This is a genomic window from Streptomyces barringtoniae, from assembly GCF_020819595.1.
In the GTDB taxonomy this organism is placed as follows: domain Bacteria; phylum Actinomycetota; class Actinomycetes; order Streptomycetales; family Streptomycetaceae; genus Streptomyces; species Streptomyces barringtoniae.
Genome location: NZ_JAJHNP010000015.1, coordinates 1 through 113,017, shown reverse-complemented (window position 1 = coordinate 113,017; position 113,017 = coordinate 1). Strand labels below are relative to the sequence as shown.

The 113,017-nt window shown below is 70.8% G+C and carries 107 protein-coding genes, 5 tRNA genes and 1 pseudogene (1 of these 113 cut by a window edge); 36 read left to right on the top strand and 77 right to left on the bottom strand.

Annotation, left to right across the window (positions count from 1 at the left end; translation table 11 throughout):
• The 3 genes from LMU33_RS26210 to LMU33_RS26200 form a co-directional block, all read right to left on the bottom strand.
• Positions 1-531: the 5' portion of a hypothetical protein gene (locus LMU33_RS26210; protein WP_228623055.1), read on the bottom strand. The gene continues 426 nt to the left of window position 1, outside the view; only the first 531 of its 957 coding nucleotides appear in the window; its start codon is at positions 529-531; its stop codon lies beyond the left edge, outside the window.
• A gap of 133 nt (positions 532-664) precedes the next feature.
• The gene (locus tag LMU33_RS26205; protein ID WP_228623054.1) at positions 665-1,048 is read right to left on the bottom strand and encodes a hypothetical protein; all 384 of its coding nucleotides are present in this window, start codon (positions 1,046-1,048) and stop codon (positions 665-667) included.
• 46 nt (positions 1,049-1,094) lie between these two features.
• Positions 1,095-2,288: an extracellular solute-binding protein gene (locus tag LMU33_RS26200; protein ID WP_228623053.1), complete on the bottom strand. Its 1,194-nt coding sequence runs from the start codon at positions 2,286-2,288 to the stop codon at positions 1,095-1,097.
• Positions 2,289-2,465: 177 nt separating this feature from the next.
• On the opposite strand from LMU33_RS26200, the gene LMU33_RS26195 reads away from it, so the two are divergent.
• Positions 2,466-3,452: a hypothetical protein gene (locus tag LMU33_RS26195; RefSeq protein ID WP_228623052.1), complete on the top strand. Its 987-nt coding sequence runs from the start codon at positions 2,466-2,468 to the stop codon at positions 3,450-3,452.
• 63 nt (positions 3,453-3,515) lie between these two features.
• Here the strand turns inward: LMU33_RS26195 and LMU33_RS26190 are convergent, their stop codons facing one another.
• Complete coding sequence (locus LMU33_RS26190; protein ID WP_228623051.1) at positions 3,516-4,955, bottom strand: gamma-aminobutyraldehyde dehydrogenase; 1,440 nt, start codon at positions 4,953-4,955, stop codon at positions 3,516-3,518.
• A gap of 170 nt (positions 4,956-5,125) precedes the next feature.
• Between LMU33_RS26190 and LMU33_RS26185 the strand changes: the two genes are divergently transcribed.
• The 6 genes from LMU33_RS26185 to LMU33_RS26160 all read left to right on the top strand — a co-directional run bounded on the left by LMU33_RS26185 (position 5,126) and on the right by LMU33_RS26160 (position 10,872).
• Positions 5,126-5,647, top strand: coding sequence for an Lrp/AsnC family transcriptional regulator (locus tag LMU33_RS26185; protein ID WP_228623050.1), 522 nt, complete (start codon positions 5,126-5,128; stop codon positions 5,645-5,647).
• Positions 5,648-5,666: 19 nt separating this feature from the next.
• Positions 5,667-7,031, top strand: coding sequence for an aspartate aminotransferase family protein (locus LMU33_RS26180; RefSeq protein ID WP_228623049.1), 1,365 nt, complete (start codon positions 5,667-5,669; stop codon positions 7,029-7,031).
• 196 nt (positions 7,032-7,227) lie between these two features.
• Complete coding sequence (locus LMU33_RS26175) at positions 7,228-7,974, top strand: ABC transporter ATP-binding protein (protein WP_228623048.1); 747 nt, start codon at positions 7,228-7,230, stop codon at positions 7,972-7,974.
• Positions 7,956-9,473 carry a hypothetical protein gene (locus LMU33_RS26170; protein WP_228623047.1) on the top strand — a complete coding sequence of 506 codons (1,518 nt, stop codon included), beginning with the start codon at positions 7,956-7,958 and terminating at the stop codon, positions 9,471-9,473. Before LMU33_RS26175 ends, LMU33_RS26170 begins: the two co-directional genes overlap by 19 nt.
• Before the next feature lie 97 nt (positions 9,474-9,570).
• Complete coding sequence (locus LMU33_RS26165) at positions 9,571-9,978, top strand: VOC family protein (protein WP_228623046.1); 408 nt, start codon at positions 9,571-9,573, stop codon at positions 9,976-9,978.
• 237 nt (positions 9,979-10,215) lie between these two features.
• Complete coding sequence (locus LMU33_RS26160) at positions 10,216-10,872, top strand: LAETG motif-containing sortase-dependent surface protein (RefSeq protein ID WP_228623045.1); 657 nt, start codon at positions 10,216-10,218, stop codon at positions 10,870-10,872.
• 70 nt (positions 10,873-10,942) lie between these two features.
• Here LMU33_RS26160 and LMU33_RS26155 read toward each other — a convergent pair whose 3' ends face one another.
• The 5 genes from LMU33_RS26155 to rlmN form a co-directional block, all read right to left on the bottom strand.
• Positions 10,943-11,740 (bottom strand): maleylpyruvate isomerase family mycothiol-dependent enzyme, encoded by a 798-nt coding sequence (locus tag LMU33_RS26155; protein ID WP_228623044.1) that lies wholly within the window; start codon positions 11,738-11,740, stop codon positions 10,943-10,945.
• A gap of 25 nt (positions 11,741-11,765) precedes the next feature.
• A complete protein-coding gene (locus tag LMU33_RS26150; protein WP_228623127.1) occupies positions 11,766-12,785 on the bottom strand; it encodes an ABC transporter ATP-binding protein in 1,020 nt (339 codons plus the stop codon).
• Between the two features lie 56 nt (positions 12,786-12,841).
• Positions 12,842-14,443, bottom strand: coding sequence for an ABC transporter permease (locus LMU33_RS26145; protein WP_228623043.1), 1,602 nt, complete (start codon positions 14,441-14,443; stop codon positions 12,842-12,844).
• 44 nt (positions 14,444-14,487) lie between these two features.
• Positions 14,488-15,561 (bottom strand): thiamine ABC transporter substrate-binding protein, encoded by a 1,074-nt coding sequence (locus tag LMU33_RS26140; protein ID WP_228623042.1) that lies wholly within the window; start codon positions 15,559-15,561, stop codon positions 14,488-14,490.
• Between the two features lie 228 nt (positions 15,562-15,789).
• A complete protein-coding gene (gene rlmN / locus LMU33_RS26135) occupies positions 15,790-16,896 on the bottom strand; it encodes a dual-specificity RNA methyltransferase RlmN (protein WP_228623041.1) in 1,107 nt (368 codons plus the stop codon).
• Between the two features lie 386 nt (positions 16,897-17,282).
• Between rlmN and LMU33_RS26130 the strand changes: the two genes are divergently transcribed.
• Entirely contained in the window at positions 17,283-17,756 is a 474-nt protein-coding gene (locus tag LMU33_RS26130) for a hypothetical protein (RefSeq protein ID WP_228623040.1), read from the top strand.
• A gap of 8 nt (positions 17,757-17,764) precedes the next feature.
• Positions 17,765-17,941, top strand: a complete 177-nt coding sequence (locus LMU33_RS26125; protein WP_228623039.1) for a hypothetical protein — start codon at positions 17,765-17,767, stop codon at positions 17,939-17,941.
• A 297-nt stretch (positions 17,942-18,238) separates the two neighbouring features.
• Here the strand turns inward: LMU33_RS26125 and LMU33_RS26120 are convergent, their stop codons facing one another.
• Together LMU33_RS26120 and LMU33_RS26115 are read right to left on the bottom strand one after the other, a co-directional pair.
• Positions 18,239-18,550: a hypothetical protein gene (locus tag LMU33_RS26120; protein ID WP_228623038.1), complete on the bottom strand. Its 312-nt coding sequence runs from the start codon at positions 18,548-18,550 to the stop codon at positions 18,239-18,241.
• A gap of 867 nt (positions 18,551-19,417) precedes the next feature.
• Positions 19,418-19,624, bottom strand: coding sequence for a hypothetical protein (locus LMU33_RS26115; protein WP_228623037.1), 207 nt, complete (start codon positions 19,622-19,624; stop codon positions 19,418-19,420).
• A gap of 273 nt (positions 19,625-19,897) precedes the next feature.
• Here LMU33_RS26115 and LMU33_RS26110 point away from each other — a divergent pair, with 273 nt between their 5' ends.
• On the top strand, positions 19,898-20,551 hold the full coding sequence (locus LMU33_RS26110; RefSeq protein WP_228623036.1) for a YceI family protein: 654 nt from the start codon (positions 19,898-19,900) through the stop codon (positions 20,549-20,551).
• A gap of 20 nt (positions 20,552-20,571) precedes the next feature.
• Here the strand turns inward: LMU33_RS26110 and LMU33_RS26105 are convergent, their stop codons facing one another.
• The 6 genes from LMU33_RS26105 to rpsB form a co-directional block, all read right to left on the bottom strand.
• The gene (locus LMU33_RS26105; RefSeq protein WP_228623035.1) at positions 20,572-21,018 is read right to left on the bottom strand and encodes an SRPBCC family protein; all 447 of its coding nucleotides are present in this window, start codon (positions 21,016-21,018) and stop codon (positions 20,572-20,574) included.
• 126 nt (positions 21,019-21,144) lie between these two features.
• Positions 21,145-22,308 carry a phosphatidate cytidylyltransferase gene (locus LMU33_RS26100; protein ID WP_228623034.1) on the bottom strand — a complete coding sequence of 388 codons (1,164 nt, stop codon included), beginning with the start codon at positions 22,306-22,308 and terminating at the stop codon, positions 21,145-21,147.
• Positions 22,308-22,865 carry a ribosome recycling factor gene (gene frr / locus LMU33_RS26095; RefSeq protein WP_228623033.1) on the bottom strand — a complete coding sequence of 186 codons (558 nt, stop codon included), beginning with the start codon at positions 22,863-22,865 and terminating at the stop codon, positions 22,308-22,310. The genes LMU33_RS26100 and frr overlap by 1 nt, the downstream gene beginning before the upstream one ends.
• A gap of 175 nt (positions 22,866-23,040) precedes the next feature.
• The gene (pyrH, locus tag LMU33_RS26090; protein ID WP_228623032.1) at positions 23,041-23,799 is read right to left on the bottom strand and encodes a UMP kinase; all 759 of its coding nucleotides are present in this window, start codon (positions 23,797-23,799) and stop codon (positions 23,041-23,043) included.
• Positions 23,800-24,003: 204 nt separating this feature from the next.
• Positions 24,004-24,840 (bottom strand): translation elongation factor Ts, encoded by an 837-nt coding sequence (tsf, locus tag LMU33_RS26085; RefSeq protein WP_228623031.1) that lies wholly within the window; start codon positions 24,838-24,840, stop codon positions 24,004-24,006.
• A gap of 174 nt (positions 24,841-25,014) precedes the next feature.
• On the bottom strand, positions 25,015-25,893 hold the full coding sequence (gene rpsB, locus LMU33_RS26080; RefSeq protein WP_228623030.1) for a 30S ribosomal protein S2: 879 nt from the start codon (positions 25,891-25,893) through the stop codon (positions 25,015-25,017).
• A 273-nt stretch (positions 25,894-26,166) separates the two neighbouring features.
• Here rpsB and LMU33_RS26075 point away from each other — a divergent pair, with 273 nt between their 5' ends.
• Positions 26,167-26,751: a murein hydrolase activator EnvC family protein gene (locus LMU33_RS26075; RefSeq protein ID WP_228623029.1), complete on the top strand. Its 585-nt coding sequence runs from the start codon at positions 26,167-26,169 to the stop codon at positions 26,749-26,751.
• Positions 26,752-26,846: 95 nt separating this feature from the next.
• On the opposite strand, the gene LMU33_RS26070 is transcribed toward LMU33_RS26075, so the two are convergent.
• From LMU33_RS26070 to LMU33_RS25990, 17 genes and pseudogenes are all read right to left on the bottom strand, one after another.
• Positions 26,847-27,404 (bottom strand): TetR/AcrR family transcriptional regulator, encoded by a 558-nt coding sequence (locus tag LMU33_RS26070; protein ID WP_228623126.1) that lies wholly within the window; start codon positions 27,402-27,404, stop codon positions 26,847-26,849.
• A gap of 148 nt (positions 27,405-27,552) precedes the next feature.
• Positions 27,553-28,395: an RNA polymerase sigma factor WhiG gene (whiG, locus tag LMU33_RS26065; RefSeq protein ID WP_228623028.1), complete on the bottom strand. Its 843-nt coding sequence runs from the start codon at positions 28,393-28,395 to the stop codon at positions 27,553-27,555.
• Between the two features lie 320 nt (positions 28,396-28,715).
• Positions 28,716-29,876, bottom strand: a complete 1,161-nt coding sequence (gene dprA, locus LMU33_RS26060; RefSeq protein ID WP_228623027.1) for a DNA-processing protein DprA — start codon at positions 29,874-29,876, stop codon at positions 28,716-28,718.
• Positions 29,873-31,498, bottom strand: a complete 1,626-nt coding sequence (locus tag LMU33_RS26055; protein ID WP_228623026.1) for a YifB family Mg chelatase-like AAA ATPase — start codon at positions 31,496-31,498, stop codon at positions 29,873-29,875. Before LMU33_RS26055 ends, dprA begins: the two co-directional genes overlap by 4 nt.
• Complete coding sequence (locus LMU33_RS26050) at positions 31,499-31,861, bottom strand: YraN family protein (protein ID WP_228623025.1); 363 nt, start codon at positions 31,859-31,861, stop codon at positions 31,499-31,501.
• 113 nt (positions 31,862-31,974) lie between these two features.
• Entirely contained in the window at positions 31,975-32,283 is a 309-nt protein-coding gene (locus tag LMU33_RS26045; RefSeq protein ID WP_003965949.1) for a DUF2469 domain-containing protein, read from the bottom strand.
• A 56-nt stretch (positions 32,284-32,339) separates the two neighbouring features.
• Positions 32,340-32,865 (bottom strand): annotated as a pseudogene (locus LMU33_RS26040) (NUDIX hydrolase).
• On the bottom strand, positions 32,855-33,640 hold the full coding sequence (lepB, locus tag LMU33_RS26035) for a signal peptidase I (RefSeq protein ID WP_228623024.1): 786 nt from the start codon (positions 33,638-33,640) through the stop codon (positions 32,855-32,857). The pseudogene LMU33_RS26040 and the gene lepB (LMU33_RS26035) overlap by 11 nt, the downstream one beginning before the upstream one ends.
• A gap of 174 nt (positions 33,641-33,814) precedes the next feature.
• On the bottom strand, positions 33,815-34,825 hold the full coding sequence (lepB, locus tag LMU33_RS26030) for a signal peptidase I (protein ID WP_228623023.1): 1,011 nt from the start codon (positions 34,823-34,825) through the stop codon (positions 33,815-33,817).
• Complete coding sequence (gene lepB / locus LMU33_RS26025; protein WP_228623022.1) at positions 34,713-35,804, bottom strand: signal peptidase I; 1,092 nt, start codon at positions 35,802-35,804, stop codon at positions 34,713-34,715. The genes lepB (LMU33_RS26030) and lepB (LMU33_RS26025) overlap by 113 nt, the downstream gene beginning before the upstream one ends.
• Positions 35,797-36,492, bottom strand: a complete 696-nt coding sequence (lepB, locus tag LMU33_RS26020; RefSeq protein ID WP_228623021.1) for a signal peptidase I — start codon at positions 36,490-36,492, stop codon at positions 35,797-35,799. Before lepB (LMU33_RS26020) ends, lepB (LMU33_RS26025) begins: the two co-directional genes overlap by 8 nt.
• Positions 36,493-36,537: 45 nt before the next feature.
• Positions 36,538-36,888 carry a 50S ribosomal protein L19 gene (gene rplS, locus LMU33_RS26015; RefSeq protein ID WP_103781700.1) on the bottom strand — a complete coding sequence of 117 codons (351 nt, stop codon included), beginning with the start codon at positions 36,886-36,888 and terminating at the stop codon, positions 36,538-36,540.
• A gap of 135 nt (positions 36,889-37,023) precedes the next feature.
• Positions 37,024-37,857, bottom strand: a complete 834-nt coding sequence (trmD, locus tag LMU33_RS26010; RefSeq protein ID WP_228623020.1) for a tRNA (guanosine(37)-N1)-methyltransferase TrmD — start codon at positions 37,855-37,857, stop codon at positions 37,024-37,026.
• On the bottom strand, positions 37,857-38,408 hold the full coding sequence (gene rimM / locus LMU33_RS26005) for a ribosome maturation factor RimM (protein WP_228623019.1): 552 nt from the start codon (positions 38,406-38,408) through the stop codon (positions 37,857-37,859). The genes trmD and rimM overlap by 1 nt, the downstream gene beginning before the upstream one ends.
• 82 nt (positions 38,409-38,490) lie before the next feature.
• Positions 38,491-38,730, bottom strand: a complete 240-nt coding sequence (locus LMU33_RS26000; protein WP_003973401.1) for an RNA-binding protein — start codon at positions 38,728-38,730, stop codon at positions 38,491-38,493.
• Positions 38,731-38,735: 5 nt separating this feature from the next.
• Positions 38,736-39,155, bottom strand: coding sequence for a 30S ribosomal protein S16 (gene rpsP, locus LMU33_RS25995; RefSeq protein WP_228623018.1), 420 nt, complete (start codon positions 39,153-39,155; stop codon positions 38,736-38,738).
• 301 nt (positions 39,156-39,456) lie between these two features.
• Entirely contained in the window at positions 39,457-40,053 is a 597-nt protein-coding gene (locus tag LMU33_RS25990) for a hypothetical protein (protein ID WP_228623017.1), read from the bottom strand.
• Between the two features lie 575 nt (positions 40,054-40,628).
• Between LMU33_RS25990 and LMU33_RS25985 the strand changes: the two genes are divergently transcribed.
• Positions 40,629-41,579, top strand: coding sequence for an SAM-dependent methyltransferase (locus tag LMU33_RS25985; RefSeq protein ID WP_228623016.1), 951 nt, complete (start codon positions 40,629-40,631; stop codon positions 41,577-41,579).
• On the opposite strand, the gene ftsH is transcribed toward LMU33_RS25985, so the two are convergent.
• From ftsH to nsdA, 6 genes are all read right to left on the bottom strand, one after another.
• Positions 41,576-43,516 (bottom strand): ATP-dependent zinc metalloprotease FtsH, encoded by a 1,941-nt coding sequence (gene ftsH, locus LMU33_RS25980; RefSeq protein WP_228623015.1) that lies wholly within the window; start codon positions 43,514-43,516, stop codon positions 41,576-41,578. The genes LMU33_RS25985 and ftsH overlap by 4 nt on opposite strands.
• Before the next feature lie 117 nt (positions 43,517-43,633).
• Positions 43,634-45,184, bottom strand: a complete 1,551-nt coding sequence (ffh, locus tag LMU33_RS25975) for a signal recognition particle protein (RefSeq protein WP_228623014.1) — start codon at positions 45,182-45,184, stop codon at positions 43,634-43,636.
• A gap of 145 nt (positions 45,185-45,329) precedes the next feature.
• The gene (locus LMU33_RS25970; protein ID WP_228623013.1) at positions 45,330-47,774 is read right to left on the bottom strand and encodes a [protein-PII] uridylyltransferase; all 2,445 of its coding nucleotides are present in this window, start codon (positions 47,772-47,774) and stop codon (positions 45,330-45,332) included.
• Between the two features lie 29 nt (positions 47,775-47,803).
• The gene (locus tag LMU33_RS25965) at positions 47,804-48,142 is read right to left on the bottom strand and encodes a P-II family nitrogen regulator (protein ID WP_030990174.1); all 339 of its coding nucleotides are present in this window, start codon (positions 48,140-48,142) and stop codon (positions 47,804-47,806) included.
• Positions 48,139-49,482 carry an ammonium transporter gene (locus tag LMU33_RS25960; RefSeq protein ID WP_228623012.1) on the bottom strand — a complete coding sequence of 448 codons (1,344 nt, stop codon included), beginning with the start codon at positions 49,480-49,482 and terminating at the stop codon, positions 48,139-48,141. Before LMU33_RS25960 ends, LMU33_RS25965 begins: the two co-directional genes overlap by 4 nt.
• Before the next feature lie 346 nt (positions 49,483-49,828).
• Complete coding sequence (gene nsdA, locus LMU33_RS25955; RefSeq protein WP_228623011.1) at positions 49,829-51,307, bottom strand: transcriptional repressor NsdA; 1,479 nt, start codon at positions 51,305-51,307, stop codon at positions 49,829-49,831.
• Between the two features lie 457 nt (positions 51,308-51,764).
• Here nsdA and LMU33_RS25950 point away from each other — a divergent pair, with 457 nt between their 5' ends.
• Positions 51,765-52,427, top strand: coding sequence for a bifunctional DNA primase/polymerase (locus LMU33_RS25950; protein ID WP_228623010.1), 663 nt, complete (start codon positions 51,765-51,767; stop codon positions 52,425-52,427).
• Between the two features lie 730 nt (positions 52,428-53,157).
• Here the strand turns inward: LMU33_RS25950 and ftsY are convergent.
• Positions 53,158-54,360, bottom strand: a complete 1,203-nt coding sequence (ftsY, locus tag LMU33_RS25940; protein WP_228623009.1) for a signal recognition particle-docking protein FtsY — start codon at positions 54,358-54,360, stop codon at positions 53,158-53,160.
• A 172-nt stretch (positions 54,361-54,532) separates the two neighbouring features.
• Between ftsY and LMU33_RS25935 the strand changes: the two genes are divergently transcribed.
• Complete coding sequence (locus LMU33_RS25935; RefSeq protein ID WP_228623008.1) at positions 54,533-55,984, top strand: cytosine permease; 1,452 nt, start codon at positions 54,533-54,535, stop codon at positions 55,982-55,984.
• Positions 55,985-55,990: 6 nt separating this feature from the next.
• Here the strand turns inward: LMU33_RS25935 and LMU33_RS25930 are convergent, their stop codons facing one another.
• A complete protein-coding gene (locus LMU33_RS25930) occupies positions 55,991-56,191 on the bottom strand; it encodes a hypothetical protein (protein WP_228623007.1) in 201 nt (66 codons plus the stop codon).
• Between the two features lie 92 nt (positions 56,192-56,283).
• On the opposite strand from LMU33_RS25930, the gene LMU33_RS25925 reads away from it, so the two are divergent.
• Both LMU33_RS25925 and LMU33_RS25920 read left to right on the top strand, forming a co-directional pair.
• Positions 56,284-57,255, top strand: a complete 972-nt coding sequence (locus LMU33_RS25925; RefSeq protein ID WP_228623006.1) for an LLM class flavin-dependent oxidoreductase — start codon at positions 56,284-56,286, stop codon at positions 57,253-57,255.
• A gap of 172 nt (positions 57,256-57,427) precedes the next feature.
• The gene (locus tag LMU33_RS25920) at positions 57,428-57,577 is read left to right on the top strand and encodes a hypothetical protein (RefSeq protein WP_228623005.1); all 150 of its coding nucleotides are present in this window, start codon (positions 57,428-57,430) and stop codon (positions 57,575-57,577) included.
• A gap of 116 nt (positions 57,578-57,693) precedes the next feature.
• On the opposite strand, the gene LMU33_RS25915 is transcribed toward LMU33_RS25920, so the two are convergent.
• The 4 genes from LMU33_RS25915 to LMU33_RS25900 all read right to left on the bottom strand — a co-directional run bounded on the left by LMU33_RS25915 (position 57,694) and on the right by LMU33_RS25900 (position 64,040).
• On the bottom strand, positions 57,694-59,112 hold the full coding sequence (locus LMU33_RS25915) for a sugar porter family MFS transporter (protein WP_228623004.1): 1,419 nt from the start codon (positions 59,110-59,112) through the stop codon (positions 57,694-57,696).
• A 203-nt stretch (positions 59,113-59,315) separates the two neighbouring features.
• Positions 59,316-62,930, bottom strand: a complete 3,615-nt coding sequence (gene smc, locus LMU33_RS25910; RefSeq protein ID WP_228623003.1) for a chromosome segregation protein SMC — start codon at positions 62,928-62,930, stop codon at positions 59,316-59,318.
• Between the two features lie 243 nt (positions 62,931-63,173).
• Positions 63,174-63,377, bottom strand: a complete 204-nt coding sequence (locus tag LMU33_RS25905) for a hypothetical protein (RefSeq protein WP_061925742.1) — start codon at positions 63,375-63,377, stop codon at positions 63,174-63,176.
• A gap of 381 nt (positions 63,378-63,758) precedes the next feature.
• Positions 63,759-64,040 carry an acylphosphatase gene (locus tag LMU33_RS25900; RefSeq protein WP_228623002.1) on the bottom strand — a complete coding sequence of 94 codons (282 nt, stop codon included), beginning with the start codon at positions 64,038-64,040 and terminating at the stop codon, positions 63,759-63,761.
• Positions 64,041-64,686: 646 nt separating this feature from the next.
• Here LMU33_RS25900 and LMU33_RS25895 point away from each other — a divergent pair.
• Positions 64,687-65,760 carry a CAP domain-containing protein gene (locus tag LMU33_RS25895; RefSeq protein WP_372478056.1) on the top strand — a complete coding sequence of 358 codons (1,074 nt, stop codon included), beginning with the start codon at positions 64,687-64,689 and terminating at the stop codon, positions 65,758-65,760.
• A gap of 88 nt (positions 65,761-65,848) precedes the next feature.
• Here the strand turns inward: LMU33_RS25895 and LMU33_RS25890 are convergent, their stop codons facing one another.
• Positions 65,849-66,430 (bottom strand): flavodoxin family protein, encoded by a 582-nt coding sequence (locus tag LMU33_RS25890; RefSeq protein WP_228623001.1) that lies wholly within the window; start codon positions 66,428-66,430, stop codon positions 65,849-65,851.
• Positions 66,431-66,535: 105 nt separating this feature from the next.
• On the opposite strand from LMU33_RS25890, the gene LMU33_RS25885 reads away from it, so the two are divergent.
• Positions 66,536-66,943, top strand: coding sequence for a winged helix-turn-helix transcriptional regulator (locus tag LMU33_RS25885; RefSeq protein ID WP_228623000.1), 408 nt, complete (start codon positions 66,536-66,538; stop codon positions 66,941-66,943).
• Here LMU33_RS25885 and mutM read toward each other — a convergent pair.
• The 8 genes from mutM to LMU33_RS25845 all read right to left on the bottom strand — a co-directional run bounded on the left by mutM (position 66,916) and on the right by LMU33_RS25845 (position 75,322).
• Positions 66,916-67,776 (bottom strand): bifunctional DNA-formamidopyrimidine glycosylase/DNA-(apurinic or apyrimidinic site) lyase, encoded by an 861-nt coding sequence (mutM, locus tag LMU33_RS25880; RefSeq protein ID WP_228622999.1) that lies wholly within the window; start codon positions 67,774-67,776, stop codon positions 66,916-66,918. The two genes, LMU33_RS25885 and mutM, sit on opposite strands and share 28 nt — an antisense overlap.
• A gap of 84 nt (positions 67,777-67,860) precedes the next feature.
• Positions 67,861-68,769, bottom strand: coding sequence for a ribonuclease III (gene rnc, locus LMU33_RS25875; protein ID WP_228622998.1), 909 nt, complete (start codon positions 68,767-68,769; stop codon positions 67,861-67,863).
• A gap of 8 nt (positions 68,770-68,777) precedes the next feature.
• The gene (gene rpmF, locus LMU33_RS25870; protein ID WP_003951102.1) at positions 68,778-68,951 is read right to left on the bottom strand and encodes a 50S ribosomal protein L32; all 174 of its coding nucleotides are present in this window, start codon (positions 68,949-68,951) and stop codon (positions 68,778-68,780) included.
• Between the two features lie 2 nt (positions 68,952-68,953).
• Positions 68,954-69,598, bottom strand: coding sequence for a YceD family protein (locus tag LMU33_RS25865; protein ID WP_228622997.1), 645 nt, complete (start codon positions 69,596-69,598; stop codon positions 68,954-68,956).
• 128 nt (positions 69,599-69,726) lie between these two features.
• The gene (locus LMU33_RS25860; RefSeq protein ID WP_228622996.1) at positions 69,727-70,812 is read right to left on the bottom strand and encodes a F0F1 ATP synthase subunit B; all 1,086 of its coding nucleotides are present in this window, start codon (positions 70,810-70,812) and stop codon (positions 69,727-69,729) included.
• 66 nt (positions 70,813-70,878) lie between these two features.
• Positions 70,879-71,358 carry a pantetheine-phosphate adenylyltransferase gene (gene coaD / locus LMU33_RS25855; RefSeq protein WP_055704332.1) on the bottom strand — a complete coding sequence of 160 codons (480 nt, stop codon included), beginning with the start codon at positions 71,356-71,358 and terminating at the stop codon, positions 70,879-70,881.
• A 26-nt stretch (positions 71,359-71,384) separates the two neighbouring features.
• On the bottom strand, positions 71,385-71,972 hold the full coding sequence (gene rsmD, locus LMU33_RS25850; RefSeq protein WP_228622995.1) for a 16S rRNA (guanine(966)-N(2))-methyltransferase RsmD: 588 nt from the start codon (positions 71,970-71,972) through the stop codon (positions 71,385-71,387).
• Positions 71,973-72,082: 110 nt separating this feature from the next.
• Positions 72,083-75,322, bottom strand: a complete 3,240-nt coding sequence (locus tag LMU33_RS25845) for a helicase-related protein (RefSeq protein WP_228622994.1) — start codon at positions 75,320-75,322, stop codon at positions 72,083-72,085.
• 153 nt (positions 75,323-75,475) lie between these two features.
• On the opposite strand from LMU33_RS25845, the gene LMU33_RS25840 reads away from it, so the two are divergent.
• Positions 75,476-77,323, top strand: coding sequence for an HSP90 family protein (locus LMU33_RS25840; protein WP_228622993.1), 1,848 nt, complete (start codon positions 75,476-75,478; stop codon positions 77,321-77,323).
• On the top strand, positions 77,320-80,988 hold the full coding sequence (locus tag LMU33_RS25835; protein WP_228622992.1) for a tetratricopeptide repeat protein: 3,669 nt from the start codon (positions 77,320-77,322) through the stop codon (positions 80,986-80,988). Before LMU33_RS25840 ends, LMU33_RS25835 begins: the two co-directional genes overlap by 4 nt.
• Before the next feature lie 9 nt (positions 80,989-80,997).
• On the opposite strand, the gene LMU33_RS25830 is transcribed toward LMU33_RS25835, so the two are convergent.
• Positions 80,998-82,770: a DAK2 domain-containing protein gene (locus tag LMU33_RS25830; protein WP_228622991.1), complete on the bottom strand. Its 1,773-nt coding sequence runs from the start codon at positions 82,768-82,770 to the stop codon at positions 80,998-81,000.
• A 260-nt stretch (positions 82,771-83,030) separates the two neighbouring features.
• Here LMU33_RS25830 and rpmB point away from each other — a divergent pair, with 260 nt between their 5' ends.
• Complete coding sequence (gene rpmB / locus LMU33_RS25825) at positions 83,031-83,216, top strand: 50S ribosomal protein L28 (protein WP_009190838.1); 186 nt, start codon at positions 83,031-83,033, stop codon at positions 83,214-83,216.
• Between the two features lie 142 nt (positions 83,217-83,358).
• On the opposite strand, the gene thiD is transcribed toward rpmB, so the two are convergent.
• Together thiD and LMU33_RS25815 are read right to left on the bottom strand one after the other, a co-directional pair.
• Entirely contained in the window at positions 83,359-84,168 is an 810-nt protein-coding gene (gene thiD, locus LMU33_RS25820; protein WP_228622990.1) for a bifunctional hydroxymethylpyrimidine kinase/phosphomethylpyrimidine kinase, read from the bottom strand.
• On the bottom strand, positions 84,165-85,130 hold the full coding sequence (locus tag LMU33_RS25815; RefSeq protein WP_228622989.1) for a thiamine-phosphate kinase: 966 nt from the start codon (positions 85,128-85,130) through the stop codon (positions 84,165-84,167). The genes thiD and LMU33_RS25815 overlap by 4 nt, the downstream gene beginning before the upstream one ends.
• A 247-nt stretch (positions 85,131-85,377) precedes the next feature.
• Here LMU33_RS25815 and LMU33_RS25810 point away from each other — a divergent pair, with 247 nt between their 5' ends.
• Complete coding sequence (locus LMU33_RS25810) at positions 85,378-85,611, top strand: Lrp/AsnC family transcriptional regulator (RefSeq protein WP_003997603.1); 234 nt, start codon at positions 85,378-85,380, stop codon at positions 85,609-85,611.
• Between the two features lie 20 nt (positions 85,612-85,631).
• Positions 85,632-86,153 carry a DUF3515 domain-containing protein gene (locus LMU33_RS25805; protein ID WP_228622988.1) on the top strand — a complete coding sequence of 174 codons (522 nt, stop codon included), beginning with the start codon at positions 85,632-85,634 and terminating at the stop codon, positions 86,151-86,153.
• Positions 86,154-86,165: 12 nt separating this feature from the next.
• On the opposite strand, the gene LMU33_RS25800 is transcribed toward LMU33_RS25805, so the two are convergent.
• Genes LMU33_RS25800 through LMU33_RS25790 form a run of 3 tightly spaced genes read right to left on the bottom strand, consistent with a single transcriptional unit; the run spans position 86,166 to position 89,178 of the window.
• Positions 86,166-87,323: a D-alanine--D-alanine ligase family protein gene (locus tag LMU33_RS25800; protein ID WP_228622987.1), complete on the bottom strand. Its 1,158-nt coding sequence runs from the start codon at positions 87,321-87,323 to the stop codon at positions 86,166-86,168.
• 59 nt (positions 87,324-87,382) lie between these two features.
• Entirely contained in the window at positions 87,383-88,393 is a 1,011-nt protein-coding gene (locus LMU33_RS25795; protein WP_228622986.1) for an NAD(P)H-dependent glycerol-3-phosphate dehydrogenase, read from the bottom strand.
• Positions 88,390-89,178, bottom strand: a complete 789-nt coding sequence (locus LMU33_RS25790; RefSeq protein WP_228622985.1) for a lysophospholipid acyltransferase family protein — start codon at positions 89,176-89,178, stop codon at positions 88,390-88,392. Before LMU33_RS25790 ends, LMU33_RS25795 begins: the two co-directional genes overlap by 4 nt.
• Positions 89,179-89,332: 154 nt before the next feature.
• Here LMU33_RS25790 and cofC point away from each other — a divergent pair, with 154 nt between their 5' ends.
• A complete protein-coding gene (gene cofC / locus LMU33_RS25785; RefSeq protein WP_228622984.1) occupies positions 89,333-89,971 on the top strand; it encodes a 2-phospho-L-lactate guanylyltransferase in 639 nt (212 codons plus the stop codon).
• 221 nt (positions 89,972-90,192) lie between these two features.
• Positions 90,193-90,396 (top strand): hypothetical protein, encoded by a 204-nt coding sequence (locus LMU33_RS25780; protein ID WP_228622983.1) that lies wholly within the window; start codon positions 90,193-90,195, stop codon positions 90,394-90,396.
• A 70-nt stretch (positions 90,397-90,466) separates the two neighbouring features.
• Here the strand turns inward: LMU33_RS25780 and LMU33_RS25775 are convergent, their stop codons facing one another.
• From LMU33_RS25775 to leuC, 4 genes are all read right to left on the bottom strand, one after another.
• On the bottom strand, positions 90,467-91,114 hold the full coding sequence (locus LMU33_RS25775) for an HU family DNA-binding protein (RefSeq protein WP_228622982.1): 648 nt from the start codon (positions 91,112-91,114) through the stop codon (positions 90,467-90,469).
• Positions 91,115-91,250: 136 nt separating this feature from the next.
• Positions 91,251-91,481, bottom strand: coding sequence for an SCO5555 family protein (locus tag LMU33_RS25770; protein ID WP_228622981.1), 231 nt, complete (start codon positions 91,479-91,481; stop codon positions 91,251-91,253).
• A gap of 263 nt (positions 91,482-91,744) precedes the next feature.
• Positions 91,745-92,338, bottom strand: coding sequence for a 3-isopropylmalate dehydratase small subunit (gene leuD, locus LMU33_RS25765; protein ID WP_228622979.1), 594 nt, complete (start codon positions 92,336-92,338; stop codon positions 91,745-91,747).
• Between the two features lie 6 nt (positions 92,339-92,344).
• Positions 92,345-93,769 (bottom strand): 3-isopropylmalate dehydratase large subunit, encoded by a 1,425-nt coding sequence (gene leuC / locus LMU33_RS25760; RefSeq protein ID WP_228622978.1) that lies wholly within the window; start codon positions 93,767-93,769, stop codon positions 92,345-92,347.
• A 208-nt stretch (positions 93,770-93,977) separates the two neighbouring features.
• On the opposite strand from leuC, the gene ndgR reads away from it, so the two are divergent.
• Positions 93,978-94,694: an IclR family transcriptional regulator NdgR gene (gene ndgR / locus LMU33_RS25755; protein ID WP_009320373.1), complete on the top strand. Its 717-nt coding sequence runs from the start codon at positions 93,978-93,980 to the stop codon at positions 94,692-94,694.
• An 84-nt stretch (positions 94,695-94,778) separates the two neighbouring features.
• Here the strand turns inward: ndgR and LMU33_RS25750 are convergent, their stop codons facing one another.
• Entirely contained in the window at positions 94,779-95,288 is a 510-nt protein-coding gene (locus LMU33_RS25750; RefSeq protein WP_228622976.1) for a DUF4188 domain-containing protein, read from the bottom strand.
• Between the two features lie 80 nt (positions 95,289-95,368).
• Between LMU33_RS25750 and LMU33_RS25745 the strand changes: the two genes are divergently transcribed.
• Positions 95,369-96,013: a MerR family transcriptional regulator gene (locus LMU33_RS25745; RefSeq protein ID WP_228622974.1), complete on the top strand. Its 645-nt coding sequence runs from the start codon at positions 95,369-95,371 to the stop codon at positions 96,011-96,013.
• A gap of 51 nt (positions 96,014-96,064) precedes the next feature.
• On the opposite strand, the gene LMU33_RS25740 is transcribed toward LMU33_RS25745, so the two are convergent.
• From LMU33_RS25740 to LMU33_RS25715, 6 genes are all read right to left on the bottom strand, one after another.
• Positions 96,065-96,137, bottom strand: a tRNA-Glu gene (locus LMU33_RS25740).
• Positions 96,138-96,165: 28 nt separating this feature from the next.
• A tRNA-Gln gene (locus LMU33_RS25735) sits at positions 96,166-96,237 on the bottom strand.
• A gap of 21 nt (positions 96,238-96,258) precedes the next feature.
• A tRNA-Glu gene (locus LMU33_RS25730) sits at positions 96,259-96,331 on the bottom strand.
• A gap of 29 nt (positions 96,332-96,360) precedes the next feature.
• A tRNA-Glu gene (locus LMU33_RS25725) sits at positions 96,361-96,433 on the bottom strand.
• Positions 96,434-96,454: 21 nt separating this feature from the next.
• Positions 96,455-96,526 (bottom strand) — tRNA-Gln (locus LMU33_RS25720).
• A 90-nt stretch (positions 96,527-96,616) separates the two neighbouring features.
• Entirely contained in the window at positions 96,617-97,348 is a 732-nt protein-coding gene (locus LMU33_RS25715) for an HAD family hydrolase (protein ID WP_228622973.1), read from the bottom strand.
• A gap of 41 nt (positions 97,349-97,389) precedes the next feature.
• Between LMU33_RS25715 and LMU33_RS25710 the strand changes: the two genes are divergently transcribed.
• The gene (locus LMU33_RS25710; protein ID WP_228622972.1) at positions 97,390-97,674 is read left to right on the top strand and encodes a type II toxin-antitoxin system RelE family toxin; all 285 of its coding nucleotides are present in this window, start codon (positions 97,390-97,392) and stop codon (positions 97,672-97,674) included.
• A 60-nt stretch (positions 97,675-97,734) separates the two neighbouring features.
• Here LMU33_RS25710 and gltX read toward each other — a convergent pair whose 3' ends face one another.
• From gltX to LMU33_RS25695, 3 genes are all read right to left on the bottom strand, one after another.
• A complete protein-coding gene (gene gltX, locus LMU33_RS25705) occupies positions 97,735-99,219 on the bottom strand; it encodes a glutamate--tRNA ligase (protein ID WP_228622971.1) in 1,485 nt (494 codons plus the stop codon).
• Positions 99,212-99,997 (bottom strand): fumarylacetoacetate hydrolase family protein, encoded by a 786-nt coding sequence (locus tag LMU33_RS25700; protein WP_228622970.1) that lies wholly within the window; start codon positions 99,995-99,997, stop codon positions 99,212-99,214. Before LMU33_RS25700 ends, gltX begins: the two co-directional genes overlap by 8 nt.
• Positions 99,998-100,175: 178 nt before the next feature.
• Complete coding sequence (locus tag LMU33_RS25695) at positions 100,176-100,367, bottom strand: hypothetical protein (RefSeq protein ID WP_228622969.1); 192 nt, start codon at positions 100,365-100,367, stop codon at positions 100,176-100,178.
• 571 nt (positions 100,368-100,938) lie between these two features.
• On the opposite strand from LMU33_RS25695, the gene LMU33_RS25690 reads away from it, so the two are divergent.
• From LMU33_RS25690 to LMU33_RS25655, 8 genes are all read left to right on the top strand, one after another.
• The gene (locus tag LMU33_RS25690; protein WP_228622968.1) at positions 100,939-104,856 is read left to right on the top strand and encodes a sensor histidine kinase; all 3,918 of its coding nucleotides are present in this window, start codon (positions 100,939-100,941) and stop codon (positions 104,854-104,856) included.
• A 9-nt stretch (positions 104,857-104,865) separates the two neighbouring features.
• Positions 104,866-105,279: a roadblock/LC7 domain-containing protein gene (locus LMU33_RS25685; RefSeq protein WP_023546525.1), complete on the top strand. Its 414-nt coding sequence runs from the start codon at positions 104,866-104,868 to the stop codon at positions 105,277-105,279.
• Between the two features lie 110 nt (positions 105,280-105,389).
• Positions 105,390-105,788, top strand: coding sequence for a DUF742 domain-containing protein (locus tag LMU33_RS25680; protein WP_009190816.1), 399 nt, complete (start codon positions 105,390-105,392; stop codon positions 105,786-105,788).
• Positions 105,769-106,344, top strand: a complete 576-nt coding sequence (locus LMU33_RS25675) for a GTP-binding protein (RefSeq protein WP_228622967.1) — start codon at positions 105,769-105,771, stop codon at positions 106,342-106,344. Before LMU33_RS25680 ends, LMU33_RS25675 begins: the two co-directional genes overlap by 20 nt.
• A 391-nt stretch (positions 106,345-106,735) precedes the next feature.
• Entirely contained in the window at positions 106,736-109,960 is a 3,225-nt protein-coding gene (locus tag LMU33_RS25670) for a sensor histidine kinase (RefSeq protein ID WP_228622966.1), read from the top strand.
• Positions 109,961-109,970: 10 nt separating this feature from the next.
• Entirely contained in the window at positions 109,971-110,384 is a 414-nt protein-coding gene (locus LMU33_RS25665; RefSeq protein ID WP_004983065.1) for a roadblock/LC7 domain-containing protein, read from the top strand.
• Between the two features lie 97 nt (positions 110,385-110,481).
• Positions 110,482-111,057, top strand: a complete 576-nt coding sequence (locus LMU33_RS25660) for a DUF742 domain-containing protein (protein WP_228622965.1) — start codon at positions 110,482-110,484, stop codon at positions 111,055-111,057.
• The gene (locus tag LMU33_RS25655) at positions 111,038-111,619 is read left to right on the top strand and encodes a GTP-binding protein (protein WP_031224757.1); all 582 of its coding nucleotides are present in this window, start codon (positions 111,038-111,040) and stop codon (positions 111,617-111,619) included. The genes LMU33_RS25660 and LMU33_RS25655 overlap by 20 nt, the downstream gene beginning before the upstream one ends.
• Positions 111,620-111,798: 179 nt before the next feature.
• Here LMU33_RS25655 and LMU33_RS25650 read toward each other — a convergent pair whose 3' ends face one another.
• Positions 111,799-111,996 (bottom strand): acyl-CoA carboxylase subunit epsilon, encoded by a 198-nt coding sequence (locus LMU33_RS25650; RefSeq protein ID WP_228622964.1) that lies wholly within the window; start codon positions 111,994-111,996, stop codon positions 111,799-111,801.
• Positions 111,997-112,053: 57 nt separating this feature from the next.
• On the bottom strand, positions 112,054-113,017 hold a 964-nt coding region (locus LMU33_RS25645; RefSeq protein WP_283844201.1), incomplete at its 5' end, for an acyl-CoA carboxylase subunit beta.

Sequence of the window (113,017 nt, the reverse complement as noted above, 5' to 3'; positions counted from 1 at the left end):
GGCGTCGCCGGGGCCGGGGCCGAAGGTGCTGCGGAACCGTGCGTAGGCGGCGCACACCTGCTCGTCTGCGGGATTGATGATGTCGATCTTCATGCTGAGGGACCGCCGCTGCCGCTGCGCCTCCAGCACGCACTCGGGCAGCGTGACGGCGCGCAGATAGGTGCCGGTGCCGCCCTTGAACACCCAGCGGGTGGTGGCGCGCCGAGCCCGCTCGTGCGCGAGGGCGACCTCGGCGCCGGAGAGGGTGCGCACCATCGCCAGGTCCTCGATGGCCCGGCTGGTCCCGGAGGTCGCGGCCTGCAGGTCGGCCATCCGCCGGCGGCGCTCGGTGAGCGAGCCGTACACCAGCGCGGCGAGGACCAGCAGGGTGGCGCCGGAGACGATGTTGTCGTCCATGTTCTGGTTGAGGACGTCCATCAGCCCGACGACGAGGGCGACGGCGATGGCGACGATCCCGTCCAGGTTCCGGACCGCCCAGGCGATCCCGTTCTCCAGCCGGCGCCCGGCGCCCTGTGGCGTACTCCTCGTCACGTCCACCCTCCCCCGACGGTGGCTTCCATCGTAGGAGCAAGGGGAGTTGGTCAGCCATGCGTCAATCGGCCGTGAACGCGGCACCTTTTCCCCGGGGAACGGCACCATTTCCCCATGAATGCGGCGGACGCGCTCAGGGAAGGTCGTCGCGTCCCAGCCACGCCGGCTTCACCGGGACTCCGTCCGTGTACCGCTCGACCTGATCCACCGGCTCGTCGACAGGTTCCGGGACGGCGACGGGCGCGTCGGAGTCCTCCAGCAGCTCCGCCACCGTGAACCGGGTGGCGAAGGACTGCCACGCCCCGTCGACGACGAGCAGGAATCCGTCGCGCTCCCGAAGGAGCCGACGGCGCCTGGGACTTCTGGGGTGCTCGGGCCCGTAGCTCCGGGCCCGCCGCTCGAGCTCCACGAGCGCGTCGTCACGAGACCCGGAGACGTGCGCCACCACATGGGCCTCGACGTGCTTGCGCTCACTGGTCCCCACGGTCGTCTCGACGACCAACGCCCACACCGTCATGTACCCGCCCCGTTCCTGCCCGTACGCGGCAGCCTACTGGCAGACCCTAGAGCCCCACGATCTTGTTCCACCGCTTCGCGAACTCCACCCGTTCCGTGGCGGTGATGTCCCGGGCGATCATCAGGCGCCTGCGCATGCCGCTGTCGGGGAAGATGAGGGGGTTGTCGGCGAGGGCCGCGGTGTCCTTGTCCTTCGAGGAGGCCAGGACGTCCCGGGCGGCGGGGACGGGGCAGACGTAGTTGACCCAGGCGGCGAGCTCCGCGGCGACCTCAGGGACGTAGTAGTAGTCGATCAGGCGCTCCGCGTTGGCCTTGTGGCGGGCCCGGTTGGGGATCATCAGGGAGTCCGACCACAGCTCGGCGCCCTCCTCGGGGACGAGGAAGCGGATGTCGGGGTTGTCGGCCTGGAGCTGGATGACGTCGCCGGAGTAGGCCTGGCAGGCCAGCACGTCTCCGCTGACCAGGTCCTTGGTGTAGTCGTTGCCGGTGAAGCGGCGGATCTGGCCGCGGTGGACCTCGCGCTCCACCTCGTCGCAGACATTGTGGAAGTCGTCGGCCGTCCATGTGGAGATGTCGACGCCGTTGCCCTGCATGAGGAGGGCGAAGGACTCGTCCAGGCCGGACAGGAGGGTCACGCGGCCCTTGAGGTCGCTCGCCCAGAGGTCCTTGACGTGCCGGATCTCGCGGCCGAGTTTCCTGCGGTTGTAGGCGATGCCGGTGATGCCCGACTGCCACGGCACCGTGTACCGGCGGCCCTTGTCGAAGGCGGGCGAACGCAGCAGCGGGTCAAGGTACTTGGCCACGTTCGGCTGGCGGGCCCGGTCCATCTCCTGGACCCAGCCCAGCCGGACGAACCGGGCGCACATCCAGTCGCTGATGACGATCAGATCGCGGCCGGTGGACTGATGGTTCATCAACGCCGGGCTGATCTTGCCGAAGAACTCGTCGTTGTCGTTGATCTCCTCGGCGTAGTCCACGGAGATCCCGGTGCGCTTCTCGAACGCCTCCAGCGTGGGCCGCCGGTTGGGGTTGTCGTCGTCGGTGTCGATGTACAGCGGCCAGTTCGCCCAGGTCAGCTTCTTGTCGGCGAGGGACTCGTCGGCGACGGCCCGCTCGCCGGGCGCGACATAGGCGGCGGGCACCCCGCAGCCGGCCAGGGTGCCGAGCGCGGCGGTGCCGCCGAGCGCGCGCAGGAGGGAGCGGCGGGACACCGGCGACGTACGGGAAGAGGTCCGAGGCATCCCGGAAGGATGCCGCCCCGCCGCTCGGACCGGCAATCGACGTTGCGTCGAGCATGCCCGCGGCTGCCGGACACCCTGTCGATCAACGGCCGTTGCCGGGGTGCGGAAACGTACGGCCCGGATATGCGTCCCGCACCGCACCATGTCCTGGCCGCTTCCCGGGAGGACGATGACCGGGTGCTGCCACAAGGGAAGCGGCGCCGCGAGGCGCGGGAGGAATCGGCCCGGCTGCAGGGCCGGTTGACGGCGTTCGGCGAGCTGCTCGCGGGGCATCCGTTCACCGCGGACCGTCCGGGTGCCACTCATGTGATGGCCGTGGAGTACGCCCGGGCTCTGGACGCCTATGAGCAGGCGGCACGGGTGGCCGAGCGGGATCCGGTGTCCGCGCGGCGTGAACTGGCCGAGGGTCTCGCGGCCCTGCACCGTCTCAACGCCCTTCTCGTCGGGGCGCAGCCCGCCGACAGCGCGGGGGCGGTACGGCCGCCGGGCGGCAGCGGGTTCACGCCGAAGCCACCGACGACGCCGACGATGCCAACGGCACCCAAGCGGCCGACGGCGCCGGAAGAAGCGGGTACCGGCGCGCTCGCGGAGACCGCGCCGGCGCGGGAAGCCGCCTCCCGGCCGCGGCTGAGGGAGCGCTTCACCGCCTGGCAGTTGCTGGTCCGCGCCGCCCTTGTCGTGCTGGCGTGTTACTGCGTGCTGGTGGGGCTCGTCGGCGGATGGGGCCCGGCGTTGGCCTGCGTCCCTCTCGTGAACTTCGGGGCCGGGCTGACCGGCTTCGGGACCATGGTCTGCCGGCTGGTCTTCTCGCGGACCCGCAGCGCCGTGCGAGGCGGCCGTGTCGCGGCCGAGTACCGCGGCACCGAGCGCACCCACGGCGTCCGCGGCCCGTGGGAACAGCGATACGTCCATACGGACACGGCCGGGCGTGAGACGGCGTACGGCCGGACAGTGCCCAGCCCGTCCCTCGCCGCGGTGCCGGTCCGCCGCCTGTGGCTACTGGAGGAGAGCCAGGGGGACCGCACGCTGATCACCTCCACGGAGCTGTACCTCACCCCGCTGCTCCTGGTCGTCGGCGTGCCGCTCCTGCTGCTGGGGCTCGCTCTCCTGCTGGGCGGGGTTCCGGGGATGCTGATCGCCGTGTCGACGGGCCTGTGGTCGTGACACGGCGCGGCCCCGGACGGGAACGTGAACCCGTCCGGGGCCGCGCGCTGCCGTGCGCCGTGCCTACTCGCCCAGGGACGTCATCACGTGCTTGATCCGCGTGTAGTCCTCGAAGCCGTACGCCGACAGGTCCTTGCCGTAGCCGGACTTCTTGAAGCCGCCGTGCGGCATCTCCGCGACCAGCGGGATGTGGGTGTTGATCCACACGCAGCCGAAGTCGAGCTTCTTGGACATGCGCATCGCGCGGGCGTGGTCCTTGGTCCACACCGAGGAGGCGAGGGCGTACTCCACGCCGTTGGCGTACGCGACGGCCTGGTCCTCGTCGGAGAAGGTCTGGACGGTGATGACCGGGCCGAAGACCTCCTTCTGGATGATCTCGTCGTCCTGCTTGACGCCGGAGACGACGGTCGGCGCGAAGAAGTAGCCCTTGTCGCCGACGCGCTTGCCGCCGGCCTCCACGCGCGCGTGGGCGGGCAGCCGCTCGATGAAGCCCTCGACCTGCTTGAGCTGGTTGGGGTTGTTGAGCGGGCCGAAGAGCACGTCCTCGTCGTCCGGCTGGCCGGTCTTGGTGTCCTCGGCGGCCTTCGCCAGAGCCGCCACGAACTCGTCGTGGATCGCCTCGTGGACGAGGACACGGCAGGCGGCCGTACAGTCCTGGCCGGCGTTGAAGAAGCCCGCGACGGAGATGTCCTCGACGGCCTTGGCGATGTCGGTGTCCTCGAAGACGACGACCGGGGCCTTGCCGCCCAGCTCCAGGTGGACCCGCTTGAGGTCCTTCGACGCCGACTCGGCCACCGACATGCCGGCGCGGACCGAGCCGGTGATGGAGGCCATCGCCGGGGTGTCGTGCTCGACCATCAGCCGGCCGGTCTCGCGGTCGCCGCAGACGACGTTGAAGACGCCCTTGGGCAGGATCGAGCCGATGATGTCGGCGATCAGGACGGTGGAGGCGGGGGTGGTGTCCGACGGCTTGAGGACGACCGTGTTGCCCGCGGCGATCGCGGGGGCGAACTTCCACACCGCCATCATCATCGGGTAGTTCCAGGGCGCGACCTGCGCGCAGACGCCGACCGGCTCACGGCGGATGATCGAGGTCATCCCCTCCATGTACTCGCCGGCCGAGCGGCCCTCCAGCATCCGCGCCGCGCCCGCGAAGAAGCGGATCTGGTCGACCATCGGCGGGATCTCCTCGGAGCGGGTGAGCCCGATCGGCTTGCCCGTGTTCTCCACCTCCGCCGCGATCAGTTCCTCGGCGCGCTCCTCGAACGCGTCCGCGATCTTCAGCAGGGCCTTCTGGCGCTCGGCGGGGGTGGTGTCGCGCCAGGCCGGGAAGGCGCGGGCGGCGGCCTCCATCGCGGCGTCCACGTCCGCCTCGCCGGACAGCGGCGCGGTCGCGTACGCCTCGCCCGTCGCCGGGTTGACCACCTCGGTGGTCCGTCCGTCGGCGGCGTCCCGGAACTCACCGTCGATGTAGTTGCGCAGACGACGCAGCTCGGTGCTCACTGCCGGCCTCCTGATCTGGTTCTTTCCGTCCACTCACTGAGACACCCACCCTAGCCGTCGGGCCCACGTTTTCAACACCCCCGCGGCCGCGAGTTCTGCGAAATCCGCACGACCGAGAGTCTCAAACAACGAATTTCATCGATCGGGGCTTGCGAAACTGTCGAGACCTCGTGCACAGTGAGGTCGTGGCCAGTCGAAGCGCAGACCAGAGGGACTCCACCCGCGAGTCCAGGAACGGCGGCACCCCCCAGCTGGATGCCGTCTCCCTCGCCATCATCCAGCAGCTCCAGGAGGACGGCCGCAGGCCGTACGCCGCGATCGGCAAGGCGGTCGGGCTCTCCGAGGCGGCCGTGCGCCAGCGCGTCCAGAAGCTGCTGGACCAGGGCGTGATGCAGATCGTCGCCGTCACGGACCCGCTCACCGTGGGCTTCCGCCGGCAGGCGATGGTCGGGATCAACGTCGAGGGCGATGTCGAGTCGATCGCGGACGCGCTGACCGACATGTCGGAAGTCGAGTACGTGGTGATGACCGCGGGCTCGTTCGACATCCTCGCCGAGATCGTCTGCGAGGACGACGACCACCTGCTGGACGTCATCAACAAACGCATCCGGTCCCTGCCCGGCGTGCGCTCCACCGAAAGCTTCGTCTACCTGAAGCTGAAGAAGCAGACCTACATGTGGGGAACCCGATAACCGTGAGGACCCGATAACCGTGAGCACCAAGGACCTCAGCCGCACCGCGTACGACCACCTGTGGATGCACTTCACCCGCATGTCCTCGTACGAGAACTCCCCCGTTCCGACCATCGTCCGGGGTGAGGGCACCTACATCTACGACGACAAGGGCAAGCGCTACCTCGACGGTCTCGCGGGTCTGTTCGTGGTCCAGGCCGGTCACGGCCGTACGGAGCTCGCCGAGACCGCCTTCAAGCAGGCCCAGGAGCTGGCCTTCTTCCCGGTGTGGTCCTACGCCCACCCGAAGGCCGTCGAGCTGGCCGAGCGCATCGCCGACTACGCCCCGGGCGACCTGAACAAGGTCTTCTTCACCACCGGCGGCGGCGAGGCCGTCGAGACCGCCTGGAAGCTCGCCAAGCAGTACTTCAAGCTGGTCGGCAAGCCCACCAAGTACAAGGTCATCTCGCGTGCGGTCGCCTACCACGGCACCCCGCAGGGCGCCCTGTCCATCACCGGTCTGCCCGGCCTGAAGGCGCCGTTCGAGCCGCTCGTCCCGGGCGCGCACAAGGTGCCGAACACCAACATCTACCGCGCCCCGATCTTCGGTGACGACCCGGAGGCCTTCGGCCGCTGGGCCGCCGACCAGATCGAGCAGCAGATCCTCTTCGAGGGCCCGGACACCGTCGCCGCGGTCTTCCTGGAGCCGGTGCAGAACGCCGGCGGCTGCTTCCCGCCGCCGCCCGGGTACTTCCAGCGCGTGCGCGAGATCTGCGACAAGTACGACGTGCTGCTCGTGTCGGACGAGGTCATCTGCGCCTTCGGCCGCCTCGGCACGATGTTCGCCTGCGACAAGTTCGGCTACGTTCCGGACATGATCACCTGCGCCAAGGGCATGACCTCGGGCTACTCCCCGATCGGCGCCTGCGTCGTCTCCGACCGGATCGCCGAGCCGTTCTACAAGGGCGACAACACCTTCCTGCACGGCTACACCTTCGGTGGCCACCCGGTGTCCGCCGCGGTGGGTCTGGCCAACCTCGACCTGTTCGAGCGCGAGGGCCTGAACCAGCACGTGCTGGACAACGAGGGCGCCTTCCTGCAGACCCTGCAGAAGCTGCACGACCTGCCGATCGTCGGCGACGTCCGCGGCAACGGCTTCTTCTACGGCATCGAGCTGGTGAAGGACAAGAACACCAAGGAGTCCTTCAACGAGGAGGAGACCGAGCGCGTCCTGTACGGCTTCCTCTCCAAGGCGCTGTTCGACAACGGCCTGTACTGCCGCGCCGACGACCGCGGCGACCCGGTCGTCCAGCTCGCCCCGCCGCTGATCTCCAACCAGGAGACCTTCGACGAGATCGAGCAGATCCTGCGCGCGACGCTGACGGAGGCATGGACCAAGCTCTGAGCCTGATTCGTCCGATCAGCTGATCTGTACCGGCCCCGGTGCCGCCCGTTCGAGTGAGAACGGCGGCCCGGGGCCGTGTGCTGTCCGGCCTCCCGGTGACGGCTGCCTAGCGTTCCAGTGACCGATCGGCCCAGCCTTCGTTCCCCCGGACGAGGGAACAGGCACGGGAAAACGGATCAGAACGAGGTGTGCAGCCATGGAGGCCGAGGCCCCGCCGGACAACGACGTGCTCTGGGCACGCTCCCTGCACTTCAGGCACCCCGACGGCTCCCCCGGGCTCGCCGGGGTCTCGCTCGGCGTGCGCGAGGGCGAGATCCTCGCCGTCACCGGACCGCGCGGCAGCGGCAAGACGACCCTGCTGCGGTGTCTGTCCGGCCTGGTACCGGTGCGCAGCGGCGAGGTGTGGTTCAACAGCGCGCCCCTGCACACCCTGGGCCCGATGCGCCGGGAGCGGCTGCGCCGGGACCGCTTCGGCTGGATCGACCCGGCGCCGGTCCTGGTCCCCGAGCTGAACGCCTGGGAGAACGCCGCCCTGCCCCTCATGCTGCGCGGCGCCGGCCGCCGCAGGGCCAAGGTCGCGGCGCTGGAGTGGCTGGAACGGCTCGACGTCGGCGACAGGGCCCGCAACCGCCCGCACGAACTCCAGCAGGCCGAGCGCCAGCGTGTCGCCATCGCCCGGGCGCTGGCCCCGGCCCCCACGGTCCTGTTCGCCGACGAGCCCACGGCTCCGCTGCACCGCGCCGACCGCAACCACGTGCTGCGCACCCTGACCACGGCCGCCCGCTCGCACGGCATCACCGTGGTCCTCGCCACGCACGACGCCGACAACGCCGCCCTCGCCGACCGCACCGTGGCCCTGCTGGACGGCCGGCGCGTCAGCACCGTGCACCTGCCCGACGCCCCCGAGACGGAAGGCCGCGCCGCGTGGTCGCTCTCCGTCTGACCCGGGCGGCCCGGCCCGCCGTCCAGCTGCGCCGCCTGCTGGTGGCCGCGGCCTCGGCGGGCACCGGCTTCCTCCTGCTGTCCTGCTTCGGTTACGCCCTGAACCACCCCGAGGCCGCGGACGCCGCCGCGCCGCGGCTGGCCTGGTGCACGGTGCCGCTCGCCGCGACGGTGTACTTCGCGATCGCCGTCGCGCGCACCGACCCCGGCGCCCGGCCGCTCACGGGCCTGTCCGCCGTGGGCCTCGGTCCGGCGCGCCTGATGGCGGTCTCCGCGCTGACCACGGCGCTGTCCTGCACGCTGGGCTCACTGCTGGCCCTGCTGGTCTTCCTCGACCTGCGCGGCGATCTCACGGGCATGCCCTTCGACGGCGCGGCGGCGGGCTTCCTGGCGGCGGGCCGGCACCTTCCCGTCCCGGCGACCCTGACCCTGCTGGGCGTGGTCCCGGCCCTCGCCTCGACCACGGTGGCCCTGGCCCTGCGCCCGACGGACCCCCGCCCCGCCGCCCCGCTCCTGCGCAGGTACGGCCCCTTCGGGGCGTACGGCTCCTCGATGGCGCGGGAGACGTTCGGGGCGTACGGGAGGTTCGGGGCGCGGTTGCGGCCGGGGGCCGGGGACGCTCGCGGCAAGCACGCACGGGACAGGCACGGAAGGGACGAGCACGTACAGGACGAGCAGGGTCAGGACGAGCACGTACAGGACGGGCAGGCAGAGGACAAGCACGGGCCGGTGGACGACGGCGAGCGGCCCGGTCGTCGGCCCGCGGGCGCACGCGACGACGGCGCGCAACCCCCTCCGCACGCCGGGGACGGCCGTGCCGCCGGGGCGGCTCCCGGCCCCGGGCAGGGCGGCACCCCCACGACGCCCGGCAACTCGACCGACCCCGAACCCCCGATGCCGGAGGGCGACCTGGCCGACGTCCTTCCCGGCCCCCGGCACACCGCCCCCATCGGTCTGCCCTGGGGCATCGCCCTGCTGGCCACCGGCCTCGCGGTCCAGTCCTACGCCGACCGCGCGCACGCCGCCGTGCTCCTCGGCTGGCTCCTCACCGCGACCGGCCTGGTGCTGGCCGCCCCCGGCCTCACCCACCTGTGCGGCCGTCTTCTGCAGTCCACCCGCCCCGGCGCCCTGCGCCTCCTGGCCGGCCGGGTCCTCATGGCGGAGGCCATCCGCATCGGCCGCCCCCTGGGCGTCGTCTGCGCGGTCGCGTCCGCCGGTTACGCCATGACCACGCTGCACGCCGGCTCGGCACCGGCGTTCGGGCCCCTGACCACCCTCGGCGCGCTGCTCGTCACCGGCTGCACGGTCGCCACCCTCCTCACCGCGGCCGTGGAGACCCGCCAGTGCCGGGCCGACACGACCGCCGCGCTGCTCCGTCTCGGCGCCCCCGCCTCGATGCTGCGCACGGCCGCGGCCCTGCGCGCGGCGGCCCTGCTGGCGCTGTTCGGTCCGCTCACCCTGGCCGTCGCCGCGCTGGCGGCCCTCCCCGTGAACCGCTGAAAAAAGATCTCCGGCGACCGATGAGTTCTCCCGGGGCCCCTGGTCTACCCCATCGAACACGCCGACCCCAGCACGAACCACCAGGGAGAGAGCCCTCATGTACCAGCAGATGATCTTCGTGAACCTGCCCGTGAACGACCTCGACGCCTCGAAGAAGTTCTTCACGGCGCTCGGCTACACGATCAACCCGCAGTTCAGCGACGAGAAGGCCGCGTCCGTGGTGATCAGCGACACCATCGTCGCGATGCTGCTCACCAAGCCCTTCTACGCCACGTTCACCGAGAAGGAGATCGCCGACGCCACGAAGACCAGTGAGGTACTGGTCGCACTGAGCGCCGAGAGCCGCGAGAAGGTGGACGAACTCGTGGACAAGGCCCTCGCGTCGGGCGCCACCCCGAGCGGCCACACCCAGGATCTCGGCTTCATGTACGGCCGCGCCTTCGACGACCTCGACGGCCACACCTGGGAGGTCATCTGGATGGACCCGGCGGCGGTCCAGGGCTGACCCGCCCCGCCGCCCAAATCGTCGTCAAACGTCACGGTGATTAATAAGCAGGCAAAGTCAACGGCCGCTGGTGGCATATGCGTTGACACTCTTACGGAGCGCTTATAAACCTGTGAGCCTCTTGGGGGTGCTGGGGCACTCACCTCATCCGGTGCCTCAACGCCCCCTGAACCCCCCGCAGTTGCACTCTGTAAAGGACAAACGTTGTCCATAACTCACCGTGGCGTACGCCGTTCCGTGCGCATTCTGGGTGTTGCCTCCGCCTCGGCCGCGGTCGTACTGGGGCTGTCCGGCTCCGCGCTGGCGTGCACCATCAGCGACTTCAAGGCCGAAGCCAAGTGCGACGGCAACAAGGGCGTCATCGTCGTCACCGACACCGATGCCTCCGCCACCCCCGCGACCATCACGGTCTACCGGGAGAACGCCGGCGGAGTCGAGAAGCAGATCGGTCAGCAGAAGGTCACCGGATCGGCCCAGGGCGCCCAGGTCACCTTCTCGGAGAACTGGCAGCCGAAGGCGACGTACCGTGTTCACGTCACGGCCGGCCGGGTCGACCAGGACCTCCAGAACCTGCTGACCACCCCGGCCCTCGCCTGCAAGACCGACAGCCCGACCCCGACGGCGTCGGCCCCCTCGAAGCCGACGCCGACGCCGACGACGTCCGCCCCGGCCGAGTCGGCGACCCCGACCCCGTCGGCCTCCGCGTCCAGCTCCGCCCCGGCGGGCACGGTCGGCAACGCGCCGACCCCGGCGGCCGGTGACTCGAACCTCGCCGAGACCGGTGCCGGCTCCAACACCGGCCTGATCGCCGGCATCGCGGGCGCGCTGGTCGTCGTCGGCGGTGGCGCGGTCTACTTCGGCATGCGCCGTCGTGGAGCCCGCGGCAACGGCTGACGCCCTTCCGCAACAGGTACGACGCCGCGGCCCGTCCCCCTATCCCCAGGGGACGGGCCGCGGTTGCGTGTCAGCCGAAGCTGGCCTGCTTCAGCCAGAACTCCAGCAGCTCACGCTCGCCGAGAACCTCGAGGCCGGGGGCGTCCAGCGGCAGCCGGTTGTAGAAGGCGAGCAGCACGGAGGTGAGCGGGCCGCGCAGGGCGACCGTGGCCTTCTCATGACCGCGCCGCCAGCTGACGCCGTCCTCGCCCAGCTCGATGAGCCACTCGGCGTCCAGCGCGGGCGCGGTGTCGGTGGCATGCAGATGGATGCTGCGGCCCGGACCGCGCAGCCCGGCGGCCCACTCCCGCGTCCCGGAGCGCTGCACCCACTCCACGATCTGCAGCCACTCGTCCAGCGCGTCGACGGCGACCTCGGGCGCGACCTCGTAGGGCGCCCCGACGGTGAGCGCGGCGTCCGCGCGGTGAACGGTGATCTCGTGGGTCATCCGGCGGGCCCAGAACCCGCTCGTGGCCATGCCGGTCCAGGACCACACCTTGGCGTCGGGACCGGCCTCGCGCAGTGCCCCGACGACCAGTTCGCCGGTCTCCGCGAGCCATGCGCCGAGGGCTGCCGCGTCCCCCTCGGCGTCCGGACCCGCACCGAGCGGTACCTGCTCGTGCGGGACCATCTCCTGGGCCCGGGTCCGCACGAGTGTGGCCGTCCAGCGCAGGGCGCCTCCCATGTGCCGTACGAGCTGCTCCAGCGTCCACTCGGGGCAGGTCGGCACGGTGGCCGTCAGATCGGCGCCGGAGGTCACCAGGGTCCTGAACCTGCCCACCTGGTCGGCGATCTCGTCGCAGTAGCGCTCATGCGCAAGCAAGGTCATGGCCCTCACCCTAGGGGCGCGTCGATCAGTCGAGCACGACGATTTCGGCCGCGTCGAACTCCACGCCCACCCCGTCCCCGGCCTCGGGTGCCTCCCGCAGCGCGCAGGCCGCCTCCAGGCGCGGCCCGTCTCCCGGCTGGAGGTGTACGGCGACATGGGTGCCCTTGAAGGTGCGCGCGGTCACCGTGCAGGGCAGGCCGCTGTCGGCCGGCACGAGCCGTACTCCGGCGGGCCGGACCAGCAGCGTGCGGCTGCCCTGCGGGGAGCCGTCGGGGACGGGCAGCTTGCCCCAGGGGCTGTCGGCGACCGTACCGGCGACGGTCGCCGGGACCACGTTGTCGAAACCGAGGAAGCGGGCCACGAAGGCGTCGGCGGGCCGCTGCCACACCTGAAGCGGCGTGCCGGACTGCGCGATCCGCCCGTCCCGCATCACCACCACCCGGTCGGCCAGCGCGAACGCCTCGCCCTGGTCGTGGGTCACGGCGAGCACGGTGGTGCCCAACCGGCCGAAGAGCTCCCGCAGTTCGACCACCAGGCGTTCGCGCAGCGAGCGGTCGAGCTGGCCGAGCGGCTCGTCCAGCATGAGCACCCGGGGCCTGGGGGCGAGCGCCCGGGCGAGGGCCACGCGCTGCTGCTCGCCACCGGACAGGGAGGCCACGGCCCGCCGCGCGGCCCCGGGCAGCCCGACCAGGTCCAGCAACTGCCCGACCTCGGCGTCCCGTTGCCCCCTGGCGACGCCGTGCATGCGCAGCCCGAAGGCCACGTTCGCGCCGACGTCCCGCTGCGGGAAGAGCTGGTGGTCCTGGAACATCAGGCCGACGCCCCGCTTGTGCGCGGGCACGCCCGACTGGTCGCGCCCGTCGAGCAGGACCCGGCCGTCGGACAGGGGCTGGAGCCCGGCGACCGCCCGCAGCAGGGTCGACTTCCCGCTGCCGCTGGGGCCCAGCACACACACCACCTCGTGCTCGGCGACGTCGAGATCGACCGCGTCGAGCACGGACCGCCCGCCGAAGCGCACGGTCGCGGCATCGAGGCTCAGCAGCATCGAGAACTCCCCGGTCCGGTCAGCGGCATCGGGACTCCCCCGTTCGGTCAGCGGCATCAGAACTCCCCCGTCCGGTCGGTGCGCAGCCGCTCCAGGAGCAGCAGCGCGGCGGCGCACACCACCATCAGGATGGTCGAAAGGGCCATCGCCTGGCCGTAGTTGAGGTCTCCGGGGCGGCTGAGCAGCCGCGCCACGGCGACCGGAAGCGTCGGGTTGTCGGGCCGGGCGATGAACACGGTCGCCCCGAACTCTCCGAGCGAGACGGCGAACGCGAACCCGGCCGCGACCAGCAGTGCCCGCCGCACCATCGGCAGATCGACCTCCCGCCACACCCGCCAGGGCGAGGCCCCGAGCACGGCGGCGGCCTCGCGGAGCCGTGCGTCCACCGCGCGCAGCACGGGCAGCATGGTCCGTACGACGAACGGGGCGCCGACCAGCGCCTGGGCGAGCGGGACGAGGATCCAGGACTGTCTGAGGTCCAGCGGCGGCTTGTCCAGCGCGATCAGGAAGCCGAAGCCGACGGTCACGGCGGAGACGCCGAGCGGCAGCATCAGCAGCGCGTCGAAGCCCCGGACCAGCCGTCCGGCGTCCCGGCGGGCCAGCGCGGCGGCGGCGAGCCCCCCGATCACGACGGCGATGGTGGTGGCGGCGACGGCGTACTGCAGAGAGGTCCACACCGCGTGCACCGGCGCCACCAGGAACGTACCGCCGTCCGCGTTCGTCAGGGCCCGGTAGTAGCCGAAGCCCGGCGCGTCCAGGGAGCGGCGGACGAGGACGGCGAGGGGCAGGACGAGCAGCAGCGCGACGGTGACGAGGACGCCGGCGAGCAGGGCCCACTGCCCGGCGCCGCGCGGGCGGCGGGCGGTCGCCCCGGGGTCGACCAGCCGCAGCGCGGCCTCCCGGCGCCGTACCGTCCAGGCGTGCACGGCGAGGATCGCGCCGACGGCGGCGAACTGGACGAGGGTGAGGACGGCGGCCGTGGAGAGGTCGAAGACCTCGGAGGTCTGCCGGTAGATCTCCACTTCGAGGGTGGAGAAGGTGGGGCCGCCTAGGATCTGGACGACGCCGAAGGAGGTGAAGGTGAACAGGAACACCATCAGCGCGGCGGCGGCCACGGCGGGCGCGAGGGCCGGGAGGGTGACCTTGCGCCAGGCAGCGAGCGGAGACGCGCCGAGCATGCGGGCGGCCTCCTCCTGCCGGGGGTCGAGCTGGGACCACAGCCCGCCCACGGTCCGTACGACGACGGCGTAGTTGAAGAAGACGTGGGCCAGCAGGATCGCCCACACCGTGGTGTCCAGCCGTACGCCCCACAGTTCGTCGAGCAGCCCGCCGTGCCCGACGAGGGCGAGGAACGCGCTGCCGGCGACGACGGTCGGCAGCACGAACGGCACGGTGACGACGGCCCGCAGCACCTGCTTGCCGGGGAAGTCGAGACGGGCGAAGACGTACGCCGCGGGCAGTGCGAGCAGCAGGGTGAGCGCGGTGGAGGCGAGCGCCTGCCAGGTGGTGAACCACAGCACGTGCCGGATGTCCGGCTGCGTGACCACCTCCGCGATCCGCCCCCACTGCCAGACGCCGTCGGCCTTCAGGCCGCGCGCGACGATCGCGGCCACGGGCCAGGCGAAGAACAGCGCGAAGAACGCGACGGGCAGGGCCATCAGCCCGAGCCGCGCCGCGCTCCCCGTACGGCCCTTCCGGGACGCTACTTCAGTACGAGCGAGGTCCACGACTTGACCCACTGGTCACGGTTGGCGGCGATCTTGCCGGGGGCCATGGTCTCGGGGTGCTCGGCGGCCTTGCCGTACTCGGTGAACTCGGCGGGCACCTTCGCGCCCTGCACCACCGGGTAGACATACATGTTCAGCGGCATGTCCTCCTGGAACTCCCTGGAGACCAGGAAGTCGATGAACGCCTTGGCGCCCTTGGGGTTCTGGGCGTTGCCGAGCAGCCCGGCGAACTCGATCTGCCGGAAGCACGTGCCGTACGACACCCCGGTCGGGGCGGTGCCGGGCCGCTTCTTGGCGTAGATGACCTCGGCGGGCGGGGAGGAGGCGTACGACACGACGAGCGGCCGGTCACCGCCGGCCTTCCTGCCCTCCGACGAACCGGAGAACTCCTGGTAGTAGGCCTGTTCCCAGCCGTCGACGACCTTGACGCCGTTGGCCTTGAGCTTCTTCCAGTAGCCCTGCCAGTTGTCGTCGCCGAACTGGGCGGCGCTGCCGAGCAGGAAGCCGAGGCCCGGCGAGGAGGTGGCGGCGTTCTCGGTGACCAGCAGGTTCTTGTACTGCGGCTTGGCCAGGTCGGCGAACGTCTGCGGTGGAGTCAGACGGTGGTCGGCGAAGTACTTCTTGTCGTAGTTGACGCAGATGTCGCCGTAGTCGACCGGCGTGACCCGGTGCCTGTCCTTGTCGAGCTGGAAGGCGGCGCCTGTCTTGTCGAGGCCCTTGGCGGTGTACGGCTGGAAGAGGCCGTTGTCGAGGGCGCGGGACAGCAGGGTGTTGTCGACGCCGAAGAAGACGTCGCCCTGCGGGTTGTCCTTGGTCAGGATCGCCTTGTTGACGGCCTGCCCGGCGTCGCCGTCCTTCAGGACGTGGACCTTGTACCCGGTCTTCTTCTCGAAGTCCTGGAGCACGTTCTTGGACACGGCCCACGAGTCGTGGCTGACCAGGGTCACGGACTTGGAGTCCGCCGACGACTTGGCGTCCGTCGATCCGCACGCGGACAGCGTGATCAGGCCGAGCCCGACCGCCACGGCCACGAAGGTCTTGTTCTGCACTGGATCCTCCTGGGGTTGGCCAGGAAGAGACGCGGCCCTGCCCCGGCCCTTACGGAAAGGACCCGGGCAGGGCGCAACAGCTTGAGTGATGACCGAACTCCCTACCCAGAATGACCTGGGCGAGGTTCAGAGGGTCTGCGGCCCTGTCCGCCGCACTCTCAGCGCTGTGGCGCTCCCCTGTCGGAATATGAAGGTGTCTGGATATGAAGATATGTGGACCGGCCCAGATTACCGCTCGGTGGCCGCGAGCTGACCACAGGCTCCGTCGATCTCCTGGCCCCGGGTGTCCCGGACGGTGACGGGCACACCATGGGCGGCGATGGCCTCGACGAACGCCTTCTCGTCCTCGGGCCGCGAGGCGGTCCACTTCGAGCCCGGCGTCGGGTTCAGCGGAATGAGATTGACGTGCACGGGCTTGCCCCTGAGCAGCCGCCCGAGCCGGTCCCCCCGCCACGCCTGGTCGTTGATGTCGCGGATGAGCGCGTACTCGATGGACAGCCGGCGCCCGCTCTTCTCGACGTACTCGAACCCGGCGTCCAGCACCTCGCGCACCTTCCAGCGGGTGTTGACGGGAACGAGGGTGTCGCGGAGTTCGTCGTCGGGGGCGTGCAGGGAGATCGCGAGCCGGCACTTGAAGCCCTCGTCGGCGAACCGGTGGATGGCCGGCACGAGCCCGACGGTGGACACGGTGATGCCGCGCTGGGACAGTCCCAGCCCGTCCGGAGCCGGATCGGTGAGCGCCCGAATGGCACCCACGACCCGCTTGTAGTTGGCGAGCGGCTCACCCATGCCCATGAAGACGATGTTGGAGAGCCGAGCAGGCCCACCGGGCACCTCCCCGTCCCGCAGCGCCCGCATCCCGTCGACGATCTGATGCACGATCTCGGCGGTGGACAGGTTCCGGTCGAGCCCCGCCTGTCCGGTCGCGCAGAACGGACAGTTCATCCCGCACCCCGCCTGCGAGCTGATGCACATGGTGACCCGGTCCGGGTACCGCATCAGCACCGACTCCACGAGGGTCCCGTCGAACAGCCGCCACAGCGTCTTGCGGGTCGTGCCCTGGTCGGTCGACAGATGCCGGACGACGGTCATCAGCTCGGGGAACAGCGCGTCCTGGAGCTTGGCACGCGATCCGGCGGGGATGTCGGTCCACTGCTCCGGGTCGTGCGCGTAGCGCGCGAAGTAGTGCTGCGCGAGCTGCTTGGCGCGAAACGGCTTCTCACCGATCTCGGCCACCGCGTCCTTGCGCTCGGCGGGGGTGAGGTCGGCAAGATGCCGCGGCGGCTTCTGAGCACCGCGCGGGGCGACGAAAGTGAGTTCTCCGGGCTTAGGCATGGCTGTACCAGTGTCGCAGATCCACTTGGGTGACCTGAGGGTGTCGCCGACTACGGCCGTCGTTGGCAGTCGTCACCGTCAGCACTGAGCGGCGTCGGACGGCACAGGGACGAGCGCTTGAGCGTTATCGCGTCATCAAATGGCGGAAGATCCCATCGAGCAGTGCCCCGTCCCGCCAGTCCCTTCCAGGTCGATGCAGCTCACGGACCTCCGGGGAATGACCGAAACCCTACGTCTGACTCAACAAATCGTTCGAGACTGTCCGTGTCGGTTCCATAGGGTTCATGACCATGACATTACTCGCGAGAGGGCGCATATCCGCCGCTGTCGGGACACTCCTGCTGACGCTGGGAGCCGCACCGGCCGCGCATGCCGCCGGAACTGCCATGGTCGAAGGTCACCGGGCAGTACCGGGAACGCAGGTCATCGAGTGGGGCAAGACAAAGGACGGAAAGCCGTACCACTTCACCTACCGCGCCAGTCAGCCGAAGCCGCGCACGATCGCAGCCGCTGCCCACTGCTCGATCTACATCTCCGATGTCAAGTTCCACGGGGCCGGCGCCGGCGCCTGGTTCCAGTGGGAGACGTCCCAGATATGCAGTGGGAACTACGGGTGGCAGTACATCCGGACCCAGATGTGGCGCAGTTCCTGGAGCGGCCCGCGCGGCTACACCCCCTGGCACCAGTCGCCGAAGACGACGAAAAGCACCGTCGACTACGGATGGTCGGCCGACTGCAACGATGGCGGCGGCACCTACACGTACTATCCCGTTATGAAGGGTGTGGCCAGCTTCGGGTCCAGCCCTACGACTCGGTCGGACAACGACCTGCGCAAGAACTGCGGTACGTACCGGCCCTAGGAGGAGCCATGCCCGACGTGCCCCGGAAGTACTCCCCCGAAGGAACACCGCTCGCCCCGCTGTCGGACTGGCAGCACGTGCCGAGCGTCGACCACTCGGCGGACACGCCGGCGCTGGTGCGGTGGTGGCGGCACCTGAGGGACGTGATGCCGTGGCCGCGTCGGGCACACCGCCTGACGCACTGACCACCGCAGAACTTCCAGGCCCCCCGTCAGCCGTGACGGGGGGCCTTCGCCGGCCAGGACCACCGACTCCGTACATCACGCCGGCGACGTCGAGGCGACGGGCGCCGGCCGACAGCGAGGACGGCGCCCGTTCGAGACCGGGGCTTTGAGGTCTGTGCTCATCCTTGTCAGGTCGATCACGGGGATGCGGCAACGTCGCCCAACCGGCACTGAGCCCCGGTCGACCGGCCACTGAGGTCCAGTTGCTGCGCCCCCCGTAGGCCGTCGAAACGGGCATCACCGTTGCCCTGCCGGGATTCACCGCGTGGCCTCTTCGAGCCACCCCGCGGGGAAGAACGGCGTGGGGATCAGTGCCGCGAATGCGATCTGGGCCAAGACCTGGAACGCCAGGGGTTCGCCGGCGCTGCTCGCAAGAAGGGGCCAAGCACAGACGACCAGCGGAAGGGCAAGCAGCACACGGAACCGGACCGTCTCCATCCGGCTGTGGACCCAGACCGCGAAAACGGCGATGAACAAGGTGGGAATACCGATGATCAGCAGCATGCCCATGCCCAGCGTCATGATCTCCAGGAAGCCGTCTTTCCACCAGACGGTCTGCGAGATGGCCACCCACGCTGCGGTGTGGAGGAGCACATATGTGAGCACACACCGCCCCATTCGCCCGAGGATGTACCCAAGCCTGCGGGCGGCTCCCATCTCTGCCCCCACCTCTGCCCCCATCCCTGCCCCCATGTCCGAGCCCCAGATTTGAACGCGTTCAACATAGTGCACTGGTCGCCTGACGGCAGGGGCTGAGTGACCCGCTGCTCACCGCCACGCTTGCGGCCGCCGGCCTCGTCACACGTTCCGTGAGAGCGTCAAGTGGCCGTCAGAGGCAGGAGATTGACGCCATGCAGGACACAGTCGCAGTCGCCTTGATCACGGCGCTCTCCACACTCTTCGCGGCCGGCTTGACCGGGGCCATCACCCTCCGGTTGCAGCGTCGGCAGGCTGCAGCTGAAGGACTGCGTGCCCGTGAGGACGCTCGTCGCACGGCGTATGCCGGCTTGCTCTCCGCATCGACGGAAACATGGTCGCGATCGACGAGATGTGGAAACTTGTACCGCCGCACAACATGAACGACCCGATGGGCCCGGAGGCCGGCGAAGGCCTGGCGGCTCTCAAGCGACTCGACCAGCCCTCCATGCCGCCTGCCTGCACGGCTCACCGTCCATCGACATGGAGGCAGCAGAGCTCTACTCCCGCGCATACAAGGAGTTCGAGCCCCCAGCTCCACGATGCGCTTGTTGAGACGCACCGCCTTCACAGCCGCAGCACGACAAGCGATCGAGAATGCGGGCTGACGGCCCAGGGACGGCCCGGCCGCCGGAAGCAGGAAGGCTCCGTGACCTGTGACCGCCGGCTCGTACGGCGGCCGCCCGATCAGGGGGAGGGCTCAGCCGAGCACGGCTGAGCCCTCCTGGTTCGATGTGCCACTCAGATGCAGGGGACGTTGGCGTAGCCCGGGTAATAGAAGCGCCCCGCCGGACCAGCGCTGTGGATGCAGCGGTCGAGGCTGGGGCTCTGGGGCTTCGGGCTCTCGGTGGCGGCGGTCGCGGTCGGAGCGACGAGGAGGGTCACCCCGAGGATCATTACCGCCACCGCCGATTTCTTGCCCGGCATGCGCCTCCGGACTGTCTTCATTGCCGCCCTCCTTCGGGTCGGGACGGGAGCGCCGTGGGGTTCACAGGGCGACGGTTCGGCGCTCGCTGTTCCGCATATCGTCATATGCCGCAGGCATGGCGTCAACAGCCCAAATCGGAAATTAGCCATTAAAACTGGCTACTCCACCGATGTCGCCGATCCGATGGGGTGGCCTCTGAGAGCTCCGGGGGCTGTGAAGTTCTGCTGACGAACGGTCGGGTTTCCTGGTCGGACCTTGTCTCGCCCCTCGGCCTGGCGTTAACCACATGAAGCATGAACCTTTTCGGCCGCAACTCCTCCCACCGGCGCGCGCAGCCGTCCGCCGCAACTCCCGTGGCGACCGCCGCGCCGGTGGCCCGTGCCACCGCCGTTCTCCCCGATCCCGATCTGGCGGGCCTCACCGGCGAGTGGCTGATCGATCCGGCGCACAGCAGGATCGGGTTCTCCGTGCGGCACGCGATGGTGACGACGGTGCGGGGAGCCTTCAGCGAGTACGAGAGCCGCCTCTACTTCGACGGCCGCGACCCGGCCCGCTCCCGGGCCGACATCGTGCTGTACACGGCCAGCGTCGACACGGGTGTCGAGCAGCGCGACGCGCACCTGATCGGCCGGCAGTTCCTGGACGCCGGCGCGCACCCGCGGATGACCTTCACCAGCACGGCCGTGCAGCTCCTGGGCGAGGACGTCTACCGCATGACCGGCGATCTCACGATCAAGGACATCGCCCGCCCCGTCGACCTGGAGCTCACCTACATCGGTCATGTCATCGACGCGTTCGGTGACGAGCGGGTCGGCTTCGACGGCACCACCACCATCAACCGCTCGGACTGGGGGCTGACCTACGACGCCCGGCTGGCCCAGGGCGGGGCCATGGTGAGCGAGAAGGTCCGCCTCCAGTTCGACATCGCCGCCATCCGGGCCACCTGAGAAACGCCCGGCGACGGGGCCTAGCCGGCGGTGTGCTCCAGCCGCTCCTTGAGCAGCCGCTCGTTCTCCGGCAGTTCCCTGCGGACCTGGGGGCGTACGACGAGGGGGACAAGCACCCTGCCGAGACCGTGGCCCTCGAAGTCCAGGTCCATGGTCACGCGGGTACGGCCGTCGGGGAGCGGGGTGACCTCGCCGTGGACCTTTCCCCGGACCGGACCGTCAGTGCCCCGCATGCTCCATGAGCGCGGTGGCTCGAACTCGGTGACCCGCATGGTCAGCGGGACGTCGCGGCGGCCCACGTGGCGGGTGATCCGGACCCGCGACCCGAGTCCGAAGGGACTGTCGTCGAGCTGCTCGACCGACACCGCGCTCTTCTGCCACTCCGGCAGGTGGGACGGGTCGCTGAGATACGCCCAGACCTCGCCGGGAGACCGGTCGACGTCGATCTCTTCATGGAAGGCGGACATGACGGCCTCCTTTTCCGGAGAGGGGGCTTACATCCAGCATCGTCCCACCGCCAGTGCCGTACGACCAATGCCGAAGGCCCCCGCCCTCGGACAGGACGGGGGCCCGGAAGCCGTACGACACGACGCTCACGCGGAGCCGACGAACACCACCAGCAGCAACCACACCACCGGCGCAGTGGGAAGCAAAGAGTCGAGGCGGTCCATGATGCCCCCGTGGCCGGGGAGCAGGGTGCCCATGTCCTTGATGCCCAGGTCACGCTTGATCATGGATTCGCCGAGGTCGCCCAGCGTGGCGCTGGCCGCCACCGCGAGGCCCAGCAGCAGGCCCTGCCACCAGGTGCCGTCGTCGATGAGGAACTCCATGCACAGCGCGCCCGCGACCATCGCGAACAGCACCGCGCCCGCCAGGCCCTCGCGGGTCTTGCCGGGGCTGATGCGCGGGGCCAGCTTGTGCCTGCCGAACCGCCAGCCGACCGCGTACGCGCCGGTGTCGCTCACGACCGTCAGGAGGAGGAAGGTGAGGACCCGCCACGGTCCGTCGGACGCGGTGAGCATCATCGCCACGAACGTGGCCAGGAAGGGCACGTAGAACGCCGCGAACACGCCCGCCGTGACGTCCTTGAGGTAGCCCTCCGGCGACTCCGTCATGCGCCAGACCAGAACCGCCAGCGCGGTCAACGCCATCGCGACCCACGCGCCCTCGGCGCCGCGCACATACCCCGCGACGACCATCGCCGCACCGCCGACCGCCAGCGGCACCAGCGGCGCGTTGATCTCCTTGCGTTCCCGCAGCCTGCTGGTCAGCTCCCACAGGCCGACGACGACGGCGACCGCGATCACACCGACGAAGAGAGCCTTCTTGACGAACAGGGAGGCGACGATCACCACACCGAGCCCGACACCGACGCCTATGGCCGCGCTCAGGTCACGGCCCGCGCTCTTCTTCTGCGGCGCTGGGGCCGGCTGGTGGGCGTCGGGCATGGGCTCCGGATTCTGGTTCTCGGCCGGGAGGGTGCGGGCCTGCGGGGGCTCGGGGTGGAACTCGTCCTGGAATTCCTGGAACAAGGAGCCGCTGCGCCGAGCGGTCCCCCGGTCGCCGTCCTGGGCTGAGCCGTACGCGGGTTCGTCGGGCACGATGGGCATGGGGCGAGTCTGGTGCGCCTCAGGCGCATCGTACGCGGGACCCGCCGGGACGGCCCCCGGGGCAGGCTGGGCAGGCCCGCCCTCGGCGGGCCCCCAGTACCCGGCCTGGCCCACCGACGGCGGCGCCCCCCAGGATGAGTCGCTCATCAGACTTCGAGCAGCTCCGATTCCTTGTGCTTCAGGAGCTCGTCCACCTGGGCGACGTACTTCGCCGTGGTGTCGTCGAGGTCCTTCTCCGCACGGCGGCCCTCGTCCTCGCCGATCTCGCCGTCCTTGATCAGCTTGTCGATGGCGTCCTTGGCCTTGCGGCGCACGGAACGGATCGAGATCTTCGCGTCCTCGCCCTTGCCCTTGGCGACCTTGATGTACTCGCGGCGGCGCTCCTCGGTCAGCTCGGGGAACACCACCCGGATGATGTTGCCGTCGTTGCTGGGGTTGACGCCCAGGTCGGAGTCGCGGATCGCCTGCTCGATGTTGCGCAGCGCGCTCTTGTCGAACGGGGTCACGACCGCCATGCGCGGCTCCGGCACGGAGAACGAGGCTAGCTGGTTGATCGGCGTCGGGGCACCGTAGTAGTCGGCCACGATCTTGTTGAACATCGCCGGGTGCGCACGGCCGGTGCGGATCGCGGCGAAGTCCTCCTTGGCGACCACGACGGCCTTCTCCATCTTCTCCTCGGCCTCGAGGAGGGTCTCTTCGATCACCACTTGCTCCTGCGTGTCTTGAGTAAGGCCCGGCTGCGGTTCCTCTGGCGGGCGGCGGCCGGCTGCGTCGCGTCTTCTTCCTGCACGGTTCCCGACCGGCAGGACATTGTCCATCCCCCGGCCAGGGTGAGGCCCCCTTACGGGGCCGCGCGCCTCCGGCCGGGTTGATGCCGGGTCAGTCCCGGCTGCCCTGGTCACCCACCAACGTGCCGATCTTCTCACCCTTGACGGCGCGGGCGATATTGCCCTCCGCGAGGAGTTCGAAGACGAGGATCGGGAGCTTGTTGTCGCGGCACAGCGTGATGGCGGTGGCGTCGGCGACCTTGAGGTCGCGGGTGATGACCTCGCCGTAGCCGAGGGCGTCGAACTTGACGGCGTCCGGGTTGGTCTTGGGGTCGGAGTCGTAGACCCCGTCCACGCCGTTCTTGCCCATGAGCAGCGCCTCGGCGTCGATCTCCAGGGCGCGCTGGGCGGCGGTGGTGTCGGTGGAGAAGTACGGCATGCCCATACCGGCGCCGAAGATGACCACGCGGCCCTTCTCCAGGTGGCGCACGGCGCGCAGCGGGATGTACGGCTCGGCGACCTGGCCCATGGTGATGGCGGTCTGCACCCGGCTGTCGATGCCCTCCTTCTCCAGGAAGTCCTGGAGGGCGAGGCAGTTCATCACGGTGCCGAGCATGCCCATGTAGTCGGAGCGGGCGCGGTCCATGCCGCGCTGCTGGAGTTCGGCGCCGCGGAAGAAGTTGCCGCCGCCGATGACGACCGCGACCTGCGCGCCGTCCCGTACGACGGCCGCGATCTCCCGGGCGATCTTGTGCACCACGTCCGGGTCCACGCCCAGGCCCCCGCCACCGGAGAAGGCCTCTCCGGACAGCTTCAGCAGAAACCGGCCGCGTACTTTGCCGTCGTCGCTCTTCTGGGCCTTGGTGGTCATGGGAGATCCCGCCTCTTTCACGTGTTGCACATACGAAGAAGGCCATTGCCGGTGGGGTCGCTTTTCGCTCCCATGCGCGGCAATGGCCTCCTCGTCAGATCTGCTGCCGTCCGCCCCACCCCGGGGTGTGGCGGTGTGCGCGGACGACTGCTGTCGACCCTACCGAGAATTTCCCGTGGGTCGCGCGTCGATCGCGGAACGGGCTCAGATGCCGACCTTGATGCGCGAGAAGCGCTTCAGGGTGACACCGGCCTCGTCCAGCACCTTCTGGACCGACTTCTTGTTGTCCAGCGCGTACGGCTGGCCGAGCAGCGTGGCGTCCTTGAAGAAGCCGTTGAGACGACCCTCGACGATCTTGGCGATCGCGGCCTCGGGCTTGCCCTCGGCGCGGGTCGTCTCCTCGGCGATGCGGCGCTCGGACTCGACGACGTCGGCCGGCACCTCCTCCTTGGAGAGGTACTTCGGCGCGAAGGCGGCGATGTGCTGGGCGACGCCCTTGGCGACCTCGGCGTTCGGCTTGTCGAGCTCGACCAGGACACCGATCTGCGGGGGCAGGTCGGGCATGGTGCGGTGCATGTAGGCCAGCACGAAGCCGTCGGAGAACTGCGCGAAGCGGTCCAGGACGATCTTCTCGCCGAGGTTGGCGTTGGCCTCGTCCACGAACGCCTGGACGGTCTTGCCGGGCTCGATCTCGGAGGCCAGCAGGGCCTCGAGGTCGGCCGGGGAGCTCGCGGCGACGTGCTCGGCGATCTTGTTGGCGACGGCCTGGAACTTCTCGCCCTTGGCGACGAAGTCCGTCTCGCACTTCAGCTCGACCAGGACGCCGGAGGAGTTGTCGTCGGCGATGATGGAGACCACGGCGCCGTTCTCGGCGGAGCGGCCCTCGCGCTTGGCGACGCCCTTCTGGCCCTTGATGCGCAGCGCCTCGACGGCCTTCTCGACGTTGCCCTCGGCCTCGTCGAGCGCCTTCTTGCAGTCCATCATGCCGGCGCCGGTGAGCTCACGGAGCTTCTTGACGTCGGCGGCGGTGTAGTTCGCCATGAGTCTGTGAGTCTTTCTCGAAGTCTGGGAGATCTTCAGATCCGCACGGTTGCGTTCCACATGTAGCCGCGGAGCGCGTACGTCGTGCCGACCTACGGGTGAACAGCGGGGGTGGACTTCACCGCGCCCAAGGCGCTGTGGGATGCAGTACCACCCCCGCCGTCAACGCTGACGTCAGGCCTGCTCGCCCTCGGCGGCCTTCTCCTCGGCCGGAGCGGCCTCGGTGGCGGCCTCGGCGGCGGGCTCGGTGGCGGCCTCGGCAGCCGGAGCCTCGTCCTTCTTCTCACCCTCGAGCAGGTCGCGCTCCCACTCGGCGAGCGGCTCGCCCGCGGCCTTCTCGCCCTTCTCGCCGGTGGCGACGCCGGAGCGGGCGATGAGGCCCTCGGCGACGGCGTCGGCGATCACACGGGTGAGCAGGGTGACGGAGCGGATCGCGTCGTCGTTGCCCGGGATCTTGTAGTCGACCTCGTCGGGGTCGCAGTTGGTGTCGAGGATCGCGACGACCGGGATGTTCAGCTTCCGGGCCTCACCAACGGCGATGTGCTCCTTCTTGGTGTCCACGATCCAGACGGCGCTCGGCACCTTCTGCATCTCGCGGATACCGCCGAGGGTCTTCTCCAGCTTGGCCTTCTCGCGCGAGAGCACGAGAAGCTCCTTCTTGGTCAGACCGGACGCGGCGACGTCCTCGAAGTCGATCTGCTCGAGCTCCTTCAGGCGCTGCAGACGCTTGTAGACGGTCGAGAAGTTGGTGAGCATGCCGCCCAGCCAGCGCTGGTTGACGTAGGGCATGCCGACGCGGGTGGCCTGCTCGGCGATGGCCTCCTGCGCCTGCTTCTTGGTGCCGACGAACATGACCGTGCCGCCGTGGGCGACGGTCTCCTTGACGAACTCGTAGGCGCGGTCGATGTACGACAGCGACTGGAGCAGGTCGATGATGTAGATGCCGTTGCGCTCGGTGAAGATGAAGCGCTTCATCTTCGGGTTCCAGCGACGGGTCTGGTGACCGAAGTGGACGCCGCTCTCCAGCAGCTCCCGCATCGTGACGACGGCCATGGCCGTATCTCCTTGAGTTTCTCGGTTGTGCCGCGGATGCCGGACGGCTCCCGCGCCTGACGCCCGCGACGCGCCTTGCCGCTGAGGACCGAGAGGCGCTGACACCGACCGCTTGACGGCCTGGTGTCGGGGCGTGCGAAGTCGACCCGGTGACCCGGATCGCCAGAAGAAGTGTACGGGACCGCCGGGGCACCGGGTGACGCCGCTGTCCACAACCGGTGAGTTGTCCACAGTGTCCGGCCGTGATCGGCGGGGGTGCGGGACGGTTGTCCCATGCGAGAAGCGATGCGATATGTCCTGCTGTCGATGGTTGTGCTCCTCGGCCTGGCACCGGCCGCCCTGGCGCCCTGCCGCTCCTGGGCGGACACCCCGTCCCCGGCCCCCGCACCGCCCCCCGCGGCCCCGGTCCCGGCCGTCGCGCACACCTGGCCGGTGGGCGTCCGCCCCCTGGTGTTACGGGGCTGGGAGCCGCCGGCGACGGTGTACGGCCCCGGTCACCGGGGCGTGGACCTGGCAGCACCGCCCGGCTCCGGGGTGCGGGCGGTCGCACCCGGCCGGGTGGCCTTCGCGGGCCGGGTGGCCGGACGCGGGGTCGTCTCGGTCGACCTGACGGGCACGGATCTTCGTACGACGTATGAACCGGTGACCGCGTTGGTGCGAAAGGGGGACGAGGTGGGGGCGGGAGAGACGGTGGGCACGCTGGACCCGACGGCCGCCTCCCACTGCCCCACCACGTGCGTCCACTGGGGCCTGCGCCGCGGACGTTCCTACCTGGACCCGCTGTCGTTGCTGCCGCCGTGGCTCCTGCACAGGGGGCCACCGAGACTGCTGCCGGTGCTGGGGGTACCGCTGCCGTAGCTGCCCAGCCGCGGCCGGTCAGCGGCCCCGTCCCCGCCCGGCGACGGCACAGGGCACCCTGCGGGCACCGGGACGCAGCCCGGCAGCAGCGAGCCTCAGCCCTTCACACCCCGCAGCGCCATGGCCACGGCCGCATCCGTGACCACCGCGGGATCCTCCGCCGCCCCCAGTTCGATCCGCCGCACCGCCGCGTCCACGACCCCCTGCAGCAACATGGCCGCGAGCCGGGGCTGCTCATGCCCCATCTCCCCGAGCGCCTCGGCGATCATCGTGACGAGCCCGCCGTGCGCCGCCCGGATCTTCTCCCGCGCCCCGGCGTCCAGCTCACTCGCGGAGATGGCGACGACCGCCCGGTGCCGCCGGTCCCCGACCAGCGCCAGTTGCTGCCGCACATACGCCTCGACCTTGCCCTCGGCGGACGCGGCCCGCTCCATCGCGGCCGCCACCTCCGCCGCCCACAGCGGAAAATCGACCTCGCACAGCTCCTCGACCACCGCGGCCCGCGACCGGAAGTACTCGTACACGGACGAGCGCGCCAGCCCGGTCCGCTCGGCCAGCGCGGGAAACGTCAGCGCTTCCGTCCCGCCCTCGGACAACAACGACCGGGCCGCGTCCAGCAGGGCGGCTCGCTGCATCGACCGGTGCTCGGCCACGGAGGCCGCTCGAATCCTTGGCACGTCAACCACTTTACGGACGCCCCCACCCGAACGGGAGCCGCTCTCCCCCATGACGCCGGCCGCACCACCCGAACCACCGATCCGGTCACCCGAACCGTCGATCCGGTCACCCGGGCCCGCGCGCTCAGCGCCCGAAGCTCGCCAGCTTTGCCCGCAGCTGCAGCACCGACTTGGTGTGGATCTGGCTGACCCGGCTCTCGGTGACCCCGAGGACGTTGCCGATCTCGGCGAGGGTGAGCCCCTCGTAGTAGTACAGCGTGACCACGGTCTTCTCCCGCTCGGGCAGCGTGTTGATCGCCCGCGCCAGGAAGCGGCGCAGCTCCCGGTCCTCGGCGACCTCCACGGGGTTGTCCGCGGCGGTGTCCTCCAGCGTGTCCATGAGGCTGAGCCGGTCCCCGCCCTCGCTGCCGACGTGCAGCAGCTCCTCCAGCGCGACCACGTTGGCCAGCGACAACTGGCTGAACACGGCGTGGAGTTCGTCGACCTCCACGCCCAGTTCGGCGGCGACCTCGCCCTCGGACGGGGTGCGCCGCAGCCGCGCCTCCAGCGTGGCGTAGGCCCGCTCCACGTTCCGCGCCTTCTGCCGCACCGACCTCGGGATCCAGTCCAGCGCCCGCAGCTCGTCGATCATCGCGCCCCGGATCCGGGTGATCGCGTACGTCTCGAACTTGATCTCCCGGTCGATGTCGAACTTCTCGATCGCGTCGATCAGCCCGAAGACCCCGGAGGAGACGAAGTCGGCCTGCTCGACGTTGGGCGGCAGGCCTACGCTCACCCGGCCCGCGACGTATTTCACGAGCGGCGAGTAGTGCAGGATCAGCTGTTCCCGCAGCCGGTCGTCCCCCGTCGCCTTGTACGACCGCCACAGCTCGTCGAGCGTCGAGGGAGCGGGCGGCCGCACGCTGCCACCGTCGCGGGCGGCTGGGGGGATCGCCGCCCGGTCTGACCCGGAGGTGTGCTGGGGCATTCGTCGCCTTGTGCCGTTCTGCCGTGAAGTGCTGTGAAGTGCTCTGAGTGGGATGGGGTGGGGGTCGGTGGGTGAAGTGGGCTACCTGGGTGAGCTGTCGGTCTGGTGTCGAGTTGGCGCGATCTGTGTCGGCGCCTTCGTGAGCGTAGCGTGACTGAGGTGTCGCGGTGTGCGAACAATGCGGCTCCACCCGTGCGCGGGGCGCTCCCGCCGGTCCCGCGCGCGGGTTCCACGACTCGCTCTGTGTGACCGGCCGGAGCGTCAACTCCGGGAAACATCAAGGGCGTCGGAGGTTCCCCCGGACGGCCGAACACGTTCGGTCAACACGGACCGTGACCGGTGCGGACCGACATCATCGCCTGGCGTGTCAACTTCCAGCCGTCGCCATGTCGTTCGACGTATCCAAGTGCTCGGAGTTCGTACAGTTTCGCGATCGCCTCGTCGCGGGTCGTCGGCACACCGAGCGCGATCTCCTCGACGGTGGCCGCGCGGTTGCCGGGCAGGGCGGCGAGGACGGCCCGGGAGGCGGGTTCCAGCAGGTCACGTGGGAGCACGGGGCCCCTGCGGGGTGGGGCGAGGTCACCCATGTCACCCACGAGTTCGACGACTTCCGCGGCGTCCGTGACCAGGGCGGCCCCTGCCCGCAGCAGTTCGTGCACGCCCGCGGAGAGGGCGCTGGTCACGGGGCCGGGCACGCCCATGGTGAACCGTCCGAGGCGCTCCGCCGCCCGCGCGGTGGCCAGCGAGCCGCTGCGGCAGGCGGCCTCCACGACGACGGTGCCCCTGGTCAGCGCGGCGATGACGCGGTTGCGGAGGATGAACCGGCTGGGCGTCGGATGGTCGCCCGGCGGCAACTCTCCGACCACCAGTCCCTGGTCCGCGATCCTGCTGATCAGGGCGGCGTGGCCGCGGGGATACGGCCGGTCGACGCCGCAGGCCAGGACGGCGACGGTGGCCCCGCGGGCGGCGAGGGCGCCTCGGTGGGCGGCGCCGTCGATGCCGTACGCGCCACCGGAGACGACCACCCAGCCCCGCTCGGCGAGGCCTCCGGCGAGGGTCGCGGCGACATGGGTGCCGTACTCGGTGCAGGCCCGCGCGCCCACCACGGCGACGGACCGGAGCGCCCACATCCGCAGGCTGGGCCGCCCGCGCACCCACAGCCCGATCGGCCGGGCATCCCCCAGGTCATCGAGCTGCCCGGGCCACTCGGCGCCCCCGGGCACCACGAACCGCGCCCCGGCCTCCCCGGCCACCGCGAGATCCCGCTCGGGGCGGGCCCGCCGAGCCCGGGCGACCAGCCCGGCCCACCGCCCCTCACTCACCCCCGGCAGGGCCGACACCCCCTCCCTCAGCCGCCGCACCACCTCCCCCACCCCGAACTCCCGGACCCACCGCCCACCGGCCTCGTCCCCCGGCTCGATCACCCGGCAGAGGAGGACCCGTCCGAGCAGTTCGTCTGCGGAGTCCTCGCTCGGGGTCATGTCAGCGCCCCGATGGCCATCGGCACCCCACGCGGCACTCCGGTGCGCAGTTGCAGCGCCAGGGCGACGTCGGTGGCGTCCGGGCGGTCGTGGCCGACGAGGTCGGCGACCGTCCAGGCGACGCGCAGGACGCGGTCGATGCCTCGGGCCGTGAGCACTCCCCGCTCGAGGCTGCGCTCGGCCTCGTCCATCGCGCCGGCGACGGGGTGGTAGCGACTGCGCAGTTCCCGGCCGGGGACCTCGCTGTTGGTGCGCCAGGGGGTTCCGGCCAGGCGGGCCGCCGCGCGCCGGCGGGCGTGCCGTACCCGCTCGGCCACGGTCGCCGTGGACTCGCCCCGGGCGTCGGGTTCGGTGAGCTGGGCCCGGGTGACCGGATCGACCTCCACGCGCAGGTCCACCCGGTCCAGCAGCGGACCGGAGAGCCGGGACTGGTAACGGCGGATCACCGACGGCGGGCACTCGCACAGGGAGTCGCGCTGCGAGAAGCGTCCGCAGGGGCAGGGGTTGGCCGCCAGCACCATGAGGAAGCGGGCCGGGAAGCGGACGACGCCCGCGCTGCGTGCGATCACGACGTGGCCGGACTCCAGCGGCTGTCGCAGGGCGTCCAGGGTCTGGCCGTGGAACTCGGGCGCCTCGTCCAGGAACAGCACGCCACGGTGGGCGAGGGAGACCGCCCCGGGGCGTGCGACGCCGGGGCCTCCGCCGACGAGCGACTGCATCGTGGCCGAGTGGTGCGGGGCGCAGTAGGGCGCCGCGTCGATGAGCGGTTTGCCCGGTGGCAGCAGCCCGGCCACCGAGTGCACCGCCGTGACCTCTAGTGATTCCTCCCTGGTGAGCCGGGGAAGGACGGCGGGCAGCCGCTCGGCGAGCATCGTCTTGCCCGCGCCGGGCGGGCCCTCGAGGAACAGGTGGTGTCCACCGGCGGCGGCGACCTCCACGGCCGTACGGGCCGAGGTCTGGCCCACGACGTCCGCCAGGTCGTGGTCGTGTTCGTGCTGTGCGGCGCCGACGCTGTGCATGCCGGTGGCCGCGCCCGTGCCCGGCACGCGCAGACCGGCCAGGAGGGGGTCGGGGCGGCCCTGCTCGTCCGGTTCCTCCTCGGGGACGGGCTCCTCGGTGAGGACCGCGATGAGCTGGCGCAGGCTGCGGACGCCGAGCACGGAGACGCCGGGTACCAGCGAGGCCTCGGCGGCGGCGCACTCGGGTACGACCACCTGCTCGTAGCCGGCGTCGGCAGCGGCGAGGACGGCCGGGAGAATGCCGCGGACGGGTCGGACCCTGCCGTCCAGGCCCAGCTCCCCGATCATGACGATGTCCGCGAGGACACGCGGATCGATCCGCTCGGCGGCGCCGAGCACCGCGCAGGCGACGGCCAGGTCGAAGCCGGAGCCGGCTTTGGGCACCGACGCCGGGCTGAGTCCGACGGTGAGCTTCTTCTGGGGCCACTCCCCGCCCGAGTTCACCACCGCCGCCCGGACCCGGTCCCTGCTCTCCGTCAGGCTCTTGTCCGGGAGGCCGACCAGGGTGAACGCGGCGACGCCGGGTTCCAGGTCGGCCTGGACCTCGACGACCACTCCCTCGACGCCGACCAGGGCCACGGAGCAGGTGCGGGCGAATCCCATTCAGGCCACCCCCCGCGCGTGCTCGACGGAGGGGGCGCCGCGGTGGGGCAGCAGGACGCCGATCAGGTCGATGCGGACGCCGCCCGGCGGTGCCCCTCCGTGGGCCTGGATCCAGTGCTCGGCCAGCGCGCGCAGCCTGGCCGCCTTCTCGTGGGTCACCGCGGCCATGGGGTGTTCGTAGCGGCCGCCCCTGCGGGTCTTGACCTCGCAGACGACGAGCGCGTCACCGTCGCGCGCGACGATGTCGATCTCGCCGGAACGGCCGGAGCGCCAGTTGCGCTCCAGGATCGTCATTCCGGCCTCGGCGAGCCGCCGGGCGGCCAGGTCCTCGCCGTACTTGCCCAGTGCCTCTCGTGCGTTCATGTCGGCACCACCTCCGGCGCCAACGGTCACGCATCCGGCCGACACGTGTTGATCTTGGTGGATTACTCAGCGGTTGTGGAAAACCTTGTCACCCACACGAGCGACAGCAGCCGTCACCCGCCCGGAAGCTCCAGGTCGCTCTTGTTCAGCTCCTCGATATTCACGTCCTTGAATGTGAGGACCCGTACCTGCTTCACGAAGCGCGCCGGCCGGTACATGTCCCAGACCCAGGCATCAGCCATCGACACCTCGAAAAACACCTCTCCCTGGACCGAGTGCACCTGCATCTCGTAGTCGTTGGTGAGGTAGAAACGCCGCTCGGTCTCGATCACGTATTTGAACAGACCGACGACATCTCGATACTCCCGGTAGAGCTTCAGCTCCATCTCGGTCTCGTACTTCTCGAGGTCCTCGGCGCTCATGGCATGTTCCCCTTCAGCCGTGCGATCCCCCCATTGTGCGCCAGTCCGACGGGCCCTCAGACGATTTCCGTATCGAGGGTCACGGGACTGGCCGGGGGACCTTCGTCGAGCAGCGTGCGCAGCAGCTCGGCGAGTCTGGTCGGATACACCGTCTCATGTGCCCGGGTCAGTTCCTGACACGTCCACCAGCGCGCTCCGGCGACACTGCGCCGCTCCAGCTCCGTCAGCCTCTGCGCAGCGGTGGCCGTCTGCGTCGTACGGGCCAGGTAGTACCACTCGTCCTGGTCCCAGCGGCGACCCGCGAACGGGAAGGAGCACATGCGGCGCCACAGCACCGGGCCGAGTTCGACGTCGGTGATGCCGGTCTCCTCGGCGAGTTCCCTGAGCGCGGCATCCTCGCGCGTCTCGGCGGCCCTCCAGGCCTCCGCCGGGGGTGAACCACCAGTCGTCGGCCGGATCGTCCGGCTCATGGCCGTGCAGGAGGAGGATGCGGTCCTCCGGGTCGAGGAGGACCACCCGGGCCACCTTGCGCAGGCCGCCCTCGTACGAGTCCTCGCCGGTCCGCGTGGTCTCAGCGGACACCGGCCGCCTCCGGGCGCGCGCTACGGGCGCGCTTGCGGCCCATGCGCCCCGCGATCGGGCCGTAGGCGCCACCGGCCAGCACCAGGACGGCGCCGGCGACGATCAGCGCCTCGATCGTGGACAGGGGACCGGGCTGGGAGAGCGCGCCGAGGGCCTCGAAGCCGGTGGGGCGCTTGAGCGAGCCCTTCCAGGGCCAGATGACGGCGTCCACGCGGGCGTTCACGGCGTCGCGGGAGACCGTGCCCTTGGCCGCGTCGGTGAGGTGGGCCGTGGAGTCCAGGGAACCCTGTCGCTCGTCACCGAGGAGGAACAGACGGCCCTGGGGGACGGTCACCGTCGGGAAGTTCTTGATCTCGGCCAGGCTGCCCTCGGGCAGATACGGCTCGTCGATCTGCTTGCCGTTGACGGTCAGCTTGCCGTTCGTGCAGCAGGAGACGGTGTCGCCGCCGACCGCTACCACGCGCTTGACCACCTTGGCGTTGGTGACCCAGCTCTTGTCCGTGAAGACGACGACGTCACCGCGCTTGACCTGACCGCCGTCGACCTTCTGCGCGAGCACCCGGTCGCCGGCGTCGATCGTGGGCGTCATCGAGCTGGTGGGCACGGTGTACGGCCGGTAGGTCACCGCCGCCCAGGCGAATCCGCCCAGGAACAGCACCAGACCCAGTGCCACGGCCACTGAGGAAAGCCGCTGTCCGAGCCGGCTGCCGCCGGGCTGTGCCGTGCCTGTCCCGCCGCTGTGCGGGGCCGTACGCGTCGTGCTCTCGCCACCCATGGACCCGCACCCTACCCGGCGGTACCGGGCGGGGGCAGCCCCTGTTTCCCGACCGCCGCCGGAGCGAGGGCAAAGACTCGGCAGACGCCGGACCAACAGGTTCCGTATCGCCTTGGCCAGGTCGGACCCGTACCAGGCCGAACAGCCCGCCGAGCCGCGCCGGGACCGCTCCGGTCAGCGGCTGCCCGCGGCCGTCTTCCGCTCGGCCTTGGACTCCAGCCGGTCCGCGCGCCGGCGCCGCCACACCACCACCGGCAGTACCGCGGCGACGGCCACGCCCTGCGGGGCCACCGTCAGGGCGGCGGACTCCGTGGACTGCTGGTTGATGCCGGGCTGGTCGAAGGTGTCCGGGACCGGCAGGGTGCCCCAGTGGTTGATCGGCCAGGCCTTGACGATCGCGCGGCCCACGACGTCGCTGACCGGGACCATGCCGTGGTGCTTGTCGGACTGGTTGTAGCGCGAGTCGCGGGAGTTCTGGCGGTGGTCGCCCATCACCCAGATGTAGCCCTGGGGGACCGTCACCTTGAACTGGCCGCCCAGCTCGTCATCGGTGCACGGCGTGTTGCCGGGGTAGACGTACGGCTCGTTCAGGGGCTTGCCGTTGACCAGCAGCGGGCCGGTGTTCTTGCACTGGACCGTGTCGCCGCCGACGCCGATCACGCGCTTGATGAGGTCCTTCTCGTTGGCGGACGGCATCAGGCCGATCCAGCTGAGGACCTTCTGCACGGCGTTCGGGGTCGCCGCCGGCTCGCCCGCCAGCCAGTTGTCCGGGTCGTGGAAGACCACGACCTCGCCGCGCTCGGGCTTGGAGCCGAACCACGGGGTGAGCTTGTCGACCAGGACGCGGTCACCCACCTGGAGGGTGTTCTGCATCGAGGCGGACGGGATCGAGAACGCCTGCACGAGGAACGTCTTGATCAGCAGCGCCAGCACCAGCGCGATGACGACGAGGATCGGCAGCTCCTTCCAGAAGGAGCGCGGCTTCCTCGGCCGGTCCGCGGCCTCGCCCGCACCTGCGCCCTCGGTCCTGGGCGGCTGCCCGTCGTCCGGCGTGCCCTGGTCGCCCGCCGCGTCATTCCCGGAGGTCATGGCGCCGTCCGGCACGGGGGCGTTCGCTTCCACGGGGTGCCCGCGGTGCTCCTCGCCGTCGTGCCCCGACCGTGCGCCAACCGCCACATCCCCCACGCCAACTCCTTACTCTGTGCCGCCGCCTGCCCCACATTCGACGCAGGCCCACTACTCCCATAACGAGCGGGAGTTCCGCAGGGGTCGGGAGCTGGGTCGTTCCGTTCGGATTCTCGGGGGCAACCCTATGCGACAGCGAGGGACCGGCGGTCGTACGCGACGCGGAGTCGGCGACGCTTGCGAAGGTTTTAGGTTCCTCGAGGCGTGTCCAGTGGCCGATCGGCCAGCCGATGGCGACGGCACGGCCGACCACGGATTTCTCGGACACCGTTCCGCCGTACGAGGTGTTCTGGTGGAAACGGGAGTCCGCGGAGTTGCCCCGGTGGTCGCCCATGACCCACAGCCGGCCCTTGGGGACGGTGATGTCGAAGGGCTGGGCGGACGGGGCGTCACCCGGATAGATGTAGTCCCCTTCGGTGAGCGGTACGCCGTTGACGGTGACCCGGCCCTGCTTGTCGCAGCACTTGACGTGGTCGCCGCCGACCCCGATGACCCGCTTGATCAGGTCCTTCTCGTTGTCGGAGGGCAGCAGCCCGATGAAGGTGAGGCCTTCCTTGAGCTGCTTGACGACGACCGGGTCGTGCTTCTTGGCCGTCTGCTCGTCGGCCAGCCAGCCGCCCGGGTCGTGGAAGACGACGACGTCCCCGCGCTGCGGCTTGGAGCCGAACCACGGGGTGAGCTTGTCGACCAGGACGCGGTCGCCGATCCGGATCGTCTGCTCCATGGAGCCGGACGGGATCACGAACGCCTGGACGAGGAAGGTCTTCAGGACGAGCGCTATGAGGACCGCGACACCGACCAGAAGGGGGATCTCCCGGACGGCTGAACGCCGGCGCTTGCGCTTGACCTTGCGCTGCAGTTTCCGCCGCTCCGCGCGCGTACGGCCGCCGCCGGGCGCGGAGGTGCGGCGCGATCCGGTGGGCAGCAGATTGTCGGCGGGACTGCTGGGCACCCCGCGCGGTTTGCCGCGGTTACCCATGCGCGCCCTCCGGGGCGGGCACGCGCGCGTAGGCGGAGGGCCGCGTCAGGTGCGTCCAGTGGTCGTACGGCCACAGGATCCAGTCGGCGCGGCCGATGACGTCGCCGACCGGGATCATGCCGCCGCCCGGCGAGCCGAGATGGTCGCGGGAGTCGCTGGAGTCGCTGCGGTGGTCGCCGAGGACGAACAGACGGCCGGGGGGTACGGCGACGTCGAAGGGCACGCTGGAGGCGCTGTCCCCGGGATAGAGGAACGCCGACTCGTCGACGGCGCGGCCGTTCACCTCGATCCTCCCCTGTCTGTCGCAGCAGACCACATGGTCTCCCCCCACACCGACAACGCGTTTGATGTAGTCGGCGTCCCCGAAATACCCCGTACCGTCGAACACGATCACGTCGCCGCGGCGCGGCTGGGCACCGAAACGGTACGCCAACTTATTTACGAGAACGCGGTCCCCGATCCTCAAGCCCTGTTCCATGGATCCGCTCGGAATCTGGAACGGTTGCACCACGAAAGTGTTGAGGACGAGCAAAAACGCCAGGCAGAGCAAGAGTGTGAGGGTGATCAGGCCGCCCGGCAGCCAGTCGGCGATGCGCGCAGCCAACGCGAAACGCGACCGTCCTTCCGGCCCCGGGGAATCCCGGTGGGAGGAGCGGTCGCGTTCCGTCGGCTGTGCTTCGGTGTCCATCGGGGCGAGATGCTATCCCGCCCGGCCATGGGCCCCGGAGAGTGCTCAGCTCTCGCGCTTCTCCTTGATCTTCGCGGCCTTGCCGCGCAGGTCACGGAGGTAGTACAGCTTGGCGCGACGCACGTCACCGCGGGTGACGAGCTCGATCTTCTCGACGATCGGGGTGTGCACCGGGAAGGTGCGCTCGACGCCGACGGAGAACGAGACCTTGCGGACCGTGAAGGTCTCGCGGACACCGGAGCCCTGGCGACGGATCACAACGCCCTTGAACTGCTGCACACGGGAGCGGTTGCCCTCGATGACGCGGACGTGGACGTTGACGGTGTCACCCGGGCGGAAGGCGGGGACGTCGCTGCGCAGCGACGCGGCGTCGACGGAGTCGAGCAGGTGAGACATTTCGTCTGCTTTCTTCGCTGATGCCACAGGTCATCAACGGAAACTAGGTGTTTGCACGAAGCCGTGTGCGGGTCGAGGCGGGCGTCGTGTCCCCCTGTGGCAGGGGCGCACGCCGGACGGGCGCACAACAGCGGCCTATTCTCCCATGCCCTCGGCCCGCCGCCAAAATCGGCCGTACGGGTGGCCTTCCGGGTCCGGCTCCCAGCCCAGGATGGAGAGCATCTCGCGGTCCTTCTTGTCGAAGGCCTCGGGGGCGCAGTGCTCGATCAGGTCGGGCCGGTTGGCGGTCGTACGCCTGAGGGCCTCGTCGCGGCGCCAGCGGGCGATCTTCCCGTGGTGGCCGCTGAGCAGCACGTCCGGGATGTCCCGGCCGCGCCAGAGGGGCGGCTTGGTGTAGACGGGGCCTTCCAGGAGGCTCGCCATCGCGCCGGGCGCGAAGGAGTCGTCCCGGTGGGACTCGGCGTTGCCGAGGACGCCGGGCAGCAGCCTGGCGACGGCCTCCGTGATGACCAGGACGGCCGCCTCGCCGCCGGCCAGTACGTAGTCGCCGATGGAGACCTCGTAGACGGGCACGCGCGTGGCGTACTCGTCGATGACGCGCCGGTCGATGCCCTCGTAGCGGGCCGGTGTGAAGATCAGCCAGGGGCGCTCGGAGAGCTCCACGGCGAGTTCCTGGGTGAAGGGCCGGCCGCTGGGCGTGGGCACGATCAGCGCGGGCTCCCGGGATCCGGTCTCGTAGCCGTCGGCGAGGAGCGTGTCCAGCGCGTCACCCCAGGGCTCGGTCTTCATGACCATGCCGGGGCCGCCGCCGTACGGGGTGTCGTCGACGGTGTTGTGGCGGTCGTACGTCCACGCGCGCAGGTCGTGCACATGGACATCGAGCTGCCCACGCGCGCGTGCCTTGCCCACGAGGGAGACGTTCAGCGGGTCCAGGTACTCGGGGAAGATCGTGACGACGTCGAGGCGCATTACGACTCTTCCCCGGTGTCGCGGGAGGAGGCGATCTCGGCACGGTCGTCGATCAGGCCGGGCGGAGGGGCGATGACGGCCTTCTGCTCCTCCAGGTCGATCTCGGTGACGATCTCCTCGACGAACGGGATCATCACCTCGGTCCCGTCCGGGCGCTCCACGATGAACAGGTCCTGGGAGGGCAGGTGCGAGATCTCGGTGATCCGGCCGACCTCCACGCCGTCCTCGGTGACCACGTCGAGGTCGATGAGCTGGTGGTCGTAGTACTCGTCCTCGCCCTCGGGCAGTTCCTCCGGGTCGATCTCGGCGATCAGGAGGGTGTTCCGGAGGGCTTCGGCGCCGTTGCGGTCGGTGACGCCCTCGAAGCGCAGGAGGAGGCGGCCGCTGTGGACCCGGCCGGTGGCGATGGTCAGCGGTCCGACGGAGCCCGGGTCGGTGGCCAGGACGGCGCCCGGGGCGAGCCGCAGCTCCGGCTCGTCGGTACGTACCTCCACGGTGACCTCGCCCTTGATGCCATGGGCGCGGCCGATCCGCGCGACTACCAGCTGCACTGTGCTTGATCTCCTGTCATACGACTGCGGGCCGGGGACGGCCCAGTGGCCCTCCCCGGCCCGAGCCGGTTGCGATGAAGCGTCAGCGGACGTGGTCCACGTCGACGAGGTCGACGCGGACACCGCGACCGCCGATGGCGCCCACGACGGTGCGCAGGGCGCGCGCGGTACGGCCGTTGCGGCCGATCACCTTGCCGAGGTCGTCGGGGTGGACCCGGACCTCGAGCACGCGCCCGCGGCGCAGGTTGCGCGAGGCCACCTGCACATCGTCAGGGTTGTCGACGATGCCCTTCACGAGGTGCTCAAGCGCCTCTTCGAGCATGCTGCTCAGGCCTCGGTCGACTCGGACTCGGCAGCCGCCTCGTCCTTCTTCTCAGCCTTCTTCTTCTGGGTGATCGCCTCACCCTTGCCCTCGTCGTCACCGCCGAGCGCCTCGAACGACGGACGGGCCGGCTTCGGCGCGGCGACGAGCAGCGGCGCGGGGGCCGGCTCGCCCTTGAACTTCTGCCAGTCGCCGGTCTTCTTCAGGATGGCGAGAACCGGCTCGGTCGGCTGCGCGCCGACACCCAGCCAGTACGCCACACGATCGGCGTCCACCTCGATGACCGACGGGTTGTAGGTCGGGTGGTACTTGCCGATCTCCTCGATGGCCCGGCCGTCACGGCGGGTACGGGAGTCGGCGACGACGATGCGGTAGTGAGGCGAACGGATCTTGCCCAGACGCTTCAGCTTGATCTTGACTGCCACGGGAGTGGGTTCTCCTGGATTTGACGTGGTTGGGCACGGCGAGCTGCCGCGTGGGGTTGCGGTACCCGAGTGCCCGATGGACGCGTCAGCCGGAGGAGAGAGGGGTCCTGTGCGGCTGTCGAGTACAGCTAGCCATTGTGCCATACCCCGCGGGTCGCTTCCGGCCGCGGGTGGGCGGGCCGGGGCCGGGCATGGGTCAGCGGCACCCGGCGTGGAGGTGACCGTACGTCGGGTGCGCTGCTCGGCGTCACGAGGTGCCACTACCGGCACCCACGAGATGCCGGTGTTCCGCGGCTCGCGATCACGCCGCTCCCGCGACCTCCGGGATTCTGAACGGCTTGCCGCAGCCGCCGCAGACGATGGGGGCCTGGGCGAGGACCGAGGGCACCACGCGGACGTTGCGGCCGCAGTCGCAGACCGCCTTGACCCGGACTCCGCCGCCGGAGGAGCCGTGCCGGGCGGCCGGGCCGCGGAAGGAGCGGGTGGTGTCCGAGGAGGTCGCCGCCGTGTGCGCCCTCAGCGCGCGCTGCAGCCGCTCGATGGTGGGACGGTAGCGCCGCTTGGCCTCGGGGTTGAGCGTGACCAGTGAGAAGCCGCTGCTCGGGTGCGGCTCCTCGGGGTGGTCCAGGCCCAGCTCCTCGGCGATCGCGAGGAAACGGCGGTTGTGGTAACGGCCGGCGCGGGAGGTGTCGCGGATCCCACGGGCGGCGGCGATGCCATGGACTGCTTCATGGAGCAGTCGTTCGAAGGAGAGCTCGTGTCCGCACGCGGACGACGACTCCCCGATCAGGGACTCTGGCGCGGCAAGGTCCGGCAGCTCGGGGTGGTACCGCTGAATGTCGGCCCACGCCTGCGCCAGCTCTGCGGCGAGTACAGGTGGTGTCTGTGTCGTGCTCACGTAATGACAACGAGCGGGAGCTCGAATGTGTTCCTATTCCGGGCCATCCCAAATAATTTGCACGTACCCGTCAGTTGGCACTGATGCGTCCGGACGAGGGCGGGTGCGCTGATCTGCGGAGAAGCCGCACAGCTCGTAACAAGCTGGTGCGTAGTCCGCCGTACGCCCATCCGTCGCCCACCACCACCCTCGAACGAGGCCCTGCGGGCCCCCCGGGTTTGGCCTGCAGCGCCCGGCGCGGTTGTGGTCGGCGGGTGCGCAAGAGGCGTTTCGGCCGCTCTCGTCGTGCGGCCTCACTCCGGTCAGCGTCCGCGGCGCGCGTGACGTTACCCCCGCACCCGTCCGGCCCCCGGTACCGGCCGGTTCGCCCGGAGCGGACACCGTACGGCCATCCAGATTGCCGGGACGTGAAATCTCGCCACACCGGCGCCCGGAGCCCAAGCGGGGCCCCACGACCCCTGGACGGGGCAGCGAGCCGGGAGTTACCTGACATACGTGGGAAGTGCGTGCGCACGGCACGGGGGCCACGCAACCGGGCACAGCGGTGAACTCACGGCGGATTGGGGCGCTTACCTATGACACCTACGCTCGTGCGGCAGCACCTGCCTCACGCGGATTCCGCACCCCGCGTGGAGCTGTGCGCACGCGCGCGTGACTGGTCCGAGATCCAGGAGCGGATGCTGGTGCCGCTCTACGAAGCCGTCTACGAACGACTCGAAGCGGGTCCCGCCACCCGGCTGCTGGGCCTGCGCTGCGGCGCCGGGCTCGCGCTGCTGCTGGCGGCCGGCAGAGGTGCCACCGTCACCGGGGTCGACGCCGCCTCCCCCGAGCGGCTCGCGCTCGCCCGCCAGCGCCTGCTGCCGGACACCTCGCGCGCCGCCGACGGGGGCGCCTTCGGCACGCCCGGTGTGCGCGGCGGCACCGGGCGCGCCCGGTACGGCGACGGCGGGGGGCACGGCGCGAGCGGCCCCACACGCGCGCGTGCCGTGACACTCGTCGCGGGCTCACCCCGTGAGGTGCCCGGGGCGGAGACCGCCGCCTACACCCTGGTGACCGTCTTCGAGCCGATCGGGTGCCTCGCGGGCGACTCCGAGGGGCTCGGCGAGCTGCTGGCGGACGCGCTGCCGCTGGCCGTGCGCGGGGCCGCCGTGGTGCTGGCCGGCTGGGGTCCGCCGGAGCGCTGCGCCACCTCCTCGGTGCTGCGGGTGGCGACGAAACTGGCCGATCCACTGCGCAGTGCGCGCAGCTGGCGGCCCGCCCGGCGGGACGACCTGGAGGAGGTCGCCCAGCGGGCGGGGCTGAAACCGGACGGCTCGGGGCGGGTGGCCTGTCCGTTCGGGTACGCCGACGTCGACAGCGCCGTACGGGGGCTGCTCTCGACCGGCCTGTTCGACGCGGCGATCGCGGCGACGGACGCCAAGCAGGTCGACAAGGAGCTGACGGAGGCCCTGCACCCCTACCGGCGCCCGGACGGGACCGTGTGGATGCCGAACGTCTTCCGTTACCTCGTCGCGCGCGTGCCCTAGGAGTCGCCCTCCTTGGTCAGGCGTGTGATCCCGGCGATCCGGTAGGCGTCCGCCTCCTCCAGCGTCTCGTGTTCCAGCAGCGCGTGGGCGAGGGCGTCCAACTGGCCGCGGTGGTCGCGGAGTTTGGCGCACGCCTCGTCGTAGCACTCGTCGACGATCCGCCGCATCTCGGCGTCGATGACGTCGAGGGTCTGCGGGGCCGCGGCGAGGCCGTAGGCCTGCTGTGCGTCGCTCGGGAGGGCGGACAGACGGCCGACCCGTTCGCTCATGCCCCAGCGGGCCACCATCCCGCGCGCGATGTTGGTGACCTGTTCGAGGTCGTTCTCCGCGCCCGTGGTGACGACTCCGTAGACGACGTCCTCCGCCGCCATCCCGCCCAGGGCGCCGATGATGCGACCGCGCAGGTACTCCTCCGAGTGGGCGTAGCGCTCCACCTCGGGCGTGGACATGGTCACCCCGAGTGCCCGGCCGCGCGGCACGATGGTGATCTTGCGGACGGGGTCGGCGCCGGGCTGCAGCATGCCGAGGAGGGCGTGGCCGCTCTCGTGGTACGCGGTGCGCCGGCGGTCCTCCTCGGGCATCACCAGGGTGCGCTCGGCCCCCAGCTGGACCTTCTCCAGCGCCTCCGACATGTCCGAGGCGGTCACCTGCTCCTGCTTGCGCTTCACCGCGAGCAGCGCGGCCTCGTTGGCGAGATTGGCCAGATCCGCACCCGTCATACCGGGCGTCACGCGCGCCATCTGGGCCAGGTCAACGTCACCGGAGAGCGGGATGTCCCGGGTGTGGATGCGCAGGATCGACTCGCGCCCGGAGCGGTCCGGCGGGGCCACGTTGACCACCCGGTCGAAGCGGCCGGGACGGGTCAGGGCCGGGTCCAGGATGTCCGCGCGGTTGGTCGCGGCGATGACGATCACGCCCTCCGCGCCCGAGAAGCCGTCCATCTCCGTCAGGATCTGGTTCAGCGTCTGCTCGCGCTCGTCGTGCCCGCTCATGGAAGCACCGCCCGCGCGCGCCCGTCCGATGGTGTCGATCTCGTCGATGAAGATGATCGACGGCGCCACCTTCCGGGCCTCGGCGAACAGTTCGCGGACACGGGACGCGCCGACACCGACGATCATCTCGATGAACTCGGACGCCGAGGCGGAGAAGAACGGCACGCCGGCCTCGCCCGCGACCGCGCGAGCGAGCAGGGTCTTGCCGGTGCCGGGCGGGCCGGCGAGCAGCACGCCGCGGGGCAGCTTCGCGCCCATCCGGCGATAGACGTCGGGGTGCTCCAGGAAGTCGACGACGTCGTCCAGTTCGCCCTTGACCTCGTCGATGCCGGCCACGTCCGCGAAGGTCCTGCGCTCGGTGCCCGGCCGCGGCCCGACGGGTTTGGGCGGCGCCCGGCGGCCGAACAGGCCACCCGCGCCGGGCAGGGCCCCGCCGAGCCGCCGCGTGAAGAAGATCCACACCGCGACCAGGACCACGATCGGGATCAGGGACATCAGCACGTTGGACCACAGGCTGCGTTCCTGCACGACCGGCCGTGCCGTCACGGTGACGCCGTGACTGCTCAGGTTCTGCCACAGCCTGTCGTCCGCGAAGGCCGGGCGCTGTGTCTTGAACCGGGTGTACTTCCCGCCGCCTTCGGGATTGGCCCGCGCGCTCCTGAGCTGGCCCTGGATCGCGTCGCCCTTGGAGTAGATCTTGGCGACGTTCCCGGCGGCGACCTGCCGGCTGAACTCCGTGTACGAGATCGTCGGCTGGTTGCCCTGGCCGAGATAGTTCAGTCCGACATAGGCCAGCAGGAAGACGATCACCGCGGTGACGAGCAGCCCCCACCACTTTCCGCCGCGGAACCTTCCGCCGCCGGGCCGCGGGGGCGATTCGTCGGGGGTACCCTCGGTGCGCCACGGCTGGTCAGGGGCTTTGCGTGGTGGCGCCGCATCGCTCATATCTGGACGTTAAGGCATATGGCGGACGTCGGCATGCGCTGAGGGCGCCCCCCTCGGCCGGGGAGCGCCCTCAAGGACGTACGAGCGGGACCGTGCCCATGAACTTCTGGGACGGACTCAGCCCATGAACTTCTTGAACTCGTCCGGCAGCTCGAAGTCCTGGCCGCTCTGCTGCGGCAGCCCGAAGGCGTTTCCGGCCTGCGCGGCGGCCTCGCGGCGCTGGGCCTCCTCCAGCTCCTGCTGCTTGCGCTTCATCGGGTTGCCGGAGCGCTGCTTGCCCTTGGCCTTCTTCTGCTGCTTCTTCTGCCGGCCGGGGCCGCCGCCCATGCCCGGGATCCCCGGCATGCCCGGCATGCCGCCGCCCTGGGCCATGCGGGACATCATCTTGCGGGCCTCGAAGAACCGCTCGACCAGGTTCTTCACCGCGCTGACCTCGACGCCGGAACCCTTGGCGATACGGGCGCGGCGGGAGCCGTTGATGATCGTCGGGTCCTGGCGCTCGCCCGGGGTCATCGACTTGATGATCGCGGCGGTGCGGTCGACGTCCCGCTCGTCGATGTTCTGGATCTGGTCCTTGATCTGGCCCATGCCCGGGAGCATGCCGAGCAGCTTGGAGATGCTGCCCATCTTCCGGACCTGTTCCATCTGGGCCAGGAAGTCGTCCAGGGTGAAGTCCTGGCCCTTCTTGGACGCCAGCTTCGAGGCCATCTTGGCGGCCTCTTCCTGGCTGAAGGTCTTCTCCGCCTGCTCGATCAGGGTGAGCAGGTCACCCAGGTCGAGGATGCGGGAGGCCATCCGGTCAGGGTGGAAGGCGTCGAAGTCGTCCAGCTTCTCGCCGTTGGACGCGAACATGATCGGCTTGCCGGTGATCTGCCGGATCGACAGGGCGGCACCACCGCGGGCGTCACCGTCGAGCTTGGAGAGCACCACGCCGTCGAAGCCGACGCCGTCACGGAAGGCCTCGGCCGTGTTGACGGCGTCCTGACCGATCATCGCGTCGACGACGAACAGGATCTCGTCCGGGGAGACCGCGTCCCGGATGTCCGCGGCCTGCTGCATCATCTCGGCGTCGATACCGAGGCGGCCGGCGGTGTCCACGATCACGATGTCGTGGACCTTGGACTTCGCGAAGTCGATGGAGTCCTTGGCGACCTTGACCGGGTCACCGACGCCATTGCCCGGCTCGGGCGCGTAGACGGCGACGCCGGCGCGGTCGGCGACCACGCTCAGCTGGTTGACGGCGTTCGGGCGCTGGAGGTCGGCGGCGACCAGCAGCGGCGAGTGGCCCTGCTCCTTGAGCCACTTGGCTAGCTTGCCCGCGAGGGTGGTCTTACCGGCACCCTGCAGACCCGCCAGCATGATCACGGTGGGCGGCTGCTTGGCGAAGCGAAGCCGCCGGGTCTCGCCGCCGAGGATGGTGACGAGCTCGTCGTTGACGATCTTCAGGACCTGCTGGGCCGGGTTCAGCGCGCGCGAGACCTCGGCGCCCAGAGCCCTTTCCTTGACGTTCTTGATGAAGGTCCGGACGACAGGGAGGGCGACGTCCGCTTCGAGGAGCGCGATACGGATCTCGCGCGCCGTGGCGTCGATGTCCGCCTCGCTGAGGCGCCCCTTCCCGCGGAGATTCTTGAAAGTCGCGCTGAGGCGGTCGGAGAGGGTGTCGAACACGGTGGCGTCGGTCCTCGAGGTCGGAGTCGGTTCGGGCTGCCCTCCAGGGTATCCGGCCCCGCAAGCTATTCGTCCTCGCCCACTCCCGAGAGTGGGCGGACGAGGGCGAAACCCCTGCGGCGGCGGGGAACACACGGTCGCGAGGTCACCCCCGCAGCGTCTCCTCCAGCACCCGCGCGAGCGACCCCGCGTCCTGCGCCGGCAGCGGCGCCCCCGTACCGGTCGTGACGTAGAACGCGTCCACCGCGTTGGAGCCCAGCGTGCTGACGTGCATGCTCCGCACCCGCACGCCGGCCTTCTCCAGGGCCATGCCGATCCGGTGCAGCAGGCCCGGGGCGTCCTGGGCGCGCACCTCGATCACCGTGGCGTGGTGGGAGGCCGCCGGAGCGACGGTCACCCTCGGTGGCGGGGCGACCCAGCCACGGCGCCTCGGATAGGCCGCGTCCCGTTCGGCGAGGCGGCCGGCGATGTCCAGAGTGCCGTCCAGGGCGCGGACGAGGTCGGCGCGCAGCCGGGCCGCCTGCGGCAGCGAGCCGTACTCGGCGGCCACCCGCCAGTTGAGCAGCAGCACCGAGCCGTCGTCGACGTCGTCGGGCAGGCTCAGGGCGCTGAGTTCCGCCGTACGGACCGTGAGGCGGTGCACGGCGAGGACACCGGCGACGGCGGGGAGGACGGCGGGCTGGTCGGGTACGGCGATGAGCAGCTCCACGCCGAGGGGTTCGCCGGACGCCTCCTCGTCGGTGGCCGGTTCCGTCTGGGCGCGCAGCGCGAGGACCGGGCCGCGCGTGCGGTACGCCTCGATCGCCAGCCGCTCCTGCTCGGCCGTGGGCGCGACGGGCTCCGGCTCGTCGGGGGCGTCGCCGGCGAGCACGGCGGAGACCCGCCGGACCAGGTCGGCGACGAGGGAGCCGCGCCAGGAGGACCAGGCCGCGGGTCCGGTGGCGAGCGCGTCGGCCTCGGTCAGGGCGTGCAGCAGTTCCAGCGTGCTCTGGGTGCCGACCGCCTCGGCGACCGAGCGGACCGTGGCCGGGTCGTCGAGGTCGCGGCGGGTGGCCGTCTCGATCAGCAGCAGGTGGTGGCGGACCAGGGCGGACAGCACGTCCACGTCCGCGCGGTCGAAGCCGATCCGCGCCGCCACGTCCTTGGCGATGATCTCGCCGGCCACCGAGTGGTCGCCGGGCCAGCCCTTGCCGATGTCGTGCAGCAGGGCGGCGACCAGGAGCAGGTCGGGGCGGCTGACGCGGCGGGTCAGTTCGGAGGCGCGGACCGCCGTCTCGATCAGGTGCCGGTCGACCGTCCAGAGGTGGACGGCGTTGCGCTGCGGGCGGCAGCGGACCCGTTCCCAGTCCGGCAGGAGGCGGCTGATCAGGCCCTCCGCCTCCAGTGCCTCCCAGACGTCCACGGTCGGCCGGCCGGAGCCGAGCAGCGTGACCAGCTGCTCGCGGGCCTCGGCGGGCCAGGGCGTGGGCAAGGGGCGCGCGATGGCGGCCATGCGCCGTACGGCGTGCAGGGAGAGCGGGAGGCCTGCCTGCGCGGCGGCGGCCGCGGCGCGCAGGGGGAGCACGGGGTCGCGTTCGGGGCGCGCGGCACGGGCGAGCACCACTTCGCCGTCCTGTTCCACCACGCCCTCGGCGAGCGGGGAGCGCTCGGTGACGGGCTTGCCGCCGCCCAGCATGGCGCGCAGCCGCGGACGGACGGCCCGCGAACGCAGCACGCGCCCCACCTCGCGCCAGGTGACGTCGCTGGCGTACGAGATGACCCGCGCCGCCTCGTAGACCTGCCGCAGCAGGGTGTCGGCGTCCAGCAGCCCCAGCTCGGCCGCCACCTGGTCCTGCTCCTGCAGCGCGAGCCGGTCGGTGGCGCGGCCGGTCGCCAGGTGCAGGGCGTCCCGGACGTCGAGCAGGCGCCGGCGGGCGTCGGCGAGGCCCTCGCGCGGGGCGTCGGCGAGCCAGGAGGCGGCTACGGCGCGCAGGGCGGTGGCGTCGCGCAACCCTCCGCGCGCCTCCTTGAGGTCGGGTTCGAGCAGGTACTGCAGCTCGCCCTGGCGTTCGGCGCGTTCGGAGCAGAGTTCCTGCAGTTCGGGGAGGCGTTTGGGGGCCTGGTTGCGCCAGTCGGCGAGGACGGCCGTACGCAGGCCGGCGGTGAGGCCGCGGTCACCGGCGAGGTGACGGGCGTCCAGGAGCCCGAGTTGGACTTTCAGATCCTCCCCGGCGGTCTTGCGGGCCTCCGCCGGGGTGCGCACGGAGTGGTCGAGCGCGAGTCCCAGGTCCCAGACGGGATACCAGAGGCGGTCGGCCAGGGCGGCGACCGCCTTCTGGTCGGAGCCGTCGTGCAGCAGGAGCAGGTCCAGGTCGCTGCGCGGGGACAGCTCGCCCCGGCCGTAGCCGCCGACGGCGACCAGGGATACGCCCGAGAGCCCCTCGGCGGCCGCCGTGAACAGTCCGGCGAGCCAGTCGTCGGTCAGTTCCGCGAGGGCGGCACGGCGCGGCGGCCCGGACCGCGCCCCCTCCGTGAGGAGGCGCAGCCGGGCCGCCGCGTAGCCGCTGGGTCCCGAGTCCTCTGCTTCCGTGCGCACGTCCGCTCCCGTCACCCAGCGACTCCTGTCTTGTGCCCGTCGTGTCAGAGCGCGTCCGGGCCGCGCTCGCCGGTGCGGACCCGTACGGCCGTCTCGACCGGCAGGGACCAGACCTTGCCGTCACCGATCTTGCCGGTTCGGGCCGCCTTGACGATGACCTCGATCAGCTGCTCGGCGTCGTCGTCCTCGGCCAGCACCTCGATGCGGATCTTCGGGACCAGGTCGACGGTGTACTCGGCACCGCGGTAGACCTCGGTGTGGCCCCGCTGACGACCGTAGCCGCTGGCCTCGGTGACCGTCAGGCCGTGGACGCCGAAGGCCTGCAGGGCCTCCTTGATCTCATCCAGCCGGTGGGGCTTGACGACGGCGGTGATGAGCTTCATGCGTCCACCTTCTTGATCTGCGTGGCGGCCGGGGCGGGGGCGTGCGCGGCGGAGCCGATGACACCGCCGCCGGCGCCGCTGAAGTCGTAGGCGGTCTCGGCGTGCTCGGCCTGGTCGATGCCGGAGATCTCCTCGTCCTCGGTGACCCGCATGCCGATCGTCTTGTCGAGCAGGAAGGCGAGGACCGCGGAGACGATCAGCGAGTAGGCGAGGACCGCGCCGACACCGGCGCACTGCTTCCACAGCTGGGTGAAGGAGTGGTCGCCGTAGAAGACACCGGTCGCGGTGGACTGGCCCTTGCCGGTGGCGAAGAAGCCGATCAGCAGGGAGCCGATGATGCCGCCGACCATGTGGACGCCGACGACGTCGAGGGAGTCGTCGTAGCCGAACCTGAACTTCAGGCCCACGGCCGCGGCGCAGGCGACACCGGCGATGGCGCCGACGGCGATCGCGCCGATCGGGGAGACCGCGCCGCCGGACGGGGTGATCGCGACCAGACCGGCGACCGCGCCGGAGGCGGCGCCCAGCGTGGTGAACGCGCCGTGGCGGATCTTCTCGTAGGCGAGCCAGGCCAGCATGGCGGCGGCCGTCGCGACCTGCGTGTTGACGAACATCAGCGCGCCGACGCCGTCGTCGTTGCCGAGCCAGGAGCCCGCGTTGAATCCGAACCAGCCGAACCACAGCAGACCGGCACCGAGCATGACCAGCGGGAGACTGTGCGGGCGCATCGGGTCCTTCTTGAAGCCGACGCGCTTGCCGATGACGAGGATGACACCGAGCGCCGCCGCGCCCGCGTTGATGTGGACCGCCGTACCACCCGCGAAGTCGATCACACCGAGCTTGAAGGCCCAGCCGTCGGCACCCCAGACCCAGTGGGCGACCGGAACGTAGACGAGCGTGAGCCACAGGGCGATGAACAGCGACCAGGCCGAGAACTTGACGCGGTCCGCGAGGGCGCCGCTTATCAGGGCCGGGGTGATGATCGCGAACATCATCTGGAAGACCATGAACACGAAGATCGGGATGGTGTAACCGGGCCAGAGCTCGGTCAGACCGATCTTGCGGAGGCCGAACCAGTCGGAGTCCCAGCCGATGAGGCCGTTGTTCGTGCCGAAGGCGAGGGAGAAGCCGTAGAGCACCCACAGAATGGTGACGATCCCCATGCTGATGAAGCTCATCATCAGCATGTTCAGGGTGCTCTTGACGCGGACCATGCCCCCGTAGAAGAAGGCGAGACCCGGCGTCATGATCAGCACCAGGGCGGAAGCAATGAGCATGAAGCCTGTGTTCGCGGACGACAGCTTGGGTGCCTCCGCGGCAAGCGTGATGGCTGGTGCCATCGGCGTCTCCTCGTCGGTTGGTACGGCCCCGTGCGGGCGGTGCCTGAGCGGTCCGGCGGGTGTGGGGTGTGGGCCGGTTATGCGCCACGAGATTGACGCAGCGCGGTTTCGGTGGAAGCCCCTCGTTGTTTCGCCGGGGTGACGAAGGCACCCTGCTTGTTACGCCTGGATGAACCACCGGATTCGCGGCTCGGCGATCGTTATCGTGACGCAACCATCGCCGGAAGATCATCCCCGCGGTGACACAGGCCGGCCGCGGCGGGCCTCCCGATGACCTGGCGTGGGGGAGCCGAGTCGGGCAGTTCGAGAGGACCGGCCGCGGCCGGGGCGGGGGGAGCCGGGTGCGTCAGACCGCTTCGGCGGTCTCCGGCAGTTCGACGGAGAGCTGATCGATGAGGTCGGCCACGGCGGTGAGGTCGCCGTAGTCCCGTACGGCCGTGTCGACCGTCTTTCGAATACGAGTGTTCACACGCTCGGAGCGGACCTTCTTGGCGATGTCCATGGCCTGGGAGGCATACACCGTGCTCTGCTCGGGCTCGCGCTGGAGCAGGTGCACGGTGGCCATGCCGATCAGGTTCAGCGCGTACGACCGCTGGTGCTCGCCGTCGTCGGCGAACTTCTCCACCGCCTTCCGCATCAGCGGCTCGGCGAGGGAGGCGTAGGCGGGGCTGCGTCCGGCGACGTAGGCGAGGTCGCGGAAGGAGTGGGAGTTCTCGCCGTACAGCTCGGCCTCGGAGAAGAAGCGGATCCAGTCGGGGTCCGGCTCGTCCCACTCGTCGGCCTCGGCGAAGGTGTCCTCGGCCATGCGGACCGCGCGCTTGGTCTTGCCGGGCTGGCCCATGTTGGCGTAGGCACGGGCCTCCATCGCATACAGCATGGACTGGGTGCGCGGGCTCGCACAGTCGCGGCTGCCGTACTGGGCGAGGTGGATCAGCTCCAGGGCGTCGTCGGGCCGGCCGAGGTGGATCATCTGGCGGCTCATGCTGGAGAGGATGTACGAGCCGAGGGGCTTGTCGCCGGCCTCCTTGGCCGCGTGCAGGGCGAGGACGAAGTACTTCTGCGCGGTGGGCTGCAGGCCCACGTCGTACGACATCCAGCCCGCCAGTTCGGCCAGCTCGGCGGCGACCTTGAAGAGCTTGCGGGTGGTGGCCTCGGGCTGGGGTTCCTGGAGCAGGTCGGTGACCTCGTGCAGCTGGCCGACGACCGCCTTGCGGCGCAGGCCGCCACCGCACTGGGCGTCCCACTGCCGGAACATCCGCGTGGTGGACTCCAGGAGGTCCAGCTCGGGCTTGGAGAGGCGGCCCGGCCTGCGGGAGTCGAGGAGGGGGTCCGGCTCCGGCGGGAGGGGGGAGGTGGGGCTCGGGACGAGCCAGCGCTGCATGGGCTCGATGAGGGAGGGACCCGCGGACAGCGCCAGGGAGGTGCCGAGGAAGCCGCGCCGGGCCAGCATCAGGTCGCTGCGCGAGAACTCGCTGAGCAGGGCGACCGTCTGGGGTGCCGTCCAGGGCAGGTCGACACCGGACGCGGAGGGTGACTGGCGGGCGGCGCGCAGGCCGAGGTCCTCGATGGAGACCACACAGCCGAAGCGCTCGGAGAACAGCTCCGAGAGGATGCGCGGGATCGGCTCGCGCGGATTCTCCCCGTCCAGCCAGCGGCGCACGCGCGAGGTGTCGGTGGAGATGTGGTTGGCGCCCAACTGGCGTGCCCGGCGGTTCACTTGGCGGGCCAGCTCGCCCTTGGACCAGCCGCTGCGCACGAACCACGAGCCGAGCAGCTCATTGGGGCGCTTGTCAGCGTTCGTCACGCTACCGCCGTTGCCGCTCACTGGAACGCCCCCATCCCTGAGACCACTTGTCGTCGAGTGCGCCAAGCCTTATCAGAATGCCGGTAAATACGGCTTCCTGTCCGCCGGTTCTCACTCTTCGAACGAGCTGACGACTCGCCTCCGGCATACCCAACCATGCATATGCCGCCCGGACTCGCACACTCACAGTAATCCTACGATCACCCGTCCAGCCACGGGGATCCCGGAAACGCCACCATTCGCCACCCCTTCGAATGAACTCACGGTCGGCCGTACGCGATTCACTTGACATAGGACGGCCGGAAGTGGGCGGAGTGATGCGCACGGGGGCGCGAACACCCCGATGCGCCACCCGTTGCACCTCAAGGCGCCGCCTTCGCCTCGCACCGAACGGGGAAGGCGGAGCCGTAGCGTTACGTTCCGCTTCCGTCTCGTTCCGTGTCGTAACCACCGGCGCGCTGGACCCGTTGGAGGGGGCATGGGCTTCACGATCGGCGGCATTCGCGAGATCCGCTCCGGCACGCGCCGGCGCGGCCGTTCGTCGGATTGCACCGCCGTCGCCGAGTTCACCGGGCTCTGGGGCTGGGACGTGGTGCCCGGAGCGCGGGCCGCGGCGGGCGTCTGCTCGTGCGGACACGCCGACTGCCCGGCGCCGGGCGCGCATCCGCTGGACTTCGCGCCCCCCGTGCCGGCCGGGGCCACGCTGGACGAGGCGAGCAAGGCCTGGTCGGAGTTCCCGGGCGCCGCGGTGATGCTGCCGGTGGGCCGGGCGTTCGACGTGATCGAGGTCTCCGAGGCCGCCGGCCGCCGCGCCCTGGCCCGCCTGGAGCGGATGGGACTCCCCCTCGGTCCGGTGACCGCGACCCCGGACGGCCGCGCCCACTTCTTCGTCGCGCCCGGCGCCGCCGTCGAGCTGCCCCGGCTGCTCTACCGCATGGGCTGGGACGACCCCTCGGCCCTGGACCTGCGCGGCCTCGGCCCCGGTACGCACATCACCGCCCCGCCCTCCGACCGCGGCGGCCTGGGCCCGGCACGCTGGCTGCGCCCGCCCGCGCTGGACTCGGCGACCCGGCCTCCGGCGGCACGGCTGCTGCTGGGGACACTGGCATATGTGGCGCACCGGTCGCGGGCACGGACGTAATCGGCCGCACGCGCACCGGCAGGGCGAAGCGCCCGACCCCAACTGCACCTTGGGGCCGGGCGCTTCTTGCGGGCCACCGAATCCGGTAACCGCCCAGCCACACGTCCGCCCACGCCTCCGACGCGACCTCGCCGACTACGCCCGACGCGACGCCACAACAGCCCACGGCGCACGCCCACGAACGCCTACGGCACGACCTCGATCCGACCCACCGGCCGCGCCCGACGCGAAGACAGAGCCGCCTGCGGCACACGCCCACCAACACCCACCGCACGCCGCCAACCCGACCCACCGCCTACGCCCGACCCAACGACAAAGCCGCCTGCGGCACACGCCCACCAACACCTACCGCCCGACCCCAACCCGGCCACCGACCGCGCCCGGGCCGCACCCGACCCACGACACGGCCACCCACGCCGCGCCTCCACCAGCACCCCCGACGCAACCTGACCCGGCCCACCAACCGCACCCACCCGCGCCCCACCCGACGGCTGCCGCTGGGGACATCGGCGTCTGTGGCGCACGGTCGCGGGCGCGGGCGTGATCCGGGCCGTCAGGCACGGCAACCATCACCGGGCAGGCACAGCAACCATCCGTTCAGGCACCGCGACGGCGAGCGACCGCGTCCGCGAGGGCGGGGCCGGATCGGGCGCAGAAAGAGGCAGCGCCCGTCCCCACTGGACCTTGGGGCGGGCGCTCCTCGAAAGCACTGGGTAAATCTGCTGGGCCTTCAGTCACCGATCAGCGCGTCCACGAACGCCTCCGGCTCGAACGGTGCCAGATCGTCCGCGCCCTCGCCGAGGCCGACCAGCTTGACCGGTACGCCCAGCTCGCGCTGGACCGCGACGACGATGCCGCCCTTGGCCGTGCCGTCCAGCTTGGTCAGCACGATGCCGGTGATGTCCACGACCTCCGCGAAGACGCGGGCCTGGACCAGGCCGTTCTGGCCGGTGGTCGCGTCGAGGACGAGCAGCACCTCGTCGAGCGGCGCGTGCTTCTCCACGACCCGCTTGACCTTGCCGAGCTCGTCCATGAGGCCGGTCTTGGTGTGCAGGCGGCCGGCGGTGTCGATGAGGACGACGTCGACCCCCATCTCCTTGCCTTCCTTGACCGCGTCGAAGGCCACGGAGGCGGGGTCCCCGGCCTCCGGTCCGCGCACGGTGTAGGCGCCGACCCGCTCGCCCCAGGTCTGCAGCTGGTCGGCGGCGGCGGCGCGGAAGGTGTCGGCGGCGCCCAGGACGACGGTGCGGCCGTCGGCCACGAGCACGCGCGCGAGCTTGCCGGTGGTGGTGGTCTTGCCGGTGCCGTTGACACCGACGACCATCACGATGCCGGGCTTGCGGTCCTCGGGCTCGGTCTTGACGGTGCGGTCGAAGTCCGTGCCGACGACCTTGAGCAGTTCCTCGCGCAGCAGGTTGCGAAGCTCCGCGGGGGTGCGGGTGCCGAGCACCTTCACGCGCTCGCGCAGGCTCTCGACCAACTCCTGGGTGGGCTGCACGCCGACGTCGGCGGTGAGCAGCGTGTCCTCGATCTCCTCCCAGGTCTCGTCGTCCAGGTGCTCACGCGAGAGCAGCGTGAGCAGGCCCTTGCCGAGGGCGGTCTGGGAGCGGGACAGGCGGGCGCGCAGGCGGACCAGCCGGCCCGCGGTGGGCTCCGGGATCTCGATCTCGGGAGCCTCGACAGCGGGAGGCTCCTCCACGACGACCGGGGCGGGGCCGCCGGGGAGATCCACCTCCTCGATGGTCCGGCGCGGTTCTTCGCGCGGCGTCTCGGCCTCTTCGCCGACGTGCGGCTCGGCCGGGGGCGCGGTGATGTCGGGCGTCTTCGGGGGCGGCGGAGGCAGCGGCTTCTTGCGCCGGGTGCCGACCAGCAGCCCGCCGAGCGCCGCGAGCACGACGACGGCGATGACTACAGCAAGGATGACGGTTTCCATAACGGGTCCAGTATCAGCCATGGGTTGTCACGGAAGGCTGTTTGTGTCTTCCTCTGAGAGACAAACGCCACTTAATACGAGGACTCGGAGCAAAGTACGATGGTGGCGACTCGGTCGACGCGCGTAGAGTCCCGACCGTCCCCTGTCCCCCCACGTCTGGTGCCCCTTTTTCATGAGCAAAACCGTCGAGACCGAAGGCGCTCTCGAGACCCGAGGTATCGAGCAGGTCCCGGATCACGAGCGCACCGCCAAGACCCGTGAGCTGTTCCCCACCTGGGTCGGCGCCAACATCAGCGTGCTGCTGCTGACGATGGGCGCGAGCCTCGTCGTGGCGTACCACCTGAACATCTGGCAGGCGCTCGTCGTCGCGGCGGCGGCGCCGCTCGTGTCGTACGGCCTGGTCGGTCTGATCGGTATCGCGGGCAAGCGCGGTGGCGCGCCCGGCATGGCGCTCTCGCGTGCGGTCTTCGGCCAGCGCGGCAACCTGCTGCCCGGTTCGCTGATCTGGGTCGCGCGCTGGGGCTGGGAGACGATCAACGCGGTCACCGGCGCCTACGCGATGCTGACCATCCTGGACATCGTGTTCGGGCTGAAGGCCAACAGCGTGCTGGACATGGTGATGCTGCTGGTGTTCGTCGTCGCGACCTTCGCGATCTCGGGCCTCGGCATCAACGCCGTGCAGAAGTGCAACAAGTACGCCACGTACCTCTTCGGCGTCTTCTCGGTGCTGGTCCTGGTCTACCTGGCGGCGAACACCGACTGGTCGAAGGTGATGCACCACGGCGGGGGCTCGACGGCCGCGGTGATCACCGGCGTCGGCATGATCGCGGCCGGCGGTGTCAGCTGGATCCCGTCCGCGCCGGACTTCACCCGCTACCTCCCCCGCACGGCGTCCTCGAAGGCGATCGTCGGTACGGCGGTGGGCGGTGCCGGCATCGTCGTCCTGCCCATGGTCCTGATGGGCGCGGTGATGGCGGTGTCCACGCCGGACCTGGCCTCGGCCACCGACCCGGTGTCCTTCCTCGGCGAGATCCTGCCGACGTGGATCGCGGTGCCGTACCTGTTCATCGCGCTGATCGGCATGCTGCTGATCAACTCGATGTCGATGTACTCGGCGGGCTTCACCGCGCAGACCCTGGGTTTCAAGGTGCCGCGGCACTGGGCGGTCTCGGTCAACGCCGTGATCTCGCTGGTCTTCGGCGGTGTGCTGATGCTGGTGGCGACGAGCTTCATGGGCTCGTTCATCGCCTTCCTGTCGCTGCTGGCGGTCGCCTTCTCCGCCTGGGTGGGCGTCTTCGGCGCGGACATGCTGCGCCGCACCGAGTACGACGGCCGCGCCATGACGGACACCACCCGCACCAGCGCCTACTGGTACAAGGGCGGCTTCTCCCCCGCGGCCGTGGCCTCCTGGGCGATCGGCCTGGTGTCGGGCCTGATGTTCACGACCTCGGACTGGTTCACCGGCCCGCTCGCGAAGAACAACGTCATCGGCGAGTACGGCCTCGGCTGGGTCGCCACGATCGTGATCTCGGGCCTGCTGTACCTGGCCCTGCCCAAGCCGGCGGTGACGAGGCCGGCCGAGGTCACCGAGCCGGCCGAGGAGCGCGCGACCGCCTCCGTGTGACGGGCCTCAGCCGGGCAGGCCGCTCTTGTGCAGGGCGGCACTCGCGCGGAATCGGAGGCGGCCGCAGCGGTCCCGGGTGTCCTGGTCCGCGTCGTCGGGGCAGCAGCAGTGGCCGGCCGACCACCGCAGGTCGGCAGGGTCGAGCCACAGCGCGACCCGGCTCCGGCCGGCCTCCGCCCGTGGATCGGTGGGTACGGCATCGGTCATCCCGCGTCTCTACCTCCCGCCTCTCCATGGCCATCTGACGCTACGTCAGCTACCGTCCCCCTCCACCGCATCGCACCGGAGGGGGACTTCCCATGCCCGTCACGGTCGTCCGTTTCAACCTCGTCGCTCCCGGCGCCACCCCGGCCGCCCTCTCCGCCCGCTACCGGGCCGCCCTGGAGATGGCCGCGTACGCGGACGAGCACGGGATCAGCACCGTGCAGACCGAGGAGCACCACGGCGCGGAAAACAACTGGCTGCCGTCGCCGTTCGCCTTCGCGGGCGCGGTGTTCGGGGCGACCCGCCGGATCGCGGTGACCGTGTCGGCGGTGATCGGCCCGCTGCACGACCCGCTGCGGCTGGCCGAGGAGATCGCCGTACTGGACCTGCTGAGCGGCGGACGGCTGGTGACGGTGGCCGGGATCGGCTACCGGCCCGAGGAGTACGCCCTGTTCGACGTCGACTTCGGACGCCGGGGCCGGCTCCAGGACGAGTTGCTTCAGACCCTGCTCGAGGCGTGGTCCGGCGAGGAGTTCACCTACCGGGGCCGCACGGTACGGCTCACCCCGCGCCCGTACACCGACCCGCACCCGCTCCTGCTGGTCGGCGGCTCCTCCAAGGCCGCCGCCCGCCGTGCCGCCCGCCTCGGTCTGCCGTTCTTCCCGAGCGCCCATCTGCCGGAGCTGGAGTCGTACTACAAGGAGAGGCTCACCGAGTACGGCACCGAGGGCTGGGTCATGATGCCGGCGGCCGAAACTCCCCTGCTGCACATCGCGGAGGACCCGGACCGGGCGTGGGCCAAGTACGGCGAGCACTTCCTGCACGAGGCGCGGACCTACGCCTCGTGGCAGTCGGGTGGGATCCGCTCGGCGGTGAAGTCGGCGGCCACGACGGCGGAGGAGTTGCGCGAGGAGGGTGTGTACCGCGTCCTCACCCCGGAGGAGTGCGTGGCACTGGGCGCCGACAGCCTCGTACTGCATCCGCTGGTGGGCGGTATGCCGCTGGAGGAGGGGTGGCGGAGCCTGCGGCTGTTCGCGGAGCGGGTGATTCCGGCACTGGGCGACTGACCTGCGGCGTCCATCCGGTGGTCCGGGCGGGTCATGCAACGACTCGGCGGGGTTCGAGTCCTGGCGGTGGAAGGTGTGGGATCGGAGGTGGTGCGCTCACTGGGCGCCCCTTACCTTCCCCTGCTCGACGGCGACTGGATGGAGGTCCCGGCCGAGGAGCTTCCCCGGTTCCTTGAGGGAGATCGCCCTGTTGCGCACCCATCGGGACACGATCTGCGCGGCGCTCGGGGAGCGTCCGTACGGGATCGAGAGCCGCCTGGACACCATCGAGGCGGCGACGCCACGGGCCCAGCGACTCGGAGCCCGCATTCTCGTCTGGTGACCGGCGCGTACGACACCGCCGCCCCCGGACCGGGCAGTGCCGGGCCGGGGGCGGCGGAAGGTACGAGGAGAGGGGCAGCGGGGACTTGGCCCTTCTCCCCGAGTTCACGGGGCTGGTCAGCCCATCTCCTCCAGCGTCTTGCCCTTCGTCTCCTTGACGAACTTCAGGACGAACGGGATCGAGAGCGCGGCGAAGACCGTGTAGATGATGTAGGTGCCGGAGAGGTTCCAGTCGGCCAGCGACGGGAAGCTCGCGGTGATGGCCCAGTTGGCGATCCACTGTGCCGAGGCGGCCACGCCCAGGGCGGCGGCGCGGATCTTGTTCGGGAACATCTCGCCGAGGAAGACCCAGACCACCACACCCCACGACAGGGCGAAGAAGAGGACGAAGACGTGGGCGGCGATCAGGGCGACCCAGCCCTGGGTGCTCGGGAGCTTGCCGTCGACGAGGTGGTACGAGAACGCCCAGGCCTCCAGCGCGAGACCGACGGCCATGCCGACCGAGCCGATGAGCGCGAGCGGCTTGCGGCCGACGCGGTCCACGAAGATCATCGCGATCACGGTGCCGATGATGTTGATGATCGACGTCGTGAAGGAGTAGAAGAACGAGTCCGTCGGGTCGACGCCCACCGACTGCCAGAGGGTGGAGGAGTAGTAGAACGCGACGTTGATGCCGACGAACTGCTGGAAGACCGACAGGCCGATACCGATCCAGACGATCGGCTTGAAGAAGAAGCCGCCGCCGAGCAGGTCCTTGAACGTGGACTTGTGCTCGCTCTTCATCGCGTGCTCGATCTCGGCGACGCGGGCGTCCATGTCGACGTCCTTGCCCTCGACCTCGGCGAGGATCTCCTTGGCACGCTCACGCTTGCCGACGGAGAGCAGGAAGCGCGGGGACTCGGGGATCGCGAAGGACAGCATGCCGTAGAGGACGGCCGGGACGACCATGACGCCGAGCATGACCTGCCAGGCCTCCAGGCCCATCAGGTGACCGCGCTGGTTGCCGCCGGCGGCGTTCAGCAGACCCCAGTTGACCAGCTGGGAGACGGCGATGCCGACCACGATCGCGGCCTGCTGGAAGGAACCGAGCCGGCCGCGGTAGGCGGGCGGGGCGACCTCGGCGATGTAGGCGGGGCCGATGACGGAGGCCATGCCGATGGCGAAGCCGCCGACGATGCGCCAGAAGGCGAAGTCCCACAGGGAGAAGGGCAGCGCGGAGCCGACAGCACTGACGACGAAGAGGAGCGCGGCGATCTGCATGACCCGGATGCGGCCGATCCGGTCGGCTATGCGGCCGGCGGTCGCGGCGCCGACGGCGCACCCGATCAGGGCGACGGCGATGACCTGGGCGAGGGCCGCGGAACCGATGTCGTACTTGGTGCGGATGGCCTCGACCGCGCCGTTGATCACGGAGCTGTCGTAACCGAAGAGGAAGCCGCCCATGGCGGCAGCCGCCGCGATGAAGATGACGTGCCCGAGATGCTCGGGCTGAGCCGTCCTGGCTCCTGACTGAGGTGCCTGCGCTGTGCTGGTCACGGGGTATCTCCTCGGGCCACGGCAACGCTGCCGCGGGTGGGGGCGAGCCCTTACAGGTGAGACCTGAAGGTAAAAGCAACGTTGCAGAGACTATGCCTTCAAGTTTCGAAGTCAATACTTCAACGGCTGTGAGTTTTTCGATGCACCCGAGGACTCTATGTTCACTTCTTGAACACAGAGTGAGTTGATCTTGATGACTGCGCTCAACGAAGGCGCTGGGAAATGACCTTCGAGACGCCATCACCCTGCATCGACACGCCGTAGAGCGCGTCGGCGACCTCCATGGTGCGCTTCTGGTGCGTGATCACGATCAGCTGCGAGGCCTCCTGCAGCTCCTGCATGATCCGGATCAGCCGCTGGAGGTTGGTGTCGTCCAGCGCCGCCTCGACCTCGTCCATGACGTAGAAGGGGCTCGGGCGTGCCTTGAAGATCGACACCAGCAGGGCCACCGCCGTCAGCGAGCGCTCGCCGCCCGACAGCAGGGACAGCCGCTTGACCTTCTTGCCCGGCGGGCGCGCCTCGACGTCCACGCCCGTGGTGAGCATGTTGTCGGGATCGGTCAGCACCAGACGGCCCTCACCGCCGGGGAAGAGCCTGCTGAAGACGCCCTCGAACTCGCGGGCGGTGTCCCGGTAGGCCTCGGTGAAGACCTGCTCGACGCGCTCGTCGACCTCCTTCACCACCTGCAGCAGGTCGGCGCGGGTCTTCTTCAGGTCCTCCAGCTGCTCGCTGAGGAACTTGTGGCGCTCCTCCAGCGCCGCGAACTCCTCGAGCGCCAGCGGGTTGACCTTGCCGAGCTGCTGGTACGCCCGCTCGGCGGCCTTGAGCCGCCGCTCCTGTTCGGCGCGGTGGAAGGGCCTGGGCTGGTTGCGCGGATGCTCGGGGTCCTCGGGCAGCACCTCGCCGTCGGCGGGGGGCGAGGGCGGCACGGGCTGGTGCGGGCCGTACTCGGCCACCAGCCCCTCCGGCTCGACACCCAGCTCCTCCAGCGCCTTGGCCTCCAGCTGCTCTATCCGCAGCCGCTTCTCGGCGCCGAGTACCTCGCCGCGGTGCACCGAATCCGTCAACTTGTCGAGTTCGGCCTTCAGTTCGCGTCCGGCGGTGCGCGCGGCGGTCAGCTCCTGCTCGCGCTGCGCCTTGGCGGCCTCGGCGGCGGCGCGCTCCTGCTCGGCGCGGGCGAGGGAGACCTCGATGTGTGCGAGCAGCTGCCGGGTGCCGGAGGCGACCGCTTCCGCCACGGCCGCCTCGTGCCGCAGCCGGGCGCGGCGCTGCTCGGCACGCGCGCGTGCCTCGCGTTCCGCGCGGGCGGCCCGGTCGAGCGAGTCGGCCCGCCCGGCGAGCCCCTTGACCCGCTCCTCGTGGGTACGGACCTGGAGCCGGGCCTCCATCTCGGTCTGCCGGGCGTTGGCGCCGTCGGCGGCGAGCCGGTCGCGTACGGAGGTGTCCGGCTCGTCCTCGACCGGCATCTCCTCGGCCACGGCGAGCCGCTCGGCCAGCTCCTCGGCCTCCTGTACGGCCTTCTCCAGCGCCTCCTGCGCGCGTGCGGCGGCCGCGGCGGACCGTTCGGCCTCGCCCGCCGCCCCCCGCGCCTGCCCGGCGAGCCGGCCGAGCTGCTGGGCGACGGCCGACTTCTCCCGGTCTGCCGCGCGACGCCGCTCCGCGAGTTCCTCCACCAGGGTGGCGGCCTCGGTGCGCCGTTCGGCTGCCGCCCGCTGCTCCTGGGCCAGCGCCTCGCAGCGCACCGCCAGGTCGGCCAGCTCGGCCGCGGCCTCGTCCACGGAGGCCTGTACCTCCAGCAGGCTGGGGGCGCCGGCCGAGCCGCCGTGGGCGAAGTGGGCACCGAGGAGGTCGCCCTCGGCGGTGACGGCGGTGAGTTCCGGGTGCGCGTAGACGAGGTCCTCGGCGTCCTCCAGGGTGCCGACGACGACGATTCCCTGCAGGAGGCGGTGGACGGCGGGCATGAGGTCGGCGGGGCCGCGGACGAGTTCGGCGGCGAGGAGGGGGGCGCCGGGCCCTGGGGTGTCCGCGGGTTCAACGTGGCCGGGCGCGCCCACGCGGCGGAGCCGCGTGATGTCCCGCCCCGCGTCCCTTCCGGGCGCTTCCCCCGCCAGCAACAGTGCCGCTCGGCCGCCGTCCTGTTTGCGCAGCAGGCGGATCGCCTCGGCTGCCGCTGCCGGGGTCGTCACGGCGATCGCGTCCGCCGCCGCGCCGAAGGCCGCGGCGAGCGGCACCTCGTAGCCGGGGGTGACCGTCAGCAATTGCGCCGCCGGGCCCAGGACCCCGGTGAGGCGGTCGCGAGCGCCGAGGAGTATGCCGGTGCCGTCCTTGCGGCGCAGGCCCAGCGCCAGCGCCTCGTGGCGGGCCTGGGTCGCGGCACGGGTGCGCTCGGCGGTGGTGAGTGCCTCGCGGGCCGCGCTCAGGGCGGCCTCGGACGCGGTGAGCCGGCGCCTGGCGGATTCGTGCTGTTCGGCCAGGTCCGCGTCGTCGGCGTCGAGGCCGTCCACCTCGGCCTTCAGGGCCTCGTACTCCTCCTGGGCGCGCACCGCGCGGTCCTGTGCCTCGTCTCGGGCGGTGGCCAGGCGGTCGATCTCGGCCTGGGCCGAGGCCGCTCGGGAGCGGGCCGCGTTGACCTGGCCGGACAGCCGGGCCAGGCCCTCGCGGCGGTCGGCGATGGCGCGGGCGACGTCCTTCAGCCGGCGTTCCTCCAGCGCGAGCTCCCGCTCCAGTTCGGCGCGGTGGGCGACCGTGTCGTCGAGGGCACGCTGGGCCGCCTCCAGGGCCGCCTCCAGCTCGGCCTCCTGCTCACGGATCCGGGCGGCCTCGCGCTCCATGTCCTCGGGGTCGCGGCCGCGCCGCTCCTCGGGGGGCGCGGAGGTGGCGCTCTTCACCCGGGCGTCGGCGAGCGAGACGGTGCCGCGGACGCGCTCGGCCAGCTGGGAGAGCTCGTACCAGGTCTGCTGGGCGCGCTGGAGGCGCGGCGTGAGCTGCCGTACCTCGTCCTCCAGGAGCCCCTCGCGGTGCAGGGCCTTCTTCAGTTCCCGCTCGGCCGCCTCCTTGCGCTCCTTCAGGGCCGCCTCGTCCGCGATCTCGGCCTTCAGCGCCTGGCGCAGGCGTACGAGGTCGTCGGCGAGGAGTCGCAGGCGTGCGTCGCGCAGGTCCGCCTGGATCACGGCGGCCCGTCTCGCCACCGCCGCCTGGCGGCCCAGCGGCTTCAACTGGCGGCGCAGTTCGTCGGTCAGGTCCTGCACGCGCGCGAGGTTGGCCTGCATCGCGTCCAGCTTGCGCAGGGCCTTCTCCTTGCGCTTGCGGTGCTTGAGGACACCGGCCGCCTCTTCGATGAAGGCGCGGCGGCCCATCGGATCGGCGTGCAGGACGGAGTCGAGCTGGCCCTGGCCGACGATGACGTGCATCTCCCGGCCGATGCCGGAGTCGGAGAGGAGTTCCTGGATGTCCAGGAGGCGGCAGGTGTCGCCGTTGATCTGGTACTCGCTGCCGCCGTTGCGGAACATGATCCGCGTGATGGTGACCTCGGCGTACTCGATGGGCAGCGCGCCGTCGGAGTTGTCGATGGTCAGGGACACCTCGGCGCGGCCCAGCGGGGGGCGGCCGGTGGTGCCGGCGAAGATGACGTCCTCCATCTTGCCGCCGCGCAGCGACTTGGCGCCCTGTTCGCCCATGACCCAGCTGAGCGCGTCCACGACATTGGACTTGCCCGAGCCGTTCGGGCCGACGACACACGTGATGCCCGGCTCGAACCGGAGCGTGGTCGCCGAGGCGAACGACTTGAACCCGCGGAGGGTCAGGGCCTTGAGGTGCACGCCGCTGGACTCTACCGGGCGCCGCTATCTCACTCCACGAACACTCGCAACCCCACGGTTTCGCCATTGAACATGCAGGGCAGACCGTACGTTAAAGAAGGTGAAAGGATGCGGGGGCAAAGAAAGAAGGGACGCCGAAGCGTCCCTTGCAACTCTGACGGCCGGGTTACGGTCGTCCGATCAACTGAGCGGTTGATACGGCAGCCAGATCGCTGCGACTGCTGTCGTGGAGCGATGCAGTGATCAGGTGAGCGCAGGCTCCGCCTGGTGTGCGTCGATGCTCTCCATGATCCTGTCCTGAGAGGCGGCAGCCGCCAGCGCTTCGTTCTCCGCCTGGATCCTAACGAGCTCGGACTCCAGGTCCTGGACACGCTGCTGCAGCCGTCGCATCTCGGCGAGGAGTCGAGGGTCGGAGCCGCCGACGTAACCGAGAAGCGCCTTTGCCATGATGGATGGTCCTCCACAATGAGTGACCGACCGATGCGGTGTGGGTCGTGAGGGATTGCACCCGCGGTGCTTGGCACATCCGGGTGTTGCTCTGCTGCTGCTCCATGCCAAACAGCTAAGGTGCGCGGGGCTTTCAGCGTCTCACCAAAAAGTTTGACGGTCAACACGATCACGCCCTGTATTGGCGGGCAAACCGGGGCGCGCGGCCGGAAAAACGGCGGCGCAGCGAGTCATCCGGGGCCTTCAGGGCGTGACGATCAGCTGTTCCTGCGGAGCCTGCCATGCCGGGCCGTTCTTGGCAACCACCAGGTCGTTTCTGCTGTGCGCATGTGCCCCCGGCAGCTCCCCGTGCGCCTGCCTGCGCGCCTTTACAGAACCGGCTCAGCGAATGGCGAAGCCGTCGTAGCCGCCGCGGGGTGTGTCCCAGATCTCGGTGACTCCGTCCACATGTCCGGGCGTGTCGTCGCCCTGGAGCCACTCCAGCAGTCCCTCGCAGCCCTCGCGCGCCCCCTCCGCGACGACCTGGACGCGACCGTCGGCCAAATTGAGAGCAAAACCACTCAGGCCCCCGATCTCCAGCGCCTTGGCACGCGTGAACCAGCGGAAACCCACGCCCTGCACGCGTCCACGCACCCAGGCGACCAGCCGTACATCCTCGCTCATGGGTGCAACCTAACCGGCCGGTGTCGCGCGGGACACATCGCCCGTCGGCGGCATGCGGTACCGTCCCGAGCCAATGCATCTCATATGAAACTCACTCGATCGGGTGAGTCGGGTTGGCCATGGAGAGTCACTCGCCGCGCAGGCACCGGCCGACCGCGAGGACGAGGAAGAGGGCAAGGGCATGGGCCGCCACCGACGCTCCGCCGCCGGCCGCGCCGCCAAGGGCCGCGCCACGGGGGTCACACACACGCAGCGCTCCCTCCCCGGGAGCGGCACCCCGCAGGACTCGTTCGCGGGTGAGGCCTGGCAGGACTTGGACACCGTGGGCACCCGGCAGGGCTCGTACCCGGGTGGCGCCTGGCAGGGCTCGTACCCAGGCGGCAGCCTGCGGAACTCGTACCCGGGTGGCGGCCGGCAGGACCCGTACACCGGTGGCCTCGGGCAGGACCCGTACACGACCGGCCTCCGGCAGGATCCGTACCCGGGTGGCGCCCGGGAGCCGTACCCGGGTGGCGCCCGGCAGGCCTCGTACCCAGGCGGCGCCCTGCGGAACTCGTATCCAGGCGGCCGACAGGACTCGTATCCAGGTTGGGCCCGGCAGGACCCGTATCCGGGTGGCGGCCGGCGGGAGTCGTACCCGGGTGAGATCGTCCGGCGCGAGCGGACGGAGCTCGTCCGGCGTGAACAGGCGCCCCGGGGCATCGCGCCGTACCTGAACCCCGAGGCCCACACCCCGGCGACCGGTCTGCAGCCACTGGCCTATGCCGAGGCGACCGCCAAGGCGCACGCCTATCTGTTCTCGGCCGAGGACGACGGCCCGGGCGGCCCGGGGGGCGGCGGCTTCACCCTGGCCGGCGACTCCTCCCCCGGCCACCGGCGCCGGAAGAAGGGCGCGAGGCCGGTGCGCGCGGGCCTGCTCGGGGTGTCCGTGGCCGTGGCCCTCGGTACGGCCGCCGTGGCCACCGGTGTGGTGCCGGGTCTGCAGAACTTCCGGCTCGGGGGCGTCACGCACACCACCGGCGCCGACCGGGTGCAGGTGGTGGACACGCCGAGCAACACGGCCGCCGAGCAGGGCGGCACCTGGGGCAGCGCCGACAGCCCCGTGGGCGGCGCCGGCCCGGGCTCCGGGCCTTCGCAGCCCCCGAGCCCGTCCGCCTCCGCGTCGCAACCGGCGTCGGCGTCGGCCTCCCCCACGCCCACTGCCTCCACGCCCACCCCGTCGAAGTCGGCGACCGCGACGCCGACCCCGCAGGCGACGCCGGACGGCAAGCCGACGAGCACCCCGTCGAGCACGGCGTCCAAGGCGCCGAGGACGAGTGCCGCACCGGCGGCGGTGGCCACGGCCAACGCCACCGAGGCGGAGGTGCTGAAGCTCGTCAACGAGGAGCGGGCGAAGGTCGGCTGCAGCGCGCTGACCGTGAACTCCTCGCTGACCAGGCTGGCCGAGTCGTTCAGCGACGACATGGCGGCGCGGGACTTCTTCGACCACACCGACCCGGACGGCAAGACGCCGTGGGACCGGGCCGCGGCGGCGGGGATAACCGGCCTCGGCGGCGAGAACATCGCGCGCGGCCAGGCCGACGCGGCGGCTGTGATGCAGGCCTGGATGGACAGCCCCGGCCACCGCGCCAACATCCTGAACTGCGACTTCAAGACCCTCGGCGTCGGCGTCCACTTCGGGCCGGGCGGGCCTTGGTGGACGCAGGACTTCGGGTACTGAGACGGTCCGGGCGAAGGTGCCGCGTACGGCGATGCCCTCGCGCCCGCCGGCGGTCGGCGGTCCTCCGCCCTGAACCGTCACCGAGCCCTCAGGCCGCGCGCCCCCGCGTGAACACGTCGGCCGTCCGGGCGATCCGGCGTCCCAGGTGCTCGGCCGTGGCTATGTCGGCCTTGTGGACGCCCTCGGGACCCTCGTCGTTGTTGCTCTGGGCGGCGGCGCCGGAGAAGAAGCCGAGGCGGTTGAGGTCGTTCTCGGAAGCGGTACTGGCGTTCCAGCCCGGGTGCAGGCCGAGGTTGACCCAGGTCATGCCGTGCTGGGCGGCGAGCGTCTGGAAGAACTGCAGGGTGTGCAGCTTGTCGCCGCTCTTGGACGCCGAGTTGGTGAAGCCGGCGGCCAGCTTGTCCTTCCAGTCCTGGCCGAACCAGCGCTTGGAGGTCGCCTCGGCGAAGACGTGGAAGGCACCGGAGGCGGTGCCCATGTAGGTGGGCGAGCCGAAGACGATCGCGTCGGAGCGGTCCAGCGTCTCCCACTGCTCGTCGGTGATCTCGTCGACCTTGATCAGGTGCACCTCGGCACCCGCGCCGGCGGCACCGGCACGGACGGCCTCGGCGAGGACGGCGGTGTGGCCGAAGCCGGAGTGGTAGGCGATGGAAACGACAGGGGTGGTCACAAAGACTCCTCGAATGGGCAGCTCGGAAGCAGTGACCCAAGGAAAGCACTAACCATCAGTTAGTGCAACCTGGTGGTTAGCGCTGTGCGGGCGTATCCTTGTGCCATGACCGCCGGTACGAGTGCCACCACCCAGGACCACGACGACCTCGCCTACGACGTCTTCGCCAAGGCCTGCCCGTCGCGCGGCACGCTGGAGCACGTCACGGGCCGCTGGGGCGGACTGACGCTGGGCGCGCTGTACGAGGGCTCGCTGCGCTTCAACGAGCTGCGCCGCCGCGTGGACGGCGTGAGCGAGAAGATGCTGTCCCAGACGCTGCACGCGCTGGAGCGCGACGGCCTGGTGCACCGCGAGGCGCAGCCGACCAACCCGCCGCGCGTGGACTACCGGCTGACTCCCCTGGGCCGGCAGGTGGCCGAGCGGCTGCTGGCGCTCATCCACTGCGTGGAGGACGCCATGGACGACGTCCTCGCGGCACGGGAGCGTTACGACGAGACGCGCGGCGCCCTCTGACACTTCGGGCAGAAGTAGCTGGAACGGTTCATCCAGGGACGGCGGCGGATCGGGGTGCCGCACCGCCTGCAGGGCTCGCCCTCGCGGCCGTACGCGTCCAGGGACCGGTCGAAGTAGCCCGACTCGCCGTTGACGTTGACGTACAGGCTGTCGAAGCTGGTGCCGCCCACGGCGAGGGCGGCGTTCATCACGTCCCGGATGTGACCGAGGAGTTCGGTCGTGACGGGACGGGTGAAGTTCGCCGTCGGGCGCTCGTAGTGGATGCGGGCGCGCCACAGCGCCTCGTCCGCGTAGATGTTGCCGACGCCGCTGATCAGCGACTGGTCCAGCAGGGCCCGCTTGATGGTGGTCCGCTTGCGGCGCAGCGCCAGGTGGAACGCCTCGTCCTCGAACAGCTCGTCGAGGGGGTCACGGGCGATGTGCGCGATGACGTCGGGCAGGCCGCCGGGGGTGTTGTCGTGCAACGACAGCCCGCCGAAGGTGCGTTGGTCGACGAAGCGGAGTTCGGTGCCGAGGGAGTCGGCGAACCGGATCCGGATGCGCAGGTGCTTCTCGTCGGGTGCCTCGTGCGGCTGCACCAGCAGCTGGCCGCTCATGCCGAGGTGGGCGAGCACGGACTGGTTCGTCTCCTCCAACGGCAGCCACAGGTACTTGCCTCGGCGGCTGGGCATGCCGATGTGGTGTCCCTTGAGCCGGTGCGCGAAGTCGTCGGCGCCCGCGATGTGCCGGCGCACGGCGCGCGGATGCAGCACCTCGACCTCGGCGACGGTGCGGTGGGCGACCCAGCGCGCGAGACCGCGCCGTACGACCTCGACCTCGGGCAACTCGGGCATCGGGACCCCCCGTACGAAGCGGTGGACGAGCGGAGCGCCCGCCCCGTCGGGAACGGCGGGGCGGGCGCTCGGTACTGCTGTGGGTCAGGCGGGAGCGGACGACGGGTCGCCGTCCTTGGCGGCGGCTTGTCCGGCTGCCGGATCACCGCCCTCGGCAGCGGCCTCCTTGGCCGCCCTGACCGCCTCGGCGTCCGCGGCGGCCGCTTCCTTGGCCGCCTTGGCGCGCTCGTCCGCGGCGGCCTTGATGGCCCGCCAGGCGGACTCGGCGGCCTGCTGCTCCGCCTCCTTCTTGCTGCGGCCGGTGCCGGTGCCGTACGAGACGCCTCCGACGCGGGCAGCAGCAGTGAAGGTCTTCTCGTGGTCGGGACCGGTCTCCGTGACGAGGTACTCGGGCACGCCGAGCCCCTCGATCGCGGTGAGCTCCTGGAGACTGGTCTTCCAGTCCAGGCCGGCACCGAGGTTCGAGGACTTCTCGATCAGCGGGTCGAAGAGCCGGTGCACCAGCTCGGACGCCGAGTCGAGGCCCTGATCGAGATAGACCGCGCCGATCACCGCTTCCAGGGTGTCGGCGAGGATGGACGCCTTGTCCCGGCCGCCCGTGCCCTCTTCACCGCGGCCGAGCCGGATGAAGGAGCCCAGGTCGAGGCCGCGGCCGACCTCCGCCAGCGCACGCGAGTTGACCACCGCGGCCCGCAGCTTGGCCAGCTGGCCTTCGGGCAGGTCGGGGTGGGTGCGGTACAGCGTGTCCGTGACGACGAGTCCGAGGACGGAGTCACCGAGGAACTCCAGCCGCTCGTTCGTCGGCAGACCGCCGTTCTCGTACGCGTAGGAACGGTGGGTCAGCGCGCGCACCAGAAGGGCGGACTCGACCTTGTAGCCGAGCCGCCCTTCCAGAAGCGTGTGGGACGAGGCCTGGTTGTCCGCCTTCTTCTTGGCGGGTGCGTCCGCCTTGGCGTCTTCCGCCTTCTTGGGACTGGACACAGTGCCTCTCACCAGCCCACTCAGACTTCGAGGACCTGGCGCTTGTTGTAGGTGCCGCAAGACGGGCACGCGATGTGCTGCTGCTTGGGCTCGTGGCAGCGCTCGCACGCAACCAGGGTGGGGACCGCAGCCTTCCACTGCGACCGGCGGTGGCGCGTGTTGCTGCGCGACATCTTCCGCTTCGGAACAGCCACGGCTACTTCTCCTGCTTCTCGTCGACGCCCGCTTCGGCGCCGCTCATCTCGTCCTTCTCGCCGTCTTCGAGTGAACCGGCGAGTCCCTGCAATGCCGCCCAACGGATGTCGACGGCGTCGTGGTGGTGGTCCGGGTCGTCCGCGAGCCGCGCTCCGCACTCGGAGCACAGGCCCGGGCAGTCTTCCTGGCACACCGGCTGCATCGGCAGTGCGAGCACCACCGCATCGCGCAGCAGAGGTTCGAGGTCGAAGAGTCCGTCCTCGAGGAAGAACCTGTCCTCGTCGTCCTCGGCGTCGTCGCCCGGTTCCGCGATCACGCGGCCCCGGTCGTCGGCGTCAGGGTACGAGAACAGTTCCTGGAAGTCCGCTTCGAGCTCCAGCCCGACCGGCTCCAGACACCTTACGCACTCCCCCTCGGCCTGTGCACGGGCGGTGCCTGTGACGAGCACCCCTTCCATGACCGACTCGAGCCGGAGTTCGAGCTCCACCGGGGCGCCTTCCGGCACTCCGATCACTCCCTGGATGCCGAGATCGGCGGGAGCGTCGATCGTGCGGGTCAGGCGCTGCAGCGCGCCAGGACGCCGACCCAGCTCGTGCGTGTCGAACACGAGGGGGTTGCGGTGGTCGAGGCGGGCGTTGGAGGCCATTCCTGCTTTCGATCTTCGAGCTCGGAGGGCCGCCGCCCGTCGATGTCGAGGGCAGCGGTGATCGCGGACGTACGCGCGACCGAAGAGCCAGGATACTGGACCTTTCGCTCAGGGCCCAATCCGGTGCCTCACTGCAGCCCGCGCCCCTGCTCGTACGCCCGCAGCTGCTCCGCGCTGATCATGCCCGTGTCGAAGAGGCTGGTCTCGTCCAGGGCGTACCCCTGCTGCTGGGCGTGCTGGGGCTGCTGGGCGTGCTGGTGGTCGTAGGCGGCCTGCTGGGGGTCGTAGGAGCCCTGGTAGGCCGCGTACGGGTCGGCCTGCTGGTAGCCGTACGGGTCCTGCTGGCCGTAGGCGGGCTGCTGCGGGAAGCCCCCGTAGGGGTCGGGCTGCTGCTGCTGCTCGTACGACGCGTAGGCCGGCTGCGGGTCGTACGACGGCTGCTGCGGCTGCTGCGGCTGCTGCTGCCGGTCCGGGCGCTCGGCCGGGGTGTCCTGCTCGGCGAGGGCGGCGAGGTCGGCGAGGTAGTCGGCGTCGCTGGAGTGCTGGAAGGTCGTGGTGTCGTCGGCGAGGGCGCCGAGGTCGTCCGTGGCGATCCGGCCGTGCAGCTTCTGCCGGCCGCGGCCGACGGCCTCCAGGGTCTTGGCGAGGACCGCCTCGAAGGCGCCCAGCTTGACGTCGACGTACTGGTCGGCGTTGTGGCGCAGGGTCTCCGGGTCGTGGCTGCGCTCGGGGGCGTCCTCGTCCTCGTAGCCGTTCTCGTCCAGGCCGGGGCCCGTGCCGAGCAGTTTCTCCCGGCCCCTGCCCACCGAGCCGAGGGTCTTGGTGAGGACGACCTCGAAGTTGGCGAGCTTGGAGTCGACGTAGTCGTCGGCCTCGGCGCGGACCTCCTCGGCCTCCTTGCGGGCCTCGGCGAGGATCCGGTCGGCCTCGGCCTGGGAGCGGCGGGCGATCTCGGTGTCGGAGATCAGCGAGCCGCGCTCGGCATGCGCGTTCGAGATGATCCGCTCGGCCTCCTGACGGGCCTGCTCGACCATCTGCTCACGGTCGCCGATCAGCTCCTGCGCCTGCGCGAGGGAGCCGGGCAGGGCCTGGCGCACCTCCTCCAGCATCGCGAGCAGCTCGGCGCGGTTGATCACGCAGGACGCCGACATGGGCATGGACCGGGCGCCGGAGACCGCGGAGACGATCTCGTCGAGCTTCTTCTGCACGTCCACCTGTGCTCGCCACTCTCTACAGCCGGGATGGAGACGGACGGGACGACTGTAGTCCCATCGGTCCCATCAGACCTTGCGCAGGCGTTTGTTCAGGGCCTCGAGCACCGGGGCCGGCACCAGGTGGGAGACGTCGCCGCCCCAGGCCGCGACCTCCTTGACCAGCGAGGAGGAGAGGAAGCTGTAGGTGGGGTTGGTGGGCACGAAAAGGGTTTCGACGCCGGTGAGGCCGATGTTCATCTGGGCCATCTGCAGCTCGTAGTCGAAGTCGCTGACGGCGCGCAGGCCCTTGACGATGGCGGGGATGTCGCGCTGCTTGCAGAAGTCGACGAGGAGGCCGTGGAAGGCCTCGACGCGGACGTTGGCGTAGTCGGCGGTGACCTCGCGGATCAGCTCGATCCGCTCCTCGATCTCGAACAGGCCCTTCTTGGACTTGTTGATCATCACCGCGACGTAGACCTCGTCGTACAGGCGGGAGGCTCGGGCAATGATGTCGAGATGTCCGTTGGTGATCGGGTCGAACGACCCGGGACAGACGGCGCGGCGCACTTGTGATCCCTCGCTCTCCGGTCCGGTCATCGTGCGTCTTCGCACGTAGAGGCGGCGCGACCGTACCAAAACGTTCCCTCGCCGTAGCGACGGGACCTGATCGCCTCGAAGCCGTCCGGCCAACGGAATTCGCCGCCTCTGGTGCTGCGCTCCACGGTGACGAGCGCTTGCTCAGCGAGCCAGCCTTCCGAGTGGAGTGTGAGCAGAATCTCGCGAAGATCGTGATCTGTGACGACGTACGGGGGGTCGAGGAAGACGAGGTCGTACGGCGCGGCGGGGGGTGCGGTTCGGATCACTTGTTCCGCTTTGCCCGATCGCACCTCGGCGCCGGGGAGGCCGAGGTTCCTGACGTTCTCGCGGACCGTTCTGGCTGCGCGGGCGTCCGCTTCGACGAGGAGCGTGTGGCTCGCGCCCCGGGAGAGGGCCTCCAGGCCTACCGCGCCCGAGCCGGCGTAGAGGTCGAGGACTCGTTCCCCGTCCAGGGGGCCGCCCAGGAGGGACTGCCAGGTGGAGAAGAGACCTTCGCGGGCGCGATCCGATGTCGGCCGGGTTCCGGTGCCGGGGGGTACTGCGAGGCGCCGTCCGCCGGCCCTGCCGGCGATCACGCGGGTCATGTGGGGTCCTTCTTCGTGGGCGGATTTACGTTCATTGTGGCCGGTCGCGCCCACGCGGCGGTAGCCGCAGGCGGAGCACGGCCCCGCGCCTGACTCGGGGCGCCGCCGCCTCAGCCCTTTTCCAGGTACTGCTCCCTTTCCTCGTCCAGCAGGGCGTCCAGCGCCGTACGGAGACCCGGCAGCCGCTCCAGCTCGGGATCGGCGGTCACGAGGGCCGTCGCCTCCTCCCTCGCCTCCGCGATGACCTCCTCGTCCTCGATGACCGCGAGGACGCGCAAGGAGGATCGGGCGCCGGACTGGGCCTGGCCGAGGACGTCGCCCTCGCGGCGCTGTTCGAGGTCGATGCGGGAGAGCTCGAAGCCGTCGAGGGTGGCGGCGACGGCGTTCAGGCGCTGGCGGGCCGGGCTGGCCTCGGGCATCTCGGTGACCAGGAGGCACAGGCCGGGGGCCGATCCCCGGCCGACGCGGCCGCGGAGCTGGTGGAGCTGGGAGACGCCGAAGCGGTCGGCGTCCATGATGACCATCGCCGTGGCGTTGGGGACGTTCACACCGACCTCGATGACCGTGGTGGCGACCAGGACGTCCGTCTCGCCGGCCGCGAAGCGGCGCATCACCGCGTCCTTGTCGTCCGGGTTCATACGGCCGTGGAGGACCTCCACCTTCAGGCCCTGCAGGGGGCCGCGGCCCAGTTGGTCGGCGACGTCCAGGACCGCGAGCGGCGGGCGCTTCTCCGCCTCGTCCTCGGGGGACTTCTGCTGGGCCTTCTTCCGGTCGGCCGCCTCGTCGACGTCGTCGCCGATGCGGGGGCAGACGACGTACGCCTGGTGGCCGCCTGCGACCTCCTCGCGGACCCGCTCCCAGGCGCGGGCGAGGAAGTGGGGCTTGTCGGCGGCCGGGACCACGTGGCTGGCGATCGGGGAGCGGCCGGCGGGGAGCTGGTCGAGGACGGAGGTCTCCAGGTCGCCGAAGACCGTCATGGCGACCGTGCGCGGAATCGGGGTGGCCGTCATGACCAGAAGGTGCGGGGGCTGCTTGCCCTTGCCGCGCAGGGCGTCGCGCTGTTCGACGCCGAAGCGGTGCTGCTCGTCGACGACGACCAGGCCGAGGTCGTGGAACTGGACCTTGTCCTCGATCAGGGCGTGGGTGCCGATGACGATGCCGGCCTCGCCGGTGACCAGGTCGAGCAGGGCCTGGCGGCGGGCGGCGGCGCCCATGGAGCCGGTGAGCAGGACGACCTTGGTGGCGTGCTCCGCGCCGCCCAGCATGCCTCCCTCGGCCAGCTCGCCCATCATCTCGGTGACCGAGCGGTGGTGCTGCTGGGCGAGCACCTCGGTGGGCGCCAGCATGGCCGCCTGACCGCCCGCGTCGACCACGGCGAGCATGGCGCGCAGGGCGACCATCGTGTTGTGGGTCACCGTGAAGTTGTCGGTGACGTAGGCGTGGCTCGGGTGGACAACACTGATGCACTGGACCGGCTTTCGCCCCACGTACTCGACCGCGCGAATTCCGCGTCGGAACGTGTCGTAGTTCGGCCGGGGTCGGACACGGGCGGCCTTACGGGGCAGACGGAATGGAGCGTATTCGTCGGGCAGCGCCACTGACACGTCGAAGGCATCGCGCTTCGGCAGGACGCGCGCACGGCCGCCGAGCGAACGTACGAGCCAGGCGACGTCGTCAGCGAGCCTGCGCGAAGCGGAACAGAGCGAAACACTCATGCCATCGGCGTGAACAGTTCCATCGGTGTCCAGAAGCCCTTGCAGCAATGCATGACGGTTCTTGATCGACGTGTTCTTGAAGTCGTCGGGAACGAATTTCCCATGCGACGTCTTGCCCCACAGGTTCAGGTCTCGCAGTGTTTGGATCACCGGATTGCGGACCCCGCCGACGCGTTGTGTGAGCTGGATCGTGTAGTCGCAGCGGGAGTCCTTCACAGGCACCAGTCGGCATCCCGGCGCCACGGCGGCCTCCACGGCATCTCGGATCTCGTCGTCGATCGTGGAGAGACGCAGGTTGTGGCGGAACGAGCCGTCTCCGAGGAGAAGGCCGAACAGGTAGGGATCCATCGGCAGACCGGAGTCGCCTCCGAGGTCGACGGGGGCTGCTGCGGGGATGTACCACTTCGAGGATCCGTTTGCCTCGAACATGTCCAGGCGAATGTCCCGGGTCGTCATGACCTTGGGCTTCTCACCCCGATGCCACCCGCAGCTCGTGCCGACGATCCAGAGATGTTCGTCGTCGCACTCCACGGAACTTCCATCGGAAAGGACCAAACGCCAGACGTCGCGTTCTCCTTGCGGAAAGACACCGTCGATCAGGGCCACCTCCCCGTCCGGCACGATGACCTCGTCCCCTGCCTTCAAGTCGCCCATGCAACGGAAACCGGCGGGTGTGAGGACGAGCGAGTCCAGTGGCTGAGCCTTGCCCGATCCCACCTCGCCCTGGAGCAGGCGGTGCATCGGGTGTTCCGTGGCGAGGTCGTCGAAGATCTCCTTGGAGACCTTCTGCTGGCCGTCGGTGAGGGTGAAGGGCAGGCGGTCGTCGAAGGCCGCGAGGAGGCCGTCGGGCCTCGGCCGGCGGGGGACGGCCGGGAGCTGGGTGTCCGCGTGGCGGCGGCGGGCCAGGGCGACCTGCAGGACGAAGGCCTCGTCCCACTTCAGGCGGGCGCGGGCGTCGCCGATGTCCGCCTTGGTGTGCGGGCGGTGGATCTTGAGCAGGGCCTCGGGGAGCGGGATCAGGCCACGGCCCTCGCGCAGGGACGGCGGGAGGGGGTCCAGGGCTTCCTGGGCGGTGGGCAGCACCGTCTGCACCGCCTTGCCGATCTTCCAGGACTCCAGTTTGGCGGTGGCCGGGTAGATGGGGATCAGGGCGCCGGCCCAGCTCTCCACCGTCTCGTCACTGTCGCCCCGCAGCAACTCGTAGGCCGGGTGGGCCAGTTGGAGACGGCGGTTGAAGACCGAGACCTTTCCGGCGAACATCGCGCGGGTGCCCGGCAGCAGCTCCTTGTGGGGCTTGTGGACGCCGTTGCCGAAGAAGACCAGCTGGAGCCGGCCGCTGCCGTCGGTGATCGTGACCTCCAGGCGCTGGCCCTTGCCGCGGGGGGCCTTGGCGGAGGCGAAGCTGTGCAGGCGCGCGTCGGCGACCTGGGCGACCACCGTGACGTGCTCGTCCATGGGGAGGTCGGCGAGTCGGGTGAGCTGGCCGCGCTCCTCGTATCTGCGCGGGTAGTGGTGGAGGAGGTCGCCGACGGTGTGCAGGCCGAGGTGCTCGGCCATCACCTTCGCGGTGGCGGGGCCGAGCACCGACTTCAGCGGCTGCTTCAGTGGTTCTTGCAGTGCGGGCACGAGATCCATTGCACACCACGGCACTGACAATGCGGGGAAACCCCTGGTCGGCCGGACTGTTCCGGCTCTAGGATGGCGCGCTCCGGCCATCCCCCGCGGTCACCGCCCCGCCGGGACCGCCCGACCCCGCGCCGCACGCACTCCCCCTGCGGCGCAGTGACGATGGACTCCCAGACCCCGAAGTCATCCCAGGCATCCCAGTCACCTCATACACCTCCCCCACCTCACATGTTCCAGGTCGACCTGCGCGGCCTGGTGGACCTGCTCTCCCACCACCTCTACTCGAGTCCCAAGGTCTACCTGCGCGAGCTGCTGCAGAACGCGGTGGACGCGGTCACCGCCCGGCGGGCCGCGGAGCCGGACGCGCCGGCGCTGGTCCGGCTGCACCCGGCGGAGGGCGGCCTGCGGGTGGAGGACAGCGGGATCGGGCTCACCGAGGCCGACGTGCACGACCTGCTGGCCACCATCGGGCGCAGTTCCAAGCGGGCCGAGGGCCTGCAGGAGGCCCGTTCGGACTTCCTCGGCCAGTTCGGCATCGGTCTGCTGGCCTGTTTCGTGGTCGCCGAGCGGATCCGGGTGGTCAGCCGCAGCGCCCGTACGCCCGGCGCGCCGCCGGTGGAGTGGACGGCGCGCGACGACGGCTCGTACACCGTGCGGACGCTGCCCGCCTCCGCGCGGCCCGAGCCCGGCACGACCGTCCACCTGACCGCGCGGCCCGGGGCGGCCGAGTGGCTGGCGCCGGAGCGGGTGCTGACCCTGGCCCGCGACTTCGGCGCGCTGCTGCCCTACGACGTCCGGGTGGGCGAGGAGCCGGTCACCGATCTGCCCGCGCCCTGGGACCGGCCCTATCCGAGCCCTGCGCGCAGACGGGTCGCGCTGGCCCGGCACTGTCACGAGCTGTTCGGGTTCACCCCGCTGGACTCGATCGACCTGGACGTGCCGCTGGCCGGGATCCGCGGGGTCGCGTACGTACTGCCGGCGGCCGTGAGCCCCGCCCAGCGGGCGGGCCACCGAGTGCACCTGAAGGGCATGCTGCTGACCGAGCGGGCCGAACAGCTGCTCCCCGACTGGGCGTTCTTCGTGCGCTGCGTGCTGGACACCGACAGCCTGCGGCCGACGGCCTCGCGCGAGTCGCTGTACGAGGACGAGACGCTGGCCGCGGTGCGCGAGGCGCTCGGGGAAAGGATCCGCTCCTGGCTCACGGGGCTCGCCGCCGGTGATCCGGAGCGGCTCGCGGCCTTCCTCGCCGTACACCACCTGGGTGTGAAGTCCCTCGCCCGGCACGACCGCGAGATGCTGCGCACCATGCTGCCCTGGCTGCCGTTCGAGACGACCGACGGGCAGCTGTCCCTGGAGGAGTTCGCGCAGCGGCACCCGGTGGTGCACTTCACGCGGACCGTCGAGGAGTACCGTCAGGTCGCGCCGATCGCCTCCGCACAGGGCGTCGGCGTGGTCAACGGCGGCTACACGTACGACGGCGAGCTGGTCGAGGCGCTGCCGTCGGTGCGGCCGGGGACCGTGGTCGCCGAGCTGGACGCGGACACCGTGACCGCGCACCTGGACTCGATCGACCCCGGAGAGGAGCTGGCCCTGTCCGGCTTCCTGGCGGCCGCGCGGGCGAAGCTGGACCCGCTGGGCTGTGACGTCGTCCTACGGGCCTTCCACCCCCTGTCCGTGCCCGCGCTGCACCTGGACGACCGGGCCGCACGGCACGAGCAGGCGCGCGCGGCGGCCGAGGAGCAGGCCGACGACCTGTGGGCGGGCATCCTCGGCTCGCTGCGCGGCAGCGCACCACGCGCGCGTCTGGTGCTCAACCATCTCAACCCGCTGGTGCGGCGCATCGGTTCGCTGAAGGACCCGGAACTGATCGGCACCGCCACCGAGTCGCTGTACGGGCAGGCCCTGCTGATGGCGCAGCGCCCGCTCAGGCCGGCCGACTCGGCGCTGCTGAACCGGGCGTTCATCGGCCTGCTGGAGTGGGCGACCCATGGGGAGGGTGACGGGCGATGAGCGCGATCACGGACTTCGACGCGCTGCGCCGGGCGATGGCGGAGAACTCCGAGCAGCCGGAGGGCCCGGCCCGCAACGCGCGCGCGGAGCAGCTGCTGGCCGCGGCGGAGGGCCTCGGCATCCCGCTGGCCGTCATCGAGGCGCTCGGGCACCAGCTGAAGGTCTACAACTACAGCTCCGAGGAGGACAAGATGTTCGTCCCGTTCGCGCGGCTGCTGCGCATGTGGGACGAACGACCCGAGGACTTCGACGCGTACGAGGCGCACTCGCTGCACTGGGTCTTCAAGTGGATGTCGGCGGGCATGCTGGGCCAGCCGCACATCCCGCTCGCCTCGATCGAGCAGTGGCTCGGCGAGATGGAGCACCGCTACCGGCTCGCCGGGTACTCCGAACGGGCCGTGCGCGGCGCCGAGTTCAGCGTGGCCGCGCACATCGGCGACGTGACGCGGGCGGAGCGGGCGTACGCGGCGTGGCTCGCCGCGGACCGCGACGAGATGGCCGACTGTCACGCCTGCGAGCTGCACGGGCAGGGCGTCTGGCAGGTCGAGCGCGGGCGGGACGAGGAGGCGCTCGAGCTGTGGCGGCCGGTGCTGGAGGGCGAGTTCGCGTGCGCGCACGAACCGCACACCGTGCTCGCCTCCTCGCTGGCCCCGTTGCTGCGACTGGGACGCGTGGACGAGGCACGCGCGAACCATCTGCGGGGCCTGCGCCTCGTACGCCCGATGGAGTCGATGCGCGGCGCGTACGCCGACCATGTGGAGTTCTGCGCGCTGACCGGGAACGAGGCGCGCGCACTGGAACTGCTCGCCGAGCGGCCCGCCTACTTCACGGACACCGGGCATCCGCGCAGCCGGCTGGAGTTCACGTCGGTGGTGACGCTGCTGATGGACCGGCTGACCGAGCTGGGCCTCGGCGATCAGCGGGTGCCGGGGCCGGCCGGGCGGACCTGGACGGCGGGCGAACTCGCCGCCCATGCGCGCGTGGAGACGCGGGAACTGGCCGAGCGGTTCGACCGGCGCAACGGCACGTCGAGCGTCGGCGACCGGGCACGCGCGCGTATGACCCAGCGGCCACTGGTGGACCGGCTGCCGCTGGGCGTGCGTACGGTGCGCCCCGTGCCGGCACCGGTGGCCGCGCCCCCGCCGCCGGAGGGGCCCGGCGAGCCCGACCTGGCGGCCCTGCTCGCCGAGGCACGGCGGCTGTCGGACACCCTGCAGCCGCACGCGCTCCAGGCGTGGGCGGCGGTCGCGCTGGCCGCGCAGGGCAGGGAGCTGGAGCCGCGCGACCGCGCGGAGCTCGCCGACCACGAGGCGATGTCCCGCGGCCCTGCGGGCCTCGAGCTGTTCGAGCGGGCAGCGGCCCTGTACGCGGAGGCGGGCGACCTCGGCGAGGCCCTGGCGGCACGCGCGCGTGGAGCGTACGTCCGCGCGCTGACGGGCGATGTGGACACGGCACTGGCGACGGTCAACGGTCTGTACGACGAGGCGCTGGCCCTGTACGCCGAGGAGGCCACCGGCGTACGGCAGACGGCGTCGGTGCTGATGAGCCGGGCCCGGATCCTGATGCGGTACGCCCACGAGGGAACCCCGGTGCTGGAGGACCCGGCCCCGAACACGACCGGTCCCGCCCCTCGGTCCACGGTCCAGGCGCCGGCCTCGGACGAGCCGGAGCGCGAGGGCCTGCTGCCGGGCGGAGCGACCTCCGGCGGAGCGGCATCCCTTCAGCCGAAGCCCGACGAGGCCGTGCCCGGCGCGCCCATCACCGCAGAGGCAGCCGCCCCCCGGCCAAGCCCCGGGGACAACGGGCCCGGCGAACCTGCCTCCGGCGAGGCCACCGTCCATCAGGTGGGGCCCGGGGGCGCATCCGGCGAGCCTGGCGCCCATCGGCCGGAACCCCAGGACAGTGCACCCGGCGGGCCCACCTCCCGCGAGCCGGACGCCTATCGGCCGGCGCCCCAGTACAGGGCACCCGGCGAACCAGCCGCCCCCCGGCCAGGCCCCGAGAGCAGCTTGCCCGGCGGGCCAGCCTTCCGCGAGCAGGGCTCCGGCGAGACAGCCGCTCACCGGCCAAGCCCCCCGGACAGCGCGCCCGGCGAGCCGGCCTCCGAACCAGCCGACCGTAGGCCAGGGCCCGAGGACAGCTTGCCCGGCGGCCCGGCCTCCCGCGAGCCGGCCGCCGGCGAACCAGCCGCCCACAGGCCAGGACCGGGGCACAACAGGTCCGGCGAACCGGCCTCCGGTGACGCAGCCGCCCATCGGCCAGGGGTCGGGGACAGCGGGCCCGGTGAGCCGGTCTCCGGTGGGGCCGTGGAGGAGCGGCTCGTGCGGGTCGAGAAGGCCGTGGGTGAGGTGCTGGCGCTGGTCGGCGGGCGGGGCGCGGACGATGTGCGGCTGGCCGCTCGGGCCGCGGAGGCGCGGGGCATGCTGGCCGAGCTCGCCGGGCTGCGCGGGGACGCCGGGAGAGCCGCGGAGCTGTTCCGGCGGGCCGCCGACGCGTACGTGAGCGCCGGACTGCCGTGGTTCGCCGTGGAGTACGAGGTGCAGGTCGCCGCGCTCGCCCACCAGGCCGGTGACCCGGCCGGGGCCGAGCGGGCTCTGCGGGTCGCGCTGGAGCACGGCGGGCCGTACGTGGAGCCGGTCGGGCGGGCCCAGCTGCATCTGCAGCTCGCCGAGGTCGTCGGCGCCCGGGGTGGGATCGCCGAGGCCGCCGAGCACGCGCTGGAGGCCGCGCACTGGGCCGACGAGGCGGGCGAGAGCGGCACGCTGGGTGCCTGGGCGCGGCAGCAGCTGGGCGGGTTCCTGCTGCGGCAGGGTCGATTCGCCGAGGCCGCCGAGGTGCTGGAGTCGGCGCTGGCCGACCTGACCGCCGAGACGCACGGGGACGGGGCCGTCGTACAGGCGCGGTGGTGGCTCGGGGACTGTCTGGGCGAGCTCGGCGAGCACCGGGCGGCGGCCGAACACCGGCTGCGGGCGGCGGAGACCGCCCGGCACTGGCCCGAGCAGCAGGATCACGCCACGCTCGCCCACCTCGCCGCCGAGTCGCTGGGCAAGGCCGGTCTGCCGGAGGAAGCCGACCGGGCCTACGCGCGGGCGGGTGAACTGTGGCGCGCACTGGGCAACCCGGCCTTCCTCGTCCGTTCGCTGCGCGCCCGCGGCTGGCTGGCCCTGCGCGGGGACGGCGGATCGGAGAGCGCACGGGAGCTGATGGCGGAGGCGGTGCGCGAGTGCGAGCGGGCGCGGGAGGCCGCGGCCGACCCGGTGTCCCGGGAACAGCTCACGGGCGAACTCGCCCACACCCACCACCAGTTCGGCGACCTGCTGACCCGCTCGGCGATCGAGCGGGACCAGGAGGACGCGGAGGACGCGGAGGACGACGGGCAGGACGAGGAGGCCGAAGGCGGCGTGATCCAGGGTCTGTTCGAGGCAGCGCTGGTCCAGATGGACCGGGCGGCCGATCTGTTCGGCACGCTGGGCGCGGACGGGCTGCACGACCGTACCGGTGCCGAACTGGCCGCCGGCCGGCTGGCGGCCGGCCTCGGCCGGCCCGCGGAGGCGGCGGCACGCGCGCGTGCCGTGCTCGCGGCCTACGCGGGTGCCGACGACGAGGACGGGACGGTCCGGGCGCGGCGGGCGGAGGCCACCGGGATGCTCGGGCCGCAAGAGTGAGGCGCGGGGTCACTCCACGCCGATGAGCAGCAGGGTCCCCTGCCGGCCGCCCCGGTACACGACCGTGTCCACGGCGAGGTAGGACTCCCGTACGCGGGCCTCGAGGTGTTCGGCGACGGTCTCGGGGGCCTCGTCGCCGACGACGAGGGTGACGAGTTCGCCGCCGGCCTGGAGCATGCGGTCCAGGACGGTCGCGGCGGTGGTGGTGACGTCGGCGCCGATCACGGCCACGTCGCCGTCGATCAGCCCGAGCACGTCCCCGGCCTGGCAGATGCCGGCCGTCGTCCAGGACTGGTGTTCGGCGACGACGACCTCGGCGTACCGGGTGGCGCCCGCCGCCGCGGTCATCTGGACCACGTCCTCGTCGAACCGGCGCTCCGGCTCGTGCACGGCGAGCGCGGCGATGCCCTGGACCGCCGAGCGGGTCGGGATCAGGGCCACCCGGATGCCGTCGGCGCGGGCCTGCTCGGCGGCCGCCGCGGCCGTGTGGCGCAGCTCGGCGTCGTTGGGCAGCAGGACCACCTCGCGCGCGTGGGCCCGCCGTACGGCCTGCACCAGCTCCCCGCTGGCGGGCGGCTCCCCGGGACGCGCGAGCACGGTCGTGGCGCCCGCCTCGGTGTACAGCCCGGCCAGGCCCTCGCCCGGTACGACGGCGACGACGGCCCGCTGGGCGCGCTCGCGCGGGGGCCGCTCACCGCCGGTGTGCACGTCCCCGAGCCCGAAGTGGGTGATCCGGATCCGGTACGGCCGTCCGGCCTCCACGCCCGCCTCCACGGCGGCGCCCGCGTCGTCGGCGTGCACATGGACGTTCCACAGCCCGTCGCCGCCGACCACGACCAGGGAGTCGCCGAGCGCGTCGAGGCGTTCCCGGAGCCGGGCCACGGCCGTGTCGCCCGCCTCCAGCAGATAGATCACCTCGTAGGCGGGCCCGTCGGCGTCGGCGCACCGGCCGGCGTCGGACATGCCCTCCCCGCGCGCGGGCCCGCCCACGCGCGCGCGAGCGCCGGGAACCGCGTCCGCGTCCTCACCGGCGGCCAGGGCCTGCGGGCTCCGCCCTACCGCCGAGGTCTCCGGGCTCTCCGGCACCGCCGGGCTCTCCCAGGCCGCCGGAGGCTCCCGCACCGCCTCCCCCGTGAACGCCTCCACCAGCGCCCCCAGCACCGCCACGAGCCCACGTCCGCCGGCGTCGACCACCCCGGCCCGGCCGAGCACGGGCAGCTGGCCCGGAGTGGCCGCGAGTGCCGTACGCGCACCCTCGTAGGCCGCCCGCGCGACCGCGCCGCAGTCGCCCTCGGCCTCCTCGGCGGCCTCGGCGGCGGCCGAGGCGACGGTCAGCACCGTGCCCTCGACGGGGTGGGCCACGGCCTGCCGGGCGGAGTCGGCAGCCCGCCGCAGCGCCCGCCGCAGCGCCGCGCCCTCGATCCGGGGCGCCTCGCGCCCGGTGTCGTCGGCGAGCACCTGCGCCATGCCGCGCAGCAGCTGCGCCAGGATCGTCCCGGAGTTGCCGCGGGCCCCGATGAGCGCCCCGTGGGCCATCGCGTGCACGGCGTCCGCCAGGGAGGGCTCCCCCGCGCCCGTCCCGTACCCGGCGAACACCGCCTCCACGGCCGTGGCCGCCGATTCCAGGGTGAGGTAGAGATTGGTTCCGGTGTCGCCGTCGGCCACCGGATAGACATTGATCGCGTCGATCTCCTCACGCGCGCGACCGAGCGCTCCGAGCGCCAGACCGCACCAGGTGCGCACCGCGAGAGCATCGAGGAATGTCTGCGGCACCTGCGCCACCTGCGCCTCCCTGACCTGCTGGCTGAACGTGGTCGCAGCGTAGACCCAGGAACCCTGTCCACCGGAAGAGGGCCGGGAGCGGGGCCCTGAGCTGCCATGGTAGTTTCGTTGTACGGGCGCAGCCGTTGTATGCTGCTCCGGTTGCCCGATCCGATCGGGCCGTTCCCCTGGCAACGCCACTCAAGATCTCAGGTCTTAAGATCTCGATCCCGGCATGCCGGGATTAACCGTAAGTGCATCTGAAGTCTTTGGAGTGACCCGTGGCTGCCAACTGCGACGTCTGCGGCAAGGGGCCGGGCTTCGGCAACAACATCTCGTTTTCGCACCGCCGTACGTCCCGTCGCTGGAACCCGAACATCCAGCGTGTGCGTACCGTGGTCGGCGGGACGCCGAAGCGCGTGAACGCTTGCACCTCGTGCATCAAGGCCGGCAAGGTCTCGCGCTGACGCTACAGCTGAGCGCGCGGCCACTGCCTGGTTCGCTGCACTGAGCCGGTCCACCCGAGGGTGGACCGGCTTTTTGCCGTACCCGGAGCCCGGCCGTCGTCCCTCTGCCGTACCCGGGGCTCTTTGCCGTCCCCGGCCCGGGTCACCCCCGCAGCCGCCAGCCGTGATCCACCGGCCCGATCCCCGCGCCGAGCGTGAATCCGGCGGCGATCGCCCCCGTGACGTACTCCTTGGCCGCCGTGACCGCCTCCGGCACGGAGAGCCCCTTGGCCAGCCCCGACGCGATGGCGGAAGCCAGTGTGCAGCCCGTGCCGTGCGTGTGCCGGTTGTCGTGGCGCGGCGCCCGCAGCCAGTGCTCGGCCGAGCCGTCGGTCAGCAGGTCGACCGCCTGGTTCCCGCCCGCCCGCCCTGCGTCTGCGGACAGGTGCCCGCCCTTGATCAGCACCCAGCGCGGCCCGTACTCCAGCACGGCCGCCGCGGCCGGTCGCAGGTCGTCCTCGGACTCGACCCGCACCCCGGTGAGTTGTGCCACCTCGTCGAGGTTCGGGGTCGCCACGGTCGCCGCCGGGAGCAGCTGCGTGCGTACGGTGTCCAGCGCGGACGCGGCCAGCAGCGGGTCGCCGTGCTTGGAGACGCCCACCGGGTCCACGACGGCCGGAGCGTCCGTACCGGAGATCAACTCGGCGACCGTCCCGACCAGTTCCGCGGAGGCCAGCATGCCGGTCTTGACGGCCTGGACGCCGATGTCGTCCACGACGCTGCGGTACTGGGCCCGTACCGCCTCCACGGGCAGCTCCCAGGCGCCCTGCACGCCCAGGGAGTTCTGTGCGGTCACCGCCGTGATCACGCTCATCCCGTGCACGCCCAGCGCCAGCATGGTCTTCAGGTCGGCCTGGATGCCGGCCCCGCCGCCGGAGTCCGAGCCCGCCACGGTCAGTACGCGCGGGATCATGACTCGATGTCCCCGAAGTGGTCCCAGCCGCCCTTGCTGGTCCAGGGCGCCCCGTCGACGGTCACCTGGGGCAGCGCGGAGGGGTTGAGGACCTCGCCGATGACCTTCCAGCGGGCCGGGAGCTTGGTGTCCGACGGGAAGGTCGCGACGATCGCGTGGTCCTCTCCCCCGGTCAGCACCCACTGCAGCGGGTCGACGCCGACGGCCTGCCCGATGTCGTTCATCTGGGTCGGGATGTCGATCGCGCCCGAGCGGATGTCGATGCGGACCTTGCTGGCCTCGGCGATGTGCCCGAGGTCGGCGATCAGCCCGTCGCTCACGTCGCACATCGCGGTCGCGCCGAGCGCGGCGGCCGCCGGGCCCGCGTGGTACGGCGGCTCGGGGCGGCGGTGGGCCTCCACGAAGGCGCGCGGGGAGCGGAAACCCCGGGAGAGGACCGCGTAACCGGCCGCGGACCAGCCCAGCCAGCCCGTGACGGCCACCAGGTCGCCGGGCTGGGCACCGGCCCGTGTGACGGGCTCCTGGTTGCGCAGATCGCCGAGCGCGGTGATCGACACCATGATCGTGTCACCGCGTACGACGTCACCGCCGACCACGGAGGCGCCCGCCACCTGGCACTCGTCGCGCAGGCCGTCCATCAGCTCGCTGGGCCAGGTCACCGGGAGTTCGGCCGGGACGACCAGGCCGAGCAGCAGGGCGGTCGGTACGGCGCCCATCGCGGCGATGTCGGCGAGGTTCTGCGCCGCCGCCTTGCGGCCGACGTCGTAGGCCGTGGACCAGTCGCGGCGGAAGTGCCGCCCCTCCAGCAGGATGTCGGTGCTCGCCACCACCCGCCGGTCGGGCGCGGCGACCACCGCGGCGTCGTCGCCGGGGCCGATCCGGACCGCCGGGGTGGTGGTGAGACGGGAGGTGAGCTCCCTGATGAGCCCGAACTCCCCGAGCTCACCAACAGTGCCCTTCATTGCCCTTGCTCCCCTTCTCTGCCATGCCGTGCCCAGTCGCGCGTCATCAGTGTCCCCGATACGGTCGAGGTGACTGTCGATACGGTCCGGAAGACCGTCGGAACGGTCCTTGCGACCGTCAACTTCCGTCGTGCCTGCACCCTGGCGCGCAAGCCCGGTTCCCGCAGGTCTCCCCGCGGGGAGCGGCAACGCGATACCGTGGCGTTCCTTTTCCCCACATGATCCTCGTGGCCGCCCTGGAGGTTCCGTGGTACAGGCGTACATCCTGATCCAGACGGAGGTCGGCAAGGCGTCGACCGTCGCCGAGACGATCAGCAAGATCCCTGGAGTGATCCAGGCCGAGGACGTGACGGGACCGTACGACGTCATCGTGCGCGCCCAGGCCGACACGGTCGACGACCTCGGTCGCATGGTGGTCGCCAAGGTCCAGCAAGTGGACGGCATCACCCGCACCCTGACCTGTCCGGTCGTGCATCTGTAGCCCCCGTCTACGCTTGGCCGGTGAACATCTTCCGTCACCGGCCCCTCGGTCTGCTCGCGCCCGCGCTGCTGATCGCGGTCGCGGGCTGCTCCTCGGCAGACGACAGCGCCGCCGTGGCGGTTCCCAGCCCCGACGCGAAGACGGCGCCGGTGTGCCGGGCGCTGCACCGGGTGCTGCCCCAGAAGCTCGACGGGCGAAGCCGCAACGACCCCGAACCCCGGTCCGCCTACACGGCGGGCTGGGGAAACCCGGCGATCATACTGCGCTGCGGTGTCGTACGGCCGCCGAAGATGATCGACCCCAAGGTGGCCGAGGGAGGTGACCCCGACGCCATCGCGGGCGGGGTGAACGGCGTCGACTGGCTGATGGAGAAGCAGGCCGACGGCACCTGGCGGTTCACCACCGCGGGCCGTGCGGCGTACGTGCAGATCGGCCTGCCCAAGGGCATGTCCGCGCAGGAGGAGGGCACGGCCGTGCTCACGGATCTCGCGGCGGCCGTGAAGAAGGCGATCCCCAAGGGGATCGCCTCCATGCGCGGGTGACTCGCGGGCCGCTCAGCGCAGTCCGGTCGAGCGGCGCAGCGCCGCCCGCACCAGGCGGTCGATCAGCTCCGGGTAGCCGACGCCGCTGGCCTGCCACATCTGCGGGTACATCGAGATCGGCGTGAAGCCGGGCAGGGTGTTGATCTCGTTGATCACGAACTCGCCGTCCTCGGTGAGGAAGAAGTCCGCGCGGACCAGGCCCTCGCAGGAGACCGCCTCGAACGCCTCGACCGCGAGCCGCTGCACCTCGGCGGTCTGCTCCCCGGTGAGCGGCGCGGGGACGATTCCGGGCGTGGAGTCGATGTACTTGGCCTCGAAGTCGTAGTACGCGTGCGCGTCCGGCGGCGGGATCTCGGCCGGGACGGAGGCGCGCGGGCCGTCCTCGAACTCCAGGACGCCGCACTCGATCTCCCGGCCGCGTACGGCGGCCTCGACGAGGATCTTCGGGTCGTGGGCCTGCGCGGTGGCGATCGCCTCGTCCAGTCCGGACAGGTCGTCGACCTTGGTGATGCCGATGGACGAGCCCGCGCGCGCGGGCTTCACGAACAGCGGCCAGCCGTGCTCGCCCGCGAAGTCGATGATCTTCTTGCGGGCGGCGGACTCGTCCTGCTGCCACTCGCGGGGCCGGATCACCACGTACGGGCCGACCTTGAGCCCGTAGGACGTGAAGATCCGCTTCATGTACTCCTTGTCCTGGCCGACGGCCGAGGCGAGCACACCGGCGCCCACGTACGGCACCCCGGACAGCTCCAGGAGGCCCTGCAGGGTGCCGTCCTCGCCGTAGGGGCCGTGCAGCACCGGGAAGACCACGTCGACCTCGCCGAGCGCCTTGGGCACCGAGCCGGGCTCGCTGTAGACGACCTCGCGGTTCGCGGGGTCGACGGGGAGCACCACGCCGCCCTCGTGCGACTCCGCCAGCTCCTCGACGGCGGGCAGGCGGCGGTCGGTGATGGCCATCCGCTCCGGCTCGTCGGCGGTGAGCACCCAACGGCCCTCCCGCGTGATGCCGATCGGCAGGACGTCGTACTTGGTCCGGTCGATGGCCTTGAGGACGGCCCCGGCGGTGACCATGGAGATCCCGTGTTCGGAGCTGCGCCCGCCGAACACGACGGCCACGCGCGGCTTGCGAGGCGGCTGCTCAGGGCTCTGGGGGAGGTTCTCGGTGCTCATATCGCGTTGAGAGTACCCGTTGGTAGAGCCCGGATACAGCGCCGACTCAGAAGGTTCGCTCAGCGTCGTTCGGGCTTCGCGCTGCGCGACATCAGCTCCTTGACGGCGACCACCGGGGACTTGCCCTCGTGGACGATGGCGACGACCGTCTCGGTGATGGGCATGTCGACGCCGTGCCGGCGGGCCAGATCCAGCACGGACTCGCAGGACTTGACGCCCTCGGCGGTCTGCTTGGTGACCGCGATGGTCTCCTGCAGGGTCATGCCCTTGCCGAGGTTGGTGCCGAAGGTGTGGTTGCGGGACAGCGGCGAGGAGCAGGTCGCCACCAGGTCGCCGAGGCCCGCGAGTCCGGAGAAGGTCAGCGGGTCGGCGCCGAGCACGACGCCGAGCCGCGCGGTCTCGGCGAGGCCCCGGGTGATGAGCGAGCCCTTGGCGTTGTCGCCGAGCCCCATGCCGTCCGCGATGCCGACGGCGAGCCCGATGACGTTCTTCACGGCACCGCCCAGCTCGCAGCCCACCACGTCGGTCTCCGTGTACGGCCGGAAGTACGGCGTGTGACAGGCGGCCTGGAGGCGCTGGGCGACGGAGGCGTCGGTGCAGGCGACCACGGCGGCGGCCGGCATGCGGGCGGCGATCTCACGGGCCAGGTTGGGCCCGGTGACGACCGCGATGCGGTCGGAGCCGACCTTGGCGACGTCGTCGACGACCTCGCTCATCCGCATGGTGGAGCCGAGTTCGACGCCCTTCATCAGGGAGACGAGCACGGTGCCCGGGGCCAGCAGCGGGGTCCACTCGGCGAGGTTGGCGCGCAGCGTCTGTGAGGGGACGGCGAGGACGGTGAAGTCGGCGTCGCGCAGGGCCTCGGCCGGGTCCGAGGTGGCTCTGAGGTTCTCCGGGAGTTCGACGCCGGGCAGGTAGTCGGGGTTGGTCCGCGTCGAGTTGACGGCCTCGGCCAGCTCGGGGCGGCGGGCCCACAGGGTCACCTCGCAGCCCGCGTCGGCGAGCACCATACCGAAGGCGGTGCCCCATGAGCCGGTGCCCATGACCGCCGCCTTGACCGCCTTGCTCACTTGCCCTGCCCCTCCGGTTCCTTGCCTTTGGCCTGCGCCGTCTGCGCCGTCTGCGCCTCGGTGCGGCGCCGCTGTTCGATCCGCTCGCGGCGGGGGTCGTAGGGCGTCTCGGGCGCCTTCTCGCCGCGGATCTCCTCGAGCCGGCGGGTGATGGCCGCCATGATGACCTCCGTGGCCTCCTTGAGCAGGTCCGGGGTCATCTCCTTGTCGTAGAAGCGCGAGAGGTCCACGGGCGGGCCCGCGAGCACGTGATGGGTCTTGCGCGGGAAGAGGTTCGGCTTCTTGGCGTACGGCGGCAGCAGTTCGTTGGCGCCCCACTGGGCGACCGGGATGACCGGGCACTTGGTCTGCAGGGCGACGCGCGCGGCACCTGTCTTGCCGGTCATGGGCCAGCCGTTCGGATCGCGGGTGAGGGTGCCCTCGGGGTAGAAGGCGACGCACTCGCCGCGCTCCACGGCGTCGATCGCGGCCCGGAAGGCGCTGAGCGCGTCCGTCGACTCGCGGTAGACGGGGATCTGTCCGGTGCCGCGCATGGCGGCGCCGACGAATCCCTTCTTGAAAAGCCCGCTCTTCGCGAGGAATCGCGGAACCCGTCCGGTGTTGTACTGATAGTGCGCGTACGCGAAGGGGTCCACGTGGGAATTGTGGTTCACCACGGTGATAAATCCGCCCTCGGCCGGAATGTGCTCCATTCCGCGCCAGTCCCGCTTGATCAGAACCACCAGCGGCGGTTTGCAGATCACCGCGGCGAAGCGGTACCAGAAGCCGATTCTGCGGCGGGGCACAAGGACACCTTCCTCTAGGGGCTGCCACCCCGGCGGGGGCCGCACGATTGTCGCCCCGTGCCGCCGGTCTGTCGAGGACACCGTACGCCCCGCCACCGAAAGTGCCAGATGGCGCGGGGGACAATGATCGTGACGAGAGAGGGACGGTACGCCGGTGCAGTGGACCTTGGTCATCCCCCTGAAGCCCCTGTCGCGGGCCAAGAGCAGGCTCTCGGACACCGCCGGGGACGGGGTGCGCCCGGGGCTGGCGCTCGCGTTCGCGCAGGACACGGTGGCCGCGGCGCTGTCCTGTACGGCCGTGGCGGATGTGGCGGTCGTCACGGACGACGAGCGGGCGGCGCGCGAGCTGGCGGCGCTGGGCGCGCGGATCGTCCCGGACACGCCGGGAAGCGGTCTGAACGCCGCGCTGGCGCACGGCGCGGCGGTCGTACGGGAAATGCGCCCGCGCACACCTGTTGCCGCCCTGAACGCCGATCTGCCGGCGTTGCGCCCGGCGGAACTGGCCGTCGTCCTGGGCGCGGCGGCGGAGTTCTCCCGGGCGTTTCTCGCGGATGCGGCGGGGCTGGGCACGACGTTGCTGGCCGCGCTGCCCGACGGGGAATTGCAGCCGGAGTTCGGCATTGATTCCCGTTCCCGGCACCGGGGCTCGGGGGCAGAGGAACTCCGGCTGGCGGGCGTGGATTCAGTACGGCAGGACGTGGACACCGGGGACGATCTGCGGGCGGCGCTGGCCTTGGGCGTCGGCCCGTATACGGCCGCGGTTTCGGCGGGTTTGCTGATCCCCGGATTCTGAACGCAGGCCGGGGCCGGGCAGGGCTGGGGGCGCTGCTCGCCCAGAGGTGCCGCAGCCACGGCGCGAACGCGGGTGCGGCGGCCGCAACCCCTGGGGGGCGCGGGGCTGTGTCGATGTGCGGCTCCGCCGCGTGGGCGCGACCGGCCACGACGGGCCCGCAGCCCGCAAACGGCCGCAGCCCCGCGGCACATCCCGCACCGGCGAACACTAGGCTGGCCGTCATGCAGGCCACCGCATACACGTACGACCCCGAAACCCGCAGCGGACAGGTGCTCCTCGACGACGGCACCCCGGTGCCGTTCGACGCCGCCGCGTTCACCGCCGGGGGCCTGTTGCTGCTGCGCCCCGGGCAGCGGGTGCGGATCGAGACGGAGGGAACCGGTGACGCCCTGCGCATCACCCTCGTAACCCTTCAAACGCTGTAACTGCCCTTACACACGCCGCGGGCCGGGCTCCCTGGGGAGTCCGGCCCGGCGCGTGAGTGCCCTGGCGTCCTTACGACGTCGCCTTGCGGGCAGTGGCCTTCTTGGCGGTGGTCTTGCGGGCCGTCGACTTCTTGGCCGGGGCCTTCTTCGCGGTGACCTTCTTCGCCGGGGCCTTCTTGGCCGCCGCCTTCTTGGCGGTGGTCTTCTTCGCCGCGGTGGTCTTGGCGGCCGCCGTGGTCTTCTTGGCGGGCGCCTTCTTCGCCGTGGTCTTCTTCGCGGCGGCCGCCTTCTTCGTCGGCGCCGCCTTCTTGGCCGTGACCTTCTTCGCGGCCGCCTTGGTGATCTTCTTCGCGGCGGCCTTCTTGACCGTCGCCGCGGCCCCGCCGGTCAGGCTGCCCTTGGGCGCCTTCTTGACCGAGACCTCGCCACCGCGCGGCAGCTTCTTCGAGCCGCTCACCAGGTCCTTGAACCCCTGACCGGCGCGGAAGCGCGGCACGGAGGTCTTCTTGACCCGAACCCGCTCGCCGGTCTGAGGGTTGCGGGCATAGCGGGCGGGGCGGTCCACCTTCTCGAAGGAGCCGAAGCCGGTGACCGAGACCCGCTCGCCCGCGACGACCGCGCGGACGATGGCGTCCAGGACATGATCGACAGCCTCGGCGGCCTGCTGGCGGCCACCCACCTTCTCGGCAATCGCTTCTACGAGCTGCGCCTTGTTCACGTCTTCCCCTTCGGAGACATCGCCAGAACGAAAGTGTTCAAGCTTTTTCGCACGTTAGGCAGATATATACCGCAAATCAAACACGAAACGGGCTTATCACCCTTGTGCCGCAACGGACTCGGTGGCCTCGGGCTGTTCAGTCGTCCTCGCCGGGGATCCGGCCCTCGTCGAGGTCCGCGTTGAACCGCTCGAGCCGCCTTGCCGCAGCGGCGAGATCGTGCTTGGCCGCGGCCGTAATGACCAGCAGCTTCCGGGTCAGCGCCATCCGTACGCCCTCCGGGACTTGCAGTGCGCGCACCCTTGAGTGCGCTTCCTTGAGTTGGTTCGCGACCGCCGTATAGAGCTGGAGTTGGCCGTCGTGTCCCATGCACAGATTGTGCCATCTGGGGCGAGTTGTCGCCTGCGCAGGGGGCAACTGCCGCCTCAAATGGCCTTCCAGGCACTTGCGGAGGACGCGATCCCAGCACTCACGTACCCAGGCAACGGCCTTGGTAACGTGGCAAGTTGAGCGCGGAGTGAGAACCTCACGGGGCCGTTCGGGTGCAGACACGGCCGTACCCCCGATCGTGGCGATCGGGGGTACGGCCGGGGTGTTGGGTGGCCGAAACGCGACGCGCTCGGCGGGTTGGATCAGATCTGGAGCGTCCGCGGCTTGTAGGACGGCCGCTTGGCCTCGTACGCGGCGATGTCGGCCTCGCTCTGGAGCGTGATGGAGATGTCGTCCAGGCCGTTCAGCAGCCGCCAGCGGGAGTTCTCGTCCAGTTCGAAGGAGGCGGTGATGCCCTCCGCGCGAACCTCACGAGTCTCAAGGTCAACAGTGACCTCAGCAGTGGGATCCTGTTCCGTCAGTTCCCACAGGGCGTCCACGATCTTCTGGTCCAGGACCACCGTGAGCAGGCCGTTCTTCAGCGAGTTGCCCCGGAAGATGTCCGCGAAGCGGGAGGAGATCACGGCCTTGAAGCCGTAGTTCTGCAGCGCCCAGACGGCGTGCTCGCGGGAGGAGCCGGTGCCGAAGTCGGGGCCTGCGACCAGGACGGTCGCGCCCTGCCGCTCGGGGCGGTTGAGGATGAAGTTCTCGTCCTTGCGCCAGGCCTCGAACAGCCCGTCCTCGAAACCGTCCCGCGTGACCTTCTTGAGCCAGTGAGCAGGGATGATCTGGTCGGTGTCGACGTTGCTGCGGCGCAGCGGGACGGCCCGGCCGGTGTGGGTGGTGAAGGCTTCCATGATTTCTCAGACTCCAGCGGGCACAGGGGCGTCGGACAGGTCGGCGGGCGAGGCCAGGCGGCCCAGGACGGCGGTGGCGGCCGCGACCTGCGGCGACACCAGGTGCGTACGACCGCCCTTGCCCTGCCGGCCCTCGAAGTTGCGGTTGGAGGTGGAGGCGGAGCGCTCGCCCGGGGCCAGCTGGTCGGGGTTCATGCCGAGGCACATCGAGCAGCCCGCGTGCCGCCATTCGGCGCCGGCCTCCTTGAAGACCACGTCCAGGCCCTCGGAGACGGCCTGCAGACCCACGCGCGCGGAGCCCGGGACGACCAGCATCCGTACGCCGTCGGCGACTTTGCGGCCCTTGAGGAGGTCGGCGGCGGCGCGCAGGTCCTCGATGCGGCCGTTGGTGCAGGAGCCTACGAAGACGGTGTCCACCTTGATGGAGCGCAGCGGCTGGCCGGCGTCCAACCCCATGTATTCCAGGGCCTTTTCGGCGGCGAGGCGCTCCGAAGCGTCTTCGTACGAAGCCGGGTCGGGGACGTTCGCCGAAAGCGGCGCGCCCTGGCCGGGGTTGGTGCCCCAGGTGACGAACGGCGACAGCTCGTCGGCGTTGATCACGACCTCGGCGTCGAACTCGGCGTCGTCGTCCGTCCTCAGCGTCTTCCAGTACGCGACGGCGGCGTCCCAGTCGGCGCCCTCGGGGGCGTGCGGGCGGCCCTTGAGGTACTCGAAGGTGGTCTCGTCCGGGGCGATCATGCCCGCGCGGGCGCCGGCCTCGATCGACATGTTGCAGATGGTCATCCGGGCCTCCATCGAGAGCTTCTCGATGGCGGAGCCGCGGTACTCCAGGATGTAGCCCTGGCCGCCGCCCGTACCGATCTTCGCGATGATCGCCAGGATCAGGTCCTTGGCGGTGACGCCCTCGGGCAGCTCGCCCTCGACGGTGATGGCCATGGTCCTGGGACGGGCCAGCGGCAGCGTCTGGGTGGCCAGCACGTGCTCGACCTGGGAGGTGCCGATGCCGAACGCCAGCGCACCGAAGGCGCCGTGCGTGGAGGTGTGGGAGTCACCGCAGACCACGGTCGTGCCGGGCTGGGTCAGGCCCAGCTGGGGGCCGACGACGTGCACGACGCCCTGCTCGACGTCGCCCAGCGGGTGCAGGCGCACACCGAACTCGGCGCAGTTCTTGCGCAGCGTCTCCAGCTGGGCGCGGGAGACCGGGTCGGCGATGGGCTTGTCGATGTCGAGGGTCGGGGTGTTGTGGTCCTCGGTGGCGATGGTGAGGTCGAGGCGGCGCACCTGGCGGCCGTTCTGGCGCAGCCCGTCGAAGGCCTGCGGGCTGGTCACCTCGTGCAGCAGGTGCAGATCGATGAAGAGGAGGTCGGGCTCGCCCTCGGCGCGCCGGACGACGTGGTCGTCCCAGACCTTCTCCGCGAGTGTCCTACCCATCGCTTTCCCTCCGGCCGGCAAACGTCCACCGGCCCAACTAGAGATCTTGAGGAAGCGGCGACTGCCCTGTTGAGGGCCCCATGAAGTGGTGATTCCGGGCGTCCACCGCCGGGCCCGTTGGTCTGCGGGCCGTTGTGTGATTCCAGAGTGGCGCGTTCCACGGAAAATTGAACTTGCGTTTCACAGAGTGAGACGCAAGTATCGTTGCATGGACAACAGTAGCGGCGTCGGCGTTCTGGACAAGGCGGCCCTCGTCCTGAGCGCTCTGGAGTCCGGTCCGGCCACCCTCGCGGGTCTGGTCGGCGCGACCGGACTGGCACGACCCACGGCTCACCGCCTGGCCGTGGCTTTGGAACACCACCGCATGGTGGCACGCGACATGCAGGGCCGTTTCATCCTCGGCCCGCGTCTCGCGGAGCTGGCGGCGGCGGCCGGCGAGGACCGCCTGCTGGCGACGGCGGGCCCCGTGCTCACCCACCTCCGTGACGTCACCGGCGAGAGTGCGCAGCTCTACCGGCGCCAGGGTGACATGCGGATCTGTGTGGCCGCGGCGGAGCGGCTGTCCGGCCTGCGGGACACCGTCCCGGTCGGTTCGACGCTCACGATGAAGGCCGGCTCCTCGGCCCAGATCCTGATGGCGTGGGAGGAGCCCGAGCGGCTGCACCGCGGTCTGCAGGGTGCCCGCTTCACGGCGACGGCCCTGTCGGGCGTACGGCGGCGCGGCTGGGCCCAGTCCATCGGCGAGCGCGAGCCGGGCGTCGCGTCCGTCTCCGCGCCGGTGCGCGGCCCCTCCAACCGCGTGGTGGCCGCGGTGTCCGTCTCCGGGCCGATCGAGCGCCTGACCCGCCACCCGGGCCGTATGCACGCCCAGGCGGTCATCGACGCCGCCGCCCGCCTCTCGGAGGCCCTGCGCCGTTCGGGCTGAGCCCGACGCCCGGGAATGTCCGGGAACACCGAGGAGGGCCTGCCCCAACGCCGCGGCAGGCCCTCCTTGCTCCCCCGATCCCGGTCAGCCGGCCTTCTCGGCCTCCGGCGCCTTCTGCGTCCGGTGGGCGAACCGGTCCTTGGCGTACCGGCCCCGCTTCTCCAGCGGGATCTGCCCGTGCGCGGCCGCGAGGCCGAAGGCCGGCATGTCCCCGTAGATCGCCTCGTACGAGCCCTCCGGCACGACGTACGCCTCGTGCCAGATCCCGACCTGACCGCGCAGCCTGCCGCTGCGCTCCTTGCGGTTGAGTGCGGCCCACGCCCGGTGGTGGAACGCGTCCGGCGCGGTCGCGTAGGCGTACAGCTTGTCCTTGGACTCCCAGTACTGCACGACGTAGTACGTCCGCGGCGACGCCGTCAGCAGCACCTTGGCGCGCAGGCCCCGCGCGGGGTCCTTCTCCAGCTCCCGCAGCATGCGGAACATTCCCAGCATCACCGGCAGCCACAGGTGCACGGCCCAGAAACGGTTGATGCGCATGCCGATCAGCAGGACGACGACCTCGCCCTCCGCGTCGGCGGTCGTACGGGACACCATGACTTCCCCCTCGTTGGTGAGCTGCGCTATCCAAGTGCCGATGCTTGGATAGTGCCGTTACCCAAGAGGGGGCGCAAGACATGCGGCTAGCCGAACTGAGCAGACGCAGCGGTGTGTCCACCGCGACGATCAAGTACTACCTGCGCGAAGGCCTGTTGCCGCCGGGCCGCCAGCTCAACGCGACCACGGCCGAGTACGACGAGGAGCACCTGCGCCGGCTGCGGCTGGTGCGCGCGATGATCCAGGTCGGCGGGCTGCCGGTGGCCGCGGTCCGTGAGGTGCTGCGGAACGTCGACGACGAGTCCCTCAGCCGTACGATCCGGCTGGGCGCGGCCCTGTGGGCGCTTCCGCAGGTGCCGGAGCCGGACGAGGAGGACGACTTCGTGCGGGCCGCGCACCGGGAAGCGGACGGGCTGCTGGAGGCGCTGGGCTGGTCCAACGCCCGGCTGCTGACGACCATCTCGCCCGCGTACCGCTCCCTGGTGGTGTCGGTGGCCGCGTTCCGCAGGCTCGGCTACGACTGGGGCGCCGAACTGCTGGTGGAGTACGGCAAGTTGATGCACGAGGTCGCGAAACTCGACCTGGACGTCGTGGAGACGTACCCGTCGGAGGCGGAGAAGGTGGAGACGGCGGTGCTCGGTGCCGTACTGACCGAGTCGATGCTGCAGGCGCTGCGCCGGCTGGCCCAGGAGGAGGAGTCGGGCCGACGGTACGGCTTCGAGTAGGGCCGGGTACGGCGAAGGCCCCCCACCGAAGTGGAGGGCCTTCCCTGTGCGTACCCCCGACCGGATTCGAACCGGCGCTACCGCCTTGAGAGGGCGGCGTGCTAGGCCGCTACACAACGGGGGCATGGACTCTGCGTTTCCGCAGGTCCGAGCTGGTCTACCTGGACTCGAACCAAGACTAACTGAACCAGAATCAGTCGTGCTGCCAATTACACCATAGACCAATGATGGTTTAGACCAGTCAGTACCCCCGACCGGATTCGAACCGGCGCTACCGCCTTGAGAGGGCGGCGTGCTAGGCCGCTACACAACGGGGGCCCTAGCGATCCCGACAGGATCAGGATCAGTACCCCCGACCGGATTCGAACCGGCGCTACTGCCTTGAGAGGGCAGCGTGCTAGGCCGCTACACAACGGGGGCTTTGCAGATAAGCTCTGCGAGCTGGCCTACCTGGACTCGAACCAAGACTAACTGAACCAGAATCAGTCGTGCTGCCAATTACACCATAGGCCACTGGAACTCAAGCCCCTGCGGGGTCCTCGTTCTAGCTTGCTCCTCGGGGCTCCGGCCTTCCGGCCCGCTCCCCTCGGCGCAGGAAGAACATTACCCGAAGGTGGACGGGGCTCCAAAACGGGTATCCGCGCGGACGAGCGCGGGGAGTTCGGCGAGGGTCGAGATCCGGCGGCAGACGACCTCCCCGGCCCCCTGCGCCGAGCCCGTCCCGCGATCGATCCACACGGACAGCAGCCCGGCCTCGGCGGCGCCCCGCCCGTCGATCTCCGGGTGGTCGCCGACGTACGCCACCTCGTGCGGAGGCAGCCGCAGCGCCTCGCAGACGGCCAGGAAGGCGCCGGCCTCCGGCTTGGAGACGCCCATCTCGGCGGCGCACAGCACGACCTCGAAGCGGTCGAGGAGGCCGAGGGTGCGCAGCTTGTGCTCCTGGACCGTGAGGCTGGAGTTGGACAGCACCGCGTGCCGGTGGCTGGCGGAGAGGGCCTCCAGGGCGGGCAGGACGTCCGGGAAGAGGCTCCAGGCGGCCTCGTAGTGCCCTATGTACCGCTGGAACCAGGCGTCACACTCGGCGTCGGTCAGCTCCGTGTCCAGGAAGACCCGCACGCGGTCCCGCCGCTGCCCCTCGAAGCTGACCTCCCCCGCCGAGAACCGCGCCCACTGGCTGTCGGTGATCTCCCGCCACCGGGCGAGGGCCTGCTCCGGGCCGTCGTACCCGGCGAGCAGCCCTTCCGCCGCCAGATGCGCCCGCATCCCCGCGCGGTCGGCGGTCGTGTAGTCGAACAGGGTGTCGTCCACGTCCCAGACCACGGCTCTGATCGTCATGACACCGACCGTACCGCCGAACGGCTGGCAGACTGGTCGGCATGAGCGAGTACCGCGTCCAGTTCACCGTCGAGGCCCGTGCGACGTTCGACGCCCTGCCCGCCGAGCGCCGGGCCCAGCTGGAGAAGGCCGTGCGCATCCTGGCCCGCGATCCATTCCGGAAGACCTCGACCGCGCCGCTCGGTCCGGACGAGAACCTGCGCAAGGCATACGTGGCCCCCGGCGTCGTGCTGGAGTACATGCTGGCCGGCGCGATCATGGTCGTCGTCGTGCTGGAGATCTTCGACGAGAGCGCCTATCTGATCGACGAAGCCGACGCACAGTGACCAACGCAACAGGGGCGGCACCCGGAACCCTCCGGATGCCGCCCCTGACGCATGGGCCGGCTACGCGCCCAGCTTCACCAGTGCCGCGTCGATGCGGGCCAGCGTCTTCTCCCTGCCCAGGACTTCCAGGGACTCGAAGAGCGGCAGGCCGACGGTGCGGCCGGTGACGGCGACGCGGAGCGGGGCCTGGGCCTTGCCGAGCTTGAGGCCGTACACCTCGCCGGCGGCCAGGACGGCCTCCTTCAGGGACTCTGGGGAGGTCCAGTCGGCCGACTCCAGCTTCTCGCGGGCCGTGCGGAGCAGGGCGTCGCTGCCCTCCTTCATCGCCTTGGTCCAGGAAGCCTCGTCCTCGACCGGCTCCGGCAGGAAGAGGAAGTCGACGTTGTCGGTGATCTCCGACAGCACCTTCAGGCGGGTCTGGGCGTGCGGGGCGATCGCCTGCCACTTGGCCTCGTCGAAGGCCTCGGGCGCCCAGGGCGCGAACGGGGCCTTCAGCCAGGGACGGCAGCGCTCGGTGAACTCCTTCACATCCAGCATGCGGATGTGGTCGCCGTTGATCGCCTCGCACTTCTTCAGGTCGAAGCGCGCGGGGTTCGGGTTCACGTCGGAGATGTCGAAGGCGGCGACCATCTCCTCGATCGAGAAGACGTCCTTGTCCGCGGAGAGCGACCAGCCCAGCAGGGACAGGTAGTTGAGCAGCCCCTCCGGCAGGAAGCCCCGCTCGCGGTACAGGTTCAGCGACGCCTGCGGGTCGCGCTTGGAGAGCTTCTTGTTGCCCTCGCCCATCACGTACGGCAGGTGGCCGAACTCGGGGACGCGCTTCGCGATGCCCAGCTCCGTCAGCGCCTTGTACAGCGCGATCTGGCGCGGGGTGGAGGAGAGCAGGTCCTCGCCGCGCAGGACGTGGGTGATCTCCATCAGGGCGTCGTCGACCGGGTTGACCAGCGTGTACAGCGGGGCGCCGTTCGCGCGGACGATGCCGTAGTCCGGCACGTTCTCCGGGGTGAAGGTCAGCTCGCCGCGGACCAGGTCGTTGAAGGTGATCGTCTCGTCCGGCATCCGGAAGCGGACGATCGGGGTGCGGCCCTGGGCCTGGTACTCCTCGACCTGCGCCTCGGTCAGGTCGCGGCAGTGGCCGTCGTAGCCGGAGGGCTTGCCGGCGGCGCGGGCGGCCTCGCGGCGGGTGTCCAGCTCCTCCTGGGAGCAGTAGCAGTGGTAGGCGTGGCCGGCGTCCAGGAGCTTCTGGGCGACGTCCTGGTAGACGTCCATGCGCTGCGACTGGCGGTACGGCGCGTGCGGGCCGCCGACCTCGGGGCCCTCGTCCCAGTCGAAGCCGAGCCAGCGCATCGCGTCGAGCAGCTGGTGGTAGGACTCCTCGGAGTCGCGGGCGGCGTCGGTGTCCTCGATGCGGAAGACCAGGGTGCCCTGGTGGTGCCGGGCGAACGCCCAGTTGAACAGGGCGGTGCGGACCAGGCCCACGTGCGGGTTACCGGTGGGCGAGGGACAGAAACGGACGCGTACGGGTGAGCCGGGTGCGCTAGCCACGCTTGACAACCTTGTTGGTGAGAGTGCCGATGCCTTCGATGGAGACGGCGACCTCGTCGCCGACGTTGAGGGGGCCGACCCCTGCGGGGGTGCCGGTGAGGATGACGTCGCCGGGGAGCAGGGTCATGGCCTCGGAGATGTTGACGACCAGGTCCTCGATGGGGTGGATCATCTCGCTCGTACGGCCCAGCTGGCGCTGTTCGCCGTTGACGGTGAGCTGGATGGTGAGGTCGTTCGCGCGGTCGAGGCCGAGGCCGGTCTCCACCCAGGGGCCGAGCGGGCAGGAGGTGTCGAAGCCCTTGGCGCGCGCCCACTGCTTCTCGCGTTTCTGCACGTCGCGGGCGGTGACGTCGTTGGCGCAGGTGTAGCCGAAGATCACGTCCTTGACGCGCTCGCGCGGGACCTCGCGGCACATGCGGCCGATGACGACGGCGAGCTCGGCCTCGTGGTGCAGCTCCTCGGAGAAGGAGGGGTACTGGATCTCGTCGCCGGGGCCGATCACCGAGGTGGACGGCTTGAAGAAGGCGAAGGGGGTGTCCGGCACCTCGTTGCCCAGCTCGCGGGCGTGCTCGCCGTAGTTGCGGCCGAACGCCACGACCTTGTTGGGCAGGACCGGCGGGAGCAGCCTGACCTTGCTCAGCGGCACCTTCGTACCGGACAGCTCGTAGTCCGCGAACGGGATGCCCTTGATGATGTCGAGGACGAGTTCGTCCTGCTTGTCGCCCTCGACCGCGCCGAAGGCTACGTTCCCGTCGATGGAGAACCTGGCGATGCGCACGGGATCCTTGCGCCCCTTACTGAGAACCGGCGTACTGACGACCCAGGTTAACCGGTGGTGATCCAGGTTCGCGGTGTCCGGCGTGCCCCTACGGGGCCATGCCGTGGGCCGTACGGACGCCGGCGGCCGCGGGAGCACGGCCGCCGGCGGCTCGGCGCATCGGGTGGGCGCCCGTCCGCTACTCTCCGGCCGAGGCGGCCGCGCCGACCGGGACGTCCACCAGCACCGTGCGCCGGGGGTTGGCCGTCTGGGCGGGCAGGTCGACGGAGTGCTCCTGCTCGGGCGTCTGCAGTTCGCCGGCGTCCTTCAGGTGCGCCAGGGTGGTGCGTCGCGGGTTGGCGATCCTGTGGAACATCATCGTCGTCTTCACGGTTGTGGGCGTCCTAGTCCTGTGTCGGCGGGGTTACAGATACGTCCCTGATGTAAAGCGTCAGGCTAAACATCCAATTCCCTGCCCAAGGCGCCAACTGCCCACGAGATCCGTGTGAGTTTGCTCACGACCTCGCGGACAATTCGGTCAAATCTGACCGGCAACACGCCCCCTCGAAACGGACATTGGCCACCTGAAGCCATCATTCCGCTCCTGATCATGGCGACTCAGACACCAGGCACCGACCGCTGACTCGCAGGGATACGTCCGATATGTTCGGGATCGGCCTCCACGGCTGGTGACGCGGCACTCACAGCCCGTCACGTAGGTCACAGCTCGGGACACGGCCCTTGTTGGAGATCCGGCACTGTGCTGGAATTCCACGGACCGCCGCGGGAATCGAGCCGGCGCAAGGGGCGCGAAGCAGCGCCGAGCGGCGGCCGAGACAGGGGGGAACCAGCGCCGGTCACTCAAGACCACCGGGGGGCGTATTCAGGGCGCTCTCCAAAACGCCGACACCGTGTCCCTCCGTTCGCGCGGAGGGGTGCCTGGTCCAGAGGTTGCGACGCTAGTGCAGGGACGTTTCAAGAGGGATGGCAGCGCTTCGGCGGAGCCGGAGTCGCACGACGGGACTGGCCCCATGAAGGGCAGCTCCTCGCCCCAGCACGCCCAGAACCCGGGCCCGGCCCCGTCGGCGGACGGCGGTGAGCGCGGCGGACGCCCCGGCGTGTCGGCCTCGTCGGCCTCCACCGGGACCGGCAACTCCGGCGCCACCCCCGCGCCGGCCATCAAGCCCGCCAAGGGCCCCAGCGGCCCCGGCTCCCGCATGGCCCTGCGCAACTGGCGCATCTCCACGCGCCTGGTGTCGCTGCTCGCGCTGCCCGTGGTCGCGGCGACCTCGCTGGGCGCGCTGCGCATCGACCAGAACATCACCGACATCCAGCAGCTCGACAACATGAAGCTGCTGACGGACATGACCAAGCAGGCCACCGAGCTGGCCGCCGCGCTCCAGGAGGAGCGCGACCAGTCCGCCGGTCCCCTGGCGCACGGCCTGAACGCGAGCGACTACACGGTCAAGGGCTACCGGGACAAGACCGACCGGGCCCTGGCGAACTTCGAGAACTCCACCCAGGAGATCGACGCCGCCAGCAAGGGCGGCCAGCTCCAGGGCGTGCGCGACAACCTGGTCGGCATCTTCAACCAGCTCGACCAGCTGGCCAAGATCCGCAAGGGCGCCTACTCCTCGAAGGGCAACTCGACCCAGACGATCGAGTCCTACCACCGGCTCATCAGCCAGCTGATCGACCTGTCCCAGGACATGGCCCAGGCGTCCAGCAACCCGGAGATGATCTCGCGCACCCGCGCCCTGGCGGCCTTCTCCACCGCCAAGGAGTACGCCTCCGTGCAGCGCGCCACGATCGCCGCCGCGCTGCCCGCGACCACGTCGACCAAGGGCGACCTGTCGACGAACGACCGCCTCTACGGCCAGTCGGCGTACCAGAGCGAGAACTCCGAGATCGCGATCTTCCGGAAGATCTACGCGAACAACAACGCCGAGGAACTCCTCAAGCCGATCGACGAGGGCAACCCGACGATCGAGTCCGCGGACACCTACGCCAAGCGCGTCTTCGACTCCCCCGACGGTCTGCAGAGCCTGAACGCCCGCTCCTACCGCGACTGGGTGGACGACAGCTCGACCAAGATCGAGCAGATGAAGAAGATCGAGCACACGCTGCTCGAGGAGATGGAGCAGAAGGCCCGCGAGCTGAAGAGCGCCACCCAGCAGGACGCCATCATCTCCGGTGCGCTGATCCTGCTCGTGCTCGGTGTCTCGCTGGTCGGCGCGTTCATCGTGGCCCGCTCCATGATCCGCTCGCTGCGCCGCCTGCAGGAGACCGCGACCAAGGTCGCCCAGGACCGCCTGCCCGAGCTGGTCAAGCAGCTGTCGGAGTCCGACCCGCAGGACGTCGACACCTCCGTGGAGTCGGTCGGTGTGCACTCCCGGGACGAGATCGGCCAGGTGGCCGCGGCCTTCGACGACGTGCACCGCGAGGCGGTCCGCCTCGCCGCCGAGCAGGCCCTGCTGCGGGGCAACGTCAACGCGATGTTCACCAACCTCTCGCGCCGCTCCCAGGGTCTGATCCAGCGCCAGCTGTCGCTGATCTCCGAACTGGAGTCCCGCGAGGCCGACCCGGACCAGCTGTCCTCGCTGTTCAAGCTCGACCACCTCGCCACGCGTATGCGCCGTAACGGCGAGAACCTCCTCGTCCTCGCGGGTGAGGAACCCGGCCGCCGCTGGACCCGCCCGGTCCCGCTGGTCGACGTGCTCCGCGCCGCCGCGTCCGAGGTGGAGCAGTACGAGCGCATCGAGCTGGCCTCCGTGCCGACGACCGAGGTCGCCGGCCGTGTGGTCAACGACCTCGTGCACCTGCTCGCCGAGCTGCTGGAGAACGCCACCTCGTTCTCATCGCCGCAGACCAAGGTCAAGGTCACCGGTCACGCGCTGCCCGACGGCCGCGTGCTGATCGAGATCCACGACACCGGTATCGGCCTGTCCCCCGAGGACCTCGCGGCGATCAACGAGCGGCTCGCCTCGCCGCCCACCGTGGACGTCTCCGTCTCCCGCCGCATGGGCCTCTTCGTGGTCGGCCGGCTGTCCCAGCGGCACGGCATCCGCATCCAGCTGCGCCCGTCCGACTCCGGTGGTACGACCGCGCTGGTCATGCTGCCCGTGGACGTGGCCCAGGGCGGCAAGAAGCCCGCTCCGGGCAAGCCGGGCGCGCCCGGCGGCCCCGCCGCCGCGCAGGCCGCCGCCGGTGCGGCCGCGGCCCGGCGCCAGGCCGGCAACGCGAGCGGCGGTGCCCTCGGCGGCGCCCCGTCCGGTGGCGGTCTGCTCGGTGCGGGTCCCGCTCCGCGCGGCCAGGTCGGTGCGGGCCAGGGTCCCCGGGCCGCGCTGCCCGGCGCCGGCCAGGGCGGCCGTCCCGGTGCGCCGGGCGGTGCGCGCGGTCCCCAGGGCGGCCTCGGTGCTCCCGGCGGTCCCGGTCTCGGTGGCCAGCAGGGCCGGCAGGTGCCCGCGGGTGCCGATGCGGGCGGCTTCGGCGGTCAGGCGCCCGGCGCCCCGCAGGGCCTGCGGGCCGCGAACCCGGGCGGCCAGCAGCAGGACCCCTTCGGCACCGACGCCTACGGCGGCCGGGGCCCGCAGCGGTCCGGTGCCGGCTCCGACCAGGGCCGCCAGCCCCAGCTGCCGCCGCGCGGCGGCCCGCGGGCCGAGCTGCCCGGCGGTGACCAGCCGCGCACCCCGGACTGGAGCGACACCCAGGCCCCGCTGTCGCGCGCCTCGCTGGACGCCCCGCGCGGCCACGACGAGCAGGGTCCGGCGCACACCGCGCGCATGCCGCGGGTCGACGACCGGCAGGGTCCGGGCTCGACCGCCGAGATACCGGCGATTCCCCGGTACGACGCACAGGGTCCGGCGGCCACGGGCGAGTTCCCGCGCCCGGACCTCAACGGCCTGGGCGGCCCCCAGAACACCGGCCAGTTCGCACGCCCCGAGAACCCGCAGCAGACCGGCCAGTTCGCACGCCCCGAGAACCCGCAGCAGACCGGCCAGTTCGCACGCCCCGAAAGCCCGCAGCAGACCGGCCAGTTCGCACGCCCCGAAAGCCCGCAGCAGACCGGCCAGTTCGAGCGTCCCGACGCCGACCAGCTGCCCGGCCGCTTCGACGGTTCCGGCGCCGGGGACGGCTCGGGTCAGTTCGTCCGCTCCGACGTCTTCGGCACGCCGGCGCCGCAGCGGGACGACAGCGCCCGGAACGCGGGCCGGAACACCGGCCAGTTCGCGGCCCCGCAGGGCTTCGACGGCGGCTACGACGGCGGCTCCACCGGCCAGCACGCCCTGCCCGGGCGCCAGAACCCGGCGCACACCGGTCAGTTCGAGCGCCCGCAGCCGGCCGGCCGGGACGACTTCGGCGCCCCGCGTCCGCAGGCCCCGCAGCAGCAGCGTCCGGCGCAGCGCGAGCCGGAGGCGCTGCCGCCGGCCAGCGGTCCGCTCGACGGCCGCACCCCGCTGTACGACACGCTGGAGACCAACTGGTTCCACGGCGGTCCGCAGCAGCAGCCCGCGCCGCAGCAGGCGCCCGCCCCGGCTCCGCAGCGTCCCGCGGGCGCGCAGGCGGCCGGCAACGGCTCCGCCACCGGTTCCTGGCGCACTTCGCCGAACGACGAGATCGTCCGCCAGGCAGAGCGCGTCCGGCAGCCCGCGGCGGGCGGCGTCACCACCTCCGGCCTGCCGCGCCGGGTGCCCCGGGCGAACCTCGTCCCGGGCACGGCTCAGCAGCAACAGCACCAAGCCGGTCCGCAGGTCTCGCGTGCGCCTGACGACGTACGCGGACGGCTGACCAACCTCCGTCGGGGCATCGCTCAGGGCCGTCAGGCCGGCAGCGGCCAGACCGGCAGCTTCCCGAGCCCCACTCACCAGCAGGAGCGTTAGTTGAGTCCGATGAGCCAGGCGGCACAGAACCTGAACTGGTTGATCACCAACTTCGTGGACAACACCCCTGGGGTGTCCCACACAGTGGTGGTCTCCGCCGACGGCCTTCTGCTGGCGATGTCCGAAGGCTTCCCGCGGGACCGCGCCGACCAGCTGGCGGCCGTCGCGTCCGGACTGACCTCCCTCACGGCCGGGGCCTCCCGGATCTTCGAGGGCGGCACCGTGGCGCAGACGGTCGTCGAGATGGAGCGCGGGTTCCTCTTCCTGATGTCCGTCTCGGACGGGTCGTCCCTCGCGGTACTGGCCCACCCGGAGTGCGACATCGGTCTCGTCGGCTACGAGATGGCACTGCTCGTCGACCGCGCGGGGGCGGTACTTACGCCGGACCTGCGCGCCGAACTCCAAGGCAGTCTGCTTCACTGACCGCCCCGGCACCACCCACCTCACGAAAACACCGTCCGGCCGCCACAATCCCCCCACCGGCCCCGTCCGACGGCTTGACTGACCGACTTGCTGTCCCGCCCGGAGGATTCATGACCCCGCCCACCGCTCATCACGATCCGTACGCGGAACCGTACGGGGACGAGGGCGACCAGCCACTGGTACGGCCGTACGCGATGACCGGTGGCCGGACCCGGCCGCGGTATCAGCTCGCGATCGAGGCGCTGATCAGCACCACTGCCGATCCGGCAGCGCTCATGGGACTGCTCCCGGAGCACCAGCGGATCTGCCACCTGTGCCGTGAGGTCAAGTCGGTCGCGGAGGTCTCCGCGCTGCTGGCCATGCCGCTCGGAGTGGCCCGGATCCTGGTGGCCGACCTCGCCGAGGCCGGCCTGGTCGCCATCCACCAGCCGGGTGGCGACGAGAACAACGGCGGCGCACCTGACGTGACGCTGCTCGAAAGGGTGCTCAGTGGACTTCGCAAGCTCTGACGCGGGCCGGGCCACCACCTCCGCGAAGATCGTGGTGGCGGGCGGCTTCGGCGTGGGCAAGACCACGTTCGTCGGCGCCGTCTCGGAGATCAACCCGCTGCGCACAGAGGCCGTCATGACGTCCGCTTCGGCCGGCATCGACGACCTCACCCACACCGGGGACAAGACCACCACCACGGTGGCGATGGACTTCGGCCGTATCACCCTCGACCAGGACCTGATCCTGTACCTGTTCGGCACCCCGGGTCAGGACCGGTTCTGGTTCATGTGGGACGACCTGGTGCGCGGTGCGATCGGCGCGGTGGTCCTCGTGGACACCCGGCGCCTCGCCGACTGCTTCCCCGCGGTCGACTACTTCGAGAACAGCGGCCTGCCCTTCGTCATCGCCCTCAACGGCTTCGACGGCCAGCAGCCCTACGCCCCCGAGGAAGTGCGGGAGGCGCTGCAGATCGGCCCCGACACCCCGATCATCACGACCGACGCCCGCCACCGCGCGGACGCCAAGAGTGCGCTGATCACGCTGGTCGAGCACGCCCTGATGGCGCGGCTCAAGTAGTACACACGTACGCACTCAAGTGCGACGTCGCGTACGGCAGTTGTCGTGACGGGACGCCGGAGCCGACTGTGGCCTTTGACACGGTCGGCTCCGGTGTTCATAACAGTTCGGCAGAGGAATCCCCCGGTATCACCACGCGACGCGGTCGCGCAGTACCGCTGTGCTCACAATCGCCCCGCCTTTTGCCGGGGCTCGCTCTTTATGACCGTTTTATCTGGGCCTTACAAGAGCGTCACTCAAGGGTTTCCGCTGTTTGGAAGAGCACTGGTCCACGTGCTGGAATGCCTGAACTGCCCAATAGTCAAAGACGTACTCACTAGTCGATGACGAACCGGGCTCTGAGAGACTGCGGCACGACGTAGGTGCCGACCGCCGAGAGGTTGTTGGTCGAGTGAGGCGAAGCAAGAACGGTCCCGAGCCGTCGGCGCGGGGCAACTTCACCCCGCCGCCGCGCGCTGCGGCGCCCACCCCTGTGACCGGTGCGGAGCCGGCGGCAGCTCCCGCGCCGAGTGGCGGCCGGTTCTCCCCGCGCAACTGGCGCGTGCCGACCAGACTGAACGCGATCCTGCTGATACCCGTGGCGGTCGGTCTCGTCATGGGCGGCTTCCAGGTGAAGACCTCGATCGACACCTGGCAGCAGGCCCGCGACGCCGAGAACACCGCCCGCCTGGTGCGCGCCTCGCTGTCGTACGCCAACGCGCTCGAGAACGAGCGCGACATCACCGCGGCCCCGCTGCTGAAGGGCAAGCTGGCGACCGCCCAGGACAAGGCGACCATCACGGCGGCCCGCAACGCCACCGACCAGGCCGCCGACGGCTTCGACCAGGCCGCGCAGAACATGCCGCACGAGGCCGGCCTGGAGCGACGGCTGAAGCTGTTCCGCGAGGCCGAGCCCTTCCTGCAGACGCTGCGCGCCGGCGCGTACACCTCCAAGTTCCCCGGCGTCCAGACCGAGGAGGGCTACGTCAAGGTCGCCCACCCGCTGATGGAGTTCGCCAACGAGCTCGGCCTGGGCACCGGCAACATCACCTCCTACGGCCGTACCGTCTACGCCATGTCGCTCACCAAGGCGGCGCTGTCGCTGGACCGCTCGATCGGCATGCACATGCTGTTCAAGCCGGGTCCCGACGCCCCCAACCTGGCGAGCCAGCGCGTGGCCCTCTCCTCCTACGCCTACCTCGAGGGCATCGCCGTCGAGGAGTACATCGGCGGCGGCACCGAGGCCGACGCGGCGAAGCTGGACACGGCGAAGAAGGACATCCAGGCCAAGGCCGTGACGATGGCCCAGCAGGCCAAGGCCAAGAACCCGAACTACGTCCCGCCGCCGTCCGACCCGAAGTACATGGTCACGGGCCTCGCCACGCTGGACTCCACCAGCACCCTCGCGCGCCAGCAGCTCGCGCTCAGGGGCATCACGGCCGAGAACTGGTGGGCGGTCAACACCCTCAAGTTCGACGCGTACCGCAAGATCGAGTCGGACATGGCCGACAAGGCGGTGAACGAGGCCTCCGGCATCGCCGACGACGCCAAGAACTCCGCGTTCATCACCGGCGCCGTCGTCGTGATCGCCCTGCTGCTCGCCTTCATCCTGGCCGGTGCCGTGGCCCGCCAGATGAGCCGCTCGATGCGCCAGCTGCGCAACGCCGCCTTCGGCATCGCCGAGCAGCGGCTGCCGATGCTGGTCGACCAGCTCTCCCGCACCGACCCCGGCCGGGTCGACACCCGGGTCGCCCCGATCCCGATCACCACCAAGGACGAGATCGGCGAGGTCGCCCGCGCCTTCGACCAGGTCCACCGCGAGGCGGTCCGGCTCGCCTCCGAGCAGGCCCTGCTGCGGGGCAACATCAACGCGATCTTCACCAACCTCTCGCGCCGCAACCAGTCGCTGATCGAGGGCCAGCTGACCCTGATCACCGACCTGGAGAACAACGAGGCCGACCCGGACCAGCTGGAGAACCTCTTCAAGCTGGACCACCTGGCCACCCGTATGCGCCGCAACGGCGAGAACCTCCTGGTCCTCGCCGGCGAGGAGCCCGGCCGCCGCTGGGACCAGCCGGTCCCGCTGGTCGACGTGCTGCGCGCCGCCTCCTCCGAGGTGGAGCAGTACGAGCGCATCGAGCTGTCCGGCGTGCCGGAGGCCGAGATCCACGGCCGCGCGGTCACCGACCTCGTGCACCTGCTGGCCGAGCTGCTGGAGAACGCCACCACGTTCTCCTCCCCGCAGACCAAGGTCCGCGTCACCGCGACCCGTCTGCCCGACGGCCGCATCATGATCGAGATCCACGACAAGGGCATCGGCCTGACCGCCGAGGACTTCGCGGACATCAACCACAAGCTGGCCAACCCGCCGACCGTGGACGCCGCGATCTCGCAGCGCATGGGCCTGTTCGTGGTCGGCCGGCTGTCCGACCGGCACGGCATCCGCGTCCAGCTGCGCCCCTCGGGCGAGCAGGCCGGTACGACCTCGCTGGTCATGCTGCCGGACGCGATCACGCACGGCGGTGGTGGCGAGACCCCGCTGGACCGCGAGGAGTTCACCGTCTCGCAGATCATCCCGGAGCAGCACTTCCAGGGTGAGAGCTTCAACCAGGTGCAGCCGATGCGCACCGCCGCCGAACTCGGCTTCGACGACAGCCAGTACGTGGACGTCCCCGACGACATCCGCGATCTGGACCCCGTCGGCCGCTCCCTGATGCGCGAGGAGCGCCGGGCGGCCCTGGAGGCCCAGACGCACGGCCCGCAGCCCGGGCAGCCTCAGCAGGAGGCGGCGGAAGCCCCCACCGGCTACTCCGACCCGCTGTTCGACGAACAGTCGGCGTACCAGGAGCGCCCGCAGCCGTCGTACGAGGAGCGCTCCTACCAGGAGCAGCCGCAGCAGACGTACGAGGAGCAGGCCTACGCGGAGCCGCAGCAGGCTTCGTTCGAGGAGCAGTCGTACGACAAGCCGTACGACGAGCAGTACTACCCCTCCAACGGCGGCTACCCCGACCCCGCGTACGCGGAGCCGGCCGCGAGCCCGTCGTACCAGGACGACTGGCCGCAGCAGCCCCAGCAGGACGGCTACCAGAACGGCTATCCGGCTCATTACGCTCCGGAAACGGAATCCTCGCAGGCCGCTGACGCAAGTGAGCGGAACCGCGTAGGCTTCGACCGTCCGGGACCGGCCTCTCCCGCCGCCCACGAGCTGACCGACGCCGGGCTGCCCCGCCGCGGATCCGTCGCGAGCGGTTCCAACGGCTCGGGTACCTCGGGTGGCGCGGCGCGCGGGCAGCAGGAAGCGTCGGCTCCCGCACCGGGCAACACTCCGGGGACGAACGGCGACAGCGGCTGGCGCTCGCAGAACGACGAGCGGTGGCAGCAGGCGGCGCAGCTCCGGAAGCCCAAGGCAGGCGGGGTCACCGCCTCGGGCCTGCCGCGGCGGGTACCCAAGGCCAATCTGGTCTCGGGTGCCGCCGAAACCACCCCCCAGGGGGGCCCACAGGTCTCCCGCGCCCCGGAGGACGTCCGGGGCAGGCTGAGCAACCTGCGTCGGGGCGTCCAGCGCGGACGCAGCGCAGGCAGTGAAACGAACGGCCAGGGCTTCGGTCCTGACAGCACCTACAACCAGGAGCGTTAGTGTGAGCCCGATGAGCCAGGCGGCACAGAACCTGAACTGGTTGATCACCAACTTCGTGGACAACACCCCGGGGGTGTCCCACACGGTGGTGGTCTCCGCCGACGGACTCCTTCTGGCGATGTCCGAAGGCTTCCCCCGCGACCGCGCCGACCAGCTCGCGGCCGTCGCCTCCGGTCTGACGTCTCTGACGGCAGGCGCCTCCCGGATCTTCGAGGGGGGCAGCGTGAATCAGACGGTTGTGGAGATGGAGCGGGGATTCCTCTTCATCATGTCCATCTCCGACGGTTCCTCCCTCGCGGTCCTGGCCCACCCGGAAGCGGACATCGGCCTCATCGGGTACGAGATGGCCCTTCTGGTGGACCGCGCGGGCACGGTCCTCACCCCGGATCTCCGTGCGGAGCTCCAGGGAAGCCTTCTCAACTAATTAAGGGACGATGCGTATTCGCGTCCCGTGGCCGTAAGGTTTCGGGACGCGGCTCCACACGGATGGGTGCCCGACGCAGTCGGAGGAGGAGAAGAGAGTGGCAACACCCCCAGGCGGTTCGAATTCGGGAAACTGGTCGTACGGCCCCGGCCAGGGCCGGGGCGACGGTTCCCAGAACCCGAACCGTTACAACTTCCCCTCCGCACCGACCCACAGGCAGCCGTACGCACCGCAGGGCCCCGGCCCCTCGCCGTACGACCAGCCCCCGGCCCCGCGCATCCAGCCGGTGCAGCCCCAGCGCCGCCCCGAGCCGGCGCCGGCCACGGCATCCAACAACCCCTTGGTGCGTCCGTACGCCATGACCGGCGGCCGGACCCGCCCGCGCTACCAGCTCGCCATCGAGGCGCTGGTGCACACCACCGCCGCTCCGCACCAGATGCAGGGTCAACTGCCCGAGCATCAGCGGATCTGCAACCTCTGCCGTGAGATCAAGTCGGTAGCCGAAATCTCCGCGCTCCTGACAATCCCCCTCGGCGTGGCCAGGATCCTCGTCGCCGACTTGGCGGAGGCGGGCCTGGTCGCCATCCATCAGCCCGGCGGCGACGAGAACGCCGGTGGCCAGCCAGACGTGACACTGCTCGAAAGGGTGCTCAGTGGACTTCGCAAGCTCTAGCGGCGGTCCTTCCCGCTCCACCACCTCCGCGAAGATCGTGGTGGCGGGCGGCTTCGGCGTGGGCAAGACCACGTTCGTCGGCGCCGTCTCGGAGATCAACCCGCTGCGCACAGAGGCCGTCATGACGTCCGCTTCGGCCGGCATCGACGACCTCACCCACACCGGAGACAAGACGACGACCACCGTCGCCATGGACTTCGGCCGCATCACCCTGGACCAGGACCTGATCCTCTACCTCTTCGGTACCCCGGGTCAGGACCGGTTCTGGTTCATGTGGGACGACCTGGTACGCGGTGCGATCGGCGCGGTGGTGCTCGTGGACACCCGGCGCCTCGCCGACTGCTTCCCGGCCGTCGACTACTTCGAGAACAGCGGCCTGCCCTTCGTCATCGCCCTCAACGGCTTCGACGGCAACCAGCCGTACAACCCCGACGAGGTCCGCGAGGCGCTGCAGATCGGCCCCGACACCCCGATCATCACGACCGACGCCCGCCACAGGGCTGACGCCAAGTCGACGCTGATCACGCTGGTGGAGCACGCTCTGATGGCCCGGCTTCGGTAGTTCGGCCACTGGGCTGCCGGCAGGTCGTACGCCGTCTGCGGGTGGTTCCTGGTTGCTCGCGCGCAGTTCCCCGCGCCCCTTACGGGGCGCGGGGATTCTTTTTCGCCCGGCTGCGTACACAGCGAGAAGGGCCCCTCCGCAATGGAGGGGCCCTTCAAGAACCGGTGGAGCGGCGCAGCCTAGCCGTGCCAGCTGTGCGGGGCACGGAAGCCGCCCTCGCGCTCCAGGCGGCGCCAGGCGGCCTTGGCACGGCCTCGGTGGGTGTGGGCCGTGGGCGCCGGCTGGGCGGCCGCACGGGCCAGGAGTACGGCCGTGATGGCGGCGACCTCCTCGGGCTCGGCGTGGCCCTTCTCGACGCGGATGTCAGGAGTGCTCATGGGTGTCAGTCTCCGTGAGAGAGAGGTCCGCGGGGTTGCCGCGGCGGGTCCGCTGGGTTACTGCGGGGGGTTGCCGTGCTTGCGGGAGGGCAGGTCGGCGTGCTTGGACTGCAGCATGGCCAGGGACTTGACCAGGACCTCGCGGGTCTCGGCGGGGTCGATGACGTCGTCCACGAGGCCGCGCTCGGCCGCGTAGTACGGGTGCATCAGCTCGGCCTTGTACTCCTTGACCATCTTCTGGCGCATGGCCTCGGGGTCTTCCGCGCCGCTGATCTGGCGGCGGAAGATGACGTTCGCGGCGCCTTCCGCGCCCATCACGGCGATCTCGTTGGTCGGCCAGGCGTAGGTGAGGTCGGCGCCGATCGACTGGGAGTCCATGACGATGTAGGCACCTCCGTACGCCTTGCGCAGGATCAGCGAAATCCTCGGCACGGTCGCGTTGCAGTAGGCGTACAGCAGCTTCGCGCCGTGGCGGATGATTCCGCCGTGCTCCTGGTCGACACCGGGGAGGAACCCCGGCACGTCCAGGAAGGTGACGATCGGGATATTGAAAGCGTCACACATCTGGACAAAGCGCGCAGCTTTTTCACTCGCCTCGATGTCCAGGACGCCGGCGAGGACCTGCGGCTGGTTGGCGACGATGCCGACCACCTGGCCGTCCAGGCGCCCCAGCGCGCAGATGATGTTCCGCGCCCAGCGCTCGTGGACCTCCAGGTAGTCGCCGTCGTCGACGATCTCCTCGATGACCTTGGCCATGTCGTACGGCCGGTTGCCGTCGGCCGGGACCAGGTCGAGCAGGACGTCGCTGCGGCGGTCGGCAGGGTCGGAGGAGTCCACCCGGGGCGGGTTCTCGCGGTTGTTCTGCGGCAGGAGCGACAGCAGGTACCGCACCTCGGCGATGCAGGTCTCCTCGTCGTCGTACGCGAAGTGGCAGACACCGGAGGTCTCCGCGTGGACGTCGGCGCCGCCGAGCCCGTTCTGGGTGATCTCCTCACCCGTGACCGCCTTGACCACGTCCGGA

Bases quoted from the DNA above. Each gene is read 5' to 3' on its own strand.
- LMU33_RS26200 (WP_228623053.1), bottom strand. From the start codon at position 2,288: ATGCCTCGGACCTCTTCCCGTACGTCGCCGGTGTCCCGCCGCTCCCTC.
- LMU33_RS25770 (WP_228622981.1), bottom strand. From the start codon at position 91,481: ATGGGACACGACGGCCAACTCCAGCTCTATACGGCGGTCGCGAACCAA.
- LMU33_RS26175 (WP_228623048.1), top strand. From the start codon at position 7,228: ATGGAGGCCGAGGCCCCGCCGGACAACGACGTGCTCTGGGCACGCTCC.
- thiD (WP_228622990.1), bottom strand. From the start codon at position 84,168: ATGATCCCGCGCGTACTGACCGTGGCGGGCTCGGACTCCGGCGGCGGG.
- LMU33_RS25835 (WP_228622992.1), top strand. From the start codon at position 77,320: ATGAGCGCGATCACGGACTTCGACGCGCTGCGCCGGGCGATGGCGGAG.
- LMU33_RS25865 (WP_228622997.1), bottom strand. From the start codon at position 69,598: ATGGCCTCCAACGCCCGCCTCGACCACCGCAACCCCCTCGTGTTCGAC.
- LMU33_RS25780 (WP_228622983.1), top strand. From the start codon at position 90,193: ATGCAGGCCACCGCATACACGTACGACCCCGAAACCCGCAGCGGACAG.
- rpsB (WP_228623030.1), bottom strand. From the start codon at position 25,893: ATGGCCGTCGTCACGATGCGGGAGCTGCTGGAGAGCGGCGTCCACTTC.
- LMU33_RS26150 (WP_228623127.1), bottom strand. From the start codon at position 12,785: ATGCTGCTGAGCCTCGATGCCGCGACCGTGCGCTTCGGCGGGCGGTCC.
- LMU33_RS25800 (WP_228622987.1), bottom strand. From the start codon at position 87,323: ATGAGCACCGAGAACCTCCCCCAGAGCCCTGAGCAGCCGCCTCGCAAG.
- trmD (WP_228623020.1), bottom strand. From the start codon at position 37,857: ATGCGCCTCGACGTCGTCACGATCTTCCCCGAGTACCTGGACCCGCTG.
- LMU33_RS25680 (WP_009190816.1), top strand. From the start codon at position 105,390: ATGACCCCGCCCACCGCTCATCACGATCCGTACGCGGAACCGTACGGG.
- LMU33_RS26055 (WP_228623026.1), bottom strand. From the start codon at position 31,498: ATGGGATTCGCCCGCACCTGCTCCGTGGCCCTGGTCGGCGTCGAGGGA.
- LMU33_RS26165 (WP_228623046.1), top strand. From the start codon at position 9,571: ATGTACCAGCAGATGATCTTCGTGAACCTGCCCGTGAACGACCTCGAC.
- lepB (WP_228623024.1), bottom strand. From the start codon at position 33,640: ATGGGTGGCGAGAGCACGACGCGTACGGCCCCGCACAGCGGCGGGACA.
- LMU33_RS25925 (WP_228623006.1), top strand. From the start codon at position 56,284: ATGCCCGTCACGGTCGTCCGTTTCAACCTCGTCGCTCCCGGCGCCACC.
- LMU33_RS25710 (WP_228622972.1), top strand. From the start codon at position 97,390: ATGAGCGAGTACCGCGTCCAGTTCACCGTCGAGGCCCGTGCGACGTTC.
- LMU33_RS25905 (WP_061925742.1), bottom strand. From the start codon at position 63,377: ATGGCAAAGGCGCTTCTCGGTTACGTCGGCGGCTCCGACCCTCGACTC.
- LMU33_RS25745 (WP_228622974.1), top strand. From the start codon at position 95,369: ATGCGGCTAGCCGAACTGAGCAGACGCAGCGGTGTGTCCACCGCGACG.
- LMU33_RS26115 (WP_228623037.1), bottom strand. From the start codon at position 19,624: ATGAAGACAGTCCGGAGGCGCATGCCGGGCAAGAAATCGGCGGTGGCG.
- LMU33_RS25885 (WP_228623000.1), top strand. From the start codon at position 66,536: ATGACCGCCGGTACGAGTGCCACCACCCAGGACCACGACGACCTCGCC.
- LMU33_RS26145 (WP_228623043.1), bottom strand. From the start codon at position 14,443: ATGGCCCTGCCCGTCGCGTTCTTCGCGCTGTTCTTCGCCTGGCCCGTG.
- leuD (WP_228622979.1), bottom strand. From the start codon at position 92,338: ATGGAAGCCTTCACCACCCACACCGGCCGGGCCGTCCCGCTGCGCCGC.
- LMU33_RS25650 (WP_228622964.1), bottom strand. From the start codon at position 111,996: ATGAGCACTCCTGACATCCGCGTCGAGAAGGGCCACGCCGAGCCCGAG.
- LMU33_RS25750 (WP_228622976.1), bottom strand. From the start codon at position 95,288: ATGGTGTCCCGTACGACCGCCGACGCGGAGGGCGAGGTCGTCGTCCTG.
- LMU33_RS25840 (WP_228622993.1), top strand. From the start codon at position 75,476: ATGGACTCCCAGACCCCGAAGTCATCCCAGGCATCCCAGTCACCTCAT.
- LMU33_RS26110 (WP_228623036.1), top strand. From the start codon at position 19,898: ATGAACCTTTTCGGCCGCAACTCCTCCCACCGGCGCGCGCAGCCGTCC.
- LMU33_RS26130 (WP_228623040.1), top strand. From the start codon at position 17,283: ATGGTCGAAGGTCACCGGGCAGTACCGGGAACGCAGGTCATCGAGTGG.
- LMU33_RS25665 (WP_004983065.1), top strand. From the start codon at position 109,971: ATGAGCCAGGCGGCACAGAACCTGAACTGGTTGATCACCAACTTCGTG.
- LMU33_RS25930 (WP_228623007.1), bottom strand. From the start codon at position 56,191: ATGACCGATGCCGTACCCACCGATCCACGGGCGGAGGCCGGCCGGAGC.
- ndgR (WP_009320373.1), top strand. From the start codon at position 93,978: ATGGACAACAGTAGCGGCGTCGGCGTTCTGGACAAGGCGGCCCTCGTC.
- LMU33_RS25965 (WP_030990174.1), bottom strand. From the start codon at position 48,142: ATGAAGCTCATCACCGCCGTCGTCAAGCCCCACCGGCTGGATGAGATC.
- rplS (WP_103781700.1), bottom strand. From the start codon at position 36,888: ATGTCTCACCTGCTCGACTCCGTCGACGCCGCGTCGCTGCGCAGCGAC.
- LMU33_RS26075 (WP_228623029.1), top strand. From the start codon at position 26,167: ATGCGAGAAGCGATGCGATATGTCCTGCTGTCGATGGTTGTGCTCCTC.
- dprA (WP_228623027.1), bottom strand. From the start codon at position 29,876: ATGACCCCGAGCGAGGACTCCGCAGACGAACTGCTCGGACGGGTCCTC.
- LMU33_RS25715 (WP_228622973.1), bottom strand. From the start codon at position 97,348: ATGACGATCAGAGCCGTGGTCTGGGACGTGGACGACACCCTGTTCGAC.
- rlmN (WP_228623041.1), bottom strand. From the start codon at position 16,896: ATGCCTAAGCCCGGAGAACTCACTTTCGTCGCCCCGCGCGGTGCTCAG.
- rsmD (WP_228622995.1), bottom strand. From the start codon at position 71,972: ATGACCCGCGTGATCGCCGGCAGGGCCGGCGGACGGCGCCTCGCAGTA.
- mutM (WP_228622999.1), bottom strand. From the start codon at position 67,776: ATGCCCGAGTTGCCCGAGGTCGAGGTCGTACGGCGCGGTCTCGCGCGC.
- LMU33_RS25985 (WP_228623016.1), top strand. From the start codon at position 40,629: ATGACACCTACGCTCGTGCGGCAGCACCTGCCTCACGCGGATTCCGCA.
- leuC (WP_228622978.1), bottom strand. From the start codon at position 93,769: ATGGGTAGGACACTCGCGGAGAAGGTCTGGGACGACCACGTCGTCCGG.
- whiG (WP_228623028.1), bottom strand. From the start codon at position 28,395: ATGCCCCAGCACACCTCCGGGTCAGACCGGGCGGCGATCCCCCCAGCC.
- LMU33_RS26105 (WP_228623035.1), bottom strand. From the start codon at position 21,018: ATGTCCGCCTTCCATGAAGAGATCGACGTCGACCGGTCTCCCGGCGAG.
- LMU33_RS26045 (WP_003965949.1), bottom strand. From the start codon at position 32,283: ATGAGCGCCGAGGACCTCGAGAAGTACGAGACCGAGATGGAGCTGAAG.
- LMU33_RS26050 (WP_228623025.1), bottom strand. From the start codon at position 31,861: ATGAACGCACGAGAGGCACTGGGCAAGTACGGCGAGGACCTGGCCGCC.
- tsf (WP_228623031.1), bottom strand. From the start codon at position 24,840: ATGGCGAACTACACCGCCGCCGACGTCAAGAAGCTCCGTGAGCTCACC.
- LMU33_RS25685 (WP_023546525.1), top strand. From the start codon at position 104,866: ATGAGCCAGGCGGCACAGAACCTGAACTGGTTGATCACCAACTTCGTG.
- LMU33_RS25950 (WP_228623010.1), top strand. From the start codon at position 51,765: ATGGGCTTCACGATCGGCGGCATTCGCGAGATCCGCTCCGGCACGCGC.
- LMU33_RS26125 (WP_228623039.1), top strand. From the start codon at position 17,765: ATGCCCGACGTGCCCCGGAAGTACTCCCCCGAAGGAACACCGCTCGCC.
- ftsY (WP_228623009.1), bottom strand. From the start codon at position 54,360: ATGGAAACCGTCATCCTTGCTGTAGTCATCGCCGTCGTCGTGCTCGCG.
- LMU33_RS26205 (WP_228623054.1), bottom strand. From the start codon at position 1,048: ATGACGGTGTGGGCGTTGGTCGTCGAGACGACCGTGGGGACCAGTGAG.
- LMU33_RS26100 (WP_228623034.1), bottom strand. From the start codon at position 22,308: ATGAGCGACTCATCCTGGGGGGCGCCGCCGTCGGTGGGCCAGGCCGGG.
- ftsH (WP_228623015.1), bottom strand. From the start codon at position 43,516: ATGAGCGATGCGGCGCCACCACGCAAAGCCCCTGACCAGCCGTGGCGC.
- LMU33_RS25845 (WP_228622994.1), bottom strand. From the start codon at position 75,322: ATGGATCTCGTGCCCGCACTGCAAGAACCACTGAAGCAGCCGCTGAAG.
- lepB (WP_228623021.1), bottom strand. From the start codon at position 36,492: ATGGACACCGAAGCACAGCCGACGGAACGCGACCGCTCCTCCCACCGG.
- LMU33_RS26000 (WP_003973401.1), bottom strand. From the start codon at position 38,730: ATGCTCGAAGAGGCGCTTGAGCACCTCGTGAAGGGCATCGTCGACAAC.
- lepB (WP_228623022.1), bottom strand. From the start codon at position 35,804: ATGGGTAACCGCGGCAAACCGCGCGGGGTGCCCAGCAGTCCCGCCGAC.
- LMU33_RS25960 (WP_228623012.1), bottom strand. From the start codon at position 49,482: ATGGCACCAGCCATCACGCTTGCCGCGGAGGCACCCAAGCTGTCGTCC.
- LMU33_RS25935 (WP_228623008.1), top strand. From the start codon at position 54,533: ATGAGCAAAACCGTCGAGACCGAAGGCGCTCTCGAGACCCGAGGTATC.
- LMU33_RS25815 (WP_228622989.1), bottom strand. From the start codon at position 85,130: ATGAAGGGCACTGTTGGTGAGCTCGGGGAGTTCGGGCTCATCAGGGAG.
- pyrH (WP_228623032.1), bottom strand. From the start codon at position 23,799: ATGACCACCAAGGCCCAGAAGAGCGACGACGGCAAAGTACGCGGCCGG.
- LMU33_RS26155 (WP_228623044.1), bottom strand. From the start codon at position 11,740: ATGACCTTGCTTGCGCATGAGCGCTACTGCGACGAGATCGCCGACCAG.
- LMU33_RS25900 (WP_228623002.1), bottom strand. From the start codon at position 64,040: ATGAGCGAGGATGTACGGCTGGTCGCCTGGGTGCGTGGACGCGTGCAG.